General features: G+C 64.2%; 104 protein-coding genes, 1 tRNA gene and 1 riboswitch (1 of these 106 cut by a window edge). Of the genes, 78 read left to right on the forward strand and 27 right to left on the reverse strand.

Features of this window, described 5'->3' with window-relative positions:
• Positions 1–79: 79 nt before the first annotated feature.
• Genes H9654_RS08430 through H9654_RS08440 form a run of 3 tightly spaced genes read right to left on the reverse strand, consistent with a single transcriptional unit; the run spans position 80 to position 4,872 of the window.
• Positions 80–2,062 carry an acetyl-CoA carboxylase biotin carboxylase subunit gene (locus H9654_RS08430; protein ID WP_191770584.1) on the reverse strand — a complete coding sequence of 661 codons (1,983 nt, stop codon included), beginning with the start codon at positions 2,060–2,062 and terminating at the stop codon, positions 80–82.
• A gap of 26 nt (positions 2,063–2,088) precedes the next feature.
• Entirely contained in the window at positions 2,089–3,699 is a 1,611-nt protein-coding gene (locus tag H9654_RS08435; protein ID WP_191770468.1) for a carboxyl transferase domain-containing protein, read from the reverse strand.
• 9 nt (positions 3,700–3,708) lie between these two features.
• Entirely contained in the window at positions 3,709–4,872 is a 1,164-nt protein-coding gene (locus H9654_RS08440; protein WP_042613707.1) for an isovaleryl-CoA dehydrogenase, read from the reverse strand.
• Between the two features lie 142 nt (positions 4,873–5,014).
• Here H9654_RS08440 and H9654_RS08445 point away from each other — a divergent pair, with 142 nt between their 5' ends.
• The 3 genes from H9654_RS08445 (at position 5,015) to H9654_RS08455 (ending at position 7,927) form a co-directional block, all read left to right on the forward strand.
• Entirely contained in the window at positions 5,015–5,620 is a 606-nt protein-coding gene (locus H9654_RS08445; RefSeq protein ID WP_191770469.1) for a TetR/AcrR family transcriptional regulator, read from the forward strand.
• Between the two features lie 222 nt (positions 5,621–5,842).
• A complete protein-coding gene (locus tag H9654_RS08450) occupies positions 5,843–6,361 on the forward strand; it encodes a c-type cytochrome (protein ID WP_191770470.1) in 519 nt (172 codons plus the stop codon).
• Between the two features lie 117 nt (positions 6,362–6,478).
• A complete protein-coding gene (locus tag H9654_RS08455; RefSeq protein WP_191770471.1) occupies positions 6,479–7,927 on the forward strand; it encodes an ExeM/NucH family extracellular endonuclease in 1,449 nt (482 codons plus the stop codon).
• Positions 7,928–7,997: 70 nt separating this feature from the next.
• Here H9654_RS08455 and H9654_RS08460 read toward each other — a convergent pair whose 3' ends face one another.
• From H9654_RS08460 to H9654_RS08470, 3 genes are all read right to left on the reverse strand, one after another.
• A complete protein-coding gene (locus H9654_RS08460) occupies positions 7,998–8,438 on the reverse strand; it encodes a DUF3011 domain-containing protein (RefSeq protein WP_191770472.1) in 441 nt (146 codons plus the stop codon).
• A gap of 29 nt (positions 8,439–8,467) precedes the next feature.
• Positions 8,468–8,833 (reverse strand): DUF3011 domain-containing protein, encoded by a 366-nt coding sequence (locus H9654_RS08465; protein ID WP_191770473.1) that lies wholly within the window; start codon positions 8,831–8,833, stop codon positions 8,468–8,470.
• 133 nt (positions 8,834–8,966) lie between these two features.
• Complete coding sequence (locus H9654_RS08470; RefSeq protein WP_191770474.1) at positions 8,967–9,824, reverse strand: EamA/RhaT family transporter; 858 nt, start codon at positions 9,822–9,824, stop codon at positions 8,967–8,969.
• 45 nt (positions 9,825–9,869) lie between these two features.
• On the opposite strand from H9654_RS08470, the gene H9654_RS08475 reads away from it, so the two are divergent.
• The 7 genes from H9654_RS08475 to H9654_RS08505 all read left to right on the forward strand — a co-directional run bounded on the left by H9654_RS08475 (position 9,870) and on the right by H9654_RS08505 (position 18,352).
• On the forward strand, positions 9,870–10,544 hold the full coding sequence (locus H9654_RS08475) for an alpha/beta hydrolase (RefSeq protein WP_191770475.1): 675 nt from the start codon (positions 9,870–9,872) through the stop codon (positions 10,542–10,544).
• Positions 10,541–11,641, forward strand: a complete 1,101-nt coding sequence (gene zapE, locus H9654_RS08480; protein WP_191770476.1) for a cell division protein ZapE — start codon at positions 10,541–10,543, stop codon at positions 11,639–11,641. Before H9654_RS08475 ends, zapE begins: the two co-directional genes overlap by 4 nt.
• 618 nt (positions 11,642–12,259) lie before the next feature.
• A complete protein-coding gene (locus tag H9654_RS08485; protein ID WP_042613715.1) occupies positions 12,260–14,656 on the forward strand; it encodes a ribonucleoside-diphosphate reductase subunit alpha in 2,397 nt (798 codons plus the stop codon).
• Between the two features lie 63 nt (positions 14,657–14,719).
• Positions 14,720–15,739 carry a ribonucleotide-diphosphate reductase subunit beta gene (locus H9654_RS08490; protein ID WP_042613716.1) on the forward strand — a complete coding sequence of 340 codons (1,020 nt, stop codon included), beginning with the start codon at positions 14,720–14,722 and terminating at the stop codon, positions 15,737–15,739.
• A gap of 105 nt (positions 15,740–15,844) precedes the next feature.
• The gene (locus H9654_RS08495; RefSeq protein WP_191770477.1) at positions 15,845–16,258 is read left to right on the forward strand and encodes an acyl-CoA thioesterase; all 414 of its coding nucleotides are present in this window, start codon (positions 15,845–15,847) and stop codon (positions 16,256–16,258) included.
• 44 nt (positions 16,259–16,302) lie between these two features.
• Positions 16,303–17,112, forward strand: a complete 810-nt coding sequence (locus H9654_RS08500; protein ID WP_191770478.1) for an NAD-dependent protein deacetylase — start codon at positions 16,303–16,305, stop codon at positions 17,110–17,112.
• 139 nt (positions 17,113–17,251) lie between these two features.
• Positions 17,252–18,352: an NADH:flavin oxidoreductase/NADH oxidase gene (locus tag H9654_RS08505; protein ID WP_191770479.1), complete on the forward strand. Its 1,101-nt coding sequence runs from the start codon at positions 17,252–17,254 to the stop codon at positions 18,350–18,352.
• 120 nt (positions 18,353–18,472) lie between these two features.
• Here the strand turns inward: H9654_RS08505 and H9654_RS08510 are convergent, their stop codons facing one another.
• A complete protein-coding gene (locus H9654_RS08510; protein WP_191770480.1) occupies positions 18,473–19,393 on the reverse strand; it encodes a LysR family transcriptional regulator in 921 nt (306 codons plus the stop codon).
• A gap of 121 nt (positions 19,394–19,514) precedes the next feature.
• On the opposite strand from H9654_RS08510, the gene H9654_RS08515 reads away from it, so the two are divergent.
• The gene (locus tag H9654_RS08515; protein WP_191770481.1) at positions 19,515–19,793 is read left to right on the forward strand and encodes a DUF2798 domain-containing protein; all 279 of its coding nucleotides are present in this window, start codon (positions 19,515–19,517) and stop codon (positions 19,791–19,793) included.
• Positions 19,794–19,924: 131 nt separating this feature from the next.
• The gene (gene purU, locus H9654_RS08520; RefSeq protein WP_191770482.1) at positions 19,925–20,776 is read left to right on the forward strand and encodes a formyltetrahydrofolate deformylase; all 852 of its coding nucleotides are present in this window, start codon (positions 19,925–19,927) and stop codon (positions 20,774–20,776) included.
• An 83-nt stretch (positions 20,777–20,859) separates the two neighbouring features.
• Here purU and pncA read toward each other — a convergent pair whose 3' ends face one another.
• Together pncA and metE are read right to left on the reverse strand one after the other, a co-directional pair.
• Positions 20,860–21,486 carry a bifunctional nicotinamidase/pyrazinamidase gene (pncA, locus tag H9654_RS08525; RefSeq protein WP_191770483.1) on the reverse strand — a complete coding sequence of 209 codons (627 nt, stop codon included), beginning with the start codon at positions 21,484–21,486 and terminating at the stop codon, positions 20,860–20,862.
• A 177-nt stretch (positions 21,487–21,663) separates the two neighbouring features.
• A complete protein-coding gene (gene metE / locus H9654_RS08530; protein ID WP_191770484.1) occupies positions 21,664–23,967 on the reverse strand; it encodes a 5-methyltetrahydropteroyltriglutamate--homocysteine S-methyltransferase in 2,304 nt (767 codons plus the stop codon).
• Positions 23,968–24,185: 218 nt separating this feature from the next.
• Positions 24,186–24,417, reverse strand: a riboswitch (cobalamin riboswitch).
• Positions 24,418–24,512: 95 nt separating this feature from the next.
• Here metE and H9654_RS08535 point away from each other — a divergent pair.
• From H9654_RS08535 to H9654_RS08590, 12 genes are all read left to right on the forward strand, one after another.
• Complete coding sequence (locus H9654_RS08535; protein ID WP_191770485.1) at positions 24,513–25,286, forward strand: hypothetical protein; 774 nt, start codon at positions 24,513–24,515, stop codon at positions 25,284–25,286.
• 67 nt (positions 25,287–25,353) lie between these two features.
• Positions 25,354–25,923, forward strand: a complete 570-nt coding sequence (locus H9654_RS08540) for a sigma-70 family RNA polymerase sigma factor (RefSeq protein ID WP_191770486.1) — start codon at positions 25,354–25,356, stop codon at positions 25,921–25,923.
• Entirely contained in the window at positions 25,920–26,693 is a 774-nt protein-coding gene (locus H9654_RS08545; RefSeq protein ID WP_191770487.1) for an anti-sigma factor, read from the forward strand. The genes H9654_RS08540 and H9654_RS08545 overlap by 4 nt, the downstream gene beginning before the upstream one ends.
• 87 nt (positions 26,694–26,780) lie before the next feature.
• A complete protein-coding gene (locus H9654_RS08550) occupies positions 26,781–27,743 on the forward strand; it encodes an acyl-CoA desaturase (RefSeq protein ID WP_191770488.1) in 963 nt (320 codons plus the stop codon).
• Between the two features lies 1 nt (position 27,744).
• Complete coding sequence (locus tag H9654_RS08555; protein WP_191770489.1) at positions 27,745–29,025, forward strand: NAD(P)/FAD-dependent oxidoreductase; 1,281 nt, start codon at positions 27,745–27,747, stop codon at positions 29,023–29,025.
• Entirely contained in the window at positions 29,022–29,786 is a 765-nt protein-coding gene (locus H9654_RS08560) for a DUF1365 domain-containing protein (RefSeq protein ID WP_101099563.1), read from the forward strand. Before H9654_RS08555 ends, H9654_RS08560 begins: the two co-directional genes overlap by 4 nt.
• Positions 29,783–31,036 carry an SAM-dependent methyltransferase gene (locus tag H9654_RS08565; protein ID WP_191770490.1) on the forward strand — a complete coding sequence of 418 codons (1,254 nt, stop codon included), beginning with the start codon at positions 29,783–29,785 and terminating at the stop codon, positions 31,034–31,036. The genes H9654_RS08560 and H9654_RS08565 overlap by 4 nt, the downstream gene beginning before the upstream one ends.
• A gap of 1 nt (position 31,037) precedes the next feature.
• A complete protein-coding gene (locus H9654_RS08570; protein ID WP_191770491.1) occupies positions 31,038–31,589 on the forward strand; it encodes a DUF2878 domain-containing protein in 552 nt (183 codons plus the stop codon).
• Entirely contained in the window at positions 31,586–32,380 is a 795-nt protein-coding gene (locus H9654_RS08575) for a DUF1295 domain-containing protein (RefSeq protein WP_191770492.1), read from the forward strand. The genes H9654_RS08570 and H9654_RS08575 overlap by 4 nt, the downstream gene beginning before the upstream one ends.
• Positions 32,377–33,450 (forward strand): cyclopropane-fatty-acyl-phospholipid synthase family protein, encoded by a 1,074-nt coding sequence (locus H9654_RS08580; RefSeq protein WP_191770493.1) that lies wholly within the window; start codon positions 32,377–32,379, stop codon positions 33,448–33,450. Before H9654_RS08575 ends, H9654_RS08580 begins: the two co-directional genes overlap by 4 nt.
• Positions 33,451–33,461: 11 nt before the next feature.
• Complete coding sequence (locus H9654_RS08585) at positions 33,462–33,995, forward strand: lipocalin family protein (protein ID WP_182656474.1); 534 nt, start codon at positions 33,462–33,464, stop codon at positions 33,993–33,995.
• 200 nt (positions 33,996–34,195) lie between these two features.
• A complete protein-coding gene (locus tag H9654_RS08590) occupies positions 34,196–36,085 on the forward strand; it encodes a patatin-like phospholipase family protein (RefSeq protein ID WP_191770494.1) in 1,890 nt (629 codons plus the stop codon).
• A gap of 68 nt (positions 36,086–36,153) precedes the next feature.
• Here H9654_RS08590 and H9654_RS08595 read toward each other — a convergent pair whose 3' ends face one another.
• On the reverse strand, positions 36,154–37,521 hold the full coding sequence (locus H9654_RS08595; protein ID WP_191770495.1) for a helix-turn-helix domain-containing protein: 1,368 nt from the start codon (positions 37,519–37,521) through the stop codon (positions 36,154–36,156).
• A gap of 111 nt (positions 37,522–37,632) precedes the next feature.
• On the opposite strand from H9654_RS08595, the gene H9654_RS08600 reads away from it, so the two are divergent.
• Genes H9654_RS08600 through mmsB form a run of 5 tightly spaced genes read left to right on the forward strand, consistent with a single transcriptional unit; the run spans position 37,633 to position 43,180 of the window.
• Positions 37,633–39,138: a CoA-acylating methylmalonate-semialdehyde dehydrogenase gene (locus H9654_RS08600; RefSeq protein ID WP_042613738.1), complete on the forward strand. Its 1,506-nt coding sequence runs from the start codon at positions 37,633–37,635 to the stop codon at positions 39,136–39,138.
• A 28-nt stretch (positions 39,139–39,166) separates the two neighbouring features.
• Positions 39,167–40,321, forward strand: a complete 1,155-nt coding sequence (locus tag H9654_RS08605; protein ID WP_455233759.1) for an acyl-CoA dehydrogenase family protein — start codon at positions 39,167–39,169, stop codon at positions 40,319–40,321.
• Positions 40,318–41,115 (forward strand): enoyl-CoA hydratase, encoded by a 798-nt coding sequence (locus tag H9654_RS08610; protein ID WP_191770497.1) that lies wholly within the window; start codon positions 40,318–40,320, stop codon positions 41,113–41,115. The genes H9654_RS08605 and H9654_RS08610 overlap by 4 nt, the downstream gene beginning before the upstream one ends.
• Entirely contained in the window at positions 41,112–42,293 is a 1,182-nt protein-coding gene (locus H9654_RS08615) for an enoyl-CoA hydratase/isomerase family protein (RefSeq protein WP_191770498.1), read from the forward strand. The genes H9654_RS08610 and H9654_RS08615 overlap by 4 nt, the downstream gene beginning before the upstream one ends.
• Positions 42,290–43,180, forward strand: a complete 891-nt coding sequence (gene mmsB, locus H9654_RS08620) for a 3-hydroxyisobutyrate dehydrogenase (RefSeq protein ID WP_191770499.1) — start codon at positions 42,290–42,292, stop codon at positions 43,178–43,180. The genes H9654_RS08615 and mmsB overlap by 4 nt, the downstream gene beginning before the upstream one ends.
• Before the next feature lie 120 nt (positions 43,181–43,300).
• On the opposite strand, the gene H9654_RS08625 is transcribed toward mmsB, so the two are convergent.
• Positions 43,301–43,726, reverse strand: coding sequence for an organic hydroperoxide resistance protein (locus tag H9654_RS08625; RefSeq protein ID WP_042613743.1), 426 nt, complete (start codon positions 43,724–43,726; stop codon positions 43,301–43,303).
• Positions 43,727–43,835: 109 nt separating this feature from the next.
• On the opposite strand from H9654_RS08625, the gene H9654_RS08630 reads away from it, so the two are divergent.
• The gene (locus H9654_RS08630; protein WP_182656468.1) at positions 43,836–44,660 is read left to right on the forward strand and encodes an AraC family transcriptional regulator; all 825 of its coding nucleotides are present in this window, start codon (positions 43,836–43,838) and stop codon (positions 44,658–44,660) included.
• A 144-nt stretch (positions 44,661–44,804) separates the two neighbouring features.
• On the opposite strand, the gene H9654_RS08635 is transcribed toward H9654_RS08630, so the two are convergent.
• Positions 44,805–45,785 carry a cation diffusion facilitator family transporter gene (locus H9654_RS08635; protein ID WP_191770500.1) on the reverse strand — a complete coding sequence of 327 codons (981 nt, stop codon included), beginning with the start codon at positions 45,783–45,785 and terminating at the stop codon, positions 44,805–44,807.
• Positions 45,786–46,043: 258 nt separating this feature from the next.
• Here H9654_RS08635 and H9654_RS08640 point away from each other — a divergent pair, with 258 nt between their 5' ends.
• The 5 genes from H9654_RS08640 (at position 46,044) to H9654_RS08660 (ending at position 51,479) form a co-directional block, all read left to right on the forward strand.
• Entirely contained in the window at positions 46,044–47,507 is a 1,464-nt protein-coding gene (locus H9654_RS08640) for a SulP family inorganic anion transporter (RefSeq protein ID WP_191770501.1), read from the forward strand.
• A gap of 138 nt (positions 47,508–47,645) precedes the next feature.
• On the forward strand, positions 47,646–48,662 hold the full coding sequence (gene dusA, locus H9654_RS08645) for a tRNA dihydrouridine(20/20a) synthase DusA (protein ID WP_191770502.1): 1,017 nt from the start codon (positions 47,646–47,648) through the stop codon (positions 48,660–48,662).
• A gap of 210 nt (positions 48,663–48,872) precedes the next feature.
• A complete protein-coding gene (locus H9654_RS08650) occupies positions 48,873–49,274 on the forward strand; it encodes a hypothetical protein (protein ID WP_191770503.1) in 402 nt (133 codons plus the stop codon).
• 74 nt (positions 49,275–49,348) lie between these two features.
• The gene (locus H9654_RS08655) at positions 49,349–50,032 is read left to right on the forward strand and encodes a response regulator transcription factor (RefSeq protein ID WP_004136763.1); all 684 of its coding nucleotides are present in this window, start codon (positions 49,349–49,351) and stop codon (positions 50,030–50,032) included.
• 22 nt (positions 50,033–50,054) lie between these two features.
• Entirely contained in the window at positions 50,055–51,479 is a 1,425-nt protein-coding gene (locus H9654_RS08660) for an ATP-binding protein (protein ID WP_101099588.1), read from the forward strand.
• Positions 51,480–51,552: 73 nt separating this feature from the next.
• On the opposite strand, the gene H9654_RS08665 is transcribed toward H9654_RS08660, so the two are convergent.
• On the reverse strand, positions 51,553–52,338 hold the full coding sequence (locus tag H9654_RS08665) for a M90 family metallopeptidase (protein ID WP_191770504.1): 786 nt from the start codon (positions 52,336–52,338) through the stop codon (positions 51,553–51,555).
• A complete protein-coding gene (locus H9654_RS08670) occupies positions 52,305–52,583 on the reverse strand; it encodes a hypothetical protein (RefSeq protein WP_057507554.1) in 279 nt (92 codons plus the stop codon). The genes H9654_RS08665 and H9654_RS08670 overlap by 34 nt, the downstream gene beginning before the upstream one ends.
• 131 nt (positions 52,584–52,714) lie before the next feature.
• Between H9654_RS08670 and birA the strand changes: the two genes are divergently transcribed.
• From birA to H9654_RS17785, 14 genes are all read left to right on the forward strand, one after another.
• Positions 52,715–53,680, forward strand: a complete 966-nt coding sequence (birA, locus tag H9654_RS08675) for a bifunctional biotin--[acetyl-CoA-carboxylase] ligase/biotin operon repressor BirA (protein WP_191770505.1) — start codon at positions 52,715–52,717, stop codon at positions 53,678–53,680.
• Positions 53,677–54,417, forward strand: coding sequence for a type III pantothenate kinase (locus H9654_RS08680; RefSeq protein WP_042613752.1), 741 nt, complete (start codon positions 53,677–53,679; stop codon positions 54,415–54,417). The genes birA and H9654_RS08680 overlap by 4 nt, the downstream gene beginning before the upstream one ends.
• A 9-nt stretch (positions 54,418–54,426) precedes the next feature.
• A complete protein-coding gene (locus tag H9654_RS08685; RefSeq protein WP_191770506.1) occupies positions 54,427–55,233 on the forward strand; it encodes an SPOR domain-containing protein in 807 nt (268 codons plus the stop codon).
• Between the two features lie 45 nt (positions 55,234–55,278).
• A tRNA-Thr gene (locus H9654_RS08690) sits at positions 55,279–55,354 on the forward strand.
• A gap of 173 nt (positions 55,355–55,527) precedes the next feature.
• Positions 55,528–56,754 carry a tyrosine-type recombinase/integrase gene (locus H9654_RS08695; RefSeq protein ID WP_191770507.1) on the forward strand — a complete coding sequence of 409 codons (1,227 nt, stop codon included), beginning with the start codon at positions 55,528–55,530 and terminating at the stop codon, positions 56,752–56,754.
• Positions 56,755–56,870: 116 nt separating this feature from the next.
• A complete protein-coding gene (locus H9654_RS08700) occupies positions 56,871–57,476 on the forward strand; it encodes a restriction endonuclease subunit S (RefSeq protein ID WP_191770508.1) in 606 nt (201 codons plus the stop codon).
• A 22-nt stretch (positions 57,477–57,498) separates the two neighbouring features.
• On the forward strand, positions 57,499–59,025 hold the full coding sequence (locus H9654_RS08705; RefSeq protein WP_191770585.1) for a type I restriction-modification system subunit M: 1,527 nt from the start codon (positions 57,499–57,501) through the stop codon (positions 59,023–59,025).
• Positions 59,018–60,175 (forward strand): virulence RhuM family protein, encoded by a 1,158-nt coding sequence (locus H9654_RS08710; protein ID WP_225211953.1) that lies wholly within the window; start codon positions 59,018–59,020, stop codon positions 60,173–60,175. Before H9654_RS08705 ends, H9654_RS08710 begins: the two co-directional genes overlap by 8 nt.
• Positions 60,165–61,394 (forward strand): restriction endonuclease subunit S, encoded by a 1,230-nt coding sequence (locus tag H9654_RS08715; protein WP_191770509.1) that lies wholly within the window; start codon positions 60,165–60,167, stop codon positions 61,392–61,394. The genes H9654_RS08710 and H9654_RS08715 overlap by 11 nt, the downstream gene beginning before the upstream one ends.
• Positions 61,391–64,702, forward strand: a complete 3,312-nt coding sequence (locus H9654_RS08720; protein ID WP_191770510.1) for a type I restriction endonuclease subunit R — start codon at positions 61,391–61,393, stop codon at positions 64,700–64,702. Before H9654_RS08715 ends, H9654_RS08720 begins: the two co-directional genes overlap by 4 nt.
• Before the next feature lie 8 nt (positions 64,703–64,710).
• Positions 64,711–65,454, forward strand: a complete 744-nt coding sequence (locus H9654_RS08725) for a M48 family metallopeptidase (protein ID WP_225211954.1) — start codon at positions 64,711–64,713, stop codon at positions 65,452–65,454.
• A gap of 326 nt (positions 65,455–65,780) precedes the next feature.
• The gene (locus tag H9654_RS08730) at positions 65,781–66,587 is read left to right on the forward strand and encodes a DUF932 domain-containing protein (RefSeq protein ID WP_225211955.1); all 807 of its coding nucleotides are present in this window, start codon (positions 65,781–65,783) and stop codon (positions 66,585–66,587) included.
• 380 nt (positions 66,588–66,967) lie between these two features.
• On the forward strand, positions 66,968–67,921 hold the full coding sequence (locus tag H9654_RS08735) for a DUF932 domain-containing protein (protein WP_191770511.1): 954 nt from the start codon (positions 66,968–66,970) through the stop codon (positions 67,919–67,921).
• 137 nt (positions 67,922–68,058) lie between these two features.
• The gene (locus tag H9654_RS17785) at positions 68,059–68,427 is read left to right on the forward strand and encodes a JAB domain-containing protein (RefSeq protein WP_263615079.1); all 369 of its coding nucleotides are present in this window, start codon (positions 68,059–68,061) and stop codon (positions 68,425–68,427) included.
• A 43-nt stretch (positions 68,428–68,470) separates the two neighbouring features.
• On the opposite strand, the gene H9654_RS08745 is transcribed toward H9654_RS17785, so the two are convergent.
• The gene (locus H9654_RS08745; RefSeq protein ID WP_191770512.1) at positions 68,471–68,695 is read right to left on the reverse strand and encodes a helix-turn-helix domain-containing protein; all 225 of its coding nucleotides are present in this window, start codon (positions 68,693–68,695) and stop codon (positions 68,471–68,473) included.
• 263 nt (positions 68,696–68,958) lie between these two features.
• On the opposite strand from H9654_RS08745, the gene H9654_RS08750 reads away from it, so the two are divergent.
• Both H9654_RS08750 and H9654_RS08755 read left to right on the forward strand, forming a co-directional pair.
• Positions 68,959–69,309 carry a hypothetical protein gene (locus tag H9654_RS08750; protein WP_191770513.1) on the forward strand — a complete coding sequence of 117 codons (351 nt, stop codon included), beginning with the start codon at positions 68,959–68,961 and terminating at the stop codon, positions 69,307–69,309.
• 507 nt (positions 69,310–69,816) lie between these two features.
• On the forward strand, positions 69,817–70,443 hold the full coding sequence (locus H9654_RS08755; protein WP_191770514.1) for a hypothetical protein: 627 nt from the start codon (positions 69,817–69,819) through the stop codon (positions 70,441–70,443).
• 216 nt (positions 70,444–70,659) lie between these two features.
• On the opposite strand, the gene H9654_RS08760 is transcribed toward H9654_RS08755, so the two are convergent.
• On the reverse strand, positions 70,660–73,275 hold the full coding sequence (locus tag H9654_RS08760; protein WP_191770515.1) for an AAA family ATPase: 2,616 nt from the start codon (positions 73,273–73,275) through the stop codon (positions 70,660–70,662).
• Between the two features lie 131 nt (positions 73,276–73,406).
• Between H9654_RS08760 and H9654_RS08765 the strand changes: the two genes are divergently transcribed.
• The 4 genes from H9654_RS08765 (at position 73,407) to H9654_RS08780 (ending at position 77,130) form a co-directional block, all read left to right on the forward strand.
• Entirely contained in the window at positions 73,407–73,826 is a 420-nt protein-coding gene (locus H9654_RS08765; RefSeq protein WP_191770516.1) for a hypothetical protein, read from the forward strand.
• 1,197 nt (positions 73,827–75,023) lie between these two features.
• Positions 75,024–75,338 carry an AlpA family phage regulatory protein gene (locus tag H9654_RS08770; RefSeq protein WP_191770517.1) on the forward strand — a complete coding sequence of 105 codons (315 nt, stop codon included), beginning with the start codon at positions 75,024–75,026 and terminating at the stop codon, positions 75,336–75,338.
• Entirely contained in the window at positions 75,335–75,673 is a 339-nt protein-coding gene (locus H9654_RS08775) for a hypothetical protein (protein WP_191770518.1), read from the forward strand. The genes H9654_RS08770 and H9654_RS08775 overlap by 4 nt, the downstream gene beginning before the upstream one ends.
• Positions 75,673–77,130: a YfjI family protein gene (locus H9654_RS08780; protein WP_191770519.1), complete on the forward strand. Its 1,458-nt coding sequence runs from the start codon at positions 75,673–75,675 to the stop codon at positions 77,128–77,130. Before H9654_RS08775 ends, H9654_RS08780 begins: the two co-directional genes overlap by 1 nt.
• A gap of 134 nt (positions 77,131–77,264) precedes the next feature.
• Here the strand turns inward: H9654_RS08780 and H9654_RS08785 are convergent, their stop codons facing one another.
• A complete protein-coding gene (locus H9654_RS08785) occupies positions 77,265–77,984 on the reverse strand; it encodes a MobA/MobL family protein (protein WP_191770520.1) in 720 nt (239 codons plus the stop codon).
• Between the two features lie 838 nt (positions 77,985–78,822).
• Between H9654_RS08785 and H9654_RS08790 the strand changes: the two genes are divergently transcribed.
• From H9654_RS08790 to H9654_RS08800, 3 genes are all read left to right on the forward strand, one after another.
• Positions 78,823–79,116: a hypothetical protein gene (locus H9654_RS08790; RefSeq protein WP_191770521.1), complete on the forward strand. Its 294-nt coding sequence runs from the start codon at positions 78,823–78,825 to the stop codon at positions 79,114–79,116.
• Positions 79,117–79,315: 199 nt separating this feature from the next.
• A complete protein-coding gene (locus H9654_RS08795) occupies positions 79,316–79,618 on the forward strand; it encodes a hypothetical protein (protein WP_191770522.1) in 303 nt (100 codons plus the stop codon).
• Between the two features lie 27 nt (positions 79,619–79,645).
• Entirely contained in the window at positions 79,646–80,857 is a 1,212-nt protein-coding gene (locus tag H9654_RS08800; protein ID WP_191770523.1) for a chitinase, read from the forward strand.
• A gap of 56 nt (positions 80,858–80,913) precedes the next feature.
• Here H9654_RS08800 and H9654_RS08805 read toward each other — a convergent pair whose 3' ends face one another.
• Positions 80,914–81,180, reverse strand: coding sequence for a hypothetical protein (locus tag H9654_RS08805; protein ID WP_191770524.1), 267 nt, complete (start codon positions 81,178–81,180; stop codon positions 80,914–80,916).
• A 241-nt stretch (positions 81,181–81,421) separates the two neighbouring features.
• On the opposite strand from H9654_RS08805, the gene H9654_RS08810 reads away from it, so the two are divergent.
• On the forward strand, positions 81,422–82,084 hold the full coding sequence (locus tag H9654_RS08810) for a response regulator (RefSeq protein WP_191770525.1): 663 nt from the start codon (positions 81,422–81,424) through the stop codon (positions 82,082–82,084).
• A complete protein-coding gene (locus tag H9654_RS08815) occupies positions 82,084–82,719 on the forward strand; it encodes a response regulator (protein WP_191770526.1) in 636 nt (211 codons plus the stop codon). The genes H9654_RS08810 and H9654_RS08815 overlap by 1 nt, the downstream gene beginning before the upstream one ends.
• A gap of 7 nt (positions 82,720–82,726) precedes the next feature.
• Here the strand turns inward: H9654_RS08815 and H9654_RS08820 are convergent, their stop codons facing one another.
• On the reverse strand, positions 82,727–82,984 hold the full coding sequence (locus tag H9654_RS08820) for a hypothetical protein (RefSeq protein ID WP_191770527.1): 258 nt from the start codon (positions 82,982–82,984) through the stop codon (positions 82,727–82,729).
• 228 nt (positions 82,985–83,212) lie between these two features.
• Here H9654_RS08820 and H9654_RS08825 point away from each other — a divergent pair, with 228 nt between their 5' ends.
• From H9654_RS08825 to H9654_RS08855, 7 genes are all read left to right on the forward strand, one after another.
• A complete protein-coding gene (locus H9654_RS08825) occupies positions 83,213–87,088 on the forward strand; it encodes an ATP-binding protein (RefSeq protein ID WP_191770528.1) in 3,876 nt (1,291 codons plus the stop codon).
• A gap of 160 nt (positions 87,089–87,248) precedes the next feature.
• The gene (locus tag H9654_RS08830) at positions 87,249–87,536 is read left to right on the forward strand and encodes a hypothetical protein (RefSeq protein WP_191770529.1); all 288 of its coding nucleotides are present in this window, start codon (positions 87,249–87,251) and stop codon (positions 87,534–87,536) included.
• Positions 87,537–87,946: 410 nt separating this feature from the next.
• Entirely contained in the window at positions 87,947–88,489 is a 543-nt protein-coding gene (locus H9654_RS08835) for a fimbrial protein (RefSeq protein WP_191770530.1), read from the forward strand.
• 59 nt (positions 88,490–88,548) lie between these two features.
• Positions 88,549–89,289 carry a fimbrial biogenesis chaperone gene (locus H9654_RS08840; RefSeq protein ID WP_225211962.1) on the forward strand — a complete coding sequence of 247 codons (741 nt, stop codon included), beginning with the start codon at positions 88,549–88,551 and terminating at the stop codon, positions 89,287–89,289.
• Between the two features lie 112 nt (positions 89,290–89,401).
• Entirely contained in the window at positions 89,402–91,996 is a 2,595-nt protein-coding gene (locus tag H9654_RS08845; protein ID WP_191770532.1) for a fimbria/pilus outer membrane usher protein, read from the forward strand.
• A gap of 80 nt (positions 91,997–92,076) precedes the next feature.
• Positions 92,077–93,114, forward strand: coding sequence for a hypothetical protein (locus tag H9654_RS08850; RefSeq protein WP_191770533.1), 1,038 nt, complete (start codon positions 92,077–92,079; stop codon positions 93,112–93,114).
• 522 nt (positions 93,115–93,636) lie between these two features.
• Positions 93,637–94,758: a DUF6396 domain-containing protein gene (locus tag H9654_RS08855; RefSeq protein WP_191770534.1), complete on the forward strand. Its 1,122-nt coding sequence runs from the start codon at positions 93,637–93,639 to the stop codon at positions 94,756–94,758.
• A 382-nt stretch (positions 94,759–95,140) separates the two neighbouring features.
• On the opposite strand, the gene H9654_RS08860 is transcribed toward H9654_RS08855, so the two are convergent.
• Complete coding sequence (locus H9654_RS08860) at positions 95,141–95,785, reverse strand: response regulator (protein WP_191770535.1); 645 nt, start codon at positions 95,783–95,785, stop codon at positions 95,141–95,143.
• Between the two features lie 85 nt (positions 95,786–95,870).
• Between H9654_RS08860 and H9654_RS08865 the strand changes: the two genes are divergently transcribed.
• The 3 genes from H9654_RS08865 to H9654_RS08875 all read left to right on the forward strand — a co-directional run bounded on the left by H9654_RS08865 (position 95,871) and on the right by H9654_RS08875 (position 100,206).
• A complete protein-coding gene (locus tag H9654_RS08865; RefSeq protein WP_191770536.1) occupies positions 95,871–99,455 on the forward strand; it encodes an ATP-binding protein in 3,585 nt (1,194 codons plus the stop codon).
• Between the two features lie 98 nt (positions 99,456–99,553).
• Entirely contained in the window at positions 99,554–99,898 is a 345-nt protein-coding gene (locus H9654_RS08870; protein ID WP_191770537.1) for a hypothetical protein, read from the forward strand.
• Entirely contained in the window at positions 99,895–100,206 is a 312-nt protein-coding gene (locus tag H9654_RS08875) for a hypothetical protein (protein ID WP_191770538.1), read from the forward strand. Before H9654_RS08870 ends, H9654_RS08875 begins: the two co-directional genes overlap by 4 nt.
• A gap of 344 nt (positions 100,207–100,550) precedes the next feature.
• Here the strand turns inward: H9654_RS08875 and H9654_RS08880 are convergent, their stop codons facing one another.
• From H9654_RS08880 to H9654_RS08900, 5 genes are all read right to left on the reverse strand, one after another.
• Entirely contained in the window at positions 100,551–101,987 is a 1,437-nt protein-coding gene (locus H9654_RS08880) for a hypothetical protein (protein WP_191770539.1), read from the reverse strand.
• 1,734 nt (positions 101,988–103,721) lie between these two features.
• Positions 103,722–104,258 (reverse strand): GTP-binding protein, encoded by a 537-nt coding sequence (locus tag H9654_RS08885; RefSeq protein ID WP_101099542.1) that lies wholly within the window; start codon positions 104,256–104,258, stop codon positions 103,722–103,724.
• The gene (locus H9654_RS08890) at positions 104,255–105,220 is read right to left on the reverse strand and encodes a hypothetical protein (RefSeq protein WP_191770540.1); all 966 of its coding nucleotides are present in this window, start codon (positions 105,218–105,220) and stop codon (positions 104,255–104,257) included. Before H9654_RS08890 ends, H9654_RS08885 begins: the two co-directional genes overlap by 4 nt.
• Positions 105,221–105,289: 69 nt before the next feature.
• On the reverse strand, positions 105,290–105,649 hold the full coding sequence (locus tag H9654_RS08895) for a roadblock/LC7 domain-containing protein (protein WP_182656458.1): 360 nt from the start codon (positions 105,647–105,649) through the stop codon (positions 105,290–105,292).
• Between the two features lie 74 nt (positions 105,650–105,723).
• Positions 105,724–106,176: a roadblock/LC7 domain-containing protein gene (locus H9654_RS08900; protein WP_191770589.1), complete on the reverse strand. Its 453-nt coding sequence runs from the start codon at positions 106,174–106,176 to the stop codon at positions 105,724–105,726.
• A 270-nt stretch (positions 106,177–106,446) separates the two neighbouring features.
• Between H9654_RS08900 and rocF the strand changes: the two genes are divergently transcribed.
• The 4 genes from rocF (at position 106,447) to H9654_RS08920 (ending at position 108,267) form a co-directional block, all read left to right on the forward strand.
• On the forward strand, positions 106,447–107,364 hold the full coding sequence (gene rocF, locus H9654_RS08905) for an arginase (RefSeq protein ID WP_191770541.1): 918 nt from the start codon (positions 106,447–106,449) through the stop codon (positions 107,362–107,364).
• 142 nt (positions 107,365–107,506) lie between these two features.
• Positions 107,507–107,659: an entericidin A/B family lipoprotein gene (locus tag H9654_RS08910; RefSeq protein WP_042613759.1), complete on the forward strand. Its 153-nt coding sequence runs from the start codon at positions 107,507–107,509 to the stop codon at positions 107,657–107,659.
• A gap of 66 nt (positions 107,660–107,725) precedes the next feature.
• On the forward strand, positions 107,726–107,863 hold the full coding sequence (locus tag H9654_RS08915) for an entericidin A/B family lipoprotein (RefSeq protein WP_042613760.1): 138 nt from the start codon (positions 107,726–107,728) through the stop codon (positions 107,861–107,863).
• A gap of 182 nt (positions 107,864–108,045) precedes the next feature.
• A complete protein-coding gene (locus H9654_RS08920; protein ID WP_042613761.1) occupies positions 108,046–108,267 on the forward strand; it encodes a CsbD family protein in 222 nt (73 codons plus the stop codon).
• Positions 108,268–108,333: 66 nt separating this feature from the next.
• Here H9654_RS08920 and H9654_RS08925 read toward each other — a convergent pair whose 3' ends face one another.
• Positions 108,334–109,152: a hypothetical protein gene (locus H9654_RS08925; protein ID WP_191770542.1), complete on the reverse strand. Its 819-nt coding sequence runs from the start codon at positions 109,150–109,152 to the stop codon at positions 108,334–108,336.
• 111 nt (positions 109,153–109,263) lie between these two features.
• Here H9654_RS08925 and H9654_RS08930 point away from each other — a divergent pair, with 111 nt between their 5' ends.
• The 4 genes from H9654_RS08930 (at position 109,264) to H9654_RS08945 (ending at position 113,706) form a co-directional block, all read left to right on the forward strand.
• Positions 109,264–110,553 (forward strand): tryptophan--tRNA ligase, encoded by a 1,290-nt coding sequence (locus H9654_RS08930; protein WP_191770543.1) that lies wholly within the window; start codon positions 109,264–109,266, stop codon positions 110,551–110,553.
• A 100-nt stretch (positions 110,554–110,653) separates the two neighbouring features.
• A complete protein-coding gene (locus H9654_RS08935) occupies positions 110,654–110,956 on the forward strand; it encodes a hypothetical protein (RefSeq protein ID WP_191770544.1) in 303 nt (100 codons plus the stop codon).
• 87 nt (positions 110,957–111,043) lie between these two features.
• Entirely contained in the window at positions 111,044–111,976 is a 933-nt protein-coding gene (locus H9654_RS08940) for an MBL fold metallo-hydrolase (protein WP_191770545.1), read from the forward strand.
• A gap of 77 nt (positions 111,977–112,053) precedes the next feature.
• A complete protein-coding gene (locus H9654_RS08945; protein ID WP_191770590.1) occupies positions 112,054–113,706 on the forward strand; it encodes a M28 family metallopeptidase in 1,653 nt (550 codons plus the stop codon).
• 44 nt (positions 113,707–113,750) lie between these two features.
• Here H9654_RS08945 and H9654_RS08950 read toward each other — a convergent pair whose 3' ends face one another.
• Positions 113,751–114,055: the end of a uracil-xanthine permease family protein gene (locus H9654_RS08950; RefSeq protein WP_191770546.1), read on the reverse strand. Its footprint extends 964 nt past the window's final position; 305 of the gene's 1,269 nt are visible here — the last part of the coding sequence; its start codon lies beyond the right edge, outside the window — the gene reads right to left on this strand; its stop codon occupies positions 113,751–113,753.

A 114,055-nucleotide genomic window follows, 5' to 3' on the forward strand; every position in this document is an offset into this window, starting at 1 on the left:
CCCCCCCCCCCCCCCCCCCCCCCCCCCCCCCGCCAGCCCGCCACCCCACCAGCCCACAGCCCCCCGCCTGGCCGCAACGCTACACCGCCTCGAAATCCACCAGCACCGCGCCGTCGCCCACCTGTTCCCCGGCCTTCGCGCGATAGCCGTGCACGGTGCCGTCGGCCGGCGCGGCCAGCGTGTGTTCCATCTTCATCGCCTCCAGCACCACCAGCGGCGTACCGCGGCTGACCTTGCTGCCCGGTTCCACCAGCGTGGCGACGATCCTGCCCGGCATCGGTGCCAGCAGGCTGCCGGCGTCCGCCGTCGCCTGCTCGGATTCGCCTACCGGGTCATGCACCGTGAAGCGCTGCTGCCCCCGCGCGGTGAACAGATAGACCTGGCCGTCATCGCGCAGCACGCCTGCACGCCAGCGCTGCCCATCCAGCGTCACGTCCAGTTGGCCGTCGGCGAAGCGGCCACTGACCTGCTGCGCCGGTTCGGCATCACGCTGCACCTGCCAGCCATCCGGCTGCGTCCACACCCGCAGCGTGTGCTGGTGCTCGCCCTGCTGCAGCGGAAGCAGACGCGAGGCTGAAGCCCCGATCCGCCAGCCATCCTGTGCCTGCCAAGGTGAGCGCGGATCGCGCGCATCAACCGCTGCGCTCGCCGTGGTCACCGTGGCGGCAACCGCCGCCAGCGTCCACAGCGCTTCATCGCCCGCCGCCGGTGCGCCCAGCGCGTCCTGCTCGCGCTCGATCAACGCCGTGTCCAGCTTCGCCTGCGAGAACGAAGCGGTGCCCACCAGCCGCCGCAGGAAGCCGGCATTGGTGGTCACGCCCACCACCCGGCAGGCGGCCAACGCCTGCTGCATGCGGCGCACCGCCGCCTCGCGGTCCATGTCCCAGACGATCAGCTTGGCGATCATCGGATCGTAGAAAGGCGTAATGGTGTCGCCCTGCTCAACGCCCGTATCCACGCGCACATGCGCGCTTTCCAGCGGCAGGCGCAGGTGGCGCAGCGTGCCGATGGAGGGCAGGAACCCCTTGTCGGCGTCCTCGGCATACAGCCGCGCTTCCAGCGCATGGCCGCAGATCGCCAGCTCGTCCTGGCGCTTGGGCAGCGGCTGGCCGGCAGCCACGCTCAGCTGCCACGCCACCAGATCGGTGCCGGTGATGAACTCGGTCACCGGGTGTTCCACCTGCAGCCGGGTGTTCATTTCCATGAAGTAGAAATCGCCCTCCGGCGAGGCAATGAACTCCACCGTGCCGGCACCCACGTAACCCACCGCGCGCGCGGCATCCACCGCGGCCTTGCCCATCGCAGCGCGACGCTCGGCGGTCATGCCCGGGGCCGGTGCTTCTTCCAGCACCTTCTGGTGGCGGCGCTGCACCGAGCAGTCGCGCTCGAACAGGTGCACCACGTTGCCGTGGCCGTCGCCGAACACCTGGATCTCGATATGGCGCGGCCGCAGTACATACTTTTCGACCAGCACGTGGTCATTGCCGAAGGCCGAACGCGCTTCGCGCTGGCAGCTGGCCAGCGCTTCGATGAAGGCCGCGCTGTCGTCCACCCGGCGCATGCCCTTGCCGCCGCCACCGGCGCTGGCCTTGATCAGCACCGGGTAGCCGATCGCATCGGCTTGTTCGCGCAGGAACTGCGGGTCCTGGTTGTCGCCGTGGTAGCCGGGGGTCAATGGCACGCCGGCCTGCTGCATCAGCGCCTTGGCCGCGCTCTTGTCACCCATCGCGCGGATGGCGCTGGCCGGCGGACCGATGAACACCACCCCGGCAGCCGCGCACGCGTCAGCGAAGGCCGCGTTCTCCGACAGGAAGCCGTAGCCGGGATGGATCGCCTGGGCCCCACTGCGACGGGCCGCCTCCAGGATCACATCGGAACGCAGGTAGCTTTCCGCGGCCGGTGCCGGACCGATCGCGATGGCCTCGTCGGCCAGCCGCACATGGCGCGCGTTGCGGTCGGCGTCGGAATACACCGCCACCGTGGCGATGCCGAGTCTGCGGCAGGTTGCAATGACGCGGCAGGCGATCTCGCCGCGGTTGGCGATCAGGATCTTGGTGAACATCAGGGAGGGCTCGGTCATGGCGCAGGTCACATGCGGAACACGCCGAAGCGTGTCTCGCGGGCCGGGGCGTTGAGGCTGGCCGACAAGGCCAGGGCCAGCACGCGGCGGGTGTCGGCAGGATCGATGATGCCGTCGTCCCACAGCCGCGCGCTGGCGTAGTAGGGGTGTCCCTGGCGTTCGAACTGGTCGCGGATCGGCGCCTTGAAGGCGTCTTCCTCTTCAGCGGCCCAGGCACCGCCCTTGGCCTCGATGCCATCGCGCTTGACCGTGGCCAGCACGCTGGCGGCCTGCTCGCCGCCCATCACCCCGATGCGTGCGTTGGGCCACATCCACAGGAAATTGGGCGAGTAGGCGCGGCCGCACATGCCGTAGTTGCCGGCCCCGAACGAACCGCCGATCACCACCGTGAACTTCGGCACCTTCGCACACGCTACCGCCATCACCAGCTTGGCGCCGTCCTTGGCGATGCCGCCCTGTTCGTACTTGCGGCCCACCATGAAGCCGGTGATGTTCTGCAGGAACACCAGCGGGCTGTTGCGCTGGGTGCACAGTTCGATGAAGTGCGCGCCCTTCAGCGCGGACTCGGAAAACAGGATGCCGTTGTTGGCGATGATGCCCACCGGATAACCATGCAGGTGGGCAAAGCCGGTGACCAGGGTGCTGCCGTAGCGCGGCTTGAACTCATCGAACCGCGATCCGTCCACCAACCGGGCGATCACCTCGCGCACGTCGAACGGCTTGCGCGTATCGGCCGGGATCACGCCATACAGCTCATCTGCCGGGAACAACGGCGCTTCCACCGGCTGCAGCGCCATCGCCGGCTCCGGCTTGCGCCAGTTGAGCTGGGCGATGATCGCGCGCACCCGCGCCAGCGCCTGCAGGTCGTTATCGGCCATGTGGTCGGCCACGCCGGAAAGCCGCGTGTGCACGTCGGCACCGCCGAGGTCTTCGGCGCTGACCACTTCACCGGTGGCGGCCTTCACCAGCGGCGGACCGCCCAGGAAGATCGTGCCCTGCTCGCGCACGATCACTGTTTCATCGCTCATCGCCGGCACGTAAGCGCCGCCGGCGGTGCAGCTGCCCATCACGCAGGCGATCTGCGGGATGCCCTGCGCGGACAGGTTGGCCTGGTTGTAGAAGATGCGGCCGAAGTGGTCGCGGTCCGGGAACACCTCGTCCTGCAGCGGCAGGAAGGCGCCGCCGGAATCGACCAGATAGATGCACGGCAGGCGGTTCTGCTCGGCGATCTCCTGCGCACGCAGGTGCTTCTTCACCGTCATCGGGTAATACGTGCCGCCCTTGACCGTGGCATCGTTGGCCACGATCACGCATTCCACCCCGCTCACCCGGCCAATGCCGGCCACCACGCCGGCGCAGGGCACGGCGTCTTCATACATCCCGTGCGCGGCCAGCGGGGCGATTTCCAGGAAGGCGCTGCCGACATCCAGCAGCGCATCGATGCGCTCGCGCACCAGCAGCTTGCCGCGCGCGGTGTGCTTGTTGCGTGCCGCCTCGCTGCCGCCCAGCGCGGTACGCGCCAAGGTGGCATGCAGGTCATCGACCACCGCCTGCATGGCGCTGCGGTTGCTTTCGAAAGGTTCGCTGCCGGCTCGCAGCTGGGTGTTCAGAATGCTCATGGAAGGCCCTTACAGCGTGCGCTGGAACAGTTCGCGACCGATCAGCATGCGGCGGATTTCCGAGGTACCCGCGCCGATTTCATACAGCTTGGCATCGCGCCACAAGCGGCCGGTGGGGTATTCGTTGATGTAGCCGTTGCCGCCCAGGATCTGGATCGCCTGGCCGGTCAGCCAGGTGGCTTTCTCGGCCGCGTACAGGATGGCGCCGGCCGAATCCTGGCGGGTGGTGCGGCCCTGGTCGCAGGCGCGCGCCACCGCATAGACGTAGGCACGGCACGCGCCGAGGCCGACGTACATATCGGCGATCTTGGCCTGGATCAGCTGGAAGCTGCCGATGGCTTCGCCGAACTGGTGGCGCTCGTGCACGTACGGCATCACCACGTCCATCGCCGCGGCCATCAGCCCCAGCGGGCCGCCGGACAGCACCACGCGCTCGTAATCCAGCCCGGACATCAGCACGCGCACGCCACTGCCTTCCTGGCCGAGCACGTTCTCCGCCGGCACTTCGCAGTCCTGGAACACCAGTTCGCTGGTGGGCGAGGAGCGCATGCCGAGCTTGTCCAGCTTCTGCGCGGTGCTGAAACCCTTCATGCCTTTTTCCACCAGGAAGGCGGTGATGCCCTTCGCGCCGGCGTCCGGATCGGTCTTGGCATACACCACCAGCACGTCGGCATCCGGGCCGTTGGTGATCCACATCTTGTTGCCGTTGAGCACGTAGCGGTCGCCACGTTTCTCGGCACGCAGCTTCATCGATACCACGTCCGAGCCTGCACCCGGCTCGCTCATCGCCAGCGCGCCGACCAGCTCGCCGCTGCACAGGCCCGGCAGGAAGCGCTGCTTCTGCGCTTCGGTCCCGTTCTTGCGCAGCTGGTTCACGCACAGGTTGGAGTGCGCGCCGTAGGAAAGGCCGATGCCGCCGGAGGCACGCGAGACTTCTTCCATCGCCACCACATGGGCCAGGTAACCCATGCCGGTGCCGCCGTATTCCTCTTCGACGGTCATGCCGAGCAGGCCCTGCTCGCCCAGCTTGCGCCACAGCGCCAGCGGGAACTGGTTGGTTTCATCGGCGTGGGCGGCCAACGGCGCGATCTCGGCGGCGGCGAACTGGGCCACGCTGTCGCGCAGCAGGTCGATGTCTTCGCCAAGGTCGAAATTCAGGGAGGGAACGTGCATGCGGGCGACTCCACGGACAGGCGGCGGGTAGGGGGCGCACCGGAGGGGAGCAGGCAAGGCACCTGCGCGGGCGATAGCCCAGACTAGCCCGGATCGAAGAAAAAGTGAACACAAGTTCAAAAATTGAATCTACAATCACCGCATGGCTTACAAGCGCTCACCGCTGATGGAAGAACGGATGGCCGGAGCGCGCGAGCGGATCCTGGTGGCGGCCCGTGAACTGGTCGCGGCGGGCGGTTACCGCAATGCGCCGGTGACTGCCGTCGCGGCCCAGGCGGGGGTGTCCACCGGGTTGATCTACCGTCACTTTCCGTCCAAGGCCGAGCTGTTCGTGGAGGTGTTGAGCGCGGCGGTGGCGCACGAGGTCGACATCCTGGAAGGCATCGCCGCCGGCCCCGAACCGGCACCGCAGCGGCTGCGGCTGGCGATCACCGCCTTCGTGCGGCGCGCGCTGGCCGGGCCCGGGCTGGCGCATGCCTTCATCGTCGAACCGGTCGACCCGGAGGTGGAAGCCGAGCGCATGCGCGGGCGGCGGCGCTTCGGCGGCGTGTTCCGCCGGCTGGTGCAGGACGGCATCGCAAGTGGTGCGTTCCCCGCGCAGGATGCAGACGTCACCGCCGCCTGCATCGTCGGTGCCTTCACCGAAGCCCTGGTCGGCCCGACCGCGCCCAGCCGCCAGGCCCATCGCGACGAGCACGCCCTGGCTGACTCGATCAGCGCGTTCTGCCTGCGTGCCGCCGGCGGCTGATCACCGTCCGGTCGCTGACGACCCTCTTGGTGGGTGACGACCGCTGGTCGTCACATGCCTGCAGAGGGTAGCGGCCAGCCACCCTCGGCGAGCGCAGCGGCCTGGCCTCCGCTTTCCATGCTGCACTGCGCTGTTGTCCCCGGCGAGGCCCGTTCTATACTCGGGCAGCAGGCTCATACGCTCAGCCGTGGTCCATCGACTATCAGCCAGGGGTAACGAAGAGTGCGGAATCACGATCTTGAGTTCCTGAAACGCTTTTCCATGGTCATCGGCCTGCTGGCCGTGATCACCTTGGGGTTGATCTTCCTGGCCGCCTGGCTGCACACCCGGATTCCTGCCGAGGTATCGCCCACGGCGGTGGCGCGGACCGGCCAGCGCATCGCCCCGTCCGGCGCGGTCTATGCCGGCAGCACCGGCGCCTCGGCGCAGGCGGCAGCCCAGGCGGCCGCGCTGGCGAAGGCCGCCTCGCAGGTGGCCTACGGCGGCACCACCGACGGCAAAGTGATCTACGACAACCTCTGCACCGCCTGCCACACCACCGGTGTCGGCCTGGCCCCCACGCTGGATCATTCGCACTGGGATGGGCGCATCGCGCAGGGCAAGGAAACCCTCTACAAGCATGCCATCGAGGGCTACACCGGCCCGGACGGCGGCATCATGCCACCCAAGGGCGGCAACCCTGCGCTCAGCGAAGAGCAGATTCACGCCACGGTCGACTGGATGATCGGCAACCTGAAATAGGGTGCACCATGCCGCCTGTGGCCGCTGGTCCCATGACGCATCAGGCTTTCATGTTTTGTGGTTACAGTGGCGACCTGTCCCTTCCGTTGCCGCTGTAACCGTCTGGAGCCGTTGTCGATGCGTCGTTGCCTGCTTGCCTTTGCCGTGGCCTTGTCCGTTTCCCCCGCCTTCGCCCAGCCGCAGCCGCAGCCTGCGCCACAGGCGATGCCCGGCCAGTTGGCCAGCGCCGACGGCGCGACGATCACCCTTGCCCGTGCGCCCAGCGACTGGCGTGCACTGGATGGCAAGTACGTTCGCATCGCCGCCCCGCTCACCCTGGCCGGCACTGACGGTCTGGAGCGTTTCGGCCAGCTCACCGTGGCCTTCGAAGGCCGCCTGTGGCAGCCCACCGAAGTGGCCGCGCCCGGCAGCGCCGGCTACAGCCAGGTGATCGCCGACAACCAGCGCCGGCGCCTGTTGCTGGACGACGGCAGCGATGCCCGCGATCCGCAGCAGGTGCCGTACCTGGCTGCCGATGCGGTGCTGCGCACCGGCATGCAGCTGCGCGGCGTGGAGGGTCGGGTACGCGTGGACGCACAAGGCCGCGCCAGCCTGCAGCTGGGCCGCGCGCTGGCTCTGCCTTCGCTGCAGCGCCCGGCGGTGCCGCAGGTGGACGGTTCGCTGAAGGTGGCCGCCTTCAACCTCGAAAATTTCTTCAATGGCGACGGCAAGGGCGGCGGCTTCCCCACCCTGCGCGGCGCCAGGACGCTGGAAGAGCACCACGCGCAGCTGAAGAAGCTGATCGCCACCATCGCCCCGCTGGACGCTGACGTGGCCGCGCTGATGGAGCTGGAGAACGATGGCTACGGCCCGCAGTCGGCCATTGCCACGCTGGTGGATGCGATCAATGCCGCCCCCGGCAGCCACGCCGACTGGCGCTTCGTCGATGCCGGCAAGGGCCCGGGGGAGAATCCGATCCGGGTCGGCATCATCTACCGGTCCAGCCGGCTGACCGCGCTCGGCAAGCCGGCCACTCTGGAAGGCGGTACCTTCGTCGAGCACAGCCGGGTGCCGCTGGCACAGGCCTTCCAGGCCAAAGGCGGTGCGCCCTTCATGGTGGTCGCCAATCATTTCAAGTCCAAGGGCTGCCGCGATGCCAGTGGCGCCGATGCCGACCACGATGATGGCCAGGGCTGCTGGAATGCCACACGGGTAACATCGGCCCAGCAGCTGAACACCTGGATGCAGGGCGACCCGACCGGCACCGGCACGCGGGATGCGGTGCTGCTGGGCGACTTCAATGCCTATGCGATGGAAGATCCGATCCGCGCGCTGCGCAGTGCCGGCTGGCAGGACGCCTTCGCCGTGGCCAAGGTGGAGCGTCCCTACAGCTACGTCTACAACGGCTACAGCGGTCGCCTGGACCATGCGCTGCTCAATGAAGGCATGGCCAGACGCCTAGCTGGCGCGGCTGAGTGGCACAGCAATGCCGACGAGATGGATGCCAGTGGCTACCAGAAGCGCGACGTAGCGGGGCCGTGGCGCAGCTCGGACCACGACCCGCTGCTGCTGGGGTTTGATCGCTGAGCAAGGTGCGGACCCTGCCTGCGAAGTGACCACGGTGGCTGCTCATTGAGCCGTGGCGCGCAACCCCGGTTCAACGCCAGTAGTAACGATCGATCGTGAACGTCGCCCTGCATCCGTTGGCGACCCAGATGGCGCCGCTGTCCTGGCCCCAATCGCGCCCCTGCCGGCAGGGCGCGCGTGATTCCTGTTGGGTCAGGTAAACGGTGTCGCGGTGCGAAAGCTGCACCTCGCAGCGCACATAGCGCTGGTCATGGCTGCTGCAGCTGACCAACTGCGAACTGCGGTCCGCGCGGGGACGAACCACGACCGTTTCGTCATGACGCGGGCGGGGATAGGGATAGGGATAGGGAGGTGCGACCTGCGGTATGACCACCGTAGTGGAGGGATCATACGGATCGATGGGATAAGCAGGCACCGAGCGGTGCTGCGCCAGCGCTGCGCCGGCCGATGCGCTGGCGGCGAGGATGCAGGCGACGCCGAGGCGGCGCCCCGTGCAGGTGTGTTTCAACATGTCCGGCTCCTGCTGAAAAGGGCTGCGTCTCAGCGCCAGTAGTAACGTTCAATGCGGAACGTGGCTCGGCATCCGTTGGATACCCAGAGCGCACCGCGCTCCTTGCCCCAGTCACGTCCCTGCACGCAGGGCGCACTGGATTCCTGCTGGATGAGATGCACGCTGTCACGATCTGACAGCTGCACATCACACCGTGTGTAGCGCCGGTCCTGGCTGCTGCAGCTGACGACCTGCGAGCTGGTATCGCCACGCGGGTAAGGAGGCGCTATGACGGCCGGCGGTGGGACATAGATCGGTGCCACCGGCACCGTGTAATAGCCGTAATCGCTGCTGCAGCCGGCGATGGCGGCCAGGCCGAGGCTTGCGATCCACCTCGGGCTCTTCTTGTCGATCATCCGATCACCTTCTTACTGGCGGGTAAGTCGAACCCTACCGGTGTTCCTTCAGCCAGAGGCGTCAGATAGGTCCTATCAATCAAGCAGCTTCACCGCGTGTTCAAGCGCCGCCGCGCGATCGTTGGTTGCGCCGTCATCCCACTGCGATGAGATAGATCGCAATCACCGCCAATGCCAGGCCGAGCCGGTTCCCCACGCTGGTGCGTTCGCCGAAGCCGAACACGCCGACCAGCGCGCCCAGCACGACCACGCCGATGTTCATGCCGGCGAACACCGTGGCCGGGCTGTCGGGCAACGCCTGGTGCGCATGCACGTAGAACAGGATGTTGCCGCCGTTGAGCAGGCCGAGCAGGGCGCCGGCACCGAGGTTGCGCCACGCCAGCCGGCTACGGCCCCGGGCGTGGCGCCATAGCTGCAGGGCCAGCATCAGCAGGAAGGCCAGGCTGAAGCACAGCAGCAGCGCGGCCATCGACGGAGTGCCGGACAGGGCGACCTTCTTCAGCAGGATGTCCACCGCAGCGAAGCCGAACCACACGCCGAGCAGCCAACGCCAGCCTGCCGGCGCGGTGTCCACTGCCGGACCACGCGGCCGCACGCTGATGGCCAGCATCGCCACAAGTCCCAGGCCCAGGCCTGCCAGTTTCCACGGCGTGGCGGTCTGGCCAAAGAAGGCAAACGCGGCCAGCAGCGAAAGCAGCAGCGATAGTCGCTGCGCCACGTCACTGCGTACGATGCCGGCCACCGCCACCGCGCGGCCCAGCACCAGGAAGATCGCCGGCAGGATCACCGCCAGCGCCAACAGGGCCGCCCACGGGGCGTGGCTGGAGTGCAGCGAGGACAACGGCGGGCGCAGCACCAGGCCGGTCATCGCTGCGGCCACCAGGTAATTCCAGGTCACCATCTGGCCCACGTCCAGCTGCTGGCGACGTGCGAGCTTCAGCATCACCGACACCAGCACGCTGCAGATCACCGCGAATACAAGGAAGTACATGGGGGCCGGGAGCAGGGGACGGGTGGGGGACGCTATCATGTTGCCATGCGCAATCCTCCTTTCCCCCCGCAGTCGGACACCCTCGTGCTTGCTGGACCGGTCGGTCCGCTGGACCTCGCGGTTGATCTGCCCAAGCCGGAGGTGCCGGCCCAGCCGGTGACCGCCATCGTCTGCCACCCGCTGTCCACCGAGGGCGGCACGATGCACAACAAGGTGGTCACCATGGCCGCCAACACGCTGCGCGACCTCGGCGTGGCGACGGTGCGTTTCAACTTCCGCAGTGTCGGCGAATCGGCCGGCCGCTTTGACCACGGCAACGGCGAACAGGACGACCTGAAGGCCGTGGTGGCCTGGGTGCGCGAACAGCGCCCGGACGATCAGGTGTGGTTGGTGGGCTTCAGCTTCGGTGCCTTCGTTTCGTTGAAAGTCACCGCCGACGTGCAGCCGCAGGCGCTGGTGTCGATCGCTCCGCCGGCCGGCCGCTGGGACTTCGGCGGCATCCAGCCGCCTGCCCAGTGGCTTGTGATCCAGGGCGAGCAGGACGAGATCGTCGACCCACAGGCCGTGTATGACTGGCTGGAGACCGTGGACGCGCCGCATGAGCTGGTGCGCATGCCCGACACCAGCCACTTCTTCCACCGCAAGCTGATCGACCTGCGCGGGGCGATCACCCACGGGGTAAAGCGCTGGCTGCCGTTGCAAGCGGATCCGGCGGCATGAGCGAGGCGGTGATGACTCCTTCGCGGCGCTATGCCGAGGGCGTGGCGCGCGGTGAATGGCAGGATGACCCGGCCCAGCACGCCGCACTGGCCGAACTGGACCGCATCCATCTGGCGCTGCTGGAAGATGCCGACGACGGCTGGCTGGACCGGTTGTCCTCGTTCTTCAAGAAGCCCGAAGCGGTCAAGGGCCTGTATTTCTGGGGCGGCGTCGGCCGCGGCAAGACCTTCCTGGTGGACCTGTTCTACGACGGGCTGCCGATCCAGCAGAAGTACCGCACGCACTTCCACCGGTTCATGCGCGGCATCCACGAACGCCTGCGCGAACACCAGGGGCAGAGCGATCCGTTGGCGAAGATTGCCCAGGAGTGGCGCAGCAAGCTGCGCGTGCTGGTGCTGGACGAATTCTTCGTCACCGACATCGGCGATGCGATGCTGCTGGCGCGCCTGCTGGAGCGCCTGTTCGCCGAGGGCGTGACCCTGGTGACCACCTCCAACACGGCAGTGGAAAACCTGTACCTCAACGGCCTGCAGCGCGACAGCTTCCTGCCGGCCATCGACCTGCTGCAGCGCTACTGCGTGGAGCTGTACGCCGAAGGCACCGAGGACTACCGCATGCGCGCGCTCACCCGTTCGCCGGTGTACCGCGCGCCACTGGCGGCCGATAGCGATGCGTGGCTGGGCACGCGCTGGGCCGACCTGAGCGGCGGGCAGCCGGCGAAGGCCGGCAACATCGAGATCGAGGGCCGCAAGATCCCCGTGCGCGGGCGCGGCAAGAGCATCGCTTGGTTCGATTTCCCGGCGCTGTGCGAAGGCCCGCGCGGGCCCTCGGACTACATCGAGATCGCGCAGGAGTTCAACACCGTGCTGCTGGGCGGCATCCCCGCCTTCGACCGTAACAACGAAGACGCCGCGCGGCGCTTCGTCAACCTGATCGACGAACTGTACGACCGCCACGTCAACCTGGTCTGCACCGCCACCACCTCGCCGATCGAGCTGTACACCGGCAACCGCCTGCAGGGCGCCTTCGAGCGCACCGCCTCGCGCCTGATCGAAATGCAGAGCGCCGAATACCTGGGCACCGCGCACAAAGCCTGAAAAAGGGGACGGAGGGGACTAAGGCGCAAATGACCCGAAGGCGGCCATTTGCGCCTTAGTCCCCTCCGTCCCCTTTTTGGCTGCCCAGCCAGCTTCGTGCAGGCCGCGTGAGGGTCAGTGTTGCGTTGATCGTGACCCGCTGTCACATCAAAAGGGTGCCCTGCGGCCTTGACTGCGCACCCGTTTCTGGCGGGTAGCGCCCCTGCGGGGCGGGCCCGAAACCGCTGGTCCTTGCGCCACAAGGGATTAGGAGAAATCCCTACATTTGGCGTTGACGGACCCCCTTACCCCCACTATCTTGTGGCCGTCGGTGTCTTCGACCACAAGTCGAGGGCACGGACGGGAAGCTTGGATCCCTGCATGCAGGGACTCCGGCACTGCCCCGCAACGGTACTTTCGGGAGCCTTTCCGTCTTGCCGACAGCCGCATGTGCACATGTGCGGCGCTGGCTGCGTGATCTCTGATCGGATGACAGGTTTTGCAGGGTGCGGTGTGCGGGCTTTCCGTCGCCGTCGCGCCTTGTGCGACACCTCTCTTTCATCCTTGGATTGATCCGCACCGGAACGTGCCTGCCCAGGCGCGCCGTGCATCCCATCTCACGCCCAGAGGACCACCGCCGTGACCACCGAAAACAGTGCCACCATCGACAAGGAAAGCGAGTTCCTGCTTACGTCGCCGCCGACTGCCAACACCATGAGTGTGACCAAGCGCAACGGTACGACCGAGCTGGTGGACCTGAACAAGATCGTGCGCGCGGTGCAGCGTTCCTCGGAAGGCCTGCATTCGGTCGATCCGATGCGCGTGGCCACCCGCACCATTTCCGGCCTGTACAACGGCGCCACCACGCAGGAGCTGGACGAGCTGTCCATCCGCACCTCCGCCCTGCTGATCGGTGAAGAGCCCGAGTACGGCCGCCTGGCCGCGCGCCTGCTGGCCAACTTCATCGCCAAGGAAGTGTCCAACCAGGAGATCCACGCGTTCTCCCAGTCGGTCGGCCGTGGCCACGAAGTGGGCCTGATCAACGACCGCCTGCTGGGCTTCGTGCAGATCAACGCGCGCAAGCTCAACGATGCGATCGATCCGACGCTGGACCTGAACTTCGATTACTTCGGCCTGCGTACCCTGTACGACCGCTACCTGCTGCGCCATCCGCACACCCGCAAGGTGATCGAGACCCCGCAGCAGTTCTTCCTGCGCATCGCCAGCGCGCTGAGCGAAGACGTGGCCGAGACCCTGGCGCTGTACAAGCGCATGGGCAACCTGGATTACCTGCCGTCCTCGCCGACGCTGTTCAACTCGGGCACCACCCACGAGCAGCTGTCGTCCTGCTTCCTGCTGGATTCGCCGCAGGATTCGCTGGAATCCATCTATTCCAAGTACGGCGACATCGCCCAGCTGTCCAAGTTCAGCGGCGGCATCGGCGTCAGCTACACCCGTGTGCGTTCGCGTGGCTCGCTGATCAAGTCCACCAACGGCCATTCCAACGGCATCGTGCCGTGGCTGAAGACCATGGATTCCTCGGTCGCCGCGGTGAACCAGGGCGGCAAGCGCAAGGGCGCGGCCTGTGTGTACCTGGAAAGCTGGCACGCCGACATCGAGGATTTCCTCGAGCTGCGTGACAACACCGGCGACGAATCGCGCCGTGCGCACAACCTGAACCTTGCCAACTGGATCCCGGACCTGTTCATGAAGCGCGTCGAGGCCGACCAGGAATGGTCGCTGTTCGATCCGCGCGTGGTCCCCGAGTTCACCGATCTGTTCGGCGACGCCTTCGAAGCGGCATACCTGCAGGCCGAAGCGCAGGGCAAGGCCAACCGCACCATCTCCGCACGCAAGCTGTACTCGCGGATGATGCGCACCCTGGCCGAGACCGGCAACGGCTGGATGACCTTCAAGGACAAGTGCAACCGCGCCAGCAACCAGACCCTGCGTCCGGGCAACGTGATCCACCTGTCCAACCTGTGCACCGAAATCCTGGAAGTCACCTCGGCCGAAGAGACCGCGGTGTGCAACCTGGGCTCGATCAACCTGGGCAATCATTTCGATGCCCACGGCGAGTTCGATTTCGACAAGCTGGCCGACACCGTGCGCCTGGCGATCCGCCAGCTGGACCGCGTGATCGACCTGAACTTCTACCCGATCGAATCGGCACGCCGCGGCAACCTGCGCTGGCGTCCGGTCGGCCTGGGCTGCATGGGCCTGCAGGACGTGTTCTTCCGCAAGCGCCTGGCCTTCGACAGTGCCGAAGCCCGCGCGCTGTCGAAGAAGATCGCCGAAAGCATCTACTTCCATGCGCTGGAAACCTCGGTCGAACTGGCCCAGGAACGCGGCAAGCATCCGTCCTTCGCCGACACCCGTGCGGCCAGCGGCGAGCTGCAGTTCGATGCCTGGAACGTGGTGCCGGAAGACACCGCGCGTTGGGACGCCCTGCGTGAGCGCATCAAGGAACACGGCCTGCGCAACTCGCTGATGATCGCGATCGCCCCGACCGCCACCATCGCCTCCATCGCCGGCTGCTACGAGTGCGTGGAACCGCAGGTGTCCAACCTGTTCAAGCGCGAGACCCTGTCCGGCGACTTCCTGCAGATCAACCGCTACCTGGTGACCGAGCTGAAGAAGCTGGGCCATTGGACGCCGGAAATGCGCGATGCGATCAAGCTGGCCGACGGTTCCATCCAGGGCATCGCACAGATCCCGGAAACGCTGCGTCATGTGTACCGCACCGCATGGGAACTGCCGATGCGTTCGCTGATCGACATGGCCGCCGATCGCGGCGCCTTCATCGACCAGTCCGCCTCGCTCAACCTGTTTATGGAAAGCCCGAACATCGGCGCGATGTCGTCCATGTACATGTACGCCTGGAAGCAGGGCATCAAGACCACGTACTACCTGCGTTCGCGTCCGGCCACCAAGATCGCCAAGACCACCGTCAGCAGCCACGTGGCCGCCGTCGATCCGGTCGATGCCATCGCCTGCTCGCTGGAAAATCCGGAAAGCTGCGAGGCGTGCCAGTAACACGCAGCAATGATGTAGCGCCGGGCCCTGCCCGGCGTTTTCACCCGTAAACCAGGAATCACCATGGCTGATAAACCCACCCAGATGCTGCTCGACCCAGGTTTCGAACTGACCCTGCGTCCGATGCGCTACTCGCAGTTCTACGAGATGTACCGGAACGCGATCAAGAACACCTGGACGGTGGAAGAGATCAACTTCCAGATCGACATCAGCGACCTGCATTCGAAGATGTCGCCGGCCGACCGCCACCTGATCCACCGCCTGGTTGCGTTCTTCGCCACCGGCGATTCGATCGTGTCCAACAACCTGGTGCTGAACCTGTACCAGCACCTCAATGCGCCCGAAGCGCGCATGTACCTGTCGCGCCAGCTGTATGAAGAGGCGCTGCACGTGCAGTTCTACCTGACCCTGCTGGACAACTACCTGCCGGATCCGGATGAGCGCGTCAAAGCCTTCGCTGCGGTGGAGAACATCGACTCGATCAAGAAGAAGGCCGACTTCTGCTTCAAGTGGATCGATTCCATCCAGGACCTGCGCCGGATCGAAACGCGCGACCAGCGCCGCCAGTTCCTGCTCAACCAGATCTGCTTCGCTGCCTGCATCGAAGGCCTGTTCTTCTTCGCCGCGTTCGCCTACGTGTACTACTTCCGTTCGCGTGGCCTGCTCAACGGCCTGGCGTCGGGTACCAACTGGGTGTTCCGCGATGAAAGCGCGCACATGGAGTTCGCCTTCGAGTGCGTGGACGTGATCCGCGAAGAAGAGCCGGACCTGTTCGACGATGCGATGAAGCAGCAGGTGTACGACATGCTGGCCGAAGCGATCGAGTGCGAAGTGCAGTTCGCCGAAGACGTGCTGTCCGGCGGCGTGGCGGGTATTTCCACCCGCGACATGCGCCAGTACCTGCAGCACTGCGCCGACAACCATTTCCACCGCCTGGGCATGGAAAAGAAGTACAACGTGCGCAACCCGCTGTCCTTCATGGAGCTGCAGGACGTGCAGGAGCTGACCAACTTCTTCGAACGCCGCTCCTCGGCGTACCAGGTCGGCGTGAAGGGCGAAGTCGCTTTCGATATGTCCTTCTGATGCGGTAGTGACGGCCGCTGGCCGTCAATCCGACGTCAACGCGTGACACCCAAAAGGGACGGATGCGACATAATCGCTCCGTCCCTTTCTCATGCCGGTACCCCCATGACCGCCCAGCCCGAAACCGTGCCGCCGACCGAAGTGCGCATGGCGGAGATCGTCTTCCCCAACCACACCAACCACATGGGCACGCTGTTCGGTGGCCAGGCGCTGGCATGGATGGACAAGGCGGCATTCCTGGCCGCCGCGCGTTACTCGCGCCGCACCGTGGTCACCGCGCGCAGTGACCAGGTCGATTTCAAACTGCCGATCCGCATCGGCCAGATGGTCGAAACCATTGGCCGTATCGTCGAAGTTGGCCGCAGTTCGATGAAAGTACAGGTGGAATTGATCGCCGAGGACCTGCACAACGGCGAGCGCAAGCTGTGCACCCGCGGCCACTTCGTGATGATCGCACTGGACGAGGAAGGCCATCCCACTGCTGTCCCGGCACTGCCTGAGGCCACGCCAGGCACCTGAGTCGGTGCTTGCATGGTGGCCGGGCGGCCCCCATCTGAGCGGGTATGAGCCAGCCGCTGACCGATTTCATCGCCCGCGCCCGCCGCCTGTTCGTGCTGACCGGCGCCGGTTGCAGCACTGCCTCCGGCATTCCGGATTACCGCGATGCCGATGGCCAGTGGAAGCGCACCCCGCCGGTGACCTACCAGGCCTTCATGGCCGAACCGGCGACCCGCCAGCGCTACTGGGCACGCAGCCTGGTCGGCTGGCCGCGCTTCGGCCACGCCGTGCCCAATGGCACCCATCACGCGCTGGCCGCGCTGGAAGCCAGCGGCAAGCTGGAACTGCTGCTGACCCAGAACGTGGACGTGCTGCACCAGCGTGCCGGCAGTGCCAACGTGATCGACCTGCATGGCCGGCTGGACCGCGTGCGCTGCATGGACTGCGAGCAGCGCACCGGCCGCGAGGAGCTGCAGCAGCGCCTGATGGCGGCCAACCCGGGCTGGGACGCGCTGGAAGCGGGCATCGCACCGGATGGCGATGCCGACCTGGAGACCGATTTCTCCGCCTTCAACGTGCCGGACTGCCTGCACTGCGGTGGCCTGCTGAAGCCGGACGTGGTCTTCTTCGGCGAAAACGTACCGCGCGAACGCGTCGCGGCCGTGCATGACCACCTGCAGCGCGCCGATGCGGTGCTGGTGGTGGGCTCCTCGCTGATGGTGTATTCCGGCTTCCGCTTCGTGCAGGCCGCGGCCAAGGCCGGGCTGCCGGTGGCCGCGCTGAACCGTGGCCGCACCCGCGCCGATGAACTGCTCGCCTTCAAGGACGAGCGCGACTGCGCCGAAGCCCTGGCACCGTGGCTGGCAGCATCGTGACACCCGCCGTAGTGGGTGACGACCGTTGGTCGTCACGCTCTTCATCCCACCAAAAAACCCTGTTCCAACACAGCGCTTGATCTCCAACCCCATCGGCGCTGCAATAGCCCCCTGTCTTTTTCCCCTGCGAATCCCCCACGTGAGCCAGCTGCTGTCGCCCGTCACCTTCGGGCCCCTGACCCTGCCCAACCGCATCGTGATCGCGCCGATGTGCCAGTACTCCGCCGAAAACGGCCAGGCCACGGATTGGCACACCATCCACCTGGGCAACCTGTCCCAGTCCGGCGCCGGCCTGCTGATCCTGGAAGCCACCGCCGTCGAGCCACGCGGCCGCATCAGCCATGCCGACCTGGGCCTGTGGGACGACGCCACCGAAGCGGCGCTGAACAAGGTGCTGCAGACGGTGCGCCGCTGGTCGACGATGCCGATCGGCATCCAGCTCGGCCATGCCGGTCGCAAGGCCTCGGTGTCGCGTCCGTGGGAAGGCGGCAAGCAGATTCCTGCCGATGATGACAACGGCTGGACGCCGGTCGCGCCGTCGCCGCGCCCGTTCCACGCCGGCAACCCGGCCCCGCACGAACTGACCGAAGCCGAGATCGCCGGCATCGTCGAAGCCTTCGCCGAAAGCGCACGCCGCGCCGAGCGCCTGGGTATCCAGCTGATCGAACTGCATGCCGCGCACGGTTACCTGCTGCACCAGTTCCTGTCGCCGCTGAGCAACCAGCGTACCGATGGCTACGGCGGCCCGCTGCCGAACCGCATGCGCCTGCTGATCGAGGTGTACGACGCGGTGCGTGCGGCGGTATCGCCGTCGATCGCCGTGGGCGTGCGTATTTCGGCCAGTGACTGGGTCGCCGGCGGCTGGGACATCACCCAGACCGAGACCGTGGCGATGATCCTGGAATCGCGCGGCTGCAACTTCCTGCATGTTTCCAGCGGTGGCCTGGACGAACGCCAGAAGATCGAGATCGGCCCGGGCTACCAGGTGCCATTCGCTGCGGCGATCAAGGCCAAGGGCCGCATGCCGGTGATCGCCGTGGGCCTGATCACCGAGCCCGACCAGGCCGAGTCGATCCTGCGCCACAACCACGCCGATGCCATCGCCTTGGCACGCGGCATCCTGTACGACCCGCGCTGGCCGTGGCACGCCGCCGCCGCACTCGGCGACAGCGTGGTGCCGGCCCCGCAGTACCTGCGCTGCGAACCGCGCGAAGCCCGCGGCGTCTTCGAAACGCGCTGATCCGGCAGTGACGGCCGCTGGCCGTCATGTCCTTGCCCTGGCGCCTGGTAGGTGGCGACCGTTGGTCGTCACGCTCACGCCCCCGGTGGTGACGGCTGCTGGCCGTCCGCCCGTTGACCGTCACCCCGCCGGCACCTGCCATGCCACCGGCAATCCCGCCTGCAGGTGCTCGAACAGCACGCGGATGCGCGCGGTGAAATCACGCCGGTCGCTCAGGCAGAAGAACATCTCCATCGGCTCCGGCCGCCATGCCGGATCATCGGCCAGCACGGCCTGCAGGCGGCCGTCGCGCAGATAGGGCTCGGCGACGAACGCAGCCAGCCGGGTGATGCCGCCGCCCGCCGCGGCCAGTTCGGCCAGGGCATCGATGTCGTCGCAGATCATTCCGGGCTGCATCGTCGCCTCTACGCGGCCCTGTTCGCCGACCAACCCCCAGCGCAGCGGACGGCCGTCGGCGGGGAAGCGGAACAGCAGCGCGCGGTGATTCGCCAGCTCCCCCGGCGAGGTCGGGGTGCCGGCCCGTTCCAGATAGGACGGTGCGGCGCAGAACACGAACGGGATGCGTGCCAGCGGGCGTGCCACCAGCCCATCCTGCAGCTGTGCGCCGATGCGGATGCTCACGTCCACCGACTCTTCGGCGTGGCGCACGGCGCGGTCGGACAGGCGCAGTTGCAGCTGCAGCTGCGGATACCGGCGCTGCAGCGCGGGCAGCATCGGCGCCAGCACGTGGCGCCCGAACGCGCGGCTGCAACCGATGCGCAGCGGGCCGACCGGTTCGATGTCGCCGCTGCTGACCGCGGCCTGCGCGCCGGCCAGCTCCGCTTCGATGTGCTGCACCTTGGACAGGTACAGCGCGCCGGCTTCGCTGAGGGACAGCGAACGGGTGCTGCGGTTGAACAGGCGCACGCCCAGATGCGCCTCCAGCCGGCTGATGTTCTGGCCGACCGCCGTGGCGCTGATACCGAGTGCGCGCGCGGCGCCGGCGATGCTGCCGGCTTCGGCGGTGCGGGTGAAGGTGCGGATGAGCTGGAGCAGGTTCATGACCGCACAGCCTGCCATGGCCGGGGGCAAAGTTCTGCTTCGGACTGACCCAAGCACGCAGTGGCTGCAGCCGGGATGCGCTTCGGGCATGCTGGAAGGCTGTTCCTGCACGCCCCCTTTCATGACTGATTCCACTGTATTGCCGGCCCGTCGCGGGCTGAAGTTCGGCCATCGCGCTACGCCCTATGTGTTTGCTTTTTTCATGGCCGGCATCATGGCGATGCTGATGTGCCTGGTGATCACCGCCGCGCATGCGGGGGTGGACGCGGCCTATCTGGGCCGCGTGCTGGAGGCCTATCTGCTGGCGATGCCGGTGGCGTTCTGCTGCGTGCTGGTGGTGCGCCCGCTGGTGCTGCGGCTGGTGGCACTGACGGTTCATCCGCCGGAGACCAATCGGTAGCCCCGAGCCGTGCTCGGCGAGCGCAGCGGAAGGCAGGAGCATGACGGCCAGCGGCCGTCACTACCGGTCAATGCAGTTGCATCTGAGAGCATTTATTCCGCAGCGCAGCAGGCTGGCCTAGACTTGGCCGGATGCGACCCGACTCCATCCTCACCCTGTCCTGCCCGGACCGCACCGGTATCGTCTACCGCGTGTCCGGCCTGTTGTACGACCACGGCTGCAACATCCTCGACGCCCAACAGTTCGGCGACGAGGAGAGCGGGCGCTTCTTCCTGCGCGTGCATTTCGACCGCGATGCCGGGCTGCCGCTGGATATCGTCCATGCCTCCATGCAGTCGCTGGCCAGCGACTTCGGCATGGACTGGCAACTGCACGACGGCCGCCGCCGCGCCCGCCTGCTGGTGCTGGTCAGCAAACAGGGGCACTGCCTCAACGACCTGTTGTTCCGCGCCCACAGTGGCCAGTTGAAGGTGGATATCGCGGCGGTGGCCTCCAACCACGCCGACTTCTCACCGCTCGCAGCGTCGTACGGCATTCCGTTCCATCACCTGCCGGTGAGCGCGGAAACGCGCGAAGTGCAGGAACGCCAGATCATCGATCTGGTCGAGCGCGAGAAGATCGACCTGGTGGTGCTGGCGCGCTACATGCAGATCCTCTCGCCGACGATGTGCCGCGCGCTGGCGGGCCGTGCGATCAACATCCACCACAGCTTCCTGCCCAGCTTCAAAGGGGCGCAGCCGTATCACCAGGCGCACGCGCGTGGGGTCAAGATCATCGGTGCGACCGCGCATTACGTGACCGAAGACCTGGACGAAGGCCCGATCATCGAACAGGACGTGGCCCGCGTGGATCATGCGATGACCCCGCGCGAGCTGGTGCGTCTGGGCAGCGATACCGAATCGCAGGTGCTGGCGCGTGCGGTGCGCCGGCATGTGGAGCACCGCATCCTGCTCAACGGGCATCGTACGGTGGTGTTCCGCTGACGCGGCGCGTGTGGCGGACATTCCGGTGCCGGATGGAATCCGCCGAGCACGGCTCGGCGCTACCGGAACAGCACCGGGTGCGATCAGAGCAGCGCGATGCCTGCCGTTGCCAGTGCCTGGCGCGTGGCGTCGTCGTTGTCGGCGCGGACCGGTCGGGTCAGGTCCCAATGGAAGCCCACGGCGAAGCCGGCGCTGGCCGCGTCCTGTGCGGTCCACAGCACGCAGTAGTCGCGCGCCAGTCCGCACACATGTACTTCGCTGATCCCGCGCTCGCGCAGCCAGCCGGCCAGTCCGGTTGCCGGGCGCGACCCCTCCGGGCCGTGGTTCTCGCGGAACGCGCTGTACGAGTCCACCCGCGGACGGGTGCCTTTGCGCAGCACCAGGTCAGCGGCATTCCAGTCCACGCCGGGGTGCAGCACGGCGCCGGGTGACCCCTGCACGCAGTGGTCGGGCCACAGGGTCTGCGGATGGCCGTGCAGCTGGATCTGCGCGAACGGCTGCTGGCCGGCGTAGTGGCTGGCGAACGATGCATGGTTGGCCGGGTGCCAATCCTGGGTGGCGACCACGGTGCGGTAGCGACGCTCGGCCAGCAGCGCGGCGATCGGGGCGACCAGCGCATCGCCGTCGGCACAGGCCAACGCGCCGCCGGGCATGAAATCCGGTTGCAGGTCCACCACGATCAGGGCCACGTGGGCGGGCAGGGGCGTCATGGGAAAATCCGTACCGGGGGAGCCTGCAGCGTAGCGGGGTACAGGGCATAGCGTCGAGCTTGGTCGAGGGCGCGGGAGGTGGTGTCGAGCAAGCTCGACACTACGGGAAGGCGGGGCATGTCGAGCAGGCTCGACACGACAAGGGCGGCGGCAGCGCGCCGCCGCCCATCTTCCTGGTCAGGCGACGCTGGCCTGGGCGTGCTCGGCGCGCAGTTCGGCCGCAGCGGCCACCAGTGCCTCCAGCGCCGCGCGGGTTTCCGGCCAGCCGCGGGTCTTCAGGCCGCAATCCGGGTTCACCCACAGCTGTTGCGGCTTCAGCACCGCCAGCGCCTTGCGCAGCAGGTCCACCATCTCCGCCTTGTCCGGCACGCGCGGGGAGTGGATGTCATACACGCCCGGCCCGATCTCGTTGGGATAGTTGAAGCGCACGAAGGCATCCAGCAGCTCCATCCGAGAACGCGAGGTCTCGATCGAGATCACATCGGCATCCATCGCCGCCACCGAGTGGATGATGTCGTTGAACTCCGAGTAGCACATGTGGGTGTGGATCTGCGTGGCATCGCGCACCCCGCTGGTGCTGATCCGGAACGATTCCACTGCCCAGTCCAGGTAGCTGCGCCAGTGCGCGCGGCGTAGCGGCAGGCCTTCGCGGATCGCCGGTTCGTCGACCTGGATCACGCCGATGCCGGCCGCCTCCAGATCGTTCACCTCATCGCGCAGCGCCAGGGCGATCTGCCGGCAGGTGGCGTCGCGCTCCTGGTCGTCGCGCACGAACGACCACTGCAGCACCGTCACCGGGCCGGTCAGCATGCCCTTCATCGGCTTGCGGGTAAGCGACTGGGCGTACTGCGACCAGCGCACCGTCATCGGCTGCGGGCGGCTGACATCGCCGAAGATCAATGGCGGTTTCACGCAACGCGAGCCGTAGCTCTGCACCCAGCCATTGCCAGTGAAAGCGAAGCCTTCCAGCTGCTCGCCGAAGTACTCCACCATGTCGTTGCGCTCGAACTCGCCATGCACCAGCACGTCCAGTCCCAGCTCTTCCTGCACGCGCACGCAGTGCGCGGTGTGCTGCTCCAGGAAGGCCTCGTAGTCGGCCAGCGACAACGTGCCGGACTTGTGACGGGCGCGTGCTTGGCGCACGTCAAGGGTCTGCGGGAACGAACCGATCGTGGTGGTGGGCAGCAGCGGCAACTGCAGCGCGGCGTGCTGGGCCAGGCGGCGCTGCGGATAGCTGCCATGGCGCCGGGCGTCGGCGGCGGACAGGCTGGCCAGGCGCGCGGCGACGGCCGGGTTGTGCACGCGCGGCGAGCGACGACGGGCCTCCAGTGCCTCGCGGTTGGCGCTCAGCCCGGCGTCCGCGGAGGGCTTGCCGTCCAGCGCATCAGCCAGCACGCGCAGCTCTTCGAGCTTCTGCCGTGAGAACGCCAGCCAGCTGCGCAGCTCCCCGTCCAGTTTCTTTTCCAGCGACAGGTCAACCGGCGAATGCAGCAGCGAACACGACGGGGCCAGCCACAGCAGGTCCGCACCGCGATCGGTCTGCGCATAGCGCGCCAGGATCAGCGCATTGTCCAGCTGGGTGCGCCAGATGTTGCGGCCGTTGACCAGCCCGGCCGACAGGACGCGGCCGGCGGGCAGCGCCTGCAGCACGGCATCCAGCTGTTCCGGCGCGCGCACCAGGTCCACGTGCAGCCCGTCCACCGGCAGGCTGGCGGCAAGGCCGAGGTTGTCATCCAGCGCGCCGAAGTAAGTGGCCAGCAGGAGCTTCGGTCGTGCAGCCGCCTTCGCGCCCAGCACGGCATAGGCGCGTTCGAATGCGCCGCGGGCGGCCGCGTCCAGATCCTGCACCAGCAGCGGCTCGTCCAGCTGCACCCAGTCCGCGCCGGCCGTTTCCAGCTGGGCCAGCAGGTCCACGTAGCACGGCAGCAGCGCATCCAGCAGATCCAGCGCGGCCGAACCATCGGTGGTCTTGGACAGCAGCAGGAAGCTCACCGGCCCCAGCAGCACCGGGCGGGTGTGGATGCCCAGCGCCCTGGCTTCGCGGAATTCGGCCAGCGGCTTGTCACCGCGCAGCGCGAACGCCTGCCCGGCCTGCAGTTCCGGCACCAGATAGTGGTAGTTGGTGTCGAACCACTTGGTCATCTCCAGCGCGTGCAGGTCGATGCCATCGCGCTGCAGGCCACGGGCCATCGCGAAGTAGGCGGCCAGCGGCTCGCCAGCGGCCAACTGTCGGTAACGTGCAGGAAGCGCATCGAACAGGAAAGCGGTATCCAGCACCTGGTCGTACAGGCTGAAATCATTGCTCGGCGGCACGTCCACGCCGGCCTCGATCTGCAGCTTCCAGTGCCGTGCACGCAGCGCGGCGGCGCTGGCCTGCAGGGTGGCGAGGTCATCCTCGCCACTCCAATGGCGTTCAAGGGCCCGCTTCAGTTCGCGCTTGGCGCCGATGCGGGGAAAACCCAGGTTGGTAACGGTGGTCATTGCAGCGTGTCCTCATTGCATGTCGGCATTGAGGAACGAAGGAACTGCAGGGCGCCGCGCGCCGTTGCCGGCCCACGTCCCTCCTGCCAGCGACCTTCGCCCCCGCGGGCGAACCGGATGCCGTGGACAGGCGCACGTGCCGACGCATCCCGCTGGCGGCGGGACGGCATGGGCCGGGCAACCTCCCCGCGGAGATTCCAGGTCGAATCGAAGGACGCGCAGGTCCTCCGGCCGGGGCCGGTATTCGGGCTGTTGGACACGGGCGTTGCCGCCCACCTAGTGTCCGCCGCTTCCCAGGCCGTGGCCCAGTGCTGTTGGCGGAGGTCGTTTCCATTCACCGCTGCGGGGCAGCTCCGGAATGCGTGCACGGGGCACGGTCACCGGATTCCCGTTTAAATCCATCCTTTCATTCGCATGAAGCGATGGATACCTTCGGCGAGCACAAGGTAGGCCCAAGGGCGGCATCGGTCAAGGGGCTGGCAGCGCACTGCATCCAATGCGCCGCCCGCTGCGTATCTGTCCATGAGCCCCCTGCGGACCCTGCCATGCGCTCCCTTTTGCTTCCCTGCCTGCTGTTGCTTGCCGCCGCTGCTTCGCCTGCCGGTGCCGCAGTGCTGCGCGTGGAAGGCGAGGCGCTGGCGCCGAAGGGGGGCCGCGCGCTGTACCGCGAAACCCATTATCTGCAGGACGTGGGCGCGCAGCAGGCGCGGCTGGTGCTGTACCGCTGCAATGACGGGCGCCCGTTCGCGCGCAAGTGGATGCCGGCCGCCGCCAATGCGCAGGCGCCGGATTTCGAGTTCATCGATGGCCGCGATGGACGCCGGGAGGCCGTGCAGGCCCAGGGCACGCAGCGCCGGGTCAGCATCCGCGCCGCCAGCGGTGCAGCCGATGCGGCCAAGACCCTGCAGATGCCTGGCGGCGGAGTGATCGACGCGGGATTCGATGCGGCCGTGCGCGCGCACTGGTCCACGCTGCTGCAGGGCGATACGGTGGCCTTGCCGTTCCTGCTCACCAGCCGCCAGCGCTGGGTGCCGGTGAAACTGCGCCGGGTCGGCGCGGTGGACTGGCAGGGCCAGCCGGCTGAACAGCTGCAGATGCAGCTGGATGCCTGGTTCGGCTTCGCGGTGCCGGCGGTCAACCTGGTCTACGCGCGTGCTGATCGGCGGCTGCTGCAGTTCGAGGGCACCGGCAACGTGCGCGATGCCGATGGCGGCTGGCCGCAGGTGCGCATCCGCTTCCCCGGCGCGCCGCAGCCCGTCAGCGAAGGCGCGCTTGCCGCCGCCCGCACGCAGCCCCTGGTGGCCTCATGCACGCGATGATGTACTTGCGGTATGCGCGCCGAGCAACGAGGATGCAGGTCTGCCCCTGTGCCACCCGGAGCCTGCAATGCCCCAGCCGGACGCCCCTGACGGTGCCGACGCGCGCCGACTCGACGCCCTGCTTGAACAGGTGGCGACGCAGGATCGCGATGCCTTTGAAGCGCTGTACCAGCAATCCGGGGGACGCCTTTTCGCGATCTGCCTGCGCCTGCTGCGTGACCGTGGCGAAGCCGAAGACGTGCTGCAGGAGGTCTTCGTGACCGTCTGGCACAAAGCCTCGCGCTTCGATCCCGGCAAGGCTTCGGCGATGACCTGGCTGTCGATGCTGGCCCGCAACCGGTCCATCGACCGCCTGCGCGCTGCACCGCCACGGGCACTCGACGATGTGTCCATCGCCGAGGAACTGCCCGATGGTGACCTGCAGCCGGCCCAGCTGGCCGAACGCAATGATGAAGACGCGCGGCTGCAGGATTGCATGCAGGCGCTGGAACCGCGCCGGCGCAGCCTGATCCGCGCCGCCTTCCTTGACGGCGCCAGCCACGATGAACTGGCGCGCCGCCTTGCCACTCCGCTGGGTACGGTGAAAAGCTGGATCCGCCGTGGCCTGACCCAGCTTCGGGTGTGCCTGGAACCATGAACATCCGCGACCTCCACCACGAAGACGGGCAGCCGCCGAGCGCCGACCAGCAGGCCGGTGAGTACGTGCTGGGCGTGCTGGACGCCGCCCAACGCCGCGAGGCCGAGCAGCGCATCAGTTCCGACGCGGGTTTCGCGCGGCTGGTCGAACAATGGGAACAACGACTGGCGCCGCTGCTGGAAGAAGTGGGCAGCGCCCCGGTGCCGGCCCATGTGTGGCTGCGCGTGCGTCGCGAACTGGGCTGGGCGAGCTTCGAGACCGCCCCGAACGCTCGTCCGTGGCAGCGTACCGGCTTCTGGCAGGGTGCCACCGCACTGGCTGCCGCGCTGGCGCTGGTCGCGGTGTTCACCCGTCCGGCACCGGATGCCCCGGTACCCACCCCGGTGGCCGTTACCCCGGCACCGACCCCGCCGGTCGAGCCGGAGCAGGCGACGCGCCCGGTTACCCCGCTGCTGCATGACGATGGCCGTGCCGGCTGGCTGGCCTCGGTCGATGCCACGCTGGGCAAGGTGCTGATGGTGCCGGTGCCGTCCGCCCCGGATGCCCAGGGCCGCGCGCCCGAGTTGTGGGTGATCCCGGCCGGTGGCGCACCGGTGTCGCTGGGCCTGGTCTCCAACGACCGCGCCCACACCGTGGACGTACCGGCCGCGCTGCGTTCGGCGCTGGTCAACGGTTCGGTACTGGCGATCACCCTGGAACCGTCGGCGGGCGCGCCGCATCCGGCGCCCAGTGGTCCGGTGGTCGCCAAGGGAGACATCGCCAACCTGTAACGATCCGGAGAATTTATTTTCCGGAAGCTGCATCCATGGGGCCGCTGGCACCGTATCTCCTGTCAGTAGCTCCAGGAGGGATGCACGATGTCGGCCACACCCGCAGTACCGCCGCTCCGCCCGCGGCGCTGGTCCACCCTGTTGCGCTGGTTCGATACCGCCGCCAGGGAACCCAGCGCTGTCGACGCCGCCGAAGCCGATGGCAAGCGCATCGACTGGCTGCGCGCGCTGCCGTTCGTGGGCCTGCACCTGGCCTGCGTGGCGGTGATATGGGTGGGTGTGTCGTGGGTGGCGGTGGCCGTGGCCGCGCTGCTGTACGCGGTGCGGATGTTCGCCATCACCGGCTTCTACCACCGGTACTTCTCCCATCGGACCTTCCAGACCTCGCGTCCGGTGCAGTTCCTGTTCGCGGCCATCGGCGCGTCCAGCGTGCAGCGTGGGCCGTTGTGGTGGGCTGCGCACCACCGCAGCCACCATCGCCATGCGGACCAGCCGCTGGACCCGCATTCGCCGCGGGAACACGGGTTCTGGTGGAGCCACATGGGCTGGTTCCTGACCCGCGAAGGGTTCCGCACCGACTGGGCGCGGATCCCCGACCTGGCCCGCTTCCCGGAACTGCGCTGGCTGGACCGCTTCGACACGCTGGTGCCGGTCGCGCTGGCCGCGGCGCTGTATGGCCTGGGCGCATTGTTGCAGCACGTGGCACCGTCGCTGGATACCAGCGGTCCGCAGATGCTGGTCTGGGGCTTCTTCGTCTCCACCGTGGTGCTGTTCCATGCCACGGTCACCATCAATTCCCTTGCCCACCGCTTCGGCCGGCAGCGCTATGACACCGGCGATGACAGCCGCAACAACCTGTGGCTGGCCCTGCTCACCTTCGGCGAAGGCTGGCACAACAACCATCACTTCTTCCCGGGCACCGCGCGCCAGGGCTTCCGCTGGTGGGAAGTGGACATCACCTGGTATGGGCTGCGGCTGATGCAGTCGCTGCGGCTGGTGCACGGGCTCAAGCCAGTGCCTGCCTGGGTGCTGGCCAAGGCAAGGGACTGACATGCGCATCGCCGTCATTGGTTCGGGCATTGCCGGACTGGCCAGCGCATGGTGGCTGGACCCGCAGCACGAGGTCACCCTGTTCGAGGCCAACGATTACCTCGGTGGCCACACCCATACCCACGCGCTGCAGGTGGATGGGCGCACAGTATCGGTGGACACCGGCTTCATCGTGTTCAACCCGCAGCACTATCCGCTGCTGAGCGGTCTGTTCGACGAGCTCGGTGTCGCCTCGCAGGCGACCACGATGAGTTTCTCCGCCCACAGCGAACGCAGCGGGGTGGAGTACAACGCCACCTCGTTGAATGGGCTGTTCTGCCAGCGCCGCAACCTGTTGTCGCCGCGCTTCTGGGGGATGCTGGCGGACCTGCGGCGCTTCTACCGCGAGGCGCCGGCCCTGCTGCAGGGCGACGAGGCCGGGCCGACGCTGGGCCAGTACCTCAACGACCATCATTACGGCGAGGCCTTCATCGAAGAGCACCTGCTGCCGATGGCATCGGCCCTCTGGTCCTCGCCGGCCACCCGCGTGCGCGACTTCCCGGCGCGCTACCTGGTGCAGTTCATGGCCAACCACCAGATGCTCCAGCTGACCGGCCGCCCGCAATGGCGGGTGGTGCAGGGCGGATCGGCGCGTTACGTGGACGCGCTGCGCCAACGCTGGCATGTGCGCGAGCGGCTGGAGTGCCCGGTGCTGGCGGTGGAACGGCTGGTCGATGGCGTGCTGGTGCACACCGCAGCGGGCGCGGAAGGCTTCGACCACGTCGTGATGGCCTGCCACAGTGACCAGGCACTGTGGCTGCTGCAGGATCCGGACATGCTGGAACGCAGCGTGCTCGGTGCCATCCGCTACCAGCCCAACGAGGTCGTGCTGCATACCGATGCCAGTCTGTTGCCACGCAACCGCGCGGCGTGGGCGGCCTGGAACGCGCACGTGCCGCGCGATCCGGCCCAGGCCTGTACGGTGACCTATTGCATGAACCTGCTGCAGGGCCTGGACACGCCCACCCCGCTGCTGGTGACGCTCAACCGCAGTGAGGCGATCGACCCGTCCAAGGTGCTGCGTCGCCTGCGTTACGCGCACCCGGTGCACGACCACGCCATGGTCCGTGCGCAGCGGCGCTGGCATGAGGTGCAGGGGCGCCGACATACCTGGTTCGCCGGTGCGTACTGGGGCTGGGGCTTCCACGAAGATGGCATCCGCAGTGCGCGGCGCGTGGTGGATGCGCTGCACTCGGTGAGCATGCAAAGGCATTGGCCGCGTCACGAGGAAACCACCGCGTGAGCGCCAGTGCAATCTATCGTGGCGAGGTCGTGCACCGCAGGCACCTGCCGCACGCGCACGCCTTCCGCTATCCGATCGCGCAGCTGTTGTTGGACCTGGAAGAAGTGGACCGCGTGTTCGACCGGCGTTGGCTGTGGTCGGTGGGTCGCCGCAACCTGGTCGAGTTCCGCCGCAGCGATTACCTGGGTGATCCCGACCAACCGCTGGCCGAGGCCGTGCGCGACCGCGTGCAGGGCGCGCTTGGCCACCGTCCGCTGGGTCCGGTGCGCCTGCTCGCCCACCTGCGCCACGCCGGTCATGTGTTCAATCCGGTCAGCTTCTACTACTGCCATGCGGTTGACGAAACACTGGAGTGCATCGTCGCCGAGATCACCAACACGCCATGGAAGCAACGCCATGCGTACGTGTTGCCGGTCGCCGATGCGCAAGCGCGTGGCCGCGCGCTGCGCTGGCGTTTCGACAAACAGTTCCATGTTTCGCCGTTCATGCAGATGGACTGCGGTTACGACTGGCGCTTCACCGTGCCCGGCGACGACCTGCGCGTGCACATGCAGGTATGGCGCGACGGCCAGCGCCAGTTCGATGCGACCCAGTCGATGCAGCGCCGCGCGCTGGACGGCCGCGGGCTGGCCATGGTGCTGGCCCGTCATCCGCTGATGACCCTGCAGGTGGTCGGCGCGATCCATTGGCAGGCGATGCGCCTGTGGCTGAAACGCAATCCGGTCCACGACCATCCTTCGCTTGCTGGAAAAAACCAATGAACGACATGAGCCACTGCATGGCCCTGCCACGGCCCGGACGCCTGGATGCTTTCCTGCGCCGCCAGCTGCTGGCCAAGCTGGGCGCGCTGCGTGAGGGCCGCCTGCGGGTCCGCGACGCACTGGGTGAGGTGGTGCTCGGCGCGCAGGGCAGCGGCCCGCTGGTGACGGTGACCATCGATGACCCGGCGTTCTATCGCGCGGTGGCGACCCAGGGCAGCGTCGGCGCCGGCGAAAGCTACATCCGTGGCCAGTGGCGCTGCGACGACCTGGTGGCGCTGGTGCAGCTGCTGGTGCGCAACCGCGAACTGCTCGACGGCGTGGAACGCGGTCCGGCGCGGATCGGTGGCTGGGCGCTGAAGGCCTGGGCACAGCTGCGCCGCAACACCCGTGAAGGCAGCCGACGCAACATCGCCGCGCACTACGACCTGGGCAATCCGTTCTTCTCTCTGTTCCTTTCCAAGGACCTGATGTATTCCTCGGCGCTGTTCGAAGACGGCGATACGCTGGATGCGGCATCGCAGCGCAAGCTCGCGCGCATCTGCGAACAGCTGCAGCTCAAGCCCACCGACCACGTACTGGAAATCGGTACCGGTTGGGGCGGGTTCGCGCTGTACGCGGCACGCCACATCGGCTGCCGTGTAACCACCACCACCATATCGGTGGAGCAGCACGCGCTGGCCAGCCAGCGCATCGAGGCAGCTGGACTGCATGATCGGGTGACCTTGCTGCTGAAGGACTATCGCGACCTGGATGGCCAGTACGACAAGCTGGTGTCCATCGAGATGATCGAAGCGATCGGCGCGCAGTACCTGCAGACCTACTTCGCCACGCTGACGCGCCTGCTGAAGCCGGATGGATTGGCGCTGCTGCAGGCGATCACCATCGAAGACGAGCGTTACCGGCAGGCGCGGCGCAGCGTGGATTACATCAAGCGCTTCGTGTTCCCCGGCAGTTTCATCCCCTCGCTGAATGCCATGCTGGCGGCCAAGACCTGCAGCAGCGACCTGCAGCTGATCGGCCAGATGGATTTCGGACAGTCCTACGCACTGACACTGCGCGCCTGGCGCGAGCGCTTCCTCGCCGAGCTGCCGGCGGTGCGTGCGCAAGGCTTCGATGAAGACTTCATCCGCCTGTGGGAGTTCTATCTCGCGTACTGCGAAGGCGGCTTCCTGGAGCGCTCGATCGGTGTATCGCAGCTGTTGCTGGCGCGACCGGGCTACCGACCCCCGCCGCTGGCCGGAGCCCACTGACATGCACTTCTGGGGCAACCTGATCGGCAACCAGCTGGTGTGGTTCTGCGCGGTGGCCGGTGCCGGACGCGGGCTGTACTGGCCGGGGCTGCTGGCGGCGGCGGCCTTTGTGCTGAGCCAACTGCTGCTGTCCCCGCGCCCGGTGGTGGACCTGAAGCTGATCGCGTTGGCGATCGGTTGCGGGCTGGTGGTGGACGGCGTGGCCGGTGCTTCCGGACGGGTGGTGTATGCCGCAGGCAATGCCGAACGCGCGCTGGCGCCGATCTGGATCCTTGCGTTGTGGGCATCGTTCGCGATGACCCTGACCGTCTCTTTCGCTGCCCTGCAGCGCCGGTGGCGGCTGGCCGTGCTGGTCGGCCTGCTGCTGGCCCCCCTGGCCTATGTGTCGGCCGCGCGGGGATTTTCTTCGGTGCGTTTCGCCACGCCGGCCTGGCAGGGCATCGCCTTGCTGGGTATCGGCTGGGCGCTCGCGCTGCCGCTGCTGGCAACCTGCGCGCGGCGCTGGCAGCGGGCATGCCGCGCCGAGCCCATGGAAACAGGAGAAGCACGATGAAGCTGTTGTGGTGGGTGTGGCTGTATGCCGCCGTGGTGATGTGCTGGGGCTGGTGGTGGCAACGCCGGCACCAGAACATCGGCGTGGTGGATGTGTTGTGGGCCAAGAGCGTGGCCGCCGCCGCGCTGCTGCTGGCAGTGCTGGGGGACGGCGCGCTGCTGCCGCGGCTGGCGCTGGGCGTGCTGGGCGGGTTGTGGGGAGCCCGTCTGGCACTGCACCTGTGGCGACGCGTGCGCAGCGAAGAAGAGGACGGTCGCTACCGCTACCTGCGCGATCACTGGCAGGGCCACCAGGGCAAGATCTTCGGCTTCTTCCAGGCCCAGGCGCTGCTGGTGGTGCTGTTCGCCCTGCCGTTCATCGCAGTGGCGCAGAACCCGCGCGGCGAGGGTATCGGCTGGGTGCTGGCAGCGGTGGCGATGTGGGTGCTGAGCGTGGGTGGGGAGAGTCTGGCCGACCGCCAGCTGGCACGCTTCCGCGCCGACCCGGCAAACAAGGGCAGCACCTGCCGCGAAGGCCTGTGGCGCTATTCGCGGCATCCCAACTACTTCTTCGAATGGCTGCACTGGTTCACCTATGTGCTGCTGGCCGTGGGTTCCCCGCTGTGGTGGCTGGCCTGCGCCGGCCCGGTGGTGATGTACGTGTTCCTGCGCTGGCTGAGCGGCGTGCCGTTCACTGAAAAACAGGCCCTGCGCAGCCGCGGTGAGGACTACCGCGAGTACCAGCGCAGCACCTCGATGATCTTTCCCTGGTTCCCCAGGAAATCCGCACACTCCAAGGAGCTGCCCCGATGAGCACCCAATTCCAGAGCCTGCCGCTGCCGGACCATGCGGCGGGGCTGACCGGCCTGGCCGAACGCGGGCTGCTGCCGGACGCGCTGCTGCGTTACGGTATCCGCCGCCAGTGCGCGCAACGCCTGCGCGAAGAGTTCGAAGGCGGCACCGAAGGCCAGGCAACGCGCTTTTCCGAGCGCATCACCGAACTGGCGGGAAGCCCGTTGGCCCTGCACGTGGATGCGGCCAACCGCCAGCACTACGAAGTACCGGCAGCGTTCTTCCAGGCCTGCCTTGGCAAGCGGTTGAAGTACAGCAGTTGTTACTACCGCACCGGCATGGAGACGCTCGACCAGGCCGAAGAGGCGATGCTGGAACTTTATGCGGAGCGTGCCGGGCTTGACGATGGACAGGACATCCTGGAACTCGGCTGTGGCTGGGGATCGCTGACCTTGTGGATGGCCGAACGCTATCCACACGCACGCATCAGCGCGGTGTCCAATTCGCACGGGCAACGTGCGCACATCGAGGCGCAGTGCCAGGCACGCGGGCTGCGCAACGTGAAGGTACTGACCCGCGACGTCAACCAGCTGGACCTGCCCGCGAACTCCTTTGACCGCGCGGTGTCCATCGAGATGTTCGAACACATGCGCAACTACGACCGCCTGCTCGGCCGGATCGCCCGCTGGCTGCGCAGCGATGGGGCGTTGTTCGTGCATATCTTCGTGCATCGCACCGCGATGTATCCCTTTGAAACCGAGGGCGAGGACAACTGGATGGGGCGGCACTTCTTCACCGGTGGCCTGATGCCGGCAGCGGACACGCTGCTGCACTTCCAGCACGACCTGCAGCTGCAGCAGCGCTGGTTGCTGGATGGCACGCACTACCAGCGCACGGCCAACCACTGGCTGCAGAACCAGGACAGCCAGCGCGATGCGTTGATGCCGGTGCTGCGCCAGACCTACGGTGATGCCGCCGCTGCGTTGTGGTTCCAGCGCTGGCGGATGTTCTGGATGGCCTGCGCCGAACTGTTCGGTTATGAGAAGGGCCAGCAGTGGCTGGTGGCCCATTACCTGTTCCGTCCCCGTTGAAGGAGAACGCCATGCGTCTGTCCAGCCTGCTTCCCGTGATCGCGATGGCGTTGTCGGCCAGCGCCTGTTCGTCCAGTCCGGAACGTCCATTGCCCCGCGCGAGCGCGGTGGACGTGCCGCGCTTCATGGGGGATTGGTATGTCATCGCACAGATTCCCACCTTCATCGAACGCAAGGCGTTTGATTCGGTGGAACGCTATGCACTGCGGCCTGACGGGCGCATCCAGACCACCTTCACCTACCGCAAGGGCAGCTTCGATGCACCGCTGAAGACGATGCATCCGGTGGGTCGGGTGGAGGAGGAAGGCAACGGCGCGGTGTGGGGCATGCAGTTCATCTGGCCGATCCAGGCCGAGTACGTGATTTCATGGCTGGATGCGGATTACCAGCAGACCATCGTGGCGCGCAGCAAGCGTGACTACGTCTGGTACATGGCGCGCACGCCGCAGGTCAGCGCGGCCGACTACCAGCAGGCCATCGAGCGCATCGCCGCAATGGGTTACGACACCAGCAAGATCCGCAAGGTGCCGCAGTCAGAGCGGTAGCGCCGAGCCATGCTCGGCGGGCGCAGCGGCAAAGGCAATGGCGTGACGACCAGCGGTCGTCACCTACCAGGGGCCAGGGCATGACGGCCAGCGGCCGTCACTACCGGGGCGCCGCCTTGCCTGCGAAGTGCGCCAGCGATCTCATGCGGTGAGAGGCGCTCTTGCCATAATCAGGGTCGAATCCAGCAGAGGGTCGGCCCATGGCAGCCAAGTACTGCGATCTGGTCATGAAGGGCGGCATCACCAGCGGCATCGTGTATCCCAATGCGGTGCTGGCGCTGGCCAGGGAATACCGTTTCAAGAGCATCGGCGGCACCTCGGCCGGGGCCATCGCGGCGGCGGTGGCGGCGGCTGCCGCGCTCGGTGATCGCCGTCGCCAGGCGGGCGAGGCGGTGGGGCCGCAGGCCGGTTTCGAGGGACTGGCCGCTGTGTCGGCCCAGCTGTCCACGCGGGGCTTCATCCATGGGTTGTTCCAGCCTGCCCGCGGCGCGCGCGCGGCGTACCGTTTGCTGGTGGTGCTGGCCAGCCATGCGGGTTGGCCCCGCAAACTGCTGTGCCTGGTGGCGGCAGTGTTCACCATCGCACCGTTGGAAGTGCTGCTTTCGCTGTTCCTGCTGCTGGGCATCGGCCATGGCGCCGGCGGCGTAGCGGGCATGCTGGCTGCCCTCCTGCCTTCGCTGCTGTGCGCCTACGGCGCGGGTGTGGCCGGCGCGATGCTGCGGGTGGCGCGGGTGGCCCGTGGCAACCTGCTCGGGCTGTGCAATGGCCGCAGCGACGACCCACGGCGCCCCGCGCTGACCGACTGGCTGCACGATGCGCTGCAGCGGTTGTCGGGCAAGCCGGACGACCTGCCGCTGACCTTCGCCGACCTGCACGCCGCGCCGCGCTATGCGGACGAACCGCAGGATGACCGGGCCATCACCCTGCAGATGATCAGTACCTGCGTGTCGCACAACGAGCCGCGCACCCTGCCGTTCTCCGAAGCGCGCTTCTGGTTCCTGCGCGAAGAGTTCGACCGCCTGTTTCCGCGCAGCGTGGTGGACTGGTTGGTGGCCGATGCCGGTGCACCGGAGCAGGTTGACGGAAGGCTGTACTACCGGCTGCCGCCGGCAGGGCAGCTGCCGGTGCTGGTCGCCACGCGGATGAGCCTCAGCTTTCCGCTGCTGATCAGCGCGGTGCCGCTGCATGAGCCGGCGCGCCACCTTGCACCGGCGCAGGGCAGCCGTGCCGAGCCCGGACGTGGCGGGAAGAACGTGGCCGACAGCATGGAGGGCCTGGCCAGCGGGGGGCAGCAGGGAACGACCGCGGCCGGCTCATCGATCGCCGGCTACCGCCGTTGCTGGTTCTCCGATGGTGGTATCAGCAGCAATTTCCCGATCCATCTGTTCGACGCCGCGCTGCCGCGCTGGCCGACCTTCGCCATCAATCTGGTTTACCCCGGCGATGCGCGGGAAGTCCCCGAAGCCGGCGATGCGCAGCAGGCGCTGGAAGGCTCGGTGGTACTGCCAACCGGCAATCGCGAACGCTGGCAGCGCGGTTACCGCGATATCGCCTCGCCAATGGCCGCCACCGAGCTGACCCGTTTCCTGTTTGCCATCATCGCCACCATGCAGAACTGGCGCGATCTGCTGCAGGCCCGCGCGCCCGGCTACCGCGACCGCATCGTGCATGTCGCCCTGGAAGGCGACGAGGGCGGCATGAACCTGGACATGCCGCAGGAGGTGCTCGGTCGCATCGCGCAGAAGGGCACGCTGGCCGGCGAGCGCTTCTGCCGCTTCTCCTTCGATAACCACTATTGGATACGTTGGCGCAATGCCGCTTCGGCCTATCAGCGCTACACGCTGGAAGTGTCGCGCACCGATGACGCGGGCCAGCAGGTGGTGGCCTACCGCAGCGCGTATGCCAGCGTTGCGGCAGGGCAACCGGCACCGCCATCGTATCCGCTGGGATCGCAGGAAAAGCGTCGCGCATCGCAGGCGCTGTATGCGCTGATGGTGGAGCAGGGCGCAAGCTGGGACGACTGCGGTCCGGACCTCACCGACGGCGCCCCGCGCCCGCTGCCACAGATGAAGGTCACCCCGATCTACTAGGTAGCAACGGCCGCTGGCCGTCATTCCCGTTGGACGGCCAGCGGCCGTCCGTGCAATTGCCCGGCGCGCTAGCGCCCAGGCAATTGCACGAACGCGCGCTGCATGCAGTCTTCGCGCGGGCACACCCGGCAGCCGGGGCCGATCGACACCGAATTGCCCGGGCTCTGGATATCCAGCCCACGCGTGTACACCAGCCGCTCGGCGTGCTGCAGGTCGCAGCCCAGCGCCACCGCGAAGGTCTTGCGCGGCTGGCCGTGGCCGACCGGCCCGCTGCTGACCTGCCGCGCCAGCCAGAAATGGCGTCGCCCATCGGGCATGCGCGCGGTCTGGGTGAGGATGCGCCCGGGCTGGTTGAACGCCTCGTACACGATCCACAGCGGACACGAGCCGCCGACCTGCGAGAAGTGGAAATCGGTGGCCGAATGCCGTTTGGACACATTGCCGGCGCGGTCCACGCGGATGAAGAAGAACGGCAGCCCGGGTGCACTGCGCCGCGCCAGCGTACTCAAGCGGTGGCAGACCGCCTCAAAGCCCACGCCGAACTGGTGTGCCAGCAGTTCGATGTCATAGCCACTGGCCTCGGCCGCACGCAGGAACGGGCCGTACGGCATCACCAGCGCCCCGGCGAAGTAGTTGGACAGGCCGATGCGTGCCTGCGCGATGCGCTCGTCATCGCCGAAACCAGCCCGCTCGATCACCGCATCCACCTGTTCGGCATGGCCGCGCAGCGCCAGTTCGGCCGCCATCTGGAACGCCTGCTGGCCAGGCTCCAGGTAGTCAGGCAACCACAGCGTGCGTGCCTGGCGGTCCATCATGCGCTTCTCCCGCCCGGCCTGCAGCGGGACCACTTCCACCATCACCCCGTGGCGGTCGGCCAGCAGCTGGCGCAGCCGCGGCGCCATGTGGCCCACGGTCAGGCCCCACTCGGCGAACAGGCGCTCGGCCAATGCGTCCAGTTCCGGGATGTGGTTGTGCATGCGGTTGAAGAAATCGCGCACCTGGTCACCGGCCGGCAGGCTCATCCCCGCGCCGGGCTCACCCAGCTGGAACTCCAGCGCGGCGGCGTGTTCGCGCAGCGCCAGATGGCGCCGGTGCAGGTCCAGCAGGGCCTGGCTGACCTGCGGCAGGTTGCCGGCCAGTGCCCGCAGTTCATTGGCGCTGACATCGGCCAGGCCGAGATCACGCAGGGTCTGCCCCAGTGCTTCCTGCAGCGCGGCGGGGCCGCCCGCGTCGAACAGATCGCCCAGCTCACCCAGCACCGCGCGCAGTCGCTGCTGGACCGCCGGGGTCAAGGGCCGCTTGTTGCGCTCGATCTGGTTCAGGTAGCTGGCTGATACGCCCAGCTGCTGTGCCAGCTGCACCTGGGTATAACCGCGCTGCTCGCGCAGCTTGACCAAGCGGAGCCCGAGCTGGCGTTGGGGTGACTCCGTATTCACAGGATTAACAAATTTCGTCGTTCCGGTTGGCCAGATTAAGCGTAGACAGGCCGGAAATCGAGTGGTTGCTTGTGAATAATGCCAAGCATCCCTGAGACCCACGGTACCGCCATGACTGTTGCAGCGCCCCGTATCCGCCTGTTGATCGATGGCCAGTTCATCGAATCGTCCACCGCCCACTGGCAGGACGTCGTCAACCCGGCCACCCAGGACGTGCTGGCCCAGGTGCCTTTCGCCACCACCAGCGAAGTGGATGATGCGGTGGCCGCCGCCAAGGAAGCCTTCAAGACCTGGCGCAAGACGCCGATCGGCACCCGCGCGCGCATCTTCCTGAAGTACCAGCAGCTGATCCGCGAGAACATGAGCGAGCTGGCCCATACCCTCAGCGCCGAGCAGGGCAAGACCGTGCCGGACGCCGAAGGCGATGTGTTCCGCGGCCTGGAAGTGGTCGAGCACGCCGCGGCGATCGGCAACCTGCAGCTGGGCGAGCTGGCCAACAACGTGGCCAACGGCGTGGACACCTACACCCTGATGCAGCCGCTGGGCGTGTGCGCGGGCATCACCCCGTTCAACTTCCCGGCGATGATCCCGCTGTGGATGTTCCCGATGGCCATCGCCACCGGCAACACCTTCGTGCTCAAGCCGTCCGAACAGGACCCGATGGTCACCATGCGGCTGGTCGAACTGGCGCTGGAAGCCGGCATTCCGAAGGGCGTGCTGAACGTGGTGCACGGTGGCGAAGAAGTGGTCAACGCAATCTGCGACCACCCCGACATCAAGGCGGTTTCGTTCGTGGGCTCCACCCGCGTCGGCACCCACGTGTACAACCGCGCCTCGCTGGCCGGCAAGCGCGTGCAATGCATGATGGGCGCCAAGAACCATGCCGTCGTGCTGCCGGATGCCAACAAGGAACAGACCCTCAACGCGATGGTCGGTGCCGCCTTTGGTGCCGCCGGCCAGCGCTGCATGGCGGCCTCCACGCTGGTACTGGTGGGCGAGGCGCGTTCGTGGGTGCCGGACCTGGTGGCCAAGGCGAAGACGCTGAAGGTCAGCGCCGGCTCGGTTGCCGGCACCGATGTCGGCCCGGTCATCTCCTGCAGCGCACGTGAGCGCGTGGAAGGGCTGATCGCTTCGGGCGTGGAGCAGGGCGCCACGCTGGACCTTGACGGCCGCAATCCGCAGGTGGACGGCTTCGAGAAGGGCAACTTCGTCGGTCCGACGATCTTCTCCGGCGTCACCACCGACATGCGCATCTACCAGGAAGAAATCTTCGGGCCGGTGCTGGTGATCCTCGAAGCGGAAACGCTCGATGACGCCATCGCGCTGGTCAACAGCAATCCGAATGGCAACGGCACGGCGGTGTTCACCCAGTCAGGCGCCGCCGCCCGCAGGTTCCAGGAAGACATCGACGTCGGCCAGGTCGGCATCAACGTGCCGATCCCGGTGCCGGTGCCGCTGTTCTCCTTCACCGGCTCGCGCGCGTCCAAGCTGGGTGACCTCGGCCCGTACGGCAAGCAGGTGGTCATGTTCTACACCCAGACCAAGACCATCACCGCACGCTGGTTCGATGACGAGACGCTCAGCCACGGCGTCAACACCACCATCAGCCTCAAGTAACAACGGAGTTCCAGCCATGAGTAACTCGATGACGACGGAACTCGAAGAAGCGCAGCAGGCCTATCGTGAGGCAGCGCGTGACTTCGCCCAGGCGGAATTGGCGCCACACGCGGCGCGGTGGGATGCGGAGGGCATCTTTCCGCGCGAGGCGATCGCCAAGGCAGGGGAGCTCGGGTTCTGTGGCCTGTACATGGATCCCGAGGTCGGTGGCAGCGGCTTGAGCCGACTGGACGCCGCCGTCGTCATCGAGGAACTCGCCAACGTGGACCCGTCCACCGCGGCGTACGTGAGCATCCACAACATGGCCTCGTGGATGGTATCCACGTGGGGCCAGCAGGCGCTGCGCGCGGCCTGGGGTGCGGACCTGGCGGCCGGCATCATGCTGGCCTCCTACTGCCTGACCGAACCCGGCGCCGGCTCCGATGCGGCGTCGCTGAAGACCACGGCGGTGCGCGATGGCGATGACTACGTGCTCAACGGTTCCAAGGCCTTCATTTCCGGGGCCGGTGCCACCGAACTGCTGGTCGTGATGGCGCGTACCGGTGGCGCGGGCGCGGGCGGGATCAGTGCGATCGCCGTGCCCGCCGACCTGCCGGGTATCAGCTACGGCCGCAAGGAAGAAAAGATGGGCTGGAACAGCCAGCCGACCCGCGGCATCACCTTCGAGAACGTACGGGTGCCGGTCGGCAACCTGCTGGGCGAGGAAGGTGGCGGCTTCAAGCTGGCGATGAAGGGCCTGGACGGTGGCCGCATCAACATCGCCGCCTGCTCGCTGGGCGCCGCCCAGGGGGCGCTGGATGCTGCGCGCCGCTACATGGGCGAACGCCGCCAGTTCGGCAAGGCGCTGGCCGAATTCCAGGCCCTGCAGTTCAAGCTGGCCGACATGGCCATCGAACTGGTGGCGGCCCGCCAGATGGTGCACACAGCGGCGCGCAAGCTCGACGCCGGCGCCAGCGATGCCAATATCTGGTGTGCGATGGCCAAGCGGTTCGCCACCGATGCCGGCTTCACCATCTGCAACGAAGCGCTGCAGATCCACGGCGGCTACGGTTACATCCGCGAATACCCGATCGAGCGACTGCTGCGCGACAGCCGCGTGCACCAGATCCTGGAAGGCACCAACGAAATCATGCGGGTGATCGTCGCCCGTCACCTGCTCAACACCGAAGAGGAACTGCGATGAACGATTGGCGCACCCACGATCATGTCGGCCTGAAGGTCGAGGCCGATGGCCACGTCGCAGTCATCACCCTGCACAACCCGCCGGCGCATACCTGGACCGTGCACAGCCTGGCGGCACTGCGCGACCTGGTCGCCGCGCTGAACGCGGACCGTTCCATCTATGCGCTGGTGATCAGTGGCGAGGGCGAGAAGTTCTTCTCCGCCGGCGCCGATCTCAACCAGTTCGCATCGGGTGACAAGGGCGCTGCCCGTGAAGCCGCACGTCGTTTCGGTGAAGCCTTCGAGGCGCTGTCCGGCTTCCGTGGCGTGTCCATCGCTGCGATCAACGGCTATGCGATGGGCGGCGGGCTGGAATGCGCGCTGGCCTGTGACCTGCGCATCATCGAAGAACATGCCCAGGTAGCGCTGCCGGAGGCCACGGTCGGCCTGCTGCCGTGCGCCGGTGGCACCCAGAACCTGCCGCGCCTGGTCGGTGAAGGCTGGGCCAAGCGGATGATCCTGCTCGGCGAGCGGATCGACGCCGACACTGCCGTGCGTATCGGCCTGGCCGAACAGAAGGCCGGCAAGGGCGAAGCCAAGGCCGTCGCACTGGAGTGGGCGAAGAAGGCCGGCAAGCAGAGCCCGACCAGCATTGCCGCGTGCAAGACGCTGGTGCAGTCCACCCGCACCGGCACCCACGCCGCCGCGCTGGTGGCAGAACGGGAAGCATTCGTCGATCTGTTCGACAGCGCCGACCAGGTGGAAGGCGTAAGTGCTTTCCTGGAGAAGCGCAGCGCGCAGTGGAAGAACGCATGACCCGGGAAACCGACATCGTGGTCGACGAGGCACCGGTACTGTTCGAAGAGCGCGTGGCGGCCAACGGCATGCGCATCGGCATCGCCACGCTCAACGCACCGCGGACGTTGAACGGGTTCTCGCTGCCGATGGCACACCTGCTGCTTGAAAAACTGCGCACCTGGGCAACGGACGACGGCGTTGCGATGGTGGTGCTGCAGGGTGCCGGAGAGAAGGCCTTCTGCGCCGGTGGCGACCTGCACAGCCTGTACCAGAGCATGCTGGCGTACCGTCAGGCAGGCCACGCCGACATCCGCCAGAACGCCTACGCCGCTGAGTTTTTCGATGTCGAGTATCGCGTCGATTACCTGATCCATGCCTATGCCAAACCGATCCTGTGCTGGGGCCATGGCATCGTGATGGGCGGGGGCATCGGCCTGATGTCCGGCGCCAGTCATCGCGTGGTCACCGAGCGCTCCAAGCTGGCGTTCCCGGAAATCACCGTCGGCTTGTTCCCGGATGTGGGCGGCAGCTGGCTGCTGCCGCGCGTGCCCGGTAACGGGGGGCGTTTCCTGGCCCTGACTGGCGCGCTGCTCAACCCCGGCGATGCGCTCTTTGCCGGGCTGGCGGACCTGCACGTCGCCGAATCACACCGGGGCGATGTGCTGGATGCGCTGCTGGCGGCGGGCTGGGAGGCCGACTGCAATGCCAACCATCACCACCTCACCACCGTGCTGCAACGCTTCGCCAGTGAGGCTGCACCCGGGCCCCTGCAGCGCAACGCCGGGTTGGTGGACGTGCTGTGTGATGGCGATGATCTGGAGAAGATCGTAGACCGTATCACCGCCATGGAAAGCGAGGATGCCTGGCTGCAGGCCGCGCAGAAGACCTTGGCAGCCGGGGCTCCCGGCTCGGCGCGACTTGCGTTCGCCCTGCAGGCACGCTGCGCGGACGAACCGCTGGCCGATGTGTATCGACTGGAGTACGTAGCCGCGCTGCACTGCGCGGCGCACGGCGATTTCGCTGAAGGCATCCGCGCGCTGTTGGTCGACAAGGACCGCACCCCGCAGTGGAACCCGGCCACGCTGTCCGACGCCAGCGCGGCGTGGGCCGAAGATTTCTTCATTTCACCGTGGCCGGCCGACCAGCATCCGCTGGCCGATCTGGAAGCCACCCCTCCTGAAAGGACCCCCGCATGAGTCGCATTGCATTCATTGGTCTGGGCAACATGGGCGGGCCGATGGCCGCCAACCTCGCCAAGGCCGGCCACGCCGTGCGGGTGTACGACCTGGTGCCGGCCGCCGTGCAGGCCGCCGTCGACGCAGGCGCCACCGCGGCCAGCTCCGCACTGGATACGCTGGCCGATGCCGAAGTCGTGATTTCGATGCTGCCGGCCAGCCGCCACGTCGAAGGCGTGTACCTCGGTGATGATGGTCTGCTGGCCGATATCCCGGGCGGTGCGCTGGTGATCGACTGCAGCACCATCGCCCCGGCTACTGCGCGCAAGGTCGCCGAAGCCGCCGCCGCGCGCGGACTGCAGATGCTGGACGCCCCGGTTTCCGGCGGTACCGCCGGCGCCAGCGCCGGCACGCTGACCTTCATCGTCGGCGGCGAAGAGGATGCGCTGGAACGCGCGCGTCCCTACCTGCAGGCGATGGGCAAGAACATCTTCCACGTGGGGGCCAGCGGCGCCGGCCAGGTCGCCAAGCTGTGCAACAACATGGCGCTGGGCGTGATCATGGCGGTCACCGGGGAATCCATCGCGCTGGGCGTGGCACACGGGCTGGACCCGAAGGTGTTGTCGCAGATGATGGCGGTCAGCACCGGCCGCAGCTGGGCCACCGAAGTGTGCAACCCGTGGCCCGGCGTGCTGGAAAACGCACCGGCTTCGCGCGGTTACAGCGGCGGTTTCGGCAGCGACCTGATGCTCAAGGACATGGGCCTGGCGGTGGAAGCGGCGATGAGCGTGGGCGCCTCGATCCCGCTCGGCGAGCTGGCGCGCAACCTGTATTCGATGAACCACCAGGCAGGCCGCGGCAAGCTGGATTTCTCCAGCGTGGTGCAGCTGGTGAGCAGCGAAAAATAGCCGAAGGCCAGCGAGTGCTGGCGGGCAGGACGGGGTGGGTGGTGACCAGCGGTCGCCATGCCACCGACAGCGGTGGGATGGGCGGATGCGCGGTCACGACCGGCATCCGCCCATTTTTTTTCAGGCCACGATCAGCTTGACGTCGATGTTGCCCTGGGTCGCGTTGGAATACGGGCAGACGACGTGGGCCTTCTGCACCAGCTCTTCCAGCTGCTCGCGCGGCACGCCCGGGGCGGTGATGGTCAGCTCGGCCTCGATGCCGAAACCGGTCGGGATCTGGCCGATGCCGACCTTGCCGGCCACGGTGGTGTCGGCCGGGAGCGCAACCTTGGCCTGGCCGGCGACGAACTTCAGCGCGCCCAGGAAGCAGGCCGAGTAACCGGCAGCGAACAGCTGCTCCGGGTTGGTGCCCGGGCCGCCGGCGCCGCCGAGTTCGCGCGGGGTCGACAGCTGGATGTCCAGCACGTTATCGGAGGACACAGCGCGGCCTTCGCGGCCGCCGGTTGCGGTGGCCTGGGCGGTGTAGAGAACCTTTTCGATCGACATGGCGGAGTTCCTTGTTGGGGTGGCCGGTTGGCCGGTGAGGTATACTTTGCGCTGCTGGGCTGGACGTGTGGCAACATGGAGTCCGGAAAACTTGATGGAGCGTCCAACCATGCTTGATCGACTTGAATCCCTGCTCGACCGCTTCCCGGTCAGTGCGCGGCTGCTGCAGGGTGGCGAGATCAGTGGCCATTGGGTGCCCGCACAGGCCGCCAGCCAACCGCTGCTGCACCTGCTCAGCCAGGGCGGCGTGGAACTGGTGGACCGCGATGGCACCTGCCTGCGCATCGACCAGCCCAGTGTGCTGCTGTACGCCCGCCCGCGCGACCATCATTTCAACGTCGATGACCGATTGCGGGTACCGCTGGTGACGGCCGGGCTGCGCTTCGAAGCCGGCGAAGGCAGCCCGGTGGCCGATGCGCTGCCGAGCCCGGTCTGCCTGCCGCTGGCCGACCTGCTGGGCAGCAACGCGGTGCTCGGCGTGCTGTTCGAAGAAGCGTTCGCGCAGCGTTGCGGCCGCCAGGCGATGCTCGATCGTCTGTTCGAACTGGTGATCATCCAGGTGCTGCGTACGCTGATGGAAAACGGCCAGATCCAGGTCGGGCTGCTGGCCGGCATGGGCCATCCACGGCTGCGCCATGCGCTGGTGGCCATGCATGAGCAGCCGGCGGAAGAGTGGTCGCTGCACGCGCTGGCCGAACGTGCCGGGATGTCACGCAGCGCTTTTGCCGAAGGCTTCCGCGAGGTCATCGGCAGTACCCCCGGTCAGTACCTGCAGGCGTGGCGGACCAGGCTGGTGCAGCAGGCGCTGCGTCGTGGCCAGCCGTTGAAGCGCATCGCCGGTGACGTGGGCTACGGCAGCGAAGCGGCGTTGTCGCGCGCGTTCAAGGCCCAGACCGGGCAGTCGCCGCGCGAGTGGAAGCAGGCTGCAAGGTAGCGCCGAGCCATGCTCGGCGAGCGCCCCGCGCGGTGCAGTTTGTCCCGCCGAGCACGGCTATGCCGGTCGTCCTGACCGGCACCCTGCGGGCCGCCGCAAGCGACGTTGGCAGCGGCTCCAGCCGCTGCCTTCGGTGCTACCGGGTCATACCGCCCATTCCAGGTCGGTGGTGAACATGATGGTCAGCCAGCGATCCGGCGACTCTTCGCCCAGCAGGTCGCCGATCTCATCGCGCAGCCGGTCCCATTCGGCCAGCGCGCGCGGCGGATCATCGGCGCGCACCACGAAGAACAGCTCGATCTGCTCGCCGCGGCCCACCTGCGCCACGTAGCTGCGGTAGTCGAGGAAACCGTGCCGCGCCACCACATCGCGCGCCACCGTATCCACGTGGCTGCGCAGCTCCTGCGGTGCGACCAGCAGGATGCCGGCGAGCGCCTGGCGCACCGTTCCCAGCGGGGCCACCATCACGAACAGGCAGACCACCGCCAGGATGCCCGGATCGATGTACGGGCCAATCCAGTCCAGAGGGGTGCCACGCACCAGCGCGCCAGCGACAAAGGCCAGCAGGTAGCAGGCCGACATGCTGGCGGCGATGATCCAGTTCTTCGCATCCAGGGCGACGAAGTCCGATCCGATGCGCCGGTTGGCGCGCAGCACGAACGCGGCCAGCGCGCCTTCGGCGAGCAGCGAGATCACCCCGAACGTGATTGCCGGACCCAGCGCGATCAAGCGCCCGCCCGAGGTGAGCGCATCCACGGCGTTGACGAAGGCATACAGCGCCGCGCCGATCATCAGCGTCCCGCTGACCCCCAGTACGATCGGTTCCAGATGCCAGAAGCCCATCGAAAAACGCTGGTTGAGCCGCGACTGCAGCGTATCGGTATTGGTCGATTGGGCGATGAGCCGGGCCACCAGCAGCGAGAGCCAGGTCATGACCACGTCGATCAGGCCGTAGATGCCGTCGAAGATGATCAGCGAGGAGTTGGCGTACAGCCCGAAGCCCACGGCCATGGCCGCCATCACCAGGGTGCCGGCGATGGACAGGCGCAGCACGCCCTGTTCGGTGTGGGGATCGAAGAAACGCGGGGGAATGATGGCCATCCCGTGATTGTAGGCCGGGACCATGACCTGCCCGTAGCGCCGAGCCACGCTCGGCGAGCGCGCAGCGCGGCAGCCTCGTTCTTCCGCCGAGCACGGCGCGACGCTACCGCGCGGGCCGTGGCTGCCGTAGACTTGCGCGCTTCCCGCCCTCCGCGAAGCCCGTACGCAGTGACCACGCCACCCTGACCCCTGCCGCATGGCAGCCGGACCTGTCCGGCATCAGGAACCCGCGTACCCATTGCAGCGCTGCGTGGCCGTGACCACGTGCGCCAAGGAAATCCCATGCAGACCCATTACCCGCTGCGCCAGCAGTGGCTCGGCAACGTCCGTGGCGACGTGCTGTCCGGCATCGTCGTCGCCCTGGCGTTGATCCCCGAAGCGATCGCGTTTTCGCTGATCGCCGGGGTCGACCCCAAGGTCGGCCTGTACGCCTCGTTCTCCATCGCGGTCATCACCGCCATCGCCGGCGGCCGCCCCGGCATGATCTCGGCCGCCACCGGTGCGATGGCGCTGGTGATGGTCGACCTGGTCAAGGACCACGGCCTGCAGTACCTGTTCGCCGCCACCATCCTGACCGGCCTGCTGCAGATGACCGCCGGCGCGCTGAAGCTCGGTTCGCTGATGCGCTTCGTTTCGCGCTCGGTCATCACCGGCTTCGTCAACGCATTGGCGATCCTGATCTTCATGGCCCAGCTGCCGGAGCTGGTCGGCCGCGGCCCGATGGTCTATCTGCTGTGTGCCGCGGCGCTGGCGATCATCTATCTGCTGCCGCGGATCACCCGCGCGGTGCCTTCGCCGTTGGTCGCGATCGGCATCCTCACTGCAGTGGTGATCGGCTTCGGCATCGACGTACGGACCGTGGGCGACATGGGCCAACTGCCGGACAGCCTGCCGTCCTTCTTCCTGCCGGACGTGCCGCTGAACTGGGAGACACTGCGCATCCTGCTGCCTGTGTCGGCCACCCTGGCGGTGGTGGGGCTGCTGGAATCGATGATGACCCTGCAGATCGTGGAGGACATCACCGAAACCCCGAGCGAACGCAACCGTGAGTGCGCCGGCCAGGGCCTGGCCAATACGCTGACCGGTTTCTTCGGCGGCATGGCCGGCTGCGCGATGATCGGCCAGTCGGTGATCAACGTGACAAGTGGCGGGCGTGGGCGCCTGAGCTGCCTGGTCGCCGGCAGCGTGTTGCTGATGCTGGTGGTATACGGCAGCGAGCTGGTGCGGCAGATCCCGATGGCTGCCCTGGTGGCGGTGATGATCATGGTCAGCATCGGCACCTTCAGCTGGCGCTCGCTGCGCGACCTGCGCACGCATCCACGCAGTTCCTCGGCGGTGATGCTGCTGACCGTGGTGGTGACCGTGGCCACCCATGACCTGGCCAAGGGTGTGCTGAGCGGCGTACTGCTGTCGGCGTTGTTCTTCGCGCGCAAGGTGGGCGGCATGCTGGACGTGCAGCGTGATGACCACGAGGGCGCGCAACGGTATGTGGTGCGTGGACAAGTATTCTTCGCATCGGCCGGGCAGTTCGGTGCGGCCTTCGATTACCAGCACGTAGCGCCGCACGTTGAGATCGACCTGCAGCACGCGCATCTGTGGGACCTCACCGCGGTGGGTGCGGTGGAGCGCGCGGTGGAAAAGCTGCGCGCGCATGGCGCGGTGGTGGAGGTGGCCGGCCTGAACGCGGCCAGCGAAACGCTGATCGAGCGGGTAGGGCGCAAGGGCCCGGCCGGCAGCGCGCATTGATCCCTGCCGGTAGTGACGGCCGCTGGCCGTCAAGCCGGTGGTGGGTCACGCCCGCACCCACCCGGATCATTCAGCCGCCCGGTGTAAACTATTGATCATGCAGGCATTGCCTGCCGCCCCTGATTCTCCAGCGTCCCCATGACCCAGCCAACCGCCACCGCCGCGTCCCGCTACGCCGATTCCCTGCGCCTTTCCGTCGCCCCGATGATGGACTGGACGGACCGCCATTGCCGTGTGTTCCATCGGCTGCTGGCGCCCGGCGCGCGCCTGTACACGGAAATGGTGCACGCCAATGCGGTGATCCACGGTGATCGCCAGCGCCTGCTCGGCTTCGATCCGGCCGAAACGCCGCTGGCCCTGCAGTTGGGCGGCAGCGATCCGGCCCTGCTGGCGCAGGCCGCGCGCATTGCCCAGGACTGGGGCTATGACGAGGTCAATCTCAACTGCGGCTGCCCATCCGACCGTGTCCAGGCCGGCCGCTTCGGCGCGTGCCTGATGCGCGAACCGGCCCTGGTGGCCGACTGCGTAGCGGCGATGGTGGCCGCGGTGGATATCCCGGTCACGGTCAAATGCCGGCTCGGGGTGGACGATGACAATGACTACCAGGCCTTCGCTGCGTTCGTCGACCAGCAGGTCGCCGCCGGTGCACCGATGGTGGTGGTGCACGCGCGTAATGCCTGGCTGAAGGGCCTGTCGCCGAAGGAAAACCGCGAAGTGCCACCGCTGCGCTACGACTGGGCCTACCGGCTCAAGCAGGAGCGTCCGGAGCTGCCGGTGGTGCTCAACGGTGGATTGGCCAGCATCGAGGCGGTGCAGGCCCAGGGCGGCAAGGTGGACGGGGTGATGCTGGGCCGTGCGGCTTACCACGATCCCTACCTTCTGCATCAGCTGGAGGCGCTGCAGACCGGCGCCCCGTTGCAGGCACGGCAGGCGCTGCTGCGCGCGCTGCGTCCCTACGTGGAAGCGCGGCTGGCCGAAGGGTCGGCGCTCAAGCACATCACCCGACACATCCTGGGCTTGTTCCACGGGCAACCGGGGGGCCGCGCGTTTCGCCAGATCCTCAGCGAGGGCGCACATCGCCCGGGCGCGGACTGGAGCCTGGTGGAGCAGGCCCTGTCAGCCACCGAACGTGATGGTGGGCGCGAAGCGGCCTGACGCAATGCGCGCCGGGGGCCGCAGACGGCCCCGAATGCTGTTAGTATGTTCACTTACCTGAATATAGACATCCGATCTTCAGGAAAGTTCAGACCGGATTCACTGGCAAAAGCCGAAATTTGCAAAAGATTTGTAAAGCCCCGGGCCTCGCGCCCGGACGCGGACTTCACAATTTTTGAACGAATTGCCGGCCTCGGCTAGGATCCAACCATGTCCTCCCGTTCTTCCCCCTGCCAACTTGCCCTCGCCACGGTCGTGGTGCTGGTGGCGTTCGCGCCGCTGCACGCCGTCGCGCAGGCACCGATGCAGGGCCAGATGCAGCAGACCATGGCGCAGCGTGGACAGATGCGGGAACGTCCTGAAGTGGTCATGCGGGGGTCCCAGCGCGGTGATGAGCGCTCCCTGTCCGACGCCGTGCGGCGGGTGCAGCGATCCACCGGTGGACACATCCTGGGCGCAGAGCGGGTGCCGTTCGATGGGCGCGACATCAACCGCGTGAAATACATGGATGAGCGTGGCCGCGTCCGCTACATGGATGATCCCGTGCAGCAGCGTTCACAGGCCCGCCCGCCCCGATCGGATATGTCTTCACTACGCGGCGATAACCCCTGAACGGGGATTATTGTCGCATCACACCCGATTTCCACCGGCCCAACCGGCCGACCCCAGCACACTAGGGAGAGTTCATGCGTATCCTTCTGGTCGAAGACGAAGCCCCGCTGCGCGAGACCCTTGCAGCCCGGCTCAAGCGCGAAGGCTTTGCCGTCGACGCGGCGCAGGATGGCGAGGAGGGTCTGTACATGGGCCGCGAAGTGCCGTTCGACGTTGGCATCATCGATCTGGGCCTGCCGAAGATGTCCGGCATGGAGCTGATCAAGGCGCTGCGCGACGAGGGCAAGAAGTTCCCGGTCCTGATCCTTACCGCGCGTTCCAGCTGGCAGGACAAGGTCGAAGGGCTCAAGCAGGGCGCCGACGATTACCTGGTCAAGCCGTTCCATGTCGAAGAGCTGCTGGCACGCGTAAATGCGCTGCTGCGCCGCGCTGCGGGCTGGAGCAAGCCGACCCTGGAATGCGGTCCGGTGGCACTGGACCTGGCGGCACAGACGGTCAGCGTGGCCGGCAGCAACGTCGACCTCACCAGCTATGAGTACAAGGTGCTGGAATACCTGATGATGCATGCCGGTGAACTGGTCTCCAAGGCCGACCTCACCGAGCACATCTACCAGCAGGATTTCGACCGCGACTCGAACGTGCTGGAAGTGTTCATCGGCCGCCTGCGCAAGAAGCTGGATCCGGACGGCGAACTGAAGCCGATCGAGACCGTGCGCGGCCGCGGCTACCGTTTCGCGATCCCGCGCAACGAGGGCTGAGCCTGCTGCAGGCGAGAAGATGATGTCCGGCCGTCTGTGGTTCTTCCGACGCTGGCGGCCGCGCTCCCTGCAGGCGCGCCAGCTGCTGGCTGCGTCCGTGGGCCTGGTGGCCTTCCTGGCACTGGCCGGCTACGCGCTGGATGCGGCCTTCGCCGATACCGCGCGCGCCAACCTGCGCGAACGCCTGAAGAACTACGCCACGGCCTACGCTGCGGGCAGTGACTTCACCCGCGACCGCTCGCTGTACCTGCGCGAGCAGCCGCCGGATCCGCGCTTCGACGTGCCCGGCAGCGGCCTGTACCTGCAGGTCGTCACGCCGGACGGCAAGGTCAACTCGATGTCCGCCGAGGGACCGATGCTGCCTACCCAGGGCGGCGGGCTGCTGGCACCGCGCCAGGAAATCTTCGAAGGCCCGCTGCCGATCATCCAGATCGACGGCAGCGAGGGCTCGGTCTACCGCTACGGGCTGGGCCTGGTGTGGGATGCCGACGCCGACCCGGCGACCGAGTTCCCGTACACCATCTACGTGATGGAAGACTCCGGTGCGCTGGGCGCGCAGCTGCGCGTGTTCCGCGGCCGGGTGTGGTTCTACCTGGGCGGCATCGGCCTGATCCTGCTGTTGCTGCAGACGGTCATCCTGCAGTGGAGCCTGCGCCCGATGCGCCGGGTGATCACCGAGCTGACCCGCGTGCAGCGCGGCGAAAGCGAGCGCATGAGCGAACGCCATCCGCGCGAGCTTGAACCGCTGACCGACAGCATCAACGCCTTCATTGAAAGCGAGCGCGAGAACCTGGAGCGCCAGCGCAACACGCTGGCCGACCTGGCGCACAGCCTGAAGACCCCGATCGCCGTGCTGCGCACGCAGATGGACAGCGGATCGAGCAACGATGCGCTGCGCGAGGAACTGGACGTGCAGCTGCAGCGCATGAACAACCTGGTGTCCTACCAGCTGGCACGCGCTGCGTCGTCCGGACACAAGCTGTTCTCCGCGCCGCTGCCGATCGAATCCAATGCCGAAGAAATCGTGCGCGGGCTGGAGAAGGTCTACGCCGCCAAGGGCGTGCTGTGCGAGTTCGACATCGATCCGGGATCGCGCTTCCACGGTGAACCCGGCGACCTGCAGGAGCTGCTCGGCAACCTGCTGGAAAACGCCTTCAAATGGGCCAACCGCCGCGTGCTGCTGACCGCGCAGCCGCAGCCGGCGCCGAACACGCGCCGCCCGGGCCTGCTGCTGGCGGTGGACGACGACGGCCCCGGTATCGCTCCGGAAGACATCGCCAAGGTGCTGCAGCGCGGCGTGCGTGGCGATGAGCGCGTGCAGGGCCACGGCATCGGCCTGTCGATCGTGCAGGACCTGATCAAGGATTACCGCGGAGAACTGCTGGTGACGCGCTCTTCCGAACTGGGTGGCGCGCGCTTCGAAGTGCGGCTGCCGGCCGGCCCGTAAGCGCCGCGCGGAAAAAGTCCTGGTAGTGTCGAGCTTGCTCGACACCCTGACAGACAATCGAGCAAGCTCGACACTACGCGCCCTCGGGCGGCTCACCGTAGAACCGGCGCAGGTGCGCGGCCACGCTGGGCAGCGCCTCGGCCAACACGTGCGGTGCGGAGAAATGGTATTCACTGACCACCGCGAAGAACTCTTCCGGCGCCTCTGCCGCATACGGATCGACCAGCGTTTCCTCGCCCGCATCCACCTGCACGCAGAACGCATCGTAGGCGCGCTGGAAATCGGCCGCCCACTCGCGCTGCCAGGCACGTGGCAACGGCGGCGTGCCGTCGATCGCGCCATCCAGCGCATCGATCTTGTGCGCCATCTCGTGCACCGCCACGCAGTAGCCATCGAACGGCGCCTGCAGGTCGGCCTGGATATCCGCCCACGACAGGATCAACGGGCCGCTGTCCCAGCTCTCGCCGATCAGCTCGTCGTCCCACTCGTGCAGCACGCCGGCGGCATCCACATGGCTGCGCTGCACCCGGAACGCGTCCGGGTACAGGATCAGCTGCGACCAGCCACGCAACCCGGTTTCGCCCAGCCCCAGCAGCGGCAGGCAGCACACCGCCGCCAGCAGCACGATGTCTTCATCGCGCAGCACCAGATCGCCCAGCGGGCTGATGGTCTTCTCGTGCAGGAAGCGGGTGGCCAGCGTGCGCAGCGCGTCCAGGCGAGCCGCTGAAAGGCCCTGCAGCCACGGGATATCCCGGCAGGCCTGCTGCCACAGCGGTTCGGGAATGGGACGGGGGGCTGGCCGCAGCCAGCGCGACAACGCCTGGATCAGCGGAACATACCCGGCAGGAAGCTGTGCCACTTCGGTGCGCGCAGTCGCTGCAGCACGTCATCGTCGCCACCGCCGCCGCCACTGCTGGTGGCCTGTGCAGGCACCGGCTTGGGCGTGCTGGGCACCGCAGCGGCAGCACTGCGTGCAGTCGGCGGGCGTTCGGCATCGGGCGTGGAATAGACACAGTCACCGCGCCCTTCACTGGCCATCACGGTAGACGCGGTGGCAAGCAGCGGGGCCATCAACAGGACCAGGCAATGGGCAGAACAGCGCATCGACGACATCCGTGGTTAAGGGCGGGTGAGTTCCCGATTCTAGCCCGAATCAGGTCGCCTATTGGAAGCCCCGCCGGGCAGGGGCAATTCCTTTGCCGCATACTTTCCCTGTTTATCTGACGGAAGCTGCCGTGGACGACCGCGAACTGCTGGCAAAACTGGCCGCCGGACCGCTGTCCGGTGATGCCCTGGCGCGCGAGCTGGGCCAGACCCGGGCGGCCATCTGGAAACGCATTCAAGGACTTAGGACAGGCGGGGTGGCGATTGAAGGCCGCGCCGGTGACGGCTATACGCTTGCCCAGGCGGTCGACCTGCTCGACGCTGGCGGCATCCGCGCCGCGCTGCCTGCCGCCGCCGCTGCGCTGCTGGACGAGCTGCAGGTGGTCTGGAGCACGGTGTCCACCAACACCGAATTGCTGCGCTGCAGCGCTCCGCAGCGCGGCAGTCGCGTCATGCTGGCCGAGCGCCAGACCGCTGGCCGCGGCCGTCGTGGGCGGGATTGGGCATCGCCGCTGGCCGCGCATATCTACCTTTCGGTGCTGCGCGGATTCGCCGGCGGACTGGCCCAGCTGGGCGGGCTGAGCCTGGTGGCTGGCGTGGCGGTGGCCGAAGCCCTGCGCGGGCTCGGCCATGCGCAGGTGCAGTTGAAGTGGCCCAACGACCTGGTGGTGGACGGCCACAAGCTGGGCGGCCTGCTGGTGGAAGGCGGCGGCGAGTTCGCCGGGCCGGCGCGCGCGGTGATCGGCATCGGCCTCAACGTACACATGCCGCCGGCCTTTGCCGAACGCATCGACCAGCCGTGGACCGACCTGGACCAGTTGGCGGGCGGGCCGGTGCAGCGCAACGAAGTGGCGACTGCGGTGCTGGCCGCGCTACTGCCGGCGCTGGAACAGTTCGAAGCCGAGGGCCTGGCCCCGTTCCTGCCGCGCTATGCCGCGCTGGACAGCCTGGCCGGGCGCGAGGTGCGGGTGGAACTCGGTGGCGCCTGGCAGGACGGCCGCGCGCTGGGCTTGGCCGAAGATGGCGCGTTGCGGGTGGAGATCGAAGGCCGCGAGCAGCCTGTGCACGCCGGCGAAGTGAGCGTGAGGGCACGATGAGCGACTGGTTGTTCGACCTGGGAAATTCCCGTTTCAAGTACGCCCCATTGCTGGGCGACCGCGCCGGCGAGGTGCAGGCATGGACGCACGGCGCCGAAGACCTGCGCGGCGAAGCATTGCGCACGCTGCCGCAGGGCGGCACCGCCTACGTGGCCAGCGTGGCCGCCGCCGGACTGACCGCCACCATGCTGGAGATCCTGCGCATGCGCTTCCAGCACGTGCACGTGGCCCGCACCGAAGCGGCGTTCGCCGATGTGCGCATCGCTTATGCCACGCCCGCGCGCTTCGGCGTGGATCGTTTCCTGGCCCTGCTGGCAGCCGCGCGCACGCAGCGCCACGTGCTGGTGGCTGGCGTCGGCACCGCGTTGACCATCGACCTGCTGGATGCCCACGGCCAGCACCACGGGGGGCGTATCGCGGCCTCTCCGACCACCATGCGCGAAGCCCTGCATGCGCGCGCGGCGCAGTTGCCGGCCAGTGGCGGGCACTACCGCGAGTTCGCCGATGACACCGATGATGCGCTGGCTTCCGGCTGCGACGGCGCGGCGATCGCACTGATCGAACGCAGCCGTGAGCAGGCAAGGCAGCGGCTGCAGGCACCGGTGGACCTGCTGCTGCATGGCGGCGGCGCACCGGCGCTGTTGCCGCAGCTACCGGCCGATGCGGGCCACCAGCCGCTGCTGGTGCTCGATGGGCTGGCACGCTGGGCCGTTCACCTGCCGACGGCGACAGGCTAGGATCGGCAGATGCTGACCCGTGCCCTGATCGTGTTCCTCGTGCTGCTCAACGTAAGCGTCGCCCTGTGGTGGATGCTGCGCGGTGAGCCGGTTGTCCCGGACGTGAAGCTGCCTTCCGGCGTGGCCGAACTGCAACTGGTGGATGCGGCCGTATCGGTGACGGCGCCCTCGCCAACGGCGTCCACCGAGCCGCTGACCGATACCACGCCCACCACGGCCGAACCTGCCGCGGCGGTGGCCGCTTCACCGTCCGGCCAAGCGCCCGCCGTGGCCGAAGCGCGTCCGGCCCCGGTTGCCGCCCCGGCAGTGGCACCGCCTGCACCCGCGCCGGAAACCGTGCCCAGCCCCGCAGCGCCCGAGCGTTGCGTCGCGCTGGGTCCGTTCGCGGACCAGGCCGCCGCCCAAGGCGCGCTGGCCAAGGTCGGTGCGGCACTGACCCGAACGCGCCTGCGCGAACAATCAACGCCCGGCGCCACCTCGCGCTACCGGGTGATGATGCCGCCGGCAGAGAACCGCGAAGCGGCCCAGGTCACCGTGCAACGGATCATCGCCGCCGGCCTGAGCGACTACTACGTGATTGGCCAGGGACCTGACGCCAACGCCATCGCGCTGGGCCAGTACCGCAATCGCGAAGGGGCCGAGCGCCGGCTGGCGGCACTGCGCGCGGCCGGATTCCAGGCCCAGCTCAGTGGTGGCGAAGGCGCCTCCACGTGGTGGCTGCAGGGCGCGCTGGCCGATGGCAAGACCGATCCCGGCCTGCGCCAGCGTAGCGGGGCGGCGCAGCAACGCTCGCTGGACTGCGCTGGTCTGCGGTAGAATCGCCGTGCTTCGCGGCCTGGCCACGAACGCGTCGTACCCCGTGCCGCTTTAGCTCAGTTGGTAGAGCAACTGTCTTGTAAACAGTAGGTCATCCGTTCGATTCGGATAAGCGGCACCATCTTCTGCTCCGCTGGTGTCCACAGACATCCTGCAGGCACAATCAACCAGCTGATATAGCGGGTTTTTCTGTGCCCAAGCGTACATCGAAGTCCAGTGCCATCCGCGCAAGATGGGGGTGCAACTCGGGGTACAAAGGGAATTTCGACTGTCCGGCAGGAGGATGTACCCCAAATGGCTCGTAAGTCCTTGACGGATATGGCGGCCCGAAACGCCAAGGGTAAGGAGAAGCCTTACAAGTTGTCGGCTGGGTCTGGCCTCTATTTACTGGTGATGCCCAACGGCTCCCGGTATTGGAGGATGAAGTACGCCTTTGCTGGCAAGGAAAAGTTGCTCAGCATCGGTGTCTATCCTGAGATCGCGCTCAAGGAGGCGCTGGAGAAGCGAGATGCGGCGCGTGTGCAGCTGCGAGCAGGTCAGGACCCATCCGAAGAAAAGCAGCTCCAGAAGCTCAAGGCGGAGCTCTCCTTGGATGATCGCTTTGAAGCGGTTGCTCTGGAATGGCTGGAGAGCCGAAGGGATCTGGCAGCCAGTACGTGGACCAAGGCCAAGTGGATGCTGGAGACCTACGCCTTCCCTTGGTTGGGGCGACGGCCAATTGATGGCATCAGCACTGCCGAAGTATTGGCAGTACTACGGCGGCTGGAGAGCCAGGACAAGATCGAATCCACACAGCGCCTGCGCCAGATTTGTGGCCAGGTATTCCGGTATGCCGTGGCCACAGGTCGGCTTGATAGAGATCCGACCAGCGCTCTAAGGGGCGCGTTGAAGACTGCCAAGAATCGGCACTATGCCTCGATCACGGAGCCTGCCAAGGTCGGTGAACTGCTCAGGGCAATCGACGGCTATACGGGCCAGTTCACGACACTGTGTGCCTTGAGGCTGGCTCCTTTGGTATTCACCCGTCCTGGGGAGCTCCGAAAGGCCGAGTGGAGCGAGGTCGATCTAGAAGCGCGTCAATGGTGCATCCCCGGCGAGAAGATGAAGATGGGGGTAGCCCATATTGTTCCGCTTTCGCGTCAGGCGGTAGCGATCCTGAGGGAGCTTCAGCCTGTTACAGGAAAAGGTCGCTTCGTGTTCCCATCGATACGTAGCGGTCGTGATCCGATGAGCGAGAACACGGTGAACGCCGCGCTTCGGCGCCTTGGCTATGGCACGGACGATATGACCGGTCATGGCTTCCGTAGCATGGCGTCTACCCTGTTGCATGAGATGGGCTGGACCTCCGATGCCATCGAGCGGCAGTTGGCCCACTCTGAAAGGAATCCCATCAAGGCGGCCTACAACCGTGCTGAGCACCTGCCTGAGCGTAGGGAGATGATGCAGGCGTGGGCTGATTACCTGGACCGCTTGCGTGAAAAGCAGTCCAGGGCTACCCAGCTCTGCGCTAAGCGCGCTTGACCCCCTCCTACCCTTACTCCCAATCGAGTAGCGGTAGGACGGGGGGGGTGTCTGCATCAATTGAGATGATGCAAAAAAACTTGCATTGGCGTTTGTGTCGTGCGAAAGTTTGCATCATGAACATTGATGCAGAAAATTTCATGGTTGGAGAGCTGGTGTCCATTCAAGCGGGCTACCCCTTTCGCGGCTCCATTGAGGAGTCGGTCGATGGTGACGTTCTGGCGGTGCAGATGAGGGATGTTGACCTTGACCATGGGGTCAAATGGTCTGACGTCACGCGCACCACGCTTGCAGGCCGCAAACCACCTGATTGGCTCAAGGCTGGGGACATACTGTTCGTCGCTAAAGGTGCTCGGTTCTATGCCGTATGCATAGATGAGCCATCGAGCCCTGCTGTGTGCAGCCCTCACTTCTTTCTGCTCCGAGTGGCCTCCCAAGGTCTATTGCTGCCTGCTTTCCTGGCGTGGCAAATAAACCAACCGCCATTTCAGCGTCAGCTTCAGCAAGTCGCTGAAGGCAGCAGCCAGTTGAGTATCCGCCGCCCCGTACTGGAATCGCTCACGCTCTGCGTGCCGTCGCTGGTGGATCAGCAACGCATCGTTGCCCTGGCTGACCTTACCCGTCAGGAGCGCCAGGTGCTCAATCAGCTCATTCACAACCGCGAGCAGCAACTTCAAGCGCTCGCAGAGAGTCTTGTGCATGCCGCACAGGCCAGTCACTGAACAACGCAGGAGCTCAAACATCATGAACAGTACAACCACTGAAATCGCCTCCGTCAGCCAGGAAGACATCAATGCCGCTGTCTGGGCCGCCTGTGACACCTTCCGCGGCACCGTGGACCCGAGCATCTACAAGGACTTCGTCCTGACCATGCTGTTCCTCAAGTACGTATCGGATGTCTGGCAAGACCACTATGACGCCTATAAGAAGCAGTACGGTGACCACCCCGAGTTGATCGAGGAAATGCTCAAGAACGAGCGTTTCGTGCTGCCCGCCAGTGCTAGCTTCTATGCTCTGCACACCTTGCGGCACAGCCCTGGCAACGGTGAGCGCATCGACAAGGCCCTGCACGCAATCGAAGAAGCCAGCATCACCAAGCTGCGCGATGTGTTCCAGGACATCAGCTTCAACTCCAACAAGCTGGGCGATGAGCAGCAGAAGAACGACATCCTGCGCCACCTGCTGGAAGACTTTGCCAAGCCCGAGCTGGATCTGCGCCCCAGCCGTGTCGGCCAGCTCGATGTGATCGGTAACGCCTACGAATTCCTCATCAAGAACTTTGCCTCCACCAGCGGCAAAAAGGCGGGCGAGTTCTACACCCCGCCCGAAGTCTCCGCACTGATGGCGCGCCTGATGGCGCCGCAAGAGGGCGATGAAATCTGTGATCCCACCTGCGGTTCCGGGTCGCTGCTGATGAAGTGCGGTCGCCTGATCCGTGAGAACACCGGTTCAGGCAAGTACGCGCTCTATGGGCAGGAAGCCATCGGCAGCACCTGGGCGCTGGCCAAGATGAATATGTTCCTGCATGGCGAGGACAACCACCGTATCGAGTGGGGCGACACCATCCGCAACCCCAAGCTGCTCGACGGTGCCGCCAGTCTCAAGCACTTCGACATAGTGGTGGCCAACCCCCCGTTCAGCCTCGAAAAGTGGGGCTTTGAAGGGGCCGACGCCGACAAGTTCAGCCGCTTCCGGCGGGGCGTGCCGCCACGTACCAAGGGTGATTACGCCTTCATCCTGCACATGATTGAGACCATGAAGCCAGGCACCGGCCGGATGGCGGTGGTTGTTCCGCATGGCGTGCTGTTCCGTGGCGCTGCCGAGGGGCGTATTCGCCAGAAGTTGATCGAAGAGAACCTGCTCGACGTGGTTATTGGCCTGCCCGAAAAACTGTTCTACGGCACCGGCATCCCCGCCGCGGTGCTGGTGTTCCGCAAGAACAAGGCCGACGACAAGGTGCTGTTCATCGACGCTAGCCGCGACTTCGAGGCCGGCAAGAACCAGAACTTGCTGCGCGAAGCTGACCTGCAGCGCATCCTGGATACCGTCGTCACACGGCAAAGCGTGGACAAGTACGCCTACCTCGCCACGCCTGCCGAGATTGCCGAGAACGACTTCAACCTCAACATACCGCGCTATGTGGACACCTTTGAGGAAGAAGCCGAGATCGACCTGGTGGCCGTGCGCAAGGAGCGCGAGCAGCTCAAGGCCGAGCTGGCCAGCCTGGAAGCTCAGATGGCCGTCTACCTGAAGGAGCTGGGCTATGAGTAAAGCGTCAAAACCCAGCAAGCCGACCAAGGCGATGGGTGCATCGGTGGAGTTGCAGGCATCAGCCAGCGCCGAAAGCCAGGGCGAATTCGTTCTCTACACCACAGAAGATGGCCTCACTCGCGTGGAAATGCGGGCCGAGGGCGGCTCGCTGTGGCTCAGCCAGGCAGAAATCGCCACGCTGTTCCAGACCACGCCACAGAACGTCACCCAGCATGTAAAGGCGATCTACGCCGAGGGTGAGGCCGATCCCGAGTCAACTTGTAAGTCCAGCTTACAAGTTCGTCAGGAGGGAGGGAGGCTTGTCCACCGCAATGTGCGCTTCTATAGCCTGGAGGTCATCCTGGCCGTGGGCTACCGGGCGCGCTCAGCACGCGGCACCCAGTTCCGCCAATGGGCCACTGCCCACTTAAGTGAATATCTCCTCAAGGGATTTGTACTCGACGATGTGCGCCTTAAGAACCCGCCTGTGGGTGACTCGGTGCTGCCCGACCGCTTCGGCGAGTTGCTGGAGCGCATTCGTGACATTCGCGCCAGCGAGCGCCGTATGTACCTGCGAGTGCAAGAGATTTTTGCTCTAGCGGCCGACTATGCATCTTCGCTGCCTGAGACCAAGACCTTCTTCCAGGTCATGCAGAACAAGCTGCATTATGCGGTGTCGGGCCAGACCGCCGCCGAGATCATCCGCACCCGCGCCGATCGCACCCAGCCGAACATGGGCCTGACTACCTCCCGTAAGCGGCAGGTGCAGAAAGCTGACGTGGGCGTGGCTAAGAACTATCTGGATGAAAAAGAGATCACCGAGTTGAACCGCATCGTGACTATGTGGCTGGACTTTGCCGAAGACCAGGCAACACGCCGCAAGGAAGTCTTCCTGAAGGACTGGACCGAGAAGCTCGACGCCTTCCTCAGCTTCAACGACCGCCAAGTGCTGGTGGGCGCGGGCAAGGTGTCGCACAAGCAGGCGGTGGCCCATGCACAGAGCGAGTACGAGCAGTTTGCGGCGCAGCGACGTGCCGCACTGGAGGCGGAAGGCGAGGCCTATGCCGTCCGCATGCTCGGTGCGGAATACGCAGATGACAAGTCTATGGCCGAGTTGGGCCAAGTAGCCAAGCGATTGACGAGTAAAAAGGGAGGTCGTGATGCTACCTAAGGAATGGCACCGCTCAACGCTGGGCGAGATTGCCCGTATCACCTCGGGCGGCACGCCCGACCGGAGCAAGCCCGAATACTGGGGTGGTGACATCCCCTGGGTTACGACGGGCGAGATTCAGTTCAACACCATCACTGATACCGGCGAGAAGATCACGGCAGCTGGCCTGCAAAATTCATCGGCCAAGCTGTTCCCGCTCGGCACGTTGCTGATGGCCATGTATGGGCAGGGCAAGACGCGTGGTCAGGTGGCGAAGCTGGGGATTGAAGCTGCTACCAATCAGGCGTGCGCAGCCATCCTACTTAACGATAATAACGACCCTGACTATTTCTTCCAGTACCTGTCCTCGCAATACGAAGAGATTCGCGAGTTGGGTAATGCGGGAACCCAGAAGAATCTAAGCGGTGGCATCCTCAAAGGGGTACTCGTTCCTGTGCCGCCTTATCGTGAGCAGCGTCGAATCGCCCAAGTCCTCACCACCTGGGATCAAGCCATTGCCACTGCGGAGCGGCTGCTGGCGAACAGCCAGCGGTGCACCCGTGACCTGATGGCGTCTATTTTGTCAGGCCGCCGCCGTTTTCGTGAGTTCACGGATAAATGGCGTTATGTAGATCTCGATGCCGTCTTTGTGCGGATTACGCGCAAGAACAGCACGCAGAACACCAATGTGTTGACGATCTCGGCGGAGCATGGGCTCATCAGTCAACGCGACTATTTCAACAAGTCCGTCGCCAGTGCCAACCTCAGCGGCTACACGCTGCTGCATCGGTATGACTTCGCCTACAACAAGAGCTACTCGGCTGGCTACCCGATGGGGGCAATCAAACCGCTGTTGTCCTATGACGCAGGTGTAGTGTCGAGTCTCTACCTATGCTTCAGGATGCGCAGCGACGTGGACGCCGATTTCGACTTCTTCCGTCATTACTTTGAAGCAGGCTTGCTGGATCAGGAGATTGAAGGCATCGCTCAAGAAGGTGCGCGAAATCATGGCCTGCTGAACGTGAGCGTGACCGATTTCTTCAAACTGCAGCTCCACATTCCCACCGCGCCAGAACAGCGACGCATTGCTGAGGCCATCAACGTCGCGAGGGCAGATGAAGCACGGCTGAAAGCTCAAGTGCAGGCATTGCGTCAAGAAAAAGCTGCCCTCATGTCCCAGCTCCTGACCGGCAAGCGCCGCGTCAAGTTGACGGTCAGCGAAACAGAGGTGCAGGCATGAACAGCACGCCCAACTCCCGCGAGCAGTACAGCGCCCACTTGCCCGCGCTGCACCTGCTGTGCAACCTGGGCTGGAACTTTCTGACCACCGCCCAGACGCTGACCCTGCGCGGCAGCACGCGCGAGGTGCTGCTCAAGCCCCGGCTGATCGAGGTGCTGCAAACCCGGCGCTACGAATACAAGGGCCAGTGGTACCCGCTGTCGCCCAGCGGCATCGACCAGATCGTGCGGGAGTTGTCGGCACTCAGCCTGGCTGAAGGGCTGATGCCCGCCAATGAGCGGCTGTATGGCAGGCTGGCGCTGGGCATCACGGTGACGGAGTTCATGCCCGATGGCAAAAAGTACCAGCCCACCATTCCCGTGATCGACTGGGCTGACGCGAATGCCAACCGCTGGGATGTGACCGAAGAGCTGGAAGTGCTGACAGCACAGGGCACGCACCACCGCACGCCGGATGTGGTGGCGTATGTGAACGGCATCCCGCTGGTGGTGATCGAAGCCAAGCGGCCGGAGTCGGGCGGCGGCAGCCACCCCGCCAAGGCGATGGTGACGGAGGGCATCAGCCAACACCTGCGCAACCAGCGGCCAGACGAGATTCCCAATCTATTTGCCTATGCCCAGCTGCTGCTGTCCATAAGCCAGACCGAAGGGCGCTACGGCACCACGCACACGGCGGCCAAGTTCTGGGCCAAGTGGCGGGAGGAGGAGTTCGAAGACGCCCACATGCAAGCGCTCAAGAACCAGGCGCTGAAGCCGGATGTGCGCACTGCGCTGTTCGAGGGCAAGCCTGCCGCGCTGGCGGCGTACTTCGACACGCTATGGTGCGCCCCCATGCAGGCCACCGAGCAGGACCGCTTGCTGGTGAGCCTGTTGACCCCGGCACGGCTGCTCGAATTCCTGCGCGGCTATGTGCTCTTCGACCGCAAGGTGGGCAAGATCGTTGCCCGCTACCAGCAGTTCTTTGGCATCCGTGCACTGCTGGCCCGCATCAGTCAGAAGAAGCCCGAATCGCAAGGTGGCGGCCGCGAGGGTGGCGTGGTGTGGCACACAACAGGCTCGGGCAAGAGCTTCACCATGGTGTTTCTGACCAAGGCACTGCTGTTGGTGGATGCCTTGAAAGAATGCCGCCTGGTGGTGGTGACCGATCGAATTGACTTGGAAACCCAGCTCGCCCGCAACTTCATGACCGGCGGGGCCTTTGGCTCCAGCATCGCCACGCAAAAGGACGGGGAAAAGAGCCGGACTCTGTCTGGTCGTGACCTGGCCCAGCGTATCGGTAAAGGCACAGAGCGCATCACCTTCACGCTGGTGCACAAGTTCAACACGGCATCCAAGCTGCCGGAGTGCCGCAACGACTCGGCCGACATGATTGTGCTCGTGGACGAAGGCCACCGCAGCCATGGCGGTGAAACGCATGAGCGCATGAAGAAGGCACTGTCCAAGGCGGCCTATATCGCCTTCACCGGCACCCCGTTGCTCAAGGACGAAAAGACGGCCAGTAAGTTCGGCCCCATCGTGCATGCCTACACCATGCAGCGCGCGGTGGAGGATGAAACCGTGGCCCCGCTACTGTACGAAGAGCGCGTGCCTGAGTTGGACATCAACGAAGAGGCGGTGAACCGCTGGTTCGAGAAGATCACCAGCAACCTCAGCGATGCCCAGCGCACCGACCTGAAAAAAAAGTTCGCCAAGAAGGGCGCCATCTACGGTGCAGCCAACCGCATTGAGTTGATTGCCTGGGACGTCGCCACCCACTTCAACGAGAACATCAAAAAGCTGGATCTTGGCCTGAAGGGACAGATTGCCACCGACAGCAAGGTCGACGCCATTCGCTACAAGAAGGCGCTGGACGAAACCGGCTTGGTGACCAGTGCGGTGGTGATCTCGGCCCCGGACACGCGTGAAGGCAATTCCGATGTGGACGAGGACACACTGCCCGAGGTGCAAAAGTGGTGGAAGCAAGCCATGGCCACCTGCGGCACCGATGCCGAGACCTATGAGAAGCAGGTGGTCAGTGACTTTGGTACTGACGGTGCCCCTGACCTGCTGATCGTTGTAGACAAGCTGCTGACGGGCTTTGATGAGCCCCGCAACACGGTGCTGTACATCGACAAGCCCCTAAAAAGACACAACCTGATTCAGGCCGTGGCCCGCGTCAACCGTCTGCATGACGCCAAGCGCTACGGCGTATTGGTGGACTATCGAGGGATCTTGAAGGAACTCGACACCGCCATCCGCTCCTACCAGGACTTGGAAGCTCGCACGCAAGGCGGCTTTGATATCAGCGACCTGGAGGGCCTGTACCGACAGTTCAACACGGAGTACAAGCGCCTGCCTGCTTTGCACGATGCGCTGTGGTCGTTCTTCGAGTCCGTAACTAACAAACTCGACAGCGAGCAGTACCGGCAGGTACTGGCACCGAAATTTGTGAAGGGTAGCGACGGCGAGGAGTATGACGAGCGGCAGAAGCTGCGAGACGACTTCTACGAGGCACTGACAGCCTTTGGTCTGTGCTTGCAGACGGCGCTTTCATCCCGCAGCTTCTTCGAGGACAAGAGCTCTTCTGAAGCGCAGATCGCCCGGTACAAGGCTGATCTACGCTTCTTCACCGAGTTACGCCAGATCGCCCGTCGTGATGCGATGGAGACGGTAGATTACAGCGTCTATGAAGAGCAAATCCGAAAGCTGGTAGACAAACAGGTCATCGGAACGGAAGTACGCGATCCTGATGGCGTCTATCTAGTGCACCAATTGGGGATGGCGGAAGACCCAAAGGACTGGTCGGAAGAGAAAACGCGCAACGAGACGGACATGATCCGTACCCGGCTACGCAAAACCATCGAGCAGGAACTGGCAGCCGACCCCTATGCACAGAAGGTGTTTGGCGAGCTTCTGCGTCAGGCCATAGCTGAAGCGGAGGCCATGTTCGACCATCCGTTGAAGCAGTACGCCCTGTTCAAGTCATTTGAAGAAAAGCTGGAGGCCCGTTCCACCCCGGACTTGCCGGATGCTTTGGCAGACAAGCCGAATGCCAAGGCTTACTTTGGTGCAATGCGCCTCGTGCTGGGGGATGACGCCTTTGCAGAATTGAGTGGAGATTCGAAGGACAGGCTTGTACAGCAAGCGATTGCGATGGACGCAGTGGTGCGCGACGCGGTTGCAGAGAACTCACTCAATCCACAGAACATAGAGACAGCCATACGGAAGGGCTTGTTGCCGCTTCTGTTTGGTACGCTGGGCCTGGACAATGCCAAGCATGTGGTAGAACAAGTCATCCAGATAACGCGTATCGGTTTGTTGAGGTCTTAAGCATTCCGATGTGTAAAAAAATATCAGAGCATCGCTTTGCCTATGGCGATGAAATCATTGCGTTTCATCTGCGTCGGCAGCCATCACGGTCAGTGACGAGCGTCGCCATTCATGTGGAGCCAGACGCACGCGTTCTGGTGGATGCCCCCGATACGGCACCATTGGCAGAAGTTTTGGCTGCGGTGAAAAAACGTGCGCGTTGGATTAGCCAGCATGTCAGTTCTGTCAGGGGGCGACTGGCTCATGTCCTGCCTAGAGAGTACGTGAGTGGTGAATCATTGCACTACCTGGGCCGGCGTTATCGCCTGAAAGTTGCTATCGACGCAGTCTCAAAGGCCCAGGCTAGGATGCGGGGTGCTTTCATCGTCGTGACGACACCAGAGCAAGCCCCAGCCACGATCAAAAAAGCGTTGGATGCCTGGTATCGCCAGCGAGCGCGGGAGGTATTTGCTGACCGGCTTGCGGTAGTTTCAACTCCCCTCCGGTGGGTCAAGCAGCATCCATCAACACGCCTGCAGTTCATGACTGTGCAATGGGGAAGTTGCTCACCCTTGGGCCGCATCACACTGAACCCGCTGCTGGTGAAGGCTCCACGTGAGTGCATCGACTACGTGCTGCTTCACGAGTTGTGTCACCTCCTTCACCACAATCACAGTCCAAAGTTCTATCGGACACTTGATCGACACATGCCGAACTGGAGAGCTGTCAAGGAGAAGCTCGACAACATGGCTGAGGAAGTATTTCGAATCTAGTGTGATAGTGGCTGGGGTTTCAGTTATTCAAAATAATTTCAAACACATATTACCCTGAAGATGCCAGTGGTTAATGGCTTCGCGTGTATATGCTCCGCTATGACGCATCTGCTTTGAGGGTGGGTTGATGAGTGAAAAATCCGATTGCCTGTATTGCGTGTTTGTAGTTATTGCAGCAGTCGCTACGGCAGTAGCCAGCTGCGTGCTGTCAGGTGAAGCTGACGGCGCGTAGTTCTACAAATAAGAAATTACCTACATGCACAAGCACAAGGCCCGGGATCTCCCGGGCCTTGTGCTTTTGTGTCTTGTGAAATGAGGAGGTATTTATGCATCTTGTTCAGACGATGGCCTATGCCGGCGCTACGCCCTGGCATGGACTGGGTAACAGGTTGGAACGGCAGCAGCCCATAGAGGTGTGGAAGCAGCAAGCCGGGATGGATTGGCAGATCGAAGACTCAGACGTGCGTTTCATCACGGGCAGTAATGCCGTCGGTGCCATCCACTCCTTCCCGGAGCAGAAGGTGTTGTATCGCTCTGATACCAGGGAGCCACTAGCAGTCGTCTCCAAGCGGTTCAAGGTGGTCCAGCCGGGAGAGATCCTGGAGTTCTACCGTGAACTGACACAGCACAGCGGCTTTGAGCTGGAGACGGCAGGGGTACTCAAGGGCGGCAAAAAGTTCTGGGCCATGGATCGGACGGGGCAGAGCACGTCGCTCAAAGGTCGTGACAAGGTGGAGGGCTATCTGTTGTTGGCCACTGCTTGCGATGGCACTCTGGCCACGACGGCGCAATTCACGTCGGTACGTGTGGTGTGCAACAACACCCTGCAGATCGCTCTGGGAGACAGCAGTGGAGCCATCAAGGTTCCGCACCGCAGTCAGTTCGACCCGGATGCAGTGAAGCGTCAGCTGGGGATCACCGTTTCGACATGGGACGGCTTTGTAGACCGGCTGAAGGCTCTTTGCGAGCGATCAGTAGACCCGGATACGGTCGATGGTCTGCTTCGTCGAGTGCTGACCTACCCAGGGCAGGGTGCTTCGGCTGAGGTCGTCAACGAACAGGCTCTGGCCAGCGTCCGTGCGCTGTATGAAGGGCGAGGGGCGAGACTGCGCGCTGCCCTGACTGCTGGCTAGCATTGGTATTGAAGGCGTCGGTGTGCGCAGCCACCCAAGATCTAGTTTGCTGCGACGACGGAACATCTCTCTTCGACTTAAAAAGTTTTCAGACACATACCACCCCAGTGAGATCCGTGGAGATCGGTCTCGCGTTAGGGGCTCCGCTTAGCAGCCTCCTTTAAGGTGGTCTTTATGACGGAAAGCAAAGTTGAACTGCTCTACTGCGTGATGGTAGTCGCCACGGGCGTCGTGGCTGGGATCCTGAAATCCTCCAACCCATCGCCGTGCATCAGATGCGGAGTCTTTTCCCGCACCTAGCTATTAGCCACAGTGACCAGCACAAGGCCCGGCTCGTCCGGGCCTTGTGCATTTATGACCCTGAGACAAGAGGTAGTGATATGCATCTGATCGATACGATGGCCTACACAGGCCAGACACCCTGGCATGGTCTAGGCAACAAGTTGAGCGAACAGCAGCCCATCGAGGTGTGGAAGCAAAAGGCCGGCATGGACTGGCAGATCGAGGAGTCCCCCGTTAGGTTTGCCGCAGAAGGACAGGGCACTGAGCCGCTCAACGCGTTTCCGGGCAACAAGGTCCTCTATCGCTCCGACACGAAGGCGCCCTTGGCGGTTGTATCCGATCGCTACCAGGTAGTACAGCCTGGTGAGATCCTAGAGTTCTACCGGGATCTGACGCGAGACAACGGCTTCAAGCTGGAAACTGCCGGCGTTCTACGGGAGGGGCGCAAGTTCTGGGCCCTAGCGAGGACTGGGCAGAGCACCATGCTGAAGGGGCGGGACAAAGTGGATGGCTATCTGCTTTTAGCCACCGCCTGTGACGGAACGCTAGCCACGACTGCACAGTTCACCTCTGTCAGGGTGGTCTGCAACAACACCCTGTCAGTAGCCGTCCGGGAGTCAGAGGGCGCTATCAAGGTCCCACACCGAAGCCATTTCGACCCGGAGCTGGTCAAGCGACAGCTTGGCATCACCGTCGCGGCCTGGGACGGATTTGTCGAGCGTATGAAGGCACTAGTTGAGTGCCCTGTCGATCCGGACTCAGTGGACGGTCTGTTGCGTCGCGTACTGACCTATCCGGCACCCAATGCATCCCCTGTGGTCAATGAGCGGGCAGTCTCACACGTGCGTGGCTTGTTCGAAGGTGGCGGGCTAGGGGCGCATTCTGCTTCTAGTCGCGGCACGGCGTGGGGGCTTCTCAATGGCATCACTGAGTACGTCGACCACCATCGGCGCGCCCGCAGTGACGACCACCGCAAGGATGCCGCCTGGTTTGGTGAGGGCGCGCGCCTCAAGCGTCGGGCGTGGGAAGAGATGCTGGAGCTCGTTGCATGATGCGGGCCCGGCTAGGTGGCCTCGTAACCGAGGGTGACCAGGCAGGGCTTGAGAAACGCGCAAGGGCACGGGACGACAAGGCCGTCGCTCGTGCCCTGCGTATTCTCGAGCGGCGTGCTCAAGCACCCGGCCTCTTGATGGGGGACGCTGTGACTTGCGGGTCGTTCTTCAGACTGCGCTTAGGCGGAGAGGTTCGCGAGCACTTTGAGGTCGCATTTCTCAACAGGAAGAACTGCCTAATCGCTGTAGAACGCTTGTTCTCGGGAACGATCGATGGAGCCCAGATATCGCCCAGGATCGTGGCGCAGCGAGCCCTAGCCCTGAACGCCGCCGCGGCGATCGTGGCGCATAACCATCCGAGCGGAGATCCCGAGCCTTCAGAAGCTGATCGTCTAGTGACGACTCAACTGAGGAGCGTTCTTAGGATGGTCGATGTGACGCTTTTGGACCATTTCGTCATCACTTCGACTGGAGCCGTTTCACTTGCCGCGCGAGGGGTTTGCTAGCCGCTATGACGCCGGTGGTGACGCATTTGACCCTTTCTTGACGCTAGTCGAGCAGAGATCCGGGACGCACGCCGAGTGCAACCGCAATGCGTTCAATGTTGTAGATCGTCACGTTCTTCTCTCCCCGCTCGATCATACCGACGTAGGTTCTGTGGACGCCTGCCGCTTCAGCAAGCTCCTCCTGTGATAGCCCACGCTCCTTCCTTAGCCGACGCACATTGGCGGCGAACAGAGAGACAAGTCGCGTTTCATTAGCTCCTCGGGCCATCGCCTGATGGTCCCGGTTTGAATACTGTGATTCGACATACTACGATTAGCGTGCGTGCGGTTTTTCGCTGCGACGGCGGATCCGCAGGCTGCTAAACCTCGGAACTAAGCGGATGCCCGACAAGTGATAGCTCACGTCGTCCGCCGTTCTGTAGCCCTGTAGTCCGAATCATCTTGTAACAACGTTTGCCCTAGTGGTGGGCCGCTGACCAGCACCAAATGCATCAAAGATCTGCGTTTTACACAACCAAGGAGAAACACCGCGTGGGCGTTCTTTTCTACAACCTACTTCTCACCTTCTTCATCATTCCCATCACAATCCGGGCCTTCCTTAGCCTTAAGCGCGGGCGCCACCCGCTCCCACACTTCCAGAACAATGTGGTCGTAAATCGGATCAAGCTGGAGAAGGCGATCGGCATGTTCTCGCCGATCATCTTCTGGGTCTTCCATATCTCCCTGTTGCTTTGGAACTTCTACATCGATGCGTGGCTTGGCGTGATAGTCATCGCGACGTACATGGTGGCCAGTTCAATGCTTTCGGCCCAGATCAAAGCCAAGCAAATCGGCGTCATTCCCGAAAGCGCAGGCGTGGTCGGCAACGACACTCAGAGTTAAGCCGCTCAGTTCGCTCTTTCGCTACGGCGTCCTCGCGGCGCCGTGGAGTGCGGCCCGACGAACTTCACCTTCACAATGAATCAAAAGCCGTCCATTCGGAGGCGCTATGAAAAAAAACGGTAGATGAGCAACGGGTCGAGTGGGCTCTTAGTATGGCGGCGGAGCTGTGGGCTCGAATAAGAGAGCTTGAAGCCTCCTCCCAGCCCCACTGGCGTGCTCTGGCGCGACAGAGAGCCAGCGTCGACTGTCTGATAAGAGAGGCTGCCTACTTCGAACGAATCGCTTCGGCGATCGAGCTCCGGAACGCAATCGACGATCTGGCTCCGTTCTGACATTCCAGGACGCGCCAGAAGGTGGCGGTGTAAGGCGAGGTAAGCCGTGAAGGAATGCAGGCCAAATTCTGCGGGGAGCCGGATGTTAGACCGCGCAAGCCCGATCCCTGCGCATATCGGTGATCACACGATCTAAGCCCCACAGGACTGGGTAGTACAATCAAGAGGAAACAAGATGAGCATGGATGGCAGGGCTCTCCTGGCCGCGCTAGCTGTAGCAATGTTGCTCGGCTGCAACAAGGAAAATCATGACGTTACCCCTTCGGGTGCCACCAACCTAGAAGGGTGCCCAGTCCCGGCTGGTATCCAGTGGGCGGATGCAGAGGCGATTCGATGTGATCAAAGCGTGGTTAGAAGTCCGCCATTGGAGTCGGCGGAGGCTGCACGCACGCTGCTCATATCGGACGAAGATGTCATCGATGCGGCCGTAGCAAAGGAGGCTGAGAAATCTGAAGGAGCCACCGAATACAGGGAAGCTCGAAAGTTGACCGAGGGCGATCTGACTGGCGATGGCAGTTCGGAATTGGTGGTGCTCTTCACCTTGGAGGGTGTCGGTGGCGGGAACGGCGCTGACGGCTTCCTGGCGGCCTTCCAGCGCGATTCGAGCGGCCAATTAAGTGCGGCCGACACCCTTCCAGTGGCCGGATACGGCGGGTCAGCTCAAGACGTTCGGATCGAGGCAGGCGACGCGCTTGTGAAGTTGCTAGTGCAAGGGCCGGATGATCCGGCCTGTTGTCCTTCAGAGGAATTGGAAGGACGCTACGTTCTGCACCAGGGTAGGTGGCTGCAAGTGCAGCCTTGAGTGGGCCCTGAGTCTGTGTAAGGAAGGATGAAATGGCCAGAGACAGAAGAGCTTAGCTCTTCTGTCTCTGGCCAAGATCTGTGATATTTCTTCTTTAAGCTAGGCTTGGCAAGGCGCTTGATCACAGAGAGCGAGGTCCTGCTCGGATTCTTTCCTCTATAACCACTTAGAGTATTGTCCCATCGATTATGGTGCGCGCATGGGTGAAGGGTGTTATCAACCTCTGCGTCTGCGAATTTGGTTGAACAGCGCATTCACTGCATCGATGTCCTGAAGCAGCTCGGCTGGCTGCGTCACTGCGCGCTGCTGACCCGCTGCGTGAGAATGTGCCCTGACGTTTCGGCAGCACTTATCGTGTAGGCGCTGAACCTCGCGGTACTCGGCCTCCTCCACGATCATCACGCCGTCGAGTCGCCCGACTGAGATGTTGTCGCGGAACCGCACGACGGTCTCATTCAGAATCGTGTCTTCGATTCCGACCTCGATCGTCACCCGAAGGTCGTCATAGGCGTTGCGGATCGAAATCCGTTCGTCGTCCCCCGGCGGATTGTTGAACTGGGCGGCTATTCGTTGGTGGTCGATGCGATGGTGTGCGATGCGCTCGCGGTGCCGACGCAGGTCGTAAGGCAAACCTGCGTCGATGTACCCGGGACCCGTTCCACGATACGTGATCGACTTCACGCTAGGTGCCAGCCCGGCATCTTGGCAAAGCGTGGTCAGCTCCCCGAAGAACACCGCGTCGTGAGTGAAGACGATGACTTGCCGCACGGCGGACTCTTCGACGATCCTTTTCGCCACGGCGGTTCGGTGGTTGTGGTCCAAACTCGAAACCGGGTCGTCGAACACGATCCCGGAACCGGAACCCGACTGCTGAAGTTCCGCGAAGAAGTACGCAAGTGCACACATGCGCTGCTCGGCCTCGCTGAGCACTAGATGCGGGTCGAGACGACTATCGGGAAGGAGAATGCCGAGACGAACTGACCCGACGTCGCCGGTTGAACGGACCCCGGCGCGAATATGGTAGAGATCAAGCTTCCTGAGCTCGTCGTTCACCCTCCCGGCTAGTGCTTCACTGAGGTAGGTCTTGGCGAGCTGGCCTGCAACCTGAGTGATTGGGCGTGTATTGCCGATATCCTCAAGGCACTTCTCAAGTTTGGCCTTAACTCCAAGACTGCCGACCACATGGGCGATGCTGTCTATGTGTTCTGAAAGCAGTCGCCGCGCATCTAGTTCCTTAAGACGAAGCCGCTTCGCTGCCAGTACTTCCGTGTTGAGGTTGGCGCGCAACGTGGTCGCCTCGACGCGCAAGTTGTCCGCGATCTGGCGGATCGAATCGGCCGGATCTGCGCCACGGTACGTAGGCCTGTCCTGCCATTTCCCGTTCGCCACCGCGGTTCTGAGCCACTCAAGACGCGAGAGCAGGTCCTCCTGAAAGATCCGGATTTCGTTAGGCAGCGTCTCAATGCGCTCTTGCAGGCTGTCCGAGATGACCTGGGAGACGGTGAACGCGACCGTCGCGTGCCCAACGTCGCGCAGGAGCTGTTGCCAAGAGGTGCGCGCAGCCTGGGCGGCTCCTGATGCTGTGTCCCGGACATAGCGATCAAAGCGCTGCAAACGATCCTTCGTCGCCTGCGTCAATTCCTGCTGGCAAAGCACGCATTGCGCACCTTCGCCGGTAACCGGGAAGGCTTGGTCCGTATATGCCGCGCCAGTTGAATAATCGCGCGCGGCATTAAACAGGAGCGCCCAGAGGCCTTGACCCGTGCCGGGAAGCAGCGGTGTGGCATCTTCGGCTTGCAATAGACCCGAAGCGGCTCGCTCGGCCGCCTCGGCCTCCAGCAGCGTTCGATGAGCCAACTGCCCGGCGTCGATCGCATCGTCGGACACGACGCCGGCAGCAGTTGCCATGGCGTTGACCAAGTCGTAGACCTGCGTCGCGGCATTGTCCAGCAGCGTCGCTTTGGCCGTGGGGTCCGCCTCGCTGATCGCCTGCGGCAGGCGTGCAAGCTCCGCTTGCTCGTCGACTGTGAGAGCGGCAACGGTGCGCGCCCGCACTAGATCTGTTGCGGCGCTGATCGGATGCACTGCCCGGCCAGCATCTGTTTCGGCGGGAATGACGTTGAATGGCATCACGTCCACCGCGAGCCCGGCGATCTCAGCTAGAAGCTGTGGACGCAGTGCCTGATTGAGGCCGTTAGCCAGTTGCTGAAGATAGGTCAGGGCGACCGGCTGGAAGGTAGCCGTCTCCCGCGCCTGAAGGTAGTGGCGCGCGCAGTCGCCATCGAACACCGATATGCCCCGGAGTTCGGCTCTCGGGACGTGGCCGCGTTGACCGCTCCACAGCGCCTGATCCGGGGTGCCGTCCAGCTCGAAGGCGATGGTGGCGCTCGGCGTGAGCTGCGAGAAGTTCGGGTCGTAGGCATTGGCATAGACAATGCCAGGGCTTCTAGCGCGGCACGCCTGCTTCAGTACACGTGCATAGCCAGATTTACCGGTGCCGTTGCCGCCGTACGCGATAGTGAGTCCCTGTGATTGGAAGTCCAAGGTCTGGTCGCTTGGGATCTTTCCGACATTTACCAAGGTGTGCAGGGACGTGAGCACCACGATTGCGTCCTGATTTGCCTCGGCAGGAAAATGATCCTCGGCGAAGGGGATGGGTCGCGGCGGAGGGTCTAACGCGCTGTCCATTCCGTGGTGCTGCTTCGCAAGATCGAGAATCTCGCTCAGATCGCCATCGTCCCATTTTCCTTGAGCGCACAGGCGCCGTAAAGCGTCCTGGCGCCAAGGCGGCAGCCTCTCCGCCCACGCCAGAACATCTTCATAAATCGCCATGTCGTAACCTCCGAATTGCCCGGAACCAAGCATACGAGCTATTGCGGCGTTAATGAGCTGCGGAAGTGGCTGGTAGGATGACGGGAAAATGTGCTTGCCGGGAGGGACTGTGGGGAGGCGCGTAGTCGAGCGTGCCTCTAGGCGATTCAATTCTGGGCGTCGGCAAGCTCTTGGCGAATGCGTCGCTTAAGCCCTACTTCGACCATCTCCCCGTGGGCGATGACACTTTCAACGTCAAGTTCCCCTTCGTGTCCACATCTCCTGACGCGCCGCGAGTGGTGATCAAGCCATTGCATCTTGCTCAAGAAGAGCCAAACAAGATTCTGGATCATGGTGGCTACTGGGTCGCTAGAGTGTCGCGTCTCAAGAAGCATCAAAAGCTGCCGGCCCATGTTCTGTTCGCCATTGATGAGGCAACTGACGGCCAAAAGAAACGGGCTGCGGCGAAAGAGATCGCTGATGAGCTCAGGGCGCTGGGGACCGACGTAGTTCCGATCGCTGATAAAGCCGCGATCCTTGAGTTCGCAGACCTAGCACGGCCCAAGCACTGATCAAGAAAGCCCCGCTCCGGCGGGGTTTTTTTTGTGCGGAAATAGTAGGCGGACCATGGAGAGAGTCGAACACATCGCCATCGGCGACGGCGGCGACGGCGCTGGACATAAGTTTCAGCGGGATTATGGTGCTGGGGTCGTGCAGTATGTTTAGAGTGATCCGGTTGGGTTGGCAGGTGGGCCTCGTACCTACGAACACATGGCCGGAGCGCCATTGCTAGCGTCAGACCCGTAGGGCCAGCAGACTCGTTCAATTCGCAAAATCAAACCGCGATCCTGATACTTGAACGCGGCCTTCTTTGCAGTCTGCATCTGCTCAGCGCTGGACGCGTTCCCAGGCATCTGGGGATCCGCCTCGGTAACGGAGTCGAGTCATCGCAGCCGCCAGAATACCGGCGGCTACGGACACGTCGATAAGGGCGCGAAGCATCTGCTCTCCTAGACGGGTTGCCAGCGGCCTTGAACCCATTGCAGCGGTGGTGAGCAGACGGACTGAGCTGGCGAGGCGGTAGCTCGGGCCCCAGCGAACCAAGCAGGATTGCTGCTAAGAAATGACTTTGCTGCTCGCGTAGCGCTTACCGCTGATGACGGCGGGCAGACTTGATTCAGCTCGGCTCTTCCAAGGGACGCGCACAAGTGATTCCCGAGTCTCTGCGGATGTGCACGAGCATGAAGTCACCCGGTTCTTGTTTCGAAGTAGATGGCCATGTTCCACGCCAACAAGTCCAAGAGATTGCACTGGAAACTGAGCGACATGTAGACAGGTAGACAGGTAGGCATCCAGTGGAGCGGCGCCGTCCCGTTGCCCGATGGGTGCGCACGCGCTGCAGTAGGCCGCTAGAACGGCCGCAGTGGTGCGAACACCGATCCGAAAGGGTGAGTCTACCGACGATCGATTCACTCGATTGTTCGGCAGCCGCTATGCAGCAGCGGCCCTGTCCGTGTACGCCCGGAGGGCGGCTAGGGTGGCGGCCAGGTATTAAAAGCAAGCATGAACCAAATCGTCCTCGAATCATAAGCTACTGAGCTGAAACGGAAAGCGGACCAAAACGTGCGCAAACTGACCCGAATTCCAAAACCTTGATTTTTTCGCCAGTGAGTTTCGGTTCGCTATCAGATCAAATGCGTCCCAGCTGGTCCAACGCCAGCCAGGAATCCGGCCGGAATCCTTCCCCTAAGCACAAGAAGGACTCCATCATGCAAGCTCACCATAAGGATCCGGGTCTGTCCCGGTCCCGCTCCAATGCGATGCCGCTGAACTCGGCTTCTACCCATGTCGCGTACAGCCTAGTCGATCGTCCGACCCTGCGGTTCAAGGAACTGCTGCAGGTGATCTCGGTAGGCCGCAGTCAGGCTTACGTGCTGATGAAGACTGACCCTGACTTCCCCAAAGGCATCCCGCTCTACGACAGCGAGAACTCACCCAAGTTCTACTGGACGCACGAGGCGATCGCCTGGCTGAAAGGCCGCGCGACCAAGGCTCGGACCATGAAGGAGGGCTGCCGACCATGAACATCATCAGTGAGGCGTTGGCCGGCGCCACGACGCGTTTGCAGAAGCTGGAGCTCGCACTGAATCAGGAGCTCACCGGCGGCAAGAGCAAACTCGAAGCCGATTTCCGCGAAGCTTACCCGGTTCTGGAGCAGTACCTCACCCAGCGCATGCGCAAGCGTGCGGTAATGGAGCGTTTCAACGCAGCCTACGGTTACGAGCTGGTGCTGGCCCAGTTCCGTAAGATCCTGAACGCAGAGCGCAGCCGCCGAAGCGAGTGTGGCGACCTTCTGGCTTGCTCGGTGTGTAACCGCACGTTGCATGAGCCTGCCCAGGCCGATGAGGAGGAAGTCTAATGGCTAGCCTCTTCAAGCGAGTACCGGAGCGCTACCCGATGGATGCCTTCATGGCCGTTGTGCGCGGGGCCGGGCATGAGATCGTGCGCAATGTTCAAGCGCCGGATGCCCTCATCGGCATGAACCTGATCAACGCAATCGCCATGGCCTGCCAAGGGCTGATTGACGTCAAGCTTCCGACGGGCCAGGTTCGCCCGGTCTCGCAGAACCTGCTGATCGTTGCAGAGTCTGGCGAGCGTAAGTCCACTGTCGCTTCGCTGCTGTTTGCACCGTTCCGCGAAGCTGATAGCCAGGCGATGGCGTGTCACAAGCAGAAGAAGGAGCTGTACCAGGCAGAGCTCGGTACCTGGGAGGCTAAAGCGAAAGGAATGCGCAGTGCGATCAGTCGGGCGACCAGTCGCGGGCTGGAAATGACGGATCTGGAAGGCCAGCTGCTGGACCACGCCCATCACAAGCCGGTTGCACCCAAGCTCCGCTACTTCCTGAGGCAGGACATCACCGGCAAAGCCATTATGGAGGCGCTCGAGGGCGACGGTGAATCGATCGCGATCAGTACCGATGAAGGCCACGTGCTCTTCAAGAGCGAGGCGATGTCGCACCTGGGCTTGCTCAATCGACTGTGGGACTCTCCTGAGACGCTGGTTCGCGACCGGGCAGACGAGCAGCTGTTGGCAATGAACCCGCGCGTCTCGGTAAGCATCATGACCCAGCACGCGCCGCTCAAGGCATTCCTGGACAGGCGCGGCTCGGTTGCGAAAGGTAGCGGCCACTGGGCACGCTACCTGGTGGGGTGGCCGCAGTCGACGATGGGCTATCGCTACGTAGATGGCGGTGAGCCGAGCTGGGAATGCCTTCCGGCGTTCCAAGAGCGCGTTCGCGAACTGCTGGATCGCTACCGCACCGTCATCGAATCGAACACGATCCAACGCGAACAAGTCGAGTTCTCTCGCGACGCGAAGGATCGCTGGATCCAGTTGGCGATTGAAACCGAACGCATGCTGCGCGCCGGCGAGTACCTGAGCGACATCAATGACTTTGCAGCAAAGGTCATGGAGATCCTCGCCCGGCTCGCCGCTGCAATGCACTACTTCGCAGGCGAAACCGGGCAGATATCGCTCGATACGTTGGAGCGCGCATTCAAGATCATCCGGTGGCACGTAGAGGAGTACAAACATCTGTTCTCCGCTGAAGCCGCAGCCCCTCAAGATCTTGTCGATGCTCGGGCTATTGCTAACTACCTGAAATCTCGTGTCTGGGGCGGCTTCTTCTCAGATACGTATGTGCCCAAGAATCACGTCCTACGCAACGGTCCCGTGCGGGATCGTAGTCGACTCAACGCGGCGCTCAGTTTGCTGGAAACGCGGTGGGCGGTGCGGGTCACGGTGGGGGCCCGGGACCGCAAGTGCTACCTGCAGTTGATGAACGACTTCTTCAATCAGCAGCAGATGCCGCTATAGCGCTAAGGCCTAGCAGGGGGGGGGCGGGGGAGGGAGCTCGCCGCCCCCCAGTTAACCTTCTCATCTGTAGGGCTGAGAACTTTGAGCGATTCTGCGACAAAATCGCGGAGTCGCCCCGTTATCAGCGGCTATGACTAGGTGTTGTCGTCATGAGCTGCCCGATAATCGACGTACTGCTCCTTCTCAGCGTCAGCCATTTGCTTTATGAGCGTTGGCCCGAGGTGCCGTTCCGGGCGCCTCGCTAGGCCGCGGTCGCGATGACTGCGGTGGTCAACTCGCGTGGTATGCCCGCACTCGGCCAGCATCTGGTTCTGCGTGTCAGCTACCAGCTTCCGCGTCGCAGTCACCTGCTGACGCAGCTCCAGGGGACTCTTTCCACCGCTATCCTTCCTGCAGCCGCCCTTGTCGGGTTGGGTCGGGTTGAAACGCGCGAAAGTTCGTTCCGGTTCGCGTTCAACTCCGTCCGGAACACGGTCGGAACACATCAGGTGCACGTGCGGATTGCCCGCGCCCTCCAAGGCGCCCTCGGGTGCATGGATTGCGTACTGATAAGGCTTACGTCCCGCCAGGGCGCACGCGAGTCGATCTGCGAGCTCGATTTGCTGCTCCACTGAAAGTTCTTTGGGCAGCGCGATCTCGTGTTCGCGATAGGCGGCGCCGTTAGAGCGCTCGTGACGGTCTGCCATTGCCCAGAACGTTCGCGGCTCGTTCTCAGCCCACGCCGGAAGGTTGCCGTGGCTGGAATGGACCAGGTCGTCTCGAGCGCTCAGTGCTCCCTCGCGGTCGATGTACGCTCCGTGTCTGCGCGCGGTGCCCTTCTTTCCGCTCTTGATGGTGTAGTGGAAGCTTGCCATGTGTGTATCACCCTTTCTCTATTCCTAAAACAAGAAAGCCGACAAGATTGCTCTTGTCGGCTGCTATGGGGATCGAACTGGCTGCAGGTCAGTAGACGATCGAGCAGAAACGGTAAGTGCGCGTGTCAAATCCCCCTTGAGTAGCACTTAGTGCCGAGGCTATTAACTAGGGGCGCGCTGAGCTTCATTGCGTCTACGCTTGTCGGCTGATGCAGGTTGTCTATCTCCATATACATAGGGTGAGCGGTGTAAGAATTTACCGGTTGCTTCTCCGGTGCGTTTTAACGTGGCCCAACACGGCGTTGGCAGGAGAACAGCTTGGTTGGAGCGCTAAGCTGTCAACGTTGGATAGCTTGAGGCCGATTCTTCTCTGCGCTGGCGTCAGCTGCCGTCCAGCGTGTCGTCTGAAGATTAGAGGGCGCGAACAGCGCGAGCACAGGGTCGGTGCTCTTAGCTAGCCCGCGATCGCGCACAGTGGCGCAACAAAACTACCGGTTGATGACTTGGACCGGATGGTCAACCATCGTAAATATTCTCGCTTTGCAGCGCGATCAGCCCGTTGATGTGAGCAAGTACACCGAGGCAATCTTGTGCAGCACCACTCCATTCCCTGATCACGCAAGGCACAATGCTGCAGCAGCAGATGGGAGCGAACTATGGGTGCCAGCCTATTGCAGTTGTTTTCAGCAGACTGTTGCTGTGAACTGCATCCAGTCGAGATTGGGCGAGCGAATATCGGAAAATCACTGGTCCGAGGGCAATTCGCCTCGACTTGGGCAGTCCAGGTTTCGAAGAGGCCGAGGTTTTACAATCGCGTTTCGACCTGCGTTGGAAGCCTATGAACGACCTCTCCGCCGATATCATTCACCGCTTGGAGCGCTGCGAACTGGAGCTGCAGGCGAGCTGCGGCTGTCTCAAGGCGCTCGAGTACGGTCTTCGGGCGGTCATTGCAGCTCATCCTGATCCCGCAACGCTCGCTAGCCTGTGGTCACAAGTGCTGCCCGAAGTTGCTGACCAGCACTCGGGCAACGCGAATTCCACGCCGCTATATGACGCTGCCTTCCAGCACGCGCTCGCGACTCTGACGGAACAAATTGAGGCGACGACCGACCGTGATGAGAAGGATGACTAACCTGCCGCAGGCCCGACCCACCCAGCCGTCTCCGGTCAGCGCCTCGAGCTGGCCGGATAAGTGCTTTGAGTATTTGCCTACGAACCGCTCTGGGTAGCGTCGATACCATCCGCCCGTCGGCTTTCAACGAGCGTATGTGCGCGCATCTCGGCGGCGTGTCACGTGTCACACGTACGCGTGGCATTGAGCAGGCCGACACATGGTCGAGGAATCGTTGAACGGAGCCTGGTCATGGCTGCGTGTTCCTCGTGCCGGACTCATCGTGCTATCCATTGATGGACATTTCATGAAACATCGGAAACTACTGGCGTGTTTGCTCGCCGGTTCGATCGCCTTTACGGGCTTTGCCCACGCGGCATCCCCTCAGCAGGTTACGTACGACATCACCGAGTCCTATGCGGCCGGTACCGTCGTGGTCTATCTGGACAAGGCCTATAAGGCCAAGTGGTGGGCCAATCCCGGCCAGTCGCCCGCCGAAGTCGACACCGCGGCCAACGCATAGGATTCCCCGTGGGAGCACACCGACGACATGTCCGAGCCGCCGGTTGAACCGCCGGTGCCGCCGGTCGAGCCCGAACTGCCGGGCGACAACGTGCTGCCGCCGGTCCATATCCCGCTGAGCCAGTTGCTCGATGAAGAAACCGCGCTCACGTCCGATCCGCTTATGGCCGAGGTCAAGCGCTCGATTGCTACGCGCGACAACGCTCTGGTGGCCAAGATTGAGCCGGGCGCCGCCGACAACCCGGAAAACGTCAAGCGGGTCGAATCGATCATCACGGCGGAAAAATGGGAATACATCTTCCCGCAGCGCGCCCCGGAATACACCTACACCGGCTTCCTGAAAGCGATCGGCAAGTTCAGCGCGTTCTGCGCCGAGTACAAGGACGGTCGGGATTCCGACGCCATCTGCCGTAAGTCGCTGGCGACCATGTTTGCGCACTTTACGCAGGAAACCGGCGGCCACAACGGCGAGCAGGCGGGCGTGCCCGATTGGCGTCAGGGCCTGGTCTGGGTGCGTGAGATGGGCTGGACCGAAACCATGCGCAATGGGTACAACGGCGAATGTCTGCCGTCTACCTGGCAGGGTCAGGCGTGGCCTTGCGGGACGTTCATCGAAGATGGCGCGTTCAAGAGCTACTTCGGGCGCGGTGCCAAGCAGCTGTCGTATAACTACAACTACGGTCCGTTCTCCGACGCGATCTACGGTGATGTTCGCCCCTTGCTCGACCGTCCTGACCTGGTGGCCGATACCTGGCTGAACCTGGCCAGCGCCGTATTCTTCTATGTGTACCCGCAGCCGCCCAAGCCGTCCATGCTCCATGTGATCGACGGTACCTGGCAGCCCAACGACCGCGATCTGGCCAATGGCCTGAAGCACGGTTTCGGCGTGACGACGCAGATCATCAACGGCGGCGTGGAATGCGGCGGCAGTGGTGAGAACGCGCAGTCGGTCAACCGTATTGCGTACTACCGCCAGTTTGCTCGCGAGCTCGGCGTGCCGATCGAGGAAAGCGAAGTGCTCGGTTGCGCCGGGATGAAGCAGTTCGACGAACAGGGTGCCGGTGCGTTGCCCATCTACTGGGAAATGGATTGGTCCTGGTCGGCCGGTACGGTCGGCGGCCTGAGCTACCAGTGCCAGCTAGTGGGCTACCAGACGGCGCATAACGCGTTTCGTCAGGGTGACTACGCACAGTGCGTGCAGGCGAAGTTCCCGAACGTGATTATCGACAAAGATAAGTAAGACCCCAGGTACTGCGCCGGTCGCCGGCGCAGTACCGCATGGTCGGCTTGCCCTAGTCAGGGCGAGGCGCGGCGCGGCCGGTAGTTGAGCTTGCCCAGGGATTGGGCAATACGTTCGGCCAACTGCACATCGTCCGGGTTGGCCTTCGGGTGGACGCAGATGGCATGGCACCGCGTCCGGTCGTACGAAACGACCATGGGCGGACAGTGTGCCCCATCGCTGGACAGCGGCGCGAGCGGTTTGAGTACGGACCGCGGTACCCACTGGCGATGAATGCGGCCGTGGTCAGGGCCACCGGCAAAAACACAGGTCCATTGGATCATGAATGGCTTCCCCTTCTGCTTGCGCGTTCCCACCCCCTTGTGGTGAACGTCGCTTCAACGCCGCACCTCGTCCTTCCCCGGAGCCTCAGGGCAAGGTGCGATAGTGCACCGGCGTTGGTTTGACCCTAGTACGGCGGGTGAAGAGCGAACGTGGCAATATCCTCAAATCGAGGCGCGGTGAGCGCGAGCTCGTGATGGGCATGAGGTACTTCGGGACTTGGCTGACGACGGTGAGGTTCGCATGGCATTTCGGCACGACATTTACACGGCGGACGATCACGAGGCGGTGCGTGGCGGCGTTGCCGCAGCGCTGGCATCCAGCGAGTTCGTGGTGACTGGCGAGGGCGCTACCAGCGACGAAGTGCTGGCCCTGCTGGCCACGGCGGTGCCCGATGCGCTGGTAACGGATTTCGCCATGCCTGGCGTGCGCTTCGAGGACGGCCTGGACTACCTGGAGTACGTGACCACGACGTACCCCACGCTCCCCGTCGTGGTCTTGACCATGATCCGGCGGCCGGTGGTATTGCAGGCGATGCGCGATTGCGGCGTGCGCGCGCTGGTCGACAAGAGCGAGCCCCTTCGCGTGCTGCCGGGCGCGCTGCGACGGGCCGTCGCCGGGGACACGTTTATTTCGGAGACCTTCGCCAGCCTGGTCGATACCCTCCATGTCCGGGTGCCCAAGGGCGCCATCATCAAGAGCGCGAAATTAAGCCCGAGCGAGCGAGCGGTGCTGAAGCTGCTCGGCGAAGGGCGTAACCTTCGTGAGGTGGCCGATGCGCTGGAGCGCTCCTTCAGTACCGTCAGTACGCTCAAACAACGCGCGATGGCCAAAGTGGGTCTGACCAACAACAGCGACTTGCACGACTACATTCGTCATCTGGACGACACGGCGGGGGATGCCTGATGATCCGCATCGTGCTGGCCGATGATCACCCCGCGATGCGGGTCGGCATGGCGATCATGCTCGAGCGTGGCGGAGACGTGACCGTGGTGGCCCAGGCGGCGACGCCGGGCGAGCTTTTCGCGCACTTGTCGACGGTTGAGTGGGATATCGTGATCACGGATTTCGCCATGCCCGACGACGCGGTGGCCGACGGGCTGAACATGCTCAGCCGTATCCGGCGCCTATATCCGAACCGCATTGTCATCGTGATGACGATGATCGCGAACCCGGTCGCACTGCGCGCAATCGCCGCGCAGGGATGTCAGGGGATGTGCGACAAGGCCGCGCCGCTGGCGGAGATGGTGGAGGCGGTGCGGCAGACCGTGGCCGGTGGCTGGTACCGCAGTGCCGGTATCGTAGCGGCGCTTGAAGCCGCCGATGCCATGAACGTCGATGCGCCGGGAAGCCAGCTGACACCCAAGGAGATCGATGTCGTGCGGATGATTGCCGAAGGGATGACGCTGGGCGAGATTGCCGACCGCCTTCACCGAAGCAATAAGACGGTGAGCCGTCAAAAGCGCGATGCCATGAAACGGTTGGCGATTCAATCCGATGAGGAACTGATCGACTACGCCCGGCGTACCGGGTTGGCATGACGTTGCATTACGGAAACACCTCGCGGGCAAACCCTTCATGCGATTCGTCGGTGGCGCGCATGACGGGGACCGTGACGGCCAACCAGCCTTCGGTGAAGGCCACCAGATCCCGGGCGCCGCGCGTGTCGGGCGCGGCAGTGGCAAAGTTGGACAGCGCCTGGTTGAAATGCAACGGATCCGGGTGCGTGGCGATCAACGCACGGATAATGAGTTCCAGCGAGCTGTCGCGTCCGGCAAGGAAAGATAAGTCGGTCATCTGCGCCATCCGCATTCCATGAGAAGTGTAGTGTGCCTACTGCGCGAGGCTCCAAGCATGGCTATTTCCTCAATCGCATGGGGCCGGCATCGCGGGTACGCATCGCTTAGGTCGTGGATGTTCGCTGGGGCGTGTGCGGTAAACGCAATGCACCGCCTGCGTCCGGGCAACGGATCACCGCGGACGGCGCAGCACTCGCCTTTCTGGGCGCGTGTGCTACTTGCATGGGCGTTGGTCATGAACGGTGTCCCATCGATCGCCGCGCCGACCGTGAGCGGTGCGGCGGTCGCGCCGGCGGTGTCGCGCCCTGTCCAGGTCGGCGTTTTCGCCAACGGCTGGCCGCCCTTCGAGATCGTGAACGGCAAATCCGTCAGTGGCTTGTCGTGGGACTACCTGACGCGGGCGTTGCACGCGCGGGGTCTGGCAAGCGAGGTCGTGCTGTATCCGACCTGGCCGGACCTGTATGCCGCGATGTGCCGCGGTGAGGTCGATGTCGTGATGAGCATCGCCCCGACCGAAGATCGCCGCGCCTGCATGGTTTACTCGCAATCGTACTTTGAGGCGCTGCCGGTCATCGTGGCGCGCCAGTCCTCGGCGATTCGCGATCACGCGGACCTGGCACATGCCCGCATCGCGGCGGTCGAGGCCTTTGCCCTGACGCCGGTGCTGCCGACCATCTATCCGCAAGCCACCATGGTCGACGTACCGTCCAGCCAGGCGGCCATGGAAGCGGTGCGCGACGGACACGCCGATGCCTTCGTCACCAACGCGTACACCGCCCGTGCCCTGATCGCGCACATGGCCGCCGGTGATTTGCATGTGGTGGGTGCCACCGCCCTGCCGTTCGACACCTTACGGTTCGGCGTGAGCCATAACGCCGCGTGGCTGGCACCGGCGCTCGATGAGGGGCTCGCGGGTCTGACCGGCGATGACCATGCGTGGTTGCGGGAGCGTTGGTTGGGGCGGACGGGGGACTCGGCGCACTGGACCGTCCCGCGGTCCACCGAGGAGGAGGCGGCGCTGCGCGCCTCGCCCATGCTCCGGGTGGGCTACGACCCGGGTGCCGAGCCCTTAAGCTTCACCGATCACTACGGGCAAGCGGCGGGCCTGGCACCGGACGTCTTGCGCACCGTGGGGCGCGTGCTGGGTCTGCGACTGCAGTTCACCCCGGTCGCCGATGCCGCGCTTGCGCTCCGCCAGGCGCGGGCGGGCATGCTCGACCTGATCATTGGCGCGCCCGTCGTGGCCCATGACCTGCCAGGTTCCGCGTCGACCCTGCCGATCATTCGGGTGCCGCTGGTCGCCGTCATGCGGCGGGATGAGCCGGTGGTGGGCGATGTCAGCGCGCTGCGGGGCCGCCGCGTCGCGGTCGGCCGCTACGCCACCACGATCCTCGAGGGATTGAGTCAGGAGGTGGGCGCGACGGTCGACCGCGTGGAGACGCCGGCACAGGGGCTAGCGGCGGTAGCCGACGGGAGCCTGGATGCGTACATCGCCAATCTGGCGGTGGTGGATCCGTTCCTGCAGCACCAGTATTCGGGGGTGCTCAAAGTCGCGGCGGCGCCCCGTCAGGAAGCGGACGTGACCTTCCTGGTGGCGCCACGGGCCGTATGGCTCGTGCCCCTGCTCAATCGCGCGCTGGAGAACATGCCCACCGACGTCGAGGCGCGGCTTCGCGCGACTTGGATCCAGCATGCGTACAGCACCTCGGTACCCCTCGGCGAACTGGTACGGCGGTTCGGACTGCCCGTGCTGGTACTCGTGCTTCTGCTCGGCGGGGTGATCGTCGCTTACGTGCGGTTGCGCCGCGAAGTGCGCCGGCGGCAGGTCGCCGAAGCGGTCACGGACGAAACGCGACAGCGCTTCACGGAAGTAACCGACACGTTGCCCGCCGTGGTGTTCCAGCTCATCCGTTATCGGGATGGCCGTCGGGTGTTCACGATGGTGGCGGGCCAAGCCGAGCCTTTGTTTGACCTTAGTAGCGCGCAGATCGTGGCCGACGAGCACGCGGCGTTTGCCAAAGTACTGCCGGACGACCGGACGATGATCACGGCCGCCGTCGACGCGTCGTCGGCGACCATGACGCCCATGCAGGTGGAATTTCGGGTGCAGCTTGCGGCAGGTATTCGCTGGATTCGCTCGTCGGCGACACCGTTGAGCCGCACCGATGGGGAGACCACGTGGAGCGGGTACTGGATCGACATTACCGATCTGGTGGATCAGGCGGCGGCGCTGGAGCAGGCCCGGGCTGCCGCGGAAGTTGCGGCATCGGCGAAGGGGCGGTTCCTGGCCACGATGAGCCATGAAATCCGCACGCCGATGAACGGCGTCACGGGCATGCTCGAATTGCTGGGCCATACCCCGTTGAATGCCGAGCAAGCGCACTTGCTCGCTGTGGTCGACGACTCGGCGAGCAGCCTTCAACGCATCCTGGACGACGTGCTCGACTTCACCCAGTTGGACGAAGGTCGCATCGCCCTGGAACTGCTCCCCACCGACCTTCCGGATCTCATCGACCGTACGGTCGGTGGCCTGCTGGCGGACGCGGCGAGCAAAGGCCTTCAGGTGAATATCGCCATCGACGCCGCCGTAGCGGGCTTGCACCGTACCGATCCGACGCGCGTCCGGCAGATCCTGTCGAACCTCCTCAGCAACGCCATCAAATTCACCCACGCAGGTTCGATTACCGTCGCGCTACATGCCGAGGCCATCGATCGCGAGGGGCACCAGGTGATCGCGCTGGCCGTGACCGATACCGGCATGGGCATCGCCGATGACCGTCAGTCGCGTTTGTTCGCCGCATTCACGCAGGCCGACCCATCCATCCACCGCCAGTTTGGCGGCAGTGGCCTGGGTTTGGCCATCTGCCAGCGGTTGGCAACGCTGATGGGCGGCGCGTTAACGCTCGACAGTCGCGTGGGGCAGGGAACGACGGTCACGTTGAGCTTGCGATGCGCAGTCGATGGTTCGCCCCTCGCGAGCGAGTTCGCCGGAGTGCTCGTGGCCTGCCCGGAGGTGCCCTCGCCGGCGGTCGCGGCAGTGATGGGCGCGCTTGGGCGCATGGGCCTGTCGTGCGTGACCTCAGCGGTGGCCGGTGCGGGGGTGCAGATCGACGATGACGCTTCGTCCGAGGACGCCGGCCTGCCTCGGCTTAACGTGACGACACGCCTGTTGACCTCAGGTTACGAGGCGGACGGCAACGCCGTTACCGTGTCGGCCCATCCGGTCAGTCCGCGCGCGCTGCAGCTCGCCCTGCAATTGTTGCTTCCTCAGCGGGCGGCGGCGGACGCGGTTACGGGCGTGCCGACGCTGGTCTCCCGCGCCGTGGCTCAGGGTTGGGCAGCCGACGTGCTGGTGGTCGAAGATCATGTGGTGAACCGCGAACTGATCGGTCGCCAGCTTGCGGCGCTCGGCTTGACCTACTGCATCGTCGACGATGGGCCGGAGGCACTCACGCAGCTGACGGCGACCTCCTTTGGGGTGGTGATCACCGACCTGTTCCTGACCACACTCAATGGCGATGCCTGGGCGCGACAGTGGCGCGCCCAGGAGGCGACCGATCGACGTGCGCGCGTGCCGATCATGCTGTTGTCGGCGACCGTGGGCACCGATGCGGCGGACGACGCCGGGATCTTTGATCTTCGGCTGAGTAAGCCCATGCGATTGCCCGCCTTGTATCAGGCGCTTCACCCGTACTTTGACGCAGGTGCTCCCATGCCGGGCGGCGGGTCGCCGTCGACCTTGGCGCAGCGGCCCGAACCGACGGAGGGCTTCACCGGTCAGGTGAACCTGGCCTCGGCCATGGAAGACTTTGGTGATCGCGCCACGGCCCTTCACGTGCTTAGCCTGGTCGTGTCCGCGGCTCGAAAGGACAGACCAACCGACGGCGAGCGTTGGGATCGTCGCACGACAGCCGCCTGGATCCATCGAACGATCGGCGCCCTGGCGATGTTCGACCGGGGTGCTCTGGTGGCCTTGGGGCGCCAGGTCGAGGCGACGCTTCAGGAGGGGGCGGATCCATCGGTGTCCGCCGCGGCCGTGGAACGATTCACCCAGGCGTTGGCGACATGGATCGATGAGGCGCAAGGCTTGATCGACGCCCCGGCGCCGTAACCGCCATACACGCGGGACGTTTGAGGAAATAGCTACGGACGCTCAGGCTGGGTATCCGTATCGTTACCGGATCGGCGGGATCTTCCCCCTGTAGAACGCCGATACCCAACGGACTGTGGCCAAGGATGGCCAACTCGCTTCGTCGTCCCACCGTTGGGTCATGGAGCACGTCTCTCGCCGCGCTGCGCGGCCCACTGCATCGATCGACCTCACGCTCTCCAGATGTGTGCAGGACGGCGTGTGCCTGAAGGATGTCGTATGCCTAGCCACTTCGCTCAACATTGGCGATATCGCCGAGCGCGAGTTCGATTCACGCATTGACGCCATCCTCTACGCTGCACGGCGCGCCCACAAACTGCAGATGGCCGGGCGCACCGTCGCGGTGAGTCTGGAAGGTGCCGATGGCCGGTGGCGAGCGTTTAATTCGTCACTCCAACCCATGCCCTGACACATCCACAAGGCCTCTCACGAGGCCTTTGTGCTTTTTGGCGAACCGTGGGGCTGTGGCCGAGAGGCAACCCGAGGACAAGATCGACGGGCCGCGACGTGCGTGTAGGTGAGGGCCTACACGGTGTCGGCGTCATTTGAGCCGATAACTACATCGCGGCTCTCGGTGGACCCGTATCGTGTCATTCAAGAGGTTCGCATCCCCTGAGGGAGACGAGCCAGCCGTCCGGAATGTCCGGCGAGCTGCACATGCCAGGGTGGCAGTGCTCGGAGACCACCCTGATGCAGGGCCGGTCGCGTCGAGGGTGATTCGCCCATCGACATTCAATCGCAGGTGTAGGGTCCCGCGCGACGCGCAGGGGGCGACGTACACCGCATGCCAATCAGACCGTTTTATTTCAAGGACCGCACATGAACCTTTCTACCCTGCGTCTTGCCTTTGCGGGCACCGCACTCGTGGCCTCGATGGCCGCCAGCGCCGCCGACGGCACCATCACCTTCACCGGCGACATCACCGCCACCACTTGCATCGTGGGCCCGGGCACCGGCGCCGAGGGCGCGGCGAAAGCCATCGAAATCAAGTTGCCCGAGCTGGCAACGTCCGCTCTGGGTACCGACGGTGCCACCAACGGCGATACCGATTTCAGCCTGAAGCTGGATGGCGGCGCGGATTGCGTCGGTCAGTCGGGCAAGCTCGGCAAGATGGCGTTCTCCGGCGCCAACATCAACCCGACGACGGGTCGCCTGACCAACACCGGCACGGCCGCCAACGTCGAAGTAGAGCTGGTGTCGGCCGGTACGCCGCTGCACCTGGCCAACGACAAGATCGATTTTGCCGTCAATGCCACGGGTGACAACGAGTTCCCGATGACCGCCCGCTACCGCGCTTCGGGCGGTGCGGCCGGGCAGGGCGACGTGTCCACGACCGTTGAGTACACCCTTTCGTACAACTGATGCACGCACCTCGGCCGGGATGTCCCGGTCGAGGTTTCCTTTCACTTGAGGTGGTTGCCATGCGCCGTACATACCGATTTGCTTCTCTTGCGCTGAGTCTGATGATGTTGCTGCCGGCCGTGGCCAGCGCGACGATCCAGGTCAATGCCACGCGGGTGATCTACCCGGTCGGCCAGCGCAGCGTCACGGTCAATGTCGTCAACACGGGCAAGGTGCCGCACCTGGTCAAAGCATGGGTGGACGACGGCGACGCCGACGCCGACCCGAGCAAAGTCACCGCGCCGTTCCTGGTCACGCCGCCGCTTGCGCGCATGGAACCGGAGCACGGCCAGGCCCTGCGCCTGATGCACCTGGGCCAGACGCCCGCTACCGATCGTGAAACGGTCTACTACATCAATATCCTGGACGTACCGCCCTCCTCAGAGGACAGCACGACCAGCACCCTGCAGTTCGCTATTCGTACGCGACTGAAAATTTTTCTGCGCCCGGCGAAGTTGCCGGGCACACCGGAGCAGGCGGCCAAGTCGCTCGTCTGGATCATGGTCCACGACCAGGGCAAAGCCTTCCTCGAAGCCCGCAACGCGGCGGCGTACTACGTATCGGTGGCCAACGTCACGCTGGCCGACGGCACCCTGCTTGAGGGCGAGATGGTGGCACCGTTTGCCACGAAACGCTTTCCTTTACCCAAGGCATTGCCGGCCAGCGCCACGTTCGCCGTGCGCTGGGTCAGTGACCACGGCGGACTGATTGATGGCCAGGGCCGGCTGGCCGCACCCACCGCCGTGGCCAGCGCGCCCTAGTCATCGCCCACGCCCTCCCGGCGGCGCGCCGGGCCGTCGTTGCGCCCCTTCCACGTACCTACCGCGGTAACACCGCCGGGCGGTGCTGCATGCCCGCCACTGACAGCAGACTATGACCACGACTCCCTCATCCCGCTGGACCGATCAGATCACCGCCACGCTTCGGCCGTTAGGTCTCGCGATCGCCGTGGCCCTGGTCGTGCCGAGCGTCAGCCAGGCGGCGCCTTCGCCCTCGCCGGCCATGGAGCCGGCAGCCGTGTCGTTCAACGCGTCCTTCGTGGGCAGCATGGCCGGTGACCTGGGCCGCTTCGAGCGTGGCCAGGCACTCCCGGCCGGCGCCTACGAGGCCGACGTCTTCGTCAATCGCACCCGCATCGGCCGTTTCACGGTCAATCTCCGCGTCATGGACGGTGATCGCAACGCCACGCCGTGCCTGACGTCGGCCTTGCTGACGACACTGGGCGTGCGGTTGCCCGGCGCCGATGCGCGGGGCAATGTCCTCGTCAGCCCCGTGGCTGGCGTGGGCGAGGGTTGCCTGGACCTGCCGTCACTCATGGAATCTGCGTCGGCGACCTTCGTGCCGGACAAGCTGGAGCTGCAGCTCTCGATCCCGCAAGTGGCGCTGGTTGCTACCCCGCGCGGCTACGTCGACCCGTCGCTGTGGGATAACGGCGAAACGGCGGCCACCGTCGCCTATTCGACCAACGTGTACCGTCGCACCGGCGGCCCGGGTCGCGATACGTTGCAGGGCTATCTGCGTTTGTCCAGCGGCTTGAGCCTCGGTAGCTGGCGTTTGCATCACGATGCATCGTATTCATGGTCGCAGCGCGGCCAGAACCATTTGGGCTCCATCGCCGGCTACGCGCAGCGCGACGTGATTTCGTGGCGCTCCCAGCTGCTGCTGGGCCGCTCCAATACGTCCGGTGAACTCTACGAGTCGATCGGCTTTGATGGCGTGCAGTTGGCCAGCGACGATCGCATGCTGCCCGATTCGCAGATCGGCTACGCCCCGGTCGTGCGTGGCATCGCGCGCTCCAACGCCAAGGTCGAAGTGCGCCAGTCCGGTTACGTCGTCTACCAGGCAAGCGTCGCGCCGGGTGCGTTCGAGATCGACGATCTGCATGCCACGGGTTTTGCCGGCGACTTCGAAGTGACGGTCTTCGAGACCGATGGCAGCATCAACCGTTTTACCGTGCCGTTCTCCTTCGTACCGCGCCTGCTTCGCCCGGGCCTGTATCGCTATTCGGCGACGGCGGGTCAAACGCAGGACTATGGTGGTGGCCGTCACCTTCGCTTTGCTGAAGGTACCTACCAGCGTGGTATCAGCAATGCCGTCACGCTCTTCGGCGGCGCCCAGGTCGCTGAGCGTTCCAGCTACATGTCGGCGCTGACCGGCGCGGCGATTAACACTTCGGTCGGCGCGTTCTCCGTCGACCTGACCCATTCGATCCTTCGCCCCCAGGCGCCGGTGCATACGCGCTCAGGTCGAAGCATCCGCGCGACGTACAGCAAGAGTCTGGCGACCTCAGGAACGAGCGTCGCGGTTGCCGCGTACCGCTTCTCCAGTTCCGGGTTCTACACCCTGCGTGATGCAGCGACGGTGCTTGCCGGTCCGTCATGGGCGACCGGTCACGATGGCGCAACGCAGGTATTGCAGCAGCGCCGCAACACGTTGCAGCTGACCGTGAGCCAGACACTGCCCTGTCAGGCCGGTTCATTGTTTTTTTCCGGCTCCAGCAACGATTACTGGGCGAGGTCCGGTCGCGAAACGAACTATCAACTGGGCTACTCCGGTACCGTGCGACGCGCCTCGTACGCCATCGCCGGCGGCCGCAGCCAGGATGCCTTCGGCCGTACGGATCATCAGATTAACTTGAGCGTGTCCATTCCGCTGGGCGATGCAGGGCGCTCCGGTACGCAGCTGTCGCTGAGCCGTTATCAAGGGACTGATCATGACGACTGGCGTGCGGGCATCAATGGCGCGGTCGGCGACACCGGACGCCTGGCCTACAACGCCTCGGTGGCCAAGGGCAGCCAGGACGGTCACGACTACACCGCCGGAGCCAGCTACCGCGGACCGTGGGCCCAGCTCAACGGCAGTCACAGCCATACGTCGCGCTCGGATCAGACGTCCGCGGCCATGTCCGGCGGCCTCGTGCTCCATGCAGGCGGCGTCACCCTGGCACCGTCACTTTCTGGAACGATCGGCATCGTCGATGCGAAGGATGCCGCCGGGGCCACGCTCACCAGCTCCAGCGCCGTCGTCGATCACCGCGGCTACGCCATCGTGAACAACCTTCGCCCGTACCGCATGAACAGCGTCAGCGTGGATACGGGCACCGCGCAGGACATGATCGAATTTGATAGCAGCGTGCAGCGTACCGTGCCGCGCGCCGGCGCGGTGGTGCGATTGACCTACCAGGTGACCGGAACGAAAAACCGCCTCATCCGTCTGGATCACACGGGCGAGGGCGCTGCATTTTTTGGTGCGCCGGTCACGGACACGTCCGGTGCCCTGCGCGGCACCGTGGGCCAGGGCAATGTCGTGCTGGTGCACTCGTTGGCCGAGGGCGAAGTGCTCAACGTGCAGACGAGCGATGCGGCCCTGCGATGCCAAGTCGTCGTGCCCGCTCTGGATGCATCGCCGTCTACCGGCGACGTGATGGCTTTGCCCTGCATCGCGTCGACGACGACGGCACAGCGATGACGCGCTCCGTAAGTAAGGGACGTCCTTTCGCTCCCACCCTTCCTCTAACCGTTTCCGTACTGTCCTTTAAGGTATGCGCCATGAAGAACATCGTCATTTGGGCCCTTTTGGCTTGGATAATGCTCCACCCCAAGGCTCACGCAGTCGCATGTGCGTCTCTTAACACGATCGATCCTGCCAAGATGGCTGTGGGTGGGCAGTCCGTTCAAGATGCAGGACCGGAATACCACGTAGTTAATTCGATTGAAACGGTTTACACGTTTGACTGCAGCCCGGCTGCCGGCATCCCGGATGGCACGCCGCTGGAGGTGCGTATCGGCTCGTACAGGTTTGCCTCGAGTTGGACAACGATCAATTTCGAGGGGCAGAGCTACACGTCCGTAAGTGTTGTCAACCCGGGCGCCTCGCTCGATTTCAAAGATCATGTATTTACGATGATTTTAGAGGTTGATATTTCGGGCAACGGTCACTTCCAACCGGTTGTGTCTTCGAACGTCTCAATGGGCTCCATCAGTCCAACCGACCGAACCACGGTGACCTTCACCATTCGACGGCGTCTCCTGCGTCGGGCGGCGATCCGCGGTAACTATCGTCCTCTTCTTGCTGAGAGTGACATGGTTAAGATCGGGGCCGGGACGTCCGAAGGTGGCTTCCAACCATCCTTGATGACCAAGCATGGGTTCGCTGACTTAGGGGTGGCTATTTTCGCGACATGCACCTTGAACAACGACGTCCCCCTTTCCTTGGGAAGCCTAAGTGCTCGCGACGTGACCCTCCAGGGACGGACCTTTACCTTTGACGTGCCTCTTCAGTCGTGCCAATCCCATGCGATGTTAGTTCAACCGAGGGTGCATGCCCACGACGCAAGAAATCCGACCAACACGACCAAATTGATCACGTTGGAGAAAGGTGATGGGTACGTAAGCGGTGTCGGCCTTGAATGGGCAAGGAATTTGGGCGGCGAATTTACGGGGTTCAGCCTGCAAAACGGGGTTATCAACGGCACCGGTGGGCTATCTTTCCCAATTTCGGTGACGTTGCGTCGCCTGGATGCGGGTACGCCGGTTGTGCCGGGTATGATCAGTGGACAAGTCATTTTATCCCTTGTTTATCCTTAACGATGGGATGGACAAAAGGGCTTGCGGCACGTCGGGCGTCTATCGCTCGCATCGTTCGAAGGCGTGCCGTATAGGGCACAGCCAGCCGATGAAGTGTTCTCGAGCCGGCGGCTTTGGCTCATCATCGGTGCTATGTCTATCGTTGCTCTTCATACGGCGCTTTACATCGCTCATGATTCCGGCATGCGTATGGGGCGGTTGAGCGACCTCAGGTTGGGCGCACTTTACCGTTAGATCACAGGTTGTCATTTATGAGACTTTGGGTGGGCATCATGGCAGGCGGCCCGACGCACGGTAGCCGCGTCGAGCAGTGGGCTGTGCGAAAGGTGGTGGCATGTGGATCGATCAACCTTGGTCGGGTGAAAGAATGATCAGCGCATTGATAGCTGTCGCCGTTATGTTAGGTGCCTGGCTGGCGCTATCTATCATCTTCGGTGCACTAATCGCCCGCTGGATGAGAATGCAGCGACTACCTAGAGCTTATAGCGAAGCGCGGCGGATGCACGAGCGAGAACGCCCCTGATGAACCAGCCCGCTGCATGTGCTTGCGTATCCGCGCCGCAAAAAGCTAGAAACATCCTGGTGATCGGATTTCTCCTAATATCCACGATGACTGCGGCCAAATGTAGAGCGAAAGAAACCGCTGCGCCTGGACCGGAATTCAAATGTGTTACCCAAGTGGAGGGTGATGGAGTCGTAGAGGCTGACGTGGAACGGTTGTACCGCTTCGCCCAGCACCTTGAGGCCGGCGCTCAGCTACCGGTGAACAATCAAGACGCTGTAGTCGCAGTGCAGAAGCTCACTCGTTATTATCGAATTGGAGTGGCTCACGGGGATATCCGAGCAGCCAAGGCGTTGCGTAACGTGCTGTCTTGGAGCACCTCCGATACCTATAGTGGGGTGCTTGACCGCCGCCAAGTTAGTCGGGATGAGGAGAGACAGAAGCTGCTTGATCAAATGCTGGCGGCGGGATCGGTGGATGCAATAGTAACGCTCGGAAATATCGAAATGATGGGATGTTCGCCTGCAACTGCGCTTCCTTTGTACCTTAAAGCCGCAAGCTTAGGTAGCGTGGATGGGCAGATGAGGGCTGTTAATCTTCTTGATCCGTCCACTGTCAGTGGGCGTGCGTTCGGTGCGAAGAAGTCCGGTAGCGGGTTGGTTATGTCACTTCTTACCTGCGCCGCCGTGGCCGGGGACCAACGGGCTCGATACGAGTTAGCAGAACGAGGGAGCGCCGGCGGGAAATCAGAGAGCAATATCGAGCTTCTTCATGCTTTGACCATTCAAGGCAACACGTATGCGGTCGCAAGGCTTAAGAGCATCTTTGAGTTGCGTAGTCGCAGAAACGATAGTGATAGCCAAGACCGCGAGCGAGCAAGCCGCTACGAGCGGGTGAGGATGCTGCTTATGCTCAATGATGGCGCAAAAGTTCCTGACCTAGACGTCATTGTTCCTCTTCCGCCTGCTGAGCTCGATGCTTGGGATGGCACCTTCTTGTGGTCACCTAGCCCTACGTCCGAGCCGCCAAGCCTCAGTGAGGCGGAGATAACCGATCTCGCTACCAGAAGATCTCTCGATCCCTGTACGGGGTTACCAAAAGACCTGGAAGAATCGAAGTCCGACCAGGAGCCGACGCCTTAGGATCCCACGCGGTAAGCGACAACGTAACCCCTTGGGTGCTCCGCGAAACTAGTCGGGACATCACAAGATGCACCGCCCATATCCCGCCGATAGTCTCGGCTTGAAGTGCTGTGGTGATACCCAGTGGTGAAGACAGCACTACTGCCGCGGTTAGATATTAATGAAACGTGCTCAACACGGGGTTGCGCCGGGTCCAGAGGTCGCTAAGTACCACGACCACGACCACGTCCTGTTCGTTACCAAGCGAGAGTCCACCCCAAACCTATGTAGCTCACTTTCAACCTCACCGCCATAGGTGACGCTTTAACTGGGCTGGAGGTTCGAGTGGCGTGCCAGTTTTCAATAGCTAGCAAATGGATTCAGGAGAATTATCCCGTCCCGATTACTCGCTCAAGCCATGACTGCGCAGAAACGCGAAGAACTCCGCTTCGTTAGTAACGCCGAGTTTCCGCATGGCGTCACCTTTCTGCCGGCTAATCGTCGTGACACTTCGATTTAGCTTTGCCGCAATCTCGGTCACTGTGAGGCCAGTGCCAAGCAGTCGCATCACCTCCAGTTCTTTAGGTGTAGGCTGCTTCCCAGCGAAAGCGATTGAGTCTGATTCACCAAAATCGTTCAAACGGCTGGTGATGCCTCTGCAAATGTATGGTTGGCCTCGCTTCGCTGCAAGTATTGCGTCTGGTATTTCCCGCAGCGAACTGCTCTTGTCTATCAGGCCCAAAACGCCAATCGAGTGCACCAAACGGAGGATTCCGATATTGCTTGCCATGCTTAGCATGACGATTGGTAGAGCTGGGTAGCGCCTTCTGATAAGGCTGAGCATTGCGATACCGTCGGCCTGCTCCCCGCCAGGCATAGCGAAATCCGTAACCAGCACGTCGCAGGCGTGATCACCCAGGACTTGTAGCAGCTCAGTAGTTCCAGATGCCTCGGCCACGACGCGGCCAACCCCACTGGATTCGATGACTGCACGAGCACCGATCAAGACAATAGGATGGTCGTCAGCCAGAATAATGCGAAGTTCCATGGCTTGGTTCGTGGCTCCACATTCAGGAATTGCTGAAAAACCTTGAGGAGGAACAGTGCACACACTGCAATTTATCGGAAGGACGATGCTCCTCCTTGCAGCGTTGGCGTGCGATGTCGCAGGCGCGCAAAATGCCCAGATATCCCTCACCGAGCAGCAGCAAGCCTGGGTACGGGCTCATCCCAAGATACGGGTCGGAGTGTACAACAACGAATGGCCACCGTTTGAGACTGTCCGGAATGGGCGTCCAGAAGGACTTGCACCGGAGACGTTGCAGGCGGCGGCCGACAGCTTAGGCCTGACTCTGGAGCCTAAGGTCTACAGGAATTGGAACGAGGTACTGGAGGCAGCTTGCTCCGGCGAGATTGACGTAGTGATGGATTTGGTCCTGACTTCGGAGCGAACCCACTGCATGGTATTTACCCGCGCCTATGCGTCAGCGCCCTTGGGGATCGCCTCGCGTCGGAAAGACGGTCGGGCGGAGGCTACGCCAGACCTGGCAGGGCTACGCATAGCAATTGAGCGTGACCATGTCACCGGGATGAGAGTACGCGAGCGGTATCCGGATTCTCTCTATGTTGAAACAGGAAGTAGCAGTGAAGCTCTAGCACTCGTCTCCTCCGGCGACGCTGACTTCTACGTCGGCAATGCCTACGTAATCCAGCGTTTCGCAAGTGAACCAGAGTTCGCAAACCTTGAGTTGCTCCAGCCAGCCGACTTGGGACCGACCAGCCTGCATTTCGGGGTTCCAAACGCTAAACAGCCACTTGTAGAAGCGCTGGACGCAGCGCTAGCGGTTCTGCCCGATGCGAGTCTCAGCGCACTGCGAGTAAAGTGGCTGGATCCACTTGAATGGAGTAAAGCGGCTGGGCTGCGGTTCTCCATCCAGGAGCGCGAGGCCCTCGCGAGGCCGGTTCGGCTCGGGGTGATGAAGAGCTGGATGCCGATTGCTTTCATCGACGGCCATGGAGAGCCTTCCGGAATTGCAGGCGAGTACCTGGAGCGATTCGTGCAGGCCGGCGCGCGCAACCTGAAGGTCGTTGCGTTCGACCGGTGGCAGGACATGCGGCAGGCACTGAGTGATGGGCGTCTGGATGCCGCAATTGCGGTATCGGATAGCGCGCAGGACTTACGTTACGGCAGGCACGTCAGCGAACCGTTCTTGACCGTCTCCAACGTAGTAGTCACCTCCATTGCATCGCCTCGGGTCATCGACCTACGCGACCTCAACGGGCGACGCGTTGCGCTATCTGACCCAGACCGAATTGGCCCGCTTCTCCTCGCCCAGGCGCCGCAGGCGAAGATCGTCCGAGCTGCTGATACATCAGGGGCGTTGCGAATGGTGAATGACGCGCGCGCTGATGCATCCATCGGGAATTTGGCAGTGATAGACCGTATTCTCCGTGACACCTACGCCGGCAGGCTACAGATCGCCGCGCCGGCTGGCATTGATGATCGATTGGTGCTCTCGGCAGGACGAGACCAGGCCTCCCTCGTGACGGCCTTCGATCAGATGCTGACAGCGATGCCAGCGCGTGAGCACGAGGCGATCAGAGGCGATTGGCTGGCTATTGACTTCCGCCCGGCGATTGACTGGAGGCAGGTGCTGCTATGGGGAGCGCCTGTGGCGCTTGTCCTTCTGACGGCAGGGATCGTTCATGCGGGCGGACATGTGCGCCTCCGTAGAGAGGTTGTGCAGCGTCGCTTGGCAGAGGACCGTCTAGCGCGAGTGACTCGACGCTTGCCGGCAGTGGTGTACCAACTTCACCGTTCATCCGATGGCACATATAGCTTTCCTTTCATCGCAGGCGACTTCTATTCGTTGTTCGGTGTTGATCTGGAAGATGCGCTCAACGATGAGCGATTGGCATTTGAGCGGATCCACCCAGATGATCGGGAACGAATCAATGCTGAAGCTGGACATGCGGCTACTACAGGTGGCGGCCTATCCTTCCAGTTTCGTACGTTGTCTCCAGGAGGGTGGCGCTGGGTCTACTCCAAAGGCGAGCCAATGGAGAGTCAGGAGGCAGGCGTGGACTGGATCGGCTACTGGGTAGATGTCACCGATGCGCATGAGCAGTCTGAGGCGCTCAGCGCGGCAAAGGCCGAAGCGGAGAGGGCCGGCCAAGTCAAGGCCGACTTCCTTGCAACAATGAGCCACGAAATCCGTACTCCAATGGCCGGCATAGTTGGGATGCTCGAGGTATTGAGTCACACGCGGTTGAATGAGGAGCAGACAGCAATCCTAGCGACGATGGAACGGTCGGCTGCCATGCTACGACAGCTGCTAGATGACACGCTGGACTTCTCAAAGATTGAGGCCAATGCACTCACACTGGCGCTGCGGTCAGTGGATTTGCGGGAGCTGGCATCAGCCACAATAGAGATGTTCGCCGGTGGTGCAGCTAGCAAGGGGCTGCTACTGTCTACCGAGATCGGACCTCATCTCGCTAGCCGCCACCTGGCCGATGAAATACGCGTGAAGCAGATATTGTTCAACTTGGTGGGTAACGCGATCAAGTTCACTGCGCAGGGGATAGTCAAGGTTGCGATTACCGTGGATGCGAGCGAAGCCGCAGCTCAGCGGATACGCATCTGTGTATCTGACACTGGCATTGGCATATCTCAAGAACAGATGCAGCGCATCTTCGACCCCTTTACGCAGGCCGAGCCATCCATCACCCGCCAGTACGGCGGCACGGGGCTAGGGCTAAGCATTAGTCGCCGGTTGGCTTCCCTAATGGGCGGTGAGCTGACGCTGGATAGCGAGCAAGGCAAGGGCACGTCAGCCACGTTCTCGTTATCGCTGCCCCTATCAGACGTTGGGGGGGAAGAAGAGTGCGCTGTCGAGCCCCTGCATCGTTCTGCTGTCGTGAGCATTGATCCACCAGGTGACGGAGGTCGCTGGAAGGTGCTGGTCGCCGAGGATCACGAGACAAACCGGGAACTAATGCGCTGGCGTATGCAGCAGCTGCACCTGGACTTCTTAATCGTGGAGGACGGTGCTCAGGCTATGTCTGCTTTGCAGAACGACTGCTTCGACCTCATCGTGACCGACTGCCAGATGCCCGTACTTGATGGCTACACGCTAGCTCGGAGGGTTCGGGAAGGAGAGGGCGATGGAGAGCGAATGGCTATCGTTGCGATAACCGCCAGTACTTTAACGAACGAAGCGGACCGCGCCGCCAAGGCGGGTATAGATGAGCTGCTTGCCAAGCCAGTCTCGCTAGATGCGCTACGTGCGTCCATAGAGCGCTGGTTGCCGCGCAAGAAGAGGGCAGAACGAAAACTCCAGGCGACCACCGGGCAGGCACTCCGTGACCGAAATAGTGAGCAGGTCGCAGACTTCGGTCTTCTTAGTGTAGAGCAACTGCAAGAGGTCTTCGGGCCGTCGGGGCTGGCTCTCAGCATGTTGACCTCCTTCCGCAGACTCTGCCTGGATGACATAGATGCACTGGAACGGGCCGTCGAAGGGCTCGACACTGAGTCCTGCGAGCAGCTATTACACCGCATTGGTGGTGGATTGGGATCAATCATGGCGGAATCCGGAGCCTTGGAGCTACGGATCATCCATGCCGCCATACTCAGGGATGGTGTCGCATCTCACTTGGTTTCCTTAAACGAACTGCTCCAGCGGCTCAAAGCGGCCATCGGTGCGCTACCTGCCTGACCCGGCCGTCTAATCTGCAATTTCGGACTTGTTGCATGGTTTGAGCATCCGCGCGGGATCATCCTTGTCACTGGGAACCTACTGACGAGGACACCGTTATGAGTGACGTTGTGATTGAAGACCTTGCGAGCCACACGTTGTCTCCTATCGAAATTGGCCTCCGCAGCGCGCACGTACCCACGGCCACTTTGGCACTGATGATTGACCAGTTGCCACTCACTGAACGTCAGGTGCTTCGTGTACAGCTCGCGTCGCTGATGAGCTTGCATGTGCGCAGCAAGCACCATGACGCCGCTGCAAATGCGGCCGTGCGTGAAGTGCTGGACCAAGTTGAGGTGCTTCTCGCACTGGAAATCGAACGTGCTGGAATGCGTCCTCCAAGACGGGCAATTGGCTTCTCGCCGGATAGCTCTGAACAGCAACAACAGCAGCGCTCGTCATGAATGACCACTCGGAAATGTTGCAGCAAAGAGTGGAACGCTGCGAAATTGAGACACAAGCTGCCTTGGGTTACATCAAAGCCCTCGAGTATGGCCTGCACTCGTTGATTGCTACTCTGCCCCACACTTCAGATCTTGAGCGCTTGTGGGCGGCGATCCTCGCAGAGCCGCGCGTCACCCGCAAGGATCAATCAGCAAGCGACCTTCGGTGTGCTGCAATGCGGCAGGCCATGGCAGCACTAACGGAGTTGATCCACAGCCGGAGGGGTGTACATCCGCCTATGGCGGAGGAGAGCACCCCGCACGACTAGGACCGTCGGGCGCTTCAGCGTCGACGATACGCTACGCCCGGCCAGTGGGGGGAGTGCCCTGGCTCCAGCACGACGGAGCGCAAGAGAAGGTGCGCCCGCGTCTGAGGGTGTGATGGCACGTACAGGCGTGTATCACCCTTTCTCTATTCGTAAAGCCAGAAAGCCGACGAGACATATCTTGTCGGCCACTCTGGGTATCGAGGGAGTTGGAGAAAGTGAACGGTGTTAGGGCGTGGCGAGATCACCCGAAAGATATCCCCTGCCCGTCAGTTTAAGCTGGGGTTATATCTGTACTGTGCTACTTGCAGCCGAGCTGTCAACGTCTGCCAACATATGCGACTCGCCTAGAGCCGTGAAACGGTGGCGGGGGCAAGAGCTGATCTATTGCTGTTTAGATGTTCAATGACATGATCCTTGGCAAAGCTTAAACAGAGGAAGCCCAGTGACGTGAGTCCGGTTGTGACTCCCACGATACTGTTTAGCTTAAGGACAGAATGGTACGCATTGAGCAGGGATCCTTGGTAGTCCATCCATGCTCGGTGACTCTCTGTCGTGCCATTGAAAACCGCCTGATACTGGTAAAATCGATTTAGGTAGATCTGTATCACTCCCTGATGCTGATGCGGGTCATCAGCATTCAAACCTTTGTCGAAGTGTCGCTGAGGGTCCTTGCCCTGGTCGGTCTGTCCTGGCCAATAAGGCTTGTAGTTGCCGCCGGTCTCCTGCTGATATCGGAAGGAGGCTATTGCCGAGACGATATCCCCGACCGACAGGACAAGCGCGCTCGGATCAGTGCAGTCATACGTGCGGTAGGCATACGAGGCAAGCAACGCCTTGGCCCTGCGCTCGTGGACTTTCAGTTGCTTCACGGACGTCGCGAATCCGGTGGCCTTTTCAACAAGCTCGGCGACCTCTTTCGGCCATCCTTGTACGAGATGATGGTAGGTGTTAACCGAGAACACTCGAGCAGTGGCCTGGTGATGCGTGTCGCTGTTTGCCGCCAGCCTGCAGAGCTGGTTTGCCTCCTGCTTGATATTCGCGAGTTCTCCTTCTACGCGGGTCATCTCAAGATGGCGGGGATGATGCAAGATGAAATGCTGGAATGCGAGAGTCCTAAGATGGACGTAAACGGCTTCGTTTGCGTCAACCCGATGGCCTTCGATTGACGTGGCGTGGATGCGGCCAATATACGCGCCCAGGCTGCGGTACGCATTGCTCAAAGCGCAGTCGTCTCCGGGGATGTGTTCACTTAGGGTGTGAAAAACTTCATCGCCGGTCCGCTCTGCGTGCAGAAGCAAACGCTCAGCGGCTGACTGGCATTCAGTCTCGCCAAGTAGCGCGGTGAACATCTGAATTTTCTCGGGATCGATCTCTTTGGACAACGTATCCAAAAGGCATGCGATGGTCGCTGAGGAGTCCGCGTCGCGCGGAGTCGTCGTGACGGTGCTGAACTCCATGGTGCTTTCGGCACTGCGTTGAGGGCGCGCAATTAATTTAAAGATGTTCCTGTCGCTGTCCGCATCAGTGACGAAAAGCAGTTTTATCGTCTTTATCGTAGACAGGGGGAGCGGCGAGGTTCGCCCATCTACTACGATGCCCAAGGATTTCTCGAGGAAGTTCAGTGTGCGCTTGAGCGACCGGAGAGTAATCAACTCGCCGTTTGCACTCTTCCGCTCTGCGTTGAGCTGCGCAAGCAGGCAGTTCAGCGTTGCCGTTCCCTCTTCTCGCGTCTCAAAATCGAACAGGGCTGACGTTCGGTGAGCTAGATTTTCATTTTCCATTTCCGGACTGCCTTTATGCCTGAGTGAGCCTTGGGTCTGCGGTAACTTCGCATGGTTCGAAGGCGTGCACCAGATCGCTCGTCTAGTCCGGGGCAGGATTCGCGCATGCCGCGCCGTTGGTGCCTGAAGTAAGGCGTTATCGGAACTGAAAATCTCATCCCCATTGCTGTAGAGAGGCGAGGGACCGTGCCTATCACGACATAGGTCCGGACGCTGCTTCGCCAGCCATCAACGCGTTGGCACATGATCTCGGTCACATCTCAGTCTGCAGGGAAGCATAAAAAATTGAATGACCAAGGGACACAGGTCGAAAAGGCGAATCTGAGTTACAGGAAATGGCGATGCCGCTGGAGTCGCTCCCCTAAAACTTGGCGTCGCGCTCTCTCGGAAGGATTCTATCGTGGCTCCGGGCGCTCTATGGACGCTGAGGCAGCAATGCCTTGGGGATATCTTTGGATAAACTCCTCAAAGCGAAGACGGCTTATCCCTTGCCGCTGGCCGCAGTGCGGGCATATAAGTACTCCAGCACCTTCGATATCTATGAGTCCACGCTTGTGGGTGAGGATGGACTGCACGGCGCAACCGGCGCACTCCGCGATCACTTCACTAAGGGCGTCAATTTGGCACTTGTCTCTAATCTGTCCACTTACGAATCGCAAGACGAACCTTCCTGTGTTAGACATCCTATCGACCCTTACGTGTGATGAACGGTGCGAGCAGGTTGGGCTTAGACAGCGAAGTCCGCCATGCAACAAGTTGCAGTAAGTCTTCCTGCGCGTACGGGGTAACGTTCCGTTCACCTTCCCATTAGGTGTGCTAGAGACAGGACGGTTGGTTCTCCCTGCGTCAGAGTGTTGTTCGCGCGGAAAATCGCTCGCAGACGAGGCTACCGGTGAAGAGTTAGCTGTGTACGTACAGCACGGCGACTTCAAGCCAGGGCTCAGCTGCTGTCTCAAGAAGCCCCAAGCTGACCAATGTATCGCTGGAGGTTGGTGTATTCGGTGGCGCGCTGGAGCGCACGCTTAGCACCACACGGGCCTCGCTGGCGCAATGGCGTTCAGACAAGGGCGCCCCCCTTGTCGCGATGATGACTGCCGCCCGCTATGGACGAACCTGCGCAGCGCGTGCGGCAGCGACAGGTGTTGCGAGTGTATCTTTTACTGGCGCACCGGCGCCGACAGAGCTTCGCGGAGCGCGGCGTCGCTACGATTCAGTCCGAGAAACGGAGCGGCGCACTCTTCGAGTCCGTGAGCTTGCGCCTGGGCTGCAGTGCAACCAGATGGCGTTGGGTGACTCGGTGGCCTGCCGGAGATCGGGAGAAACGCGAGACTATCTCCACCAGCGGCGAGCTGAAATGGTCGATCCCGAGCGACGTCACGGCTTGATCGGCAAGGTTGAGACAGCGAGCCAGCCAGGCCCGCGCTTTGAAGAGGGCTTTCGCACAGCTTGCGCTACCATCCGCACGCTCAATGCCGGAGCAATGCGATCGCCCAGACGACCGCCGCCCGGCGGCGGGGCCCCCTACAGCTTCTCACTCCCTAACTCCCGCCAAGATGAGCTGTCCGACATCGTCCATAGTCATCTCCGTTAGGGAGGGGTACATTTAGGGGTGCTGCAAAAATATAAAACAGGAAAGTGATAGTATATTCAACAGGTTGAGTTGGCTTTGTGGTTCGGATAAGCGCACCATCCCTTCATGCCCAGCCGCCGCCCGCAGGCGACGGCGCACCGTGATCAGGAATCGGCGTAGCGGTGCGACAGCAGCGAGCGCACCAGGAAGGTCACCTGCGCGGCCGAGCGTGCATCAACGCGCAGGACCGGAATGCGGAAGCCGGCAGCAAACAGGGCATCGCGCACGGTGGGAATCAACAGCTGCGGATGCTCGTCGGTACGGGTGACGCCGACCGCCAGGCTGGCATCGGGCGCGATCCGGGAAAACTCCTGCAGCAGTTCCAGCGTGGTGGCGACCGGGTCGGGTGATCCGGCGCTGACCAGCACGATCACCCCGAGCGCGCCTTCGCACACCATCGGCCACATGAAATCCAGGTAGCGCTGTCCCGGCACGCCGTACAGGTGCAGCAGTTCACCGTCGTCCAGTTCGATCGAGCTGTAATCCAGCGCCACCGTGGTTTCCACCTTGTCGGCGGTGGCGTCCTCACTCAGCGGCATTTCAGTGCTGATCGGTTCGACATCGGAAATCGCGCGTACCGCGGTGGTCTTGCCCGCGCCCATGCCGCCGACGAACACCAGTTTGTTGGCCGGACCGCTCATGCGCGACCCGCCTGCAGGTCCAGCCCGAATCGTCGTGCGACCCAGGTCAGGAACCGTGAGTCGCGAAGGCCCGCGGGGCGCGCTGAGGGGGGCACGGCGTTCTCCTGGTGCTTGGCAAGGCCACTGCTGGCAGCAGCCGAGAAAAGGAATTGCACGGTATCGTGCGGCAAACCGCTCGCCGCGGCCAGCGCGGTGCTGGTCCACGACGCGGCATGCAGGCGTGCGATGGGCAGCAGCCAGCTGGCGGGCACATCGCGGTGGTCCAGGTCGGGCCAATGCAGCAGCTGCAGGGAGGTGCCCGCGGCGACCGCCGGCAGCAGCTGCGGGCGATGACGCGCGATGCAGAAATACAGCGCTTCGAACGAATGACGGCGCGGCAGCAGGTACACGTACTGATGCTGGAAGGTCTCCATGTCCAGCGGCGTCGACGACCAGGTGAGGTCATCCAGCAGCGGCACGATCTCCGACAGGGACGCCCCAACCGGCAGTGCAAGGCTGCGCGTTGCGGTATCCACCACCACCCGCGTAGCGCCGCGCTGCAGCAGGTACAGGCTGGCATCATCGGCTGACTGCATCGCGCGCAGCAGCAGCGGCGTGCCCTGCGGCATCGCGCGTGCCGGCGCCTGGTCAGCCACCTCGGCCGTGCCGCCCAGCAGCGCAGCCAGTTCCTGGTTGATGTCACGCACGCTGGCGCCGTGCGGCAGCACGCCCGTCGCAGCCGTCGCGCCACGCACGATGCGCAGCGTCGCCACGCCCTGGGTGCGTGCCTGCTGCTGCAGGACGGCCATGGCCGACGGATCGCCGCCCACCACCAGCAGGTCGGCCTGCTCGCCGTTCCACGGCTGCAGATGGATATCCATGCGTTCGGCCAGCAACAGCGAGCAGGCCAGTTTCAGCCGGGTACCGTGCAGCAGGTCCAGCCCGGCGTGGGCGACCCGGAAATGTCGTATCGGTGTGTTCATGGGCAGTCAGTGCAGGTCGCCGGCCACGCCCGCGTCAGGCAACGACGGCGGGCGTGGGGCGAGCGCGGCTCAGCTGAAGTCCAGCGTCTTTTCGAAGGACTTCAGCTCGTGACGCGCCATCGCCAGGTTCGAACGGCTGCGGTCCAGCGCCACGTACAGGAACAGCATCGGGTTGCTTTCCAGCGGGCGGATCAGGTGATACTGCGAGCTCAACGTGATCAGGATGTCTTCCAGGGTGTCCGACAGCCCCAGCTGCTGGGCGACGCGACGTTTGGCACGCACCACTTCGGTGTTGCCGGCCGCAGCCAGTTCCAGGTTGATGTCGCCGCCACCGGTCATGGCCAGCGCCATGCCGCTGTCGCTGTCGACGAGCGCGGCACCGACGAAGCCGGCGAGCGTATTGAGGTTTTCCAGGTTGAGTTTAGACACAGTCGTCCTTTCTTGGTCGTGCAGAGGGAAACAGGCCAGCAAGGCCTGCAAGGTGAAAAACAAAGGCGCTACGATCAGGCGGCGCGGGTGCGCAGCACGGTTTCCAGCTTGGCGGCGCATTCGCGCGCATGGAACAGCAGCACGGCCAGGTTGACCTCCACCGCCGCGACGGCGGTGAGCGTCATCGGCTTGTCGGCGTTGACCCGGATCAGCACGACGTTGCCTTGGCGGGTGCACACGGTGGCGTGTTCGGCTTCGCTGAGCGACAACTCGCGCGATACCGTTTCACCCAGCGTGAGGAAGGAGTTGGCCATCGCGGCCAGCCGACGGCCGTCCACGCCCAGCACCGAATCCTCGGCCACCGCGCGGCCATCGGCGGTGGACAACAGGAGCAGGGTCAGACCCGACTCGCGATCGCGCGCCTGGCGGAAGATGTCTTCGATACGGGACGCATCGTAAAGATGGCGCGCGGGCAGGCTTTCGCCGGTCGCGCTGCGAACGATCTGGTTGATGGCACTGCGCTGCACTGGTTTCCCCCTGGAACCTGGATCGATCTGATCCATGGCGATGCTTTTATCAACCGCGGAGGGTTGAAAGTGTGAACCGTAGCACAGTATATCTGACCGTTTTCGTAACGGATCTTCACTTCGCAGGCGTGTCAAGTGTTTGACGGCCATGGAATTCCATCGGACCAGACCGGTTACGTGAGTGCGCCGGGCAGGGCGCCTGCTGCACCGCCGCGAGTACACGCCGGGTGCGCTGGCTAGACTGTTTCTTTTGTCCAGAACGAGGTCTCCATGTCGCATCAACCTGTCTCGCTGATTGGCGTGCCTACCGATATCGGGGCCGGCGATCGCGGTGCACGCTTGGGCCCCGAAGCGTTGCGCATTGCCGGCCTGGCCGAAGCATTGATTGCCCGCGGCGTGGACGTGCGTGACCTGGGCAACCTGGATGGACCGCGCAACCCGTGGACCGCGCCGGTGCAGGGCTACCGGCATCTGGACGAGGTGGTGGAATGGAACCGCGTGCTGATGGAGGCCAGCCTGGCCGAGCTGCGCGCCGGTCGCATGCCGATCATGCTCGGCGGTGACCATTGCCTGGGCGTCGGTTCGGTTACCGCCGTGGCGCGCTGGTGCCGCGAACAGGGCAAGCAGCTGCGCCTGTTGTGGCTGGACGCGCACTCGGATTTCAACACCAGCGATGTCACTCCGTCCGGCAACGTCCACGGCATGCCGGTGGCCTGCCTGTGCGGGCTTGGCCCGGATGCATTGACCCGGCTCGGCGGTGACGCCCCGGCGATCCTGCCCTCGCAGGTGCGCCAGATCGGCATCCGCTCGGTGGATCCGGAAGAGAAACGGCTGATCAAGACCCACCGCGTGGACGTGTATGACATGCGCTACATCGACGAGGCCGGCATGAAGCGCACGATGGAAGCCGCCCTCGCCGGAATCGACGACAACACCCACCTGCACGTCAGCTTCGACGTCGATTTCCTCGACCCCAGCATCGCCCCCGGGGTGGGCACGACGGTGCCGGGCGGAGTGAACTACCGCGAGGCGCAGCTGGTGATGGAAATGATCGCCGACAGCGGGCGCATGGGGTCGCTGGACATCGTCGAACTCAACCCGCTGCTGGACAACCAGAACGCCACCGCGAAGCTGGCGGTGGACCTGGTGGAGAGCCTGTTCGGGAAGTCCACGCTGATGCGCGGCTGAGGTCCAGTGGCGGCGTCCCGCTGGCCCCACATGAACCGATCAACTGCTCGTTCACACTCGCTCCACGCCGTGCGCGCCAGATTGCACCTCACACGGCACGCCCGGGTCGTTCCGGGCGCCGTGACCTGAGAAGGAGAAGTCGATGAAACGCATTCTTTCCGTACTGCTGCTGGCGCTGTGTACTGCTGGTTCGCTGACTGCCTGCAATACCGTTGCCGGAGCCGGCAAGGACATGCAGGGAGCAGGCGAGGCCGTCCACGATACGGCCCAGGACTGCAAGGACGGCAAGTGCTGATCAACGGCTCTTTCGCCGTCTGCACCGCGGCCGCGGTGGTTTTTTAAATCAAACTGGAGAGTCCCTATGAAGCGTGTAATTTCCCTGATGCTGCTGTCGATGTTCTCGGTCGCCATGCTGGCCGGCTGCAATACCGTTGCCGGTGCCGGCAAGGACGTGCAGGGCGCTGGCGAGAAGGTCGAAGACGCCGCCCGCGGCAACTGATCGCGCAAGCGTTTCAGTGATGAAAAGGCCGGGATTTCCCGGCCTTTTTTGTGCCTGCGTGATGGCATCCGTTCAACGAGATGAGCAGTGGTTTCATCTGTACTTGACTGCTGCCCAACATTCGATGACGCATGCTGCAGATGCGGTAACACATGACGCACTTCATCAAGAGGCCAACGCACATGAATAAAGACATCATTTCCGGCAAGTGGACCCAGCTCAAGGGCAAGGCCCAGGTGCAGTGGGGCAAGCTTACCGATGACGACTTCGATGTTGCCGAAGGTAACGCGGAATACTTGGCCGGCCGCGTGCAGGAGCGTTACGGCATTGCCCGCGACGAAGCGGACAGGCAGGTCAAGGAGTTCGATTCCTCGCTGCGCAAGGACTACCCGGACTTCAAGTAAGTCGGGCGGTTGAAACCGGTAGAAAAACGGGCCTTCGCGGCCCGTTTTTTTATGGTTGATCCAGGCTCAGCGACGCGGCGGGTCGGGCACGTACTGATCGGGAAAGGCCTGCGGCTCGCGTTCGGGGACACGCGCGGGACGATCGAGAACGATCCCACGCGCACGCAGGTTGCGCGCACTGTCGTAGCGAAGCTGGATAACCTGGGCCGGAGCGGACGTCGCGCGTTCGAAGGCGGTGTCGCGCACCGATGAGGCCTCGCGTTCGCCATGTCCCGTGCCCAGCCGTTGCACCGGCGCCGGCGCGGATTCGGCCATCACCCGTGACTCGCTCCTGGCGGCATCCTGGGTCGCGGCCGGGGCAGGCGCGGCGCGGCGCGGTGGCGTGGCCGGCCGATGCTCCCAGCGCACGGCATTGGCTTCGTTGAACACCGCGATGCCGACCACGCCCAGGTTGTCACCGCGTCCGGTGCGTGCGGCATAACTGTCGCGCGGGCTGCTGAAGACGAACTGCGCCACTTCCTCGTTGGACTTCCGCCAGCCGGCGATGTCGGTGGTCTGCCAAGGGTTGAGCACGTAGCCGGTCTGGTCGGGAGTGGCCTGCTCGCCGCTGATCGCGTTGATGCCATCCACCGAAAGCACCACCAGCACGCGTTGCGGGCTGGCATTGCGCAGGCGCACGCTGTAGCGGTGTCCGCGCTCGCCGGGGGTCCAGCGTTGGCCGTCGTGCGCGTACTGCGGCAGCCGCCCGCCGGTATCGCGGTCCAGCAGGGTCAGGAACACCGGTCCACTCGCGATCCGCGAGGGCGGTGGGGTGATCATCGGCGGCGCCGGCCTGAAGCCGGCCAGCAGGGCAACGCTCAACAGGGGCAGCAACAGGCGCTTCATCCGGGTTCTCCACAGCGGGGTCTACAGCGCAAACGCCCGAACGGGGCCGACGGGGTTGTGCCAGCAAGGGTAAACTGCAGCCGTTCACCGAAGGTTTCCCGTCGAGCAGTCATGACCACCCGAGTCCTTACCGGCATCACCCCCTCCGGCACCCCGCACCTGGGCAACTATGTCGGCGCCATCCGTCCCGCCATTGCCGCCAGCCGTTCGCAGGGCATCGAGAGCTTCTTCTTCCTGGCCGACCTGCACAGCCTGATCAAGGCGCAGGAGCCGGCGCGCACTCAGCGTTCCACGCTGGAAATCGCCGCCAGCTGGCTGGCCTGCGGGCTGGATCCGGAACAGGTGTGGTTCTACCGGCAGAGCGACATCCCGGAAACCAACGAACTGATGTGGTTCCTGACCGTGGTCGCCAGCAAGGGCATCCTCAACCGTGCGCATGCCTACAAGGCGGCAATCGACAAGAACGAGGCCGAGGGGCTGGACCCGGACGCCGGCGTGAGCGCCGGGCTGTTCATGTACCCGGTGCTGATGGCCGCCGACATCCTGATCTTCAAGGCCAACCGGGTGCCGGTGGGCCGTGATCAGATCCAGCACATCGAGATGGCACGGGACTTTGGCCAGCGCTTCAACCACGTCTACGGCAAGGAGTACTTCCCGCTGCCGGAGGTGGTGATCGACGAACAGGTCGCTACGCTGGCAGGCCTGGATGGCCGCAAGATGAGCAAGAGCTACAGCAACACCATTCCGTTGTTCGCCCCGCGCGAAGAGCTGAAAAAGCTGGTGTTCTCCATCCTGACCGATTCGCGTGCGCCGGGTGAGCCGAAGGACACCGAAGGCTCGGCCCTGTTCCAGATGTACCAGGCGTTCGCCACGCCGGAACAGACCGCCGGCTTTGCCAGGGCTTTCGCCGAGGGCATCGGCTGGGGCGATGCCAAGCAGCAGTTGTTCGAGCGCATCGATGCCGAACTGTCGCCGCTGCGCGAGCGCTACGAAGCGCTGATGGCCGAACCGGAGAAGATCGAAGCGCTGCTGCGCCGGCGTGGCCAGCAGTTGCGCGAACAGTACGCGGTGCCGCTGCTGAAGGAGTTGCGCCATGCGGTAGGCCTGCGCGACCTGGCCGACGTGCCGAAGGCGGCGGCGGCCGAACTGGCCCGCAGCGCACCGCCAGTGTTCAAGCAGTACCGCGAGAAGGACGGCCGGTTCTACTTCAAGCTCACCGACGGCGAAGGCACGTTGCTGGTACAGAGTGCGGGCTTTGATTCACCGCGCGACGCCGGGCAGCTGATCGCCGTGCTCAAGCAGGCAGAACAGGGCGATGCGCTGCAGAGCGAACTGTTCACGCTGGAAGCCGAAGTGGACGCCGTGCTGGCCGCCCTGGCCACCCTGCGCGACGCCGGATAACGCTCGCGCGGGGGTCAGAGTCGGGGGTCAGAGTACTTTTCAGCAGACGAAAAGTACTCTGACCCCCGACTCTGACCCCTTTTCAACCGAGGATCTGCTGATGGCCTGGTTGTCGCTGCTGCTGTTCCTGCCCTGGTTCATGCTGCTCGGCGGGCTGTTCTGGTGCTACCCACGCCAGCCGCGTTGCCTGCGGCGGCGTGCCTTCGATGCGGTCGCGCTGCTGCTTGCCCTGGTGTTGAGCGTGCTTTCCATGCACTGGGGTTTCCAGTTGGGCCAGGCCCAGCCCGATGCCGGCCCTGTCTGGCCGCAGGTGCTGGCGGTGCTGTATGCCTACGGTGCGTTCCTGGCGGTGATGGTAGCCGCGCTGCTGCTGCGCCCGCGCTGGCTGCTGCGCGCGCCCTGACGCGGCCCTCGACCAAAGCCGCATCGAACGCCTTCGCCGGCGCGCCTACCATGGGTGTCTGTCCTTGATCCTGCCAGGTGTGCGTCGATGACCGCCGATCCCAACATCCACACCATCGATACCGGATTCCAGCGCGTCGACTTCGACGCGGCCTACCTGGTGGTGGAGAACGGCCGTGCCGCCTTCATCGACTGCGGCACCTCGCTGGCGGTACCGGCGATGCTGCAGGCCCTGGCCGATGCCGGGCTGGAGCCGCAGGCGGTCGACTGGCTGCTGCTGACTCACGTGCACCTGGACCACGCCGGTGGCGCCGGCACGCTGATGCAGCACCTGCCCAATGCGCGCGCGGTACTGCATCCGCGCGGTGCGCCGCACATGATCGATCCCGCACGGCTGATCGCCGGTGCCACGGCGGTATACGGCGAGGAGGAAATCGCGCGCAGCTACGGCCGCATCGAGCCCATTCCGGCCGAACGCGTGGTGGTGGCCGAAGATGGCCAGCGCATCGACCTGGCCGGGCGCGAGCTGGTGCTGATGCACACGCCCGGCCATGCGCAGCACCATTACTGTGTGTGGGACGCGCGCAGCCGCAGCTGGTTCACCGGCGATACCTTCGGCCTGTCCTACCGCGAACTGGACAGTGCGCAGGGGGCGTTCATCATCCCCACGTCTTCGCCGGTCCAGTTCGATCCCGAGCCGTTGAAGGATTCCATCCGCCGGATGCTGGCGTACCAGCCCGCTGCCATGTACCTCACCCATTACGGGCGGGTGGACGCAGTGGAAGCGCGCGCGGCGGATCTGTTCGAGCAGATCGATGCGATGGTGGCGATCGGGCGCCAGTGCGACGGCCGCCCGGACCGTCATCGCCATCTGCTTGCGGCACTGCGCGCGCTGTACCTGGAACGCGCGCTGGCGCATGGCTGTGCGCTGGACCAGGACGCGGTAGCCGCAGTGCTGGCGATGGACATCGAGCTCAATGCGCAGGGCCTGGCGTGCTGGCTGGACCGCGAACGGCGCTGATCATCCCGCGTCATCGCGCTGTCACGTACACTCGGGGCATCCCTGTTTCCTTGTCCCCCCGGTGATCCGTGAACCCGATGCGCGTGCTGTTGTTGTCGTCCTGCCTGTTCGTCGGTGGCCTTGCACATGCGGCCAATGATCTTCCCGGCGGCGGCATCGATCCGCAGGCGCTGTCGCGCCACGTGCGCGTGCTGGCCTCCGATGAGTTCGAAGGCCGCGCACCGGCCAGCGAAGGCGAAGAGCGCACGGTGCAATACCTGATCGAGCAGTTCCGCAGCTACGGCCTGCAGCCGGGCGGCGTGGACGGCAGCTGGGTGCAGCCGGTGCCGCTGGTGCGCGCGCAGCTGGACGGCGCGGCCACCGCCACGCTGTCGCTGAAGGGCGGCAAGCGCACCCTCGCCAACGGCGCGGACGTGACCCTGCAGAGCCTGCAGCCGCGCGCGCGGGTACAGATCAAGGATGCGCCGCTGGTGTTCATCGGCTATGGCATCGATGCGCCCGAGCGCAGCTGGGACGATTACAAGGGCGTCGACCTGCGCGGCAAGATCGCGGTGGTGCTGATCAACGACGCCGACTTCGAGACCGACGCACCCGGCGCCTTCGATGGCAAGGCGGTGACCTACTACGGCCGCTGGACCTACAAGTTCGAAGAGGCCGCGCGCCGGGGTGCCGAAGGCGTGCTGATCGTGCATGAGACCGCGCCGGCGGCCTATGGCTGGGCCACGGTGAAGAGCTCGGGCACCTCGCCGCTGTTCGACATCCAGCGCAGCCAGGATGAAGCCATGGCCCAGCACACACCACTGCGTGGCTGGATGCAGCGCACCCTGGCCGAGGCGATCTTCGCCGATGCCGGCCTGGATTTCGAGGCGGAAAAGCGCAAGGCGCAGCGCGCCGATTTCAAGCCGGTGCCGCTGGACAACGCCCGCCTGAGTGCGGCCTTCAAGCTCAAGCGGGAAGAGGTGGTCACCCGCAACGTAGTGGCCAAGCTGCCCGGTGCCGAGCACGGCGACGAGGCGGTGATCTTCTCTGCCCACTGGGATGCGTTCGGCATCGGCGAGCCTGATGCGAAGGGCGACCGCGTACGACGCGGCGCCATCGACAACGCCACCGGCGTGGCCACGGTGCTGGAACTGGGCCGGGTCTTCGCCGCTGGCCCGCAGCCGCAGCGTTCGCTGTATTTCGTCGCGCTGACCGCTGAAGAGAAGGGCCTGCTCGGTGCCAGCTACTACGCCAAGCACCCGCTGGCACCGCTGGAAAAGACGGCCGCAGTGTTGAACATCGAGATGTTCAGCCCGGATGGCGCGACCCGTGACATCGCCTCGTGGGGCAAGGGCCGGGTATCGCTGGAAGGCGACCTGGAGCGCGTGGCAAAGGCCCGCGGCCGCGGCTACAGCCCGGATCCGAACCTGGAAGCGGGCTTCTTCTACCGTGCCGACCACTTCGCGTTCGCCCGCCTGGGCGTACCGGCGATCACCATCGGTCCGGGGCTGGACAAGCTGGACGGTGGCATCGAAGCCGGCCGTGCGCTGCGCGAGAAATACTTCAAGGACTGCTACCACCAGGCCTGCGATGCATGGACCCCGAGCTGGGACCCGGCCGGCCACGCTGCCGATACATTGCTGGTCTATGACCTCGGCCTGGAGCTGGCCAACGGCCGCAGCTGGCCGCAGTGGGAAGAAGGCTCGGAGTTCCGCAAGGCGCGCGACGCCAGCGAAACGGCACGCCGCTGATCTGGTGGGTGACGACCGTTGGTCGTCACTCCTTCCGCGCAGCCTCAGACCACCGGCGGACCAGGCTGCTTCCAGTGATCGTTGCCAGGCAGCAGCAGGTTCAACGCGATCGCCACCACCGCGCACAGCGCGATGCCCTTCAGGCCGAAGTCGTCCGGACCGGTGCCGGTGCCGACCAATACGCCGCCGATACCGAACACCAGCGTTACCGACACGATCACCAGGTTGCGTGCTTCGCCCAGGTCGATCCGGTGGCGGATCAGGGTGTTCATGCCGACCGCGGCGATGGAGCCGAACAGCAGGCACAGGATGCCGCCCATCACCGGTACCGGGATGCTCTGCAGCAGCG

The organism is Stenotrophomonas lacuserhaii, from assembly GCF_014836545.1.
In the GTDB taxonomy this organism is placed as follows: Bacteria; Pseudomonadota; Gammaproteobacteria; order Xanthomonadales; family Xanthomonadaceae; genus Stenotrophomonas; species Stenotrophomonas lacuserhaii.

What these genes read in the sequence shown, in the direction of transcription:
- H9654_RS08500 (WP_191770478.1), top strand. Translation starts at nt 16,303, where the DNA reads ATGAGCCAGCCGCTGACCGATTTCATCGCCCGCGCCCGCCGCCTGTTC.
- H9654_RS08495 (WP_191770477.1), top strand. Translation starts at nt 15,845, where the DNA reads ATGACCGCCCAGCCCGAAACCGTGCCGCCGACCGAAGTGCGCATGGCG.
- H9654_RS08795 (WP_191770522.1), top strand. Translation starts at nt 79,316, where the DNA reads ATGGTCGAGGAATCGTTGAACGGAGCCTGGTCATGGCTGCGTGTTCCT.
- H9654_RS08720 (WP_191770510.1), top strand. Translation starts at nt 61,391, where the DNA reads ATGAACAGCACGCCCAACTCCCGCGAGCAGTACAGCGCCCACTTGCCC.
- H9654_RS08710 (WP_225211953.1), top strand. Translation starts at nt 59,018, where the DNA reads ATGAGTAAAGCGTCAAAACCCAGCAAGCCGACCAAGGCGATGGGTGCA.
- H9654_RS08575 (WP_191770492.1), top strand. Translation starts at nt 31,586, where the DNA reads ATGAAGCTGTTGTGGTGGGTGTGGCTGTATGCCGCCGTGGTGATGTGC.
- H9654_RS08885 (WP_101099542.1), bottom strand. Translation starts at nt 104,258, where the DNA reads ATGAGCGGTCCGGCCAACAAACTGGTGTTCGTCGGCGGCATGGGCGCG.
- H9654_RS08545 (WP_191770487.1), top strand. Translation starts at nt 25,920, where the DNA reads ATGAACATCCGCGACCTCCACCACGAAGACGGGCAGCCGCCGAGCGCC.
- H9654_RS08880 (WP_191770539.1), bottom strand. Translation starts at nt 101,987, where the DNA reads ATGGAAAATGAAAATCTAGCTCACCGAACGTCAGCCCTGTTCGATTTT.
- H9654_RS08800 (WP_191770523.1), top strand. Translation starts at nt 79,646, where the DNA reads ATGTCCGAGCCGCCGGTTGAACCGCCGGTGCCGCCGGTCGAGCCCGAA.
- dusA (WP_191770502.1), top strand. Translation starts at nt 47,646, where the DNA reads ATGACCCAGCCAACCGCCACCGCCGCGTCCCGCTACGCCGATTCCCTG.
- H9654_RS08635 (WP_191770500.1), bottom strand. Translation starts at nt 45,785, where the DNA reads ATGGTCCCGGCCTACAATCACGGGATGGCCATCATTCCCCCGCGTTTC.
- H9654_RS08510 (WP_191770480.1), bottom strand. Translation starts at nt 19,393, where the DNA reads ATGAACCTGCTCCAGCTCATCCGCACCTTCACCCGCACCGCCGAAGCC.
- H9654_RS08460 (WP_191770472.1), bottom strand. Translation starts at nt 8,438, where the DNA reads ATGTTGAAACACACCTGCACGGGGCGCCGCCTCGGCGTCGCCTGCATC.
- H9654_RS08550 (WP_191770488.1), top strand. Translation starts at nt 26,781, where the DNA reads ATGTCGGCCACACCCGCAGTACCGCCGCTCCGCCCGCGGCGCTGGTCC.
- H9654_RS08565 (WP_191770490.1), top strand. Translation starts at nt 29,783, where the DNA reads ATGAACGACATGAGCCACTGCATGGCCCTGCCACGGCCCGGACGCCTG.
- H9654_RS08625 (WP_042613743.1), bottom strand. Translation starts at nt 43,726, where the DNA reads ATGTCGATCGAAAAGGTTCTCTACACCGCCCAGGCCACCGCAACCGGC.
- H9654_RS08755 (WP_191770514.1), top strand. Translation starts at nt 69,817, where the DNA reads ATGAGCATGGATGGCAGGGCTCTCCTGGCCGCGCTAGCTGTAGCAATG.
- H9654_RS08730 (WP_225211955.1), top strand. Translation starts at nt 65,781, where the DNA reads ATGCATCTTGTTCAGACGATGGCCTATGCCGGCGCTACGCCCTGGCAT.
- H9654_RS08680 (WP_042613752.1), top strand. Translation starts at nt 53,677, where the DNA reads ATGAGCGACTGGTTGTTCGACCTGGGAAATTCCCGTTTCAAGTACGCC.
- H9654_RS08930 (WP_191770543.1), top strand. Translation starts at nt 109,264, where the DNA reads ATGACCACCCGAGTCCTTACCGGCATCACCCCCTCCGGCACCCCGCAC.
- H9654_RS08440 (WP_042613707.1), bottom strand. Translation starts at nt 4,872, where the DNA reads ATGCACGTTCCCTCCCTGAATTTCGACCTTGGCGAAGACATCGACCTG.
- H9654_RS08555 (WP_191770489.1), top strand. Translation starts at nt 27,745, where the DNA reads ATGCGCATCGCCGTCATTGGTTCGGGCATTGCCGGACTGGCCAGCGCA.
- H9654_RS08630 (WP_182656468.1), top strand. Translation starts at nt 43,836, where the DNA reads ATGCTTGATCGACTTGAATCCCTGCTCGACCGCTTCCCGGTCAGTGCG.
- H9654_RS08470 (WP_191770474.1), bottom strand. Translation starts at nt 9,824, where the DNA reads ATGTACTTCCTTGTATTCGCGGTGATCTGCAGCGTGCTGGTGTCGGTG.
- H9654_RS08615 (WP_191770498.1), top strand. Translation starts at nt 41,112, where the DNA reads ATGACCCGGGAAACCGACATCGTGGTCGACGAGGCACCGGTACTGTTC.
- H9654_RS08490 (WP_042613716.1), top strand. Translation starts at nt 14,720, where the DNA reads ATGGCTGATAAACCCACCCAGATGCTGCTCGACCCAGGTTTCGAACTG.
- H9654_RS08805 (WP_191770524.1), bottom strand. Translation starts at nt 81,180, where the DNA reads ATGATCCAATGGACCTGTGTTTTTGCCGGTGGCCCTGACCACGGCCGC.
- H9654_RS08870 (WP_191770537.1), top strand. Translation starts at nt 99,554, where the DNA reads ATGAGTGACGTTGTGATTGAAGACCTTGCGAGCCACACGTTGTCTCCT.
- H9654_RS08655 (WP_004136763.1), top strand. Translation starts at nt 49,349, where the DNA reads ATGCGTATCCTTCTGGTCGAAGACGAAGCCCCGCTGCGCGAGACCCTT.
- H9654_RS08785 (WP_191770520.1), bottom strand. Translation starts at nt 77,984, where the DNA reads ATGGCAAGCTTCCACTACACCATCAAGAGCGGAAAGAAGGGCACCGCG.
- H9654_RS08770 (WP_191770517.1), top strand. Translation starts at nt 75,024, where the DNA reads ATGCAAGCTCACCATAAGGATCCGGGTCTGTCCCGGTCCCGCTCCAAT.
- H9654_RS08920 (WP_042613761.1), top strand. Translation starts at nt 108,046, where the DNA reads ATGAATAAAGACATCATTTCCGGCAAGTGGACCCAGCTCAAGGGCAAG.
- H9654_RS08940 (WP_191770545.1), top strand. Translation starts at nt 111,044, where the DNA reads ATGACCGCCGATCCCAACATCCACACCATCGATACCGGATTCCAGCGC.
- pncA (WP_191770483.1), bottom strand. Translation starts at nt 21,486, where the DNA reads ATGACGCCCCTGCCCGCCCACGTGGCCCTGATCGTGGTGGACCTGCAA.
- H9654_RS08445 (WP_191770469.1), top strand. Translation starts at nt 5,015, where the DNA reads ATGGCTTACAAGCGCTCACCGCTGATGGAAGAACGGATGGCCGGAGCG.
- H9654_RS08590 (WP_191770494.1), top strand. Translation starts at nt 34,196, where the DNA reads ATGGCAGCCAAGTACTGCGATCTGGTCATGAAGGGCGGCATCACCAGC.
- H9654_RS08860 (WP_191770535.1), bottom strand. Translation starts at nt 95,785, where the DNA reads ATGGAACTTCGCATTATTCTGGCTGACGACCATCCTATTGTCTTGATC.
- H9654_RS08875 (WP_191770538.1), top strand. Translation starts at nt 99,895, where the DNA reads ATGAATGACCACTCGGAAATGTTGCAGCAAAGAGTGGAACGCTGCGAA.
- rocF (WP_191770541.1), top strand. Translation starts at nt 106,447, where the DNA reads ATGTCGCATCAACCTGTCTCGCTGATTGGCGTGCCTACCGATATCGGG.
- H9654_RS08745 (WP_191770512.1), bottom strand. Translation starts at nt 68,695, where the DNA reads ATGGCCCGAGGAGCTAATGAAACGCGACTTGTCTCTCTGTTCGCCGCC.
- mmsB (WP_191770499.1), top strand. Translation starts at nt 42,290, where the DNA reads ATGAGTCGCATTGCATTCATTGGTCTGGGCAACATGGGCGGGCCGATG.
- H9654_RS08830 (WP_191770529.1), top strand. Translation starts at nt 87,249, where the DNA reads ATGGAGCACGTCTCTCGCCGCGCTGCGCGGCCCACTGCATCGATCGAC.
- H9654_RS08825 (WP_191770528.1), top strand. Translation starts at nt 83,213, where the DNA reads ATGAACGGTGTCCCATCGATCGCCGCGCCGACCGTGAGCGGTGCGGCG.
- H9654_RS08915 (WP_042613760.1), top strand. Translation starts at nt 107,726, where the DNA reads ATGAAGCGTGTAATTTCCCTGATGCTGCTGTCGATGTTCTCGGTCGCC.
- H9654_RS08810 (WP_191770525.1), top strand. Translation starts at nt 81,422, where the DNA reads ATGGCATTTCGGCACGACATTTACACGGCGGACGATCACGAGGCGGTG.
- metE (WP_191770484.1), bottom strand. Translation starts at nt 23,967, where the DNA reads ATGACCACCGTTACCAACCTGGGTTTTCCCCGCATCGGCGCCAAGCGC.
- H9654_RS08715 (WP_191770509.1), top strand. Translation starts at nt 60,165, where the DNA reads ATGCTACCTAAGGAATGGCACCGCTCAACGCTGGGCGAGATTGCCCGT.
- H9654_RS08760 (WP_191770515.1), bottom strand. Translation starts at nt 73,275, where the DNA reads ATGGCGATTTATGAAGATGTTCTGGCGTGGGCGGAGAGGCTGCCGCCT.
- H9654_RS08820 (WP_191770527.1), bottom strand. Translation starts at nt 82,984, where the DNA reads ATGGCGCAGATGACCGACTTATCTTTCCTTGCCGGACGCGACAGCTCG.
- H9654_RS08455 (WP_191770471.1), top strand. Translation starts at nt 6,479, where the DNA reads ATGCGTCGTTGCCTGCTTGCCTTTGCCGTGGCCTTGTCCGTTTCCCCC.
- zapE (WP_191770476.1), top strand. Translation starts at nt 10,541, where the DNA reads ATGAGCGAGGCGGTGATGACTCCTTCGCGGCGCTATGCCGAGGGCGTG.
- H9654_RS08670 (WP_057507554.1), bottom strand. Translation starts at nt 52,583, where the DNA reads ATGCGCTGTTCTGCCCATTGCCTGGTCCTGTTGATGGCCCCGCTGCTT.
- H9654_RS08515 (WP_191770481.1), top strand. Translation starts at nt 19,515, where the DNA reads ATGACTGATTCCACTGTATTGCCGGCCCGTCGCGGGCTGAAGTTCGGC.
- H9654_RS08475 (WP_191770475.1), top strand. Translation starts at nt 9,870, where the DNA reads ATGCGCAATCCTCCTTTCCCCCCGCAGTCGGACACCCTCGTGCTTGCT.
- H9654_RS08705 (WP_191770585.1), top strand. Translation starts at nt 57,499, where the DNA reads ATGAACAGTACAACCACTGAAATCGCCTCCGTCAGCCAGGAAGACATC.
- H9654_RS08600 (WP_042613738.1), top strand. Translation starts at nt 37,633, where the DNA reads ATGACTGTTGCAGCGCCCCGTATCCGCCTGTTGATCGATGGCCAGTTC.
- H9654_RS08780 (WP_191770519.1), top strand. Translation starts at nt 75,673, where the DNA reads ATGGCTAGCCTCTTCAAGCGAGTACCGGAGCGCTACCCGATGGATGCC.
- H9654_RS08725 (WP_225211954.1), top strand. Translation starts at nt 64,711, where the DNA reads ATGTGTAAAAAAATATCAGAGCATCGCTTTGCCTATGGCGATGAAATC.
- H9654_RS08465 (WP_191770473.1), bottom strand. Translation starts at nt 8,833, where the DNA reads ATGATCGACAAGAAGAGCCCGAGGTGGATCGCAAGCCTCGGCCTGGCC.
- H9654_RS08610 (WP_191770497.1), top strand. Translation starts at nt 40,318, where the DNA reads ATGAACGATTGGCGCACCCACGATCATGTCGGCCTGAAGGTCGAGGCC.
- H9654_RS08775 (WP_191770518.1), top strand. Translation starts at nt 75,335, where the DNA reads ATGAACATCATCAGTGAGGCGTTGGCCGGCGCCACGACGCGTTTGCAG.
- H9654_RS08660 (WP_101099588.1), top strand. Translation starts at nt 50,055, where the DNA reads ATGTCCGGCCGTCTGTGGTTCTTCCGACGCTGGCGGCCGCGCTCCCTG.
- H9654_RS08890 (WP_191770540.1), bottom strand. Translation starts at nt 105,220, where the DNA reads ATGAACACACCGATACGACATTTCCGGGTCGCCCACGCCGGGCTGGAC.
- H9654_RS08850 (WP_191770533.1), top strand. Translation starts at nt 92,077, where the DNA reads ATGAAGAACATCGTCATTTGGGCCCTTTTGGCTTGGATAATGCTCCAC.
- H9654_RS08570 (WP_191770491.1), top strand. Translation starts at nt 31,038, where the DNA reads ATGCACTTCTGGGGCAACCTGATCGGCAACCAGCTGGTGTGGTTCTGC.
- H9654_RS08835 (WP_191770530.1), top strand. Translation starts at nt 87,947, where the DNA reads ATGAACCTTTCTACCCTGCGTCTTGCCTTTGCGGGCACCGCACTCGTG.
- H9654_RS08935 (WP_191770544.1), top strand. Translation starts at nt 110,654, where the DNA reads ATGGCCTGGTTGTCGCTGCTGCTGTTCCTGCCCTGGTTCATGCTGCTC.
- H9654_RS08650 (WP_191770503.1), top strand. Translation starts at nt 48,873, where the DNA reads ATGTCCTCCCGTTCTTCCCCCTGCCAACTTGCCCTCGCCACGGTCGTG.
- H9654_RS08735 (WP_191770511.1), top strand. Translation starts at nt 66,968, where the DNA reads ATGCATCTGATCGATACGATGGCCTACACAGGCCAGACACCCTGGCAT.
- H9654_RS08910 (WP_042613759.1), top strand. Translation starts at nt 107,507, where the DNA reads ATGAAACGCATTCTTTCCGTACTGCTGCTGGCGCTGTGTACTGCTGGT.
- H9654_RS08695 (WP_191770507.1), top strand. Translation starts at nt 55,528, where the DNA reads ATGGCTCGTAAGTCCTTGACGGATATGGCGGCCCGAAACGCCAAGGGT.
- H9654_RS08605 (WP_455233759.1), top strand. Translation starts at nt 39,167, where the DNA reads ATGACGACGGAACTCGAAGAAGCGCAGCAGGCCTATCGTGAGGCAGCG.
- H9654_RS08535 (WP_191770485.1), top strand. Translation starts at nt 24,513, where the DNA reads ATGCGCTCCCTTTTGCTTCCCTGCCTGCTGTTGCTTGCCGCCGCTGCT.
- H9654_RS08855 (WP_191770534.1), top strand. Translation starts at nt 93,637, where the DNA reads ATGAACCAGCCCGCTGCATGTGCTTGCGTATCCGCGCCGCAAAAAGCT.
- H9654_RS08790 (WP_191770521.1), top strand. Translation starts at nt 78,823, where the DNA reads ATGAACGACCTCTCCGCCGATATCATTCACCGCTTGGAGCGCTGCGAA.
- H9654_RS08845 (WP_191770532.1), top strand. Translation starts at nt 89,402, where the DNA reads ATGACCACGACTCCCTCATCCCGCTGGACCGATCAGATCACCGCCACG.
- H9654_RS08685 (WP_191770506.1), top strand. Translation starts at nt 54,427, where the DNA reads ATGCTGACCCGTGCCCTGATCGTGTTCCTCGTGCTGCTCAACGTAAGC.
- purU (WP_191770482.1), top strand. Translation starts at nt 19,925, where the DNA reads ATGCGACCCGACTCCATCCTCACCCTGTCCTGCCCGGACCGCACCGGT.
- H9654_RS08640 (WP_191770501.1), top strand. Translation starts at nt 46,044, where the DNA reads ATGCAGACCCATTACCCGCTGCGCCAGCAGTGGCTCGGCAACGTCCGT.
- H9654_RS08925 (WP_191770542.1), bottom strand. Translation starts at nt 109,152, where the DNA reads ATGAAGCGCCTGTTGCTGCCCCTGTTGAGCGTTGCCCTGCTGGCCGGC.
- H9654_RS08585 (WP_182656474.1), top strand. Translation starts at nt 33,462, where the DNA reads ATGCGTCTGTCCAGCCTGCTTCCCGTGATCGCGATGGCGTTGTCGGCC.
- H9654_RS08815 (WP_191770526.1), top strand. Translation starts at nt 82,084, where the DNA reads ATGATCCGCATCGTGCTGGCCGATGATCACCCCGCGATGCGGGTCGGC.
- H9654_RS08430 (WP_191770584.1), bottom strand. Translation starts at nt 2,062, where the DNA reads ATGTTCACCAAGATCCTGATCGCCAACCGCGGCGAGATCGCCTGCCGC.
- H9654_RS08840 (WP_225211962.1), top strand. Translation starts at nt 88,549, where the DNA reads ATGCGCCGTACATACCGATTTGCTTCTCTTGCGCTGAGTCTGATGATG.
- H9654_RS08945 (WP_191770590.1), top strand. Translation starts at nt 112,054, where the DNA reads ATGCGCGTGCTGTTGTTGTCGTCCTGCCTGTTCGTCGGTGGCCTTGCA.
- H9654_RS08700 (WP_191770508.1), top strand. Translation starts at nt 56,871, where the DNA reads ATGAACATTGATGCAGAAAATTTCATGGTTGGAGAGCTGGTGTCCATT.
- H9654_RS08865 (WP_191770536.1), top strand. Translation starts at nt 95,871, where the DNA reads ATGCTCCTCCTTGCAGCGTTGGCGTGCGATGTCGCAGGCGCGCAAAAT.
- H9654_RS08540 (WP_191770486.1), top strand. Translation starts at nt 25,354, where the DNA reads ATGCCCCAGCCGGACGCCCCTGACGGTGCCGACGCGCGCCGACTCGAC.
- H9654_RS08435 (WP_191770468.1), bottom strand. Translation starts at nt 3,699, where the DNA reads ATGAGCATTCTGAACACCCAGCTGCGAGCCGGCAGCGAACCTTTCGAA.
- H9654_RS17785 (WP_263615079.1), top strand. Translation starts at nt 68,059, where the DNA reads ATGGGGGACGCTGTGACTTGCGGGTCGTTCTTCAGACTGCGCTTAGGC.
- H9654_RS08580 (WP_191770493.1), top strand. Translation starts at nt 32,377, where the DNA reads ATGAGCACCCAATTCCAGAGCCTGCCGCTGCCGGACCATGCGGCGGGG.